Below are 114,432 nucleotides of genomic sequence, written 5' to 3' on the forward strand. Positions count from 1 at the left end.
ATCGTCGCCGGGTTGAGCGAGCCGACGAGGAAGGCGGCGACCACTCCTCCCGCCCAGGCGAGCACCGTGCCGACGTTCACGACCCGGAGACCTCGCTGGGTGACGGACGGTCCGGCAGCGGGTCGCCGGGACGTGGGCTGACGGCGATCGCGACGGTGCCGGGCCCCACGTGCGCGCCGACGACGGCGCCGAGCTCGACGACGAGCACGTCCGGAGAGCCCGGGACCATGGTGCGCAGCTCCGACGCGATCTGCTCGGCGCGGGCGCGTGCGTCGAGGTGGTGCACGGCGATGTCGACCGCGAGGCCTCCCTTCGCGACCTGCTCGACGACCATCGCCTCGATGCGGGCCACCGCACGCGCGGACGTGCGGACCTTCTCGACCGGCACGATGCGACCGCCACGGACGGCGAGGATCGGCTTGATGGCGAGGGCCGAGCCGAGGAGGGCCGACGCGGCACCGATGCGACCGCCACGCCGTAGGTGCTCGAGCGTGTCGACGTAGAAGAGGACGCCCGAGGGCTGGAGCCGCGAGCGCACGACGTCGAGGACGGCCGTCACGTGGGCGCCGCCGGCGGCCGCCTCGGCCGCTGCCACGACGGCGAACCCCATGGCCATGCCGATGGTCTCGCTGTCGACGACCTCGACCGCGACCGGGGCCTCGGCCGCCGCGAGCCGGGCTGCCTCGACCGTGCCCGACATCTGCGACGACAGGTGGATCGACACGATCGCGGTCGCCCCCTCGTCGGCGAGCCGTTGGTACGTCTCGGCGAACGCCTGCGGCGTCGGGCGCGACGTGGTGACGATGGTGTACTCGCGCAGGGCCGCCGCGACCCGCTCGGCCGAGATGTCCCGGCCCTCGACGTGGTCGCGGCCCCCGACGACGACGTGGAGCGGGACGACCTCGATGCCGTGCTCCTCGAGGACCCCACCGGGCAGGTAGGCCGTCGAGTCGGTGACGATCCTCGTGGTCACGTCCCGCTCCCTCCGTCGTCGGTCAGCAGCTCGTCACATCGGGACGACGTTGACGAGCTTGGGTGCCCGCACGATGACGGTACGGATGCCGCCCTCCGTCGCCGCCCTCACCTTGTCACGACCGAGCGCCAGCTCGCGCAGGTCGTCCTCGGAGATGTCGGGGCTCACCTCGACACGGTCGCGCACCTTGCCCTTGATCTGGATGACGCAGGTGACCTGCTCCTCGACGATCTTCGCGGGGTCGCTGACGGGGAACGCGGCATACGCCACCCCACCGTCGTGACCGAGGCGCTGCCACATCTCCTCCGCGATGTGCGGGGCCACGGGAGCGAGCATGAGCACCATCGTCTCGACCACCTCGCGCGGCGGGGCGTCGAGCTTCGTCACGGCGTTGTTCAGCTCGATGAGCTTGGCGATGGCCGTGTTGAAGCGCAGCCCCTCGAAGTCCTCGCGGACCCCGGCGATCGTCTGGTGCAGCTGAGTCGTCAGGGCCTGGTCGAGCGGCGCTTCGACGACCCGGACCTCGCCCGTCGACTCGTCGACGACGTTGCGCCACAGGCGCTGCAGGAACCGCTGGCTGCCGACGACGGCGCGGATCTCCCACGGCTTGCTCAGCTCGAGCGGGCCCATCGACATCTCGTAGACGCGGAAGGTGTCGGCGCCGTACGCGTCGTACATCTCGTCGGGGCTGACGGAGTTCTTCAGCGACTTGCCGATCTTGCCGTACTCGCGGAAGACCTGCTGCCCCTGCCACGTGAACGTCGGCTCGGCGCCGTGGCTGCCCGGGTGCTCCTCGACCTCGGACGCGGTGACGTACTGGCCGCGGCTGTCGGTGTAGGCGTACGCCTGGATGTAGCCCTGTGAGAAGTACTTCCGGAAGGGCTCCTCGCTGTGCACGTGGCCGAGGTCGAAGAGGACCTTGTGCCAGAAGCGGGCGTAGAGCAGGTGCAGCACGGCGTGCTCGACGCCGCCGACGTAGAGGTCGACGCCGCCGGGGTCGCGGGTGCCGGCCGGGGCGCCCTCCACCGGAGTGGCGTGGCGGCCCATCCAGTACGCCTCGTTGGCCGGGTCGACGAACGCCTCGTGGTTGGCCGGGTCGAGGTAGCGCAGGTAGTACCAGCACGAGCCGGCCCAGTTGGGCATGGTGTTCGTCTCACGGCGGAACGTGCGCGGGCCACGGCCGTCGCCGAGGTCCTGCTCGACCTCGACCCACTCGGGCACGCGCGACAGCGGCGGCTCGGGGCTGCTCTGCGAGTCGTCGGGGTCGAACGTCTTGGGGCTGTAGTCCGGCACGTCCGGGAGGGTCAGCGGCAGTTCGTCGTCGGGGACGGCATACGCCACCCCGTCCTCGTCGAACATGATGGGGAACGGCTCGCCCCAGTAGCGCTGGCGGCTGAAGAGCCAGTCGCGGATGCGGTAGCTGATCGTGCCCTCGCCGATGCCTTCGTCCTCGAGGAACGCGATGATGCGCGCCTTGGCCTCGGCGACGTGCAGGCCGTCGAGCGAGACGCGGTCGTTGGCGGAGTTGATCGCGATGCCGTCGCCGAGGAACGGCTCGTCGGCGGGGTGGCCCTCGGTGGGCTGGACGGTGCGGATGACCGGGATGTCGAACTTCTCGGCGAACTCCCAGTCGCGGGTGTCCTGCCCCGGCACAGCCATGATGGCGCCGGTGCCGTAGCCCATCAGCACGTAGTCGGCGACGAAGACCGGGATGCGCTCTCCCGTCAGGGGATTCGTGGCCCACGACCCGGTGAAGACACCGGTCTTGTCCTTGCCCTCGGTCTGACGCTCGACGTCACCCTTGCGAGACGCCGCGAGCTGGTATGCCGTCACGGCCTCCTTCGGGGTCGCCCGCGCGTCGGCGTCCGCACCCGTCCAGGCGTCCTCGGTGCCCTCGGGCCAGCCGCCGGCCGGCAGGAGCGCGTCGACGAGTGGGTGCTCCGGCGCGATGACCATGAAGGTCGCTCCGAAGATCGTGTCGGGGCGCGTCGTGAAGACGTCGATGCCGTCCGTCTCGCCCGTGCCGGTGACGACGGGGAAGGTGACGCGGGCGCCCTTGGACCGACCGATCCAGTTGCGCTGCATGAGCTTGACCTTCTCGGGCCAGTCGACACCATCGAGGTCGTCGGCGAGGCGGTCGGCGTACGCGGTGATGCGCATCTTCCACTGGCTGAGGTTGCGACGGAAGACGGGGTAGTTGCCGCGCTCGGAGCGCCCCTCGTTCGTGACCTCCTCGTTGGAGAGCACGGTGCCGAGGCCGGGGCACCAGTTGACCGGGGCGTCGTCGGTGTAGGCCAACCGGTGGCCCTCGAGGATCTTGGCGCGCTCGGTCGCGGACAGGTCGGCCCAGCCGCGACCGCCGGCGTCGACGACGGTGCGACGGCCGGACTCGAACTCCTCGACGAGCTCGCTGATGGGGCGCGCCTTGCCGCGGCCGCCGTCCTCGCGCACGGCGTCGGCGTCGTACCACGCGTCCCAGATCTGCAGGAAGATCCACTGCGTCCAGCGGTAGTAGTCGTCGTCGATCGTCGCGAAGGTGCGGCGATTGTCGAAGCCCAGCCCGAGGCGGCGCAGCTGGCGCTTCATGTTCGTCATGTTCTCCTCGGTGGTCTTCCGAGGGTGCTGCCCGGTCTGGACGGCGTACTGCTCAGCGGGCAGGCCGAACGCGTCGTAGCCGAGGGCGTGCAGGACGTTCTTGCCGAGCATCCGGTGGAAGCGGCTGTAGACGTCGGTCGCGATGTAGCCGAGCGGGTGGCCGACGTGCAGGCCGACGCCCGAGGGGTAGGGGAACATGTCGAGGACGACGAGCTTCTCGCCGCGCGCCGCGACCTTCTCGGGCTCGGCCCAGGGACCGGCGGGGTTGGGGGCGTTGAAGGTGCCCTCCTCCTCCCAGCGGTCCTGCCACGAGGTCTCGATCTGCTGCGCCATCGCCGCGGTGTACCGGAACGGGTTCTCGGATGTCTGCTCGCTCATGTCTTCTCTTTCGTCGCTGCTCGGCCTGGGCAAAAGAAAACCCCTCGCACAGGAGGGGAAGCCGCGTTGATGTCGGGAGTCCCGACCTTCGTCAACGCGGCTGCGGAAGGAGCAGCAGGCCAGCCATGCGCCCAAGGTTAGCGCAGCCCCACTCCCCCATCCCGCGGGCGCTCACCCGAGTGCGCCCCCACCACGCCGAGCGGCCCCGCACCCACCCGCCACACCATGGGTCGTCCCCCGACAACTCGAGTGAGCGCCCAGCCACAATCGAGTGAGCGCCCCGTCACCATCGCGGGCTCACGCCGTTCCGCATCCCTCGCTGGATCGCCACGTCGATCGCGTGCTGTGAGAAGAAGCGCGGGCTGACCTCGCTGAGCCGGAGCTCGTCGGCAGGAACCCTCAAACTCCAGGCCATCCTCTCCACGAGGGATCGCCATGCTTGATCATCACTGACGTCGGACTTCCAGATCTCCTGCACGGTCCAGCCATCCCGTTCGAACCCGCGGCGGCGATGCTTGTCGTGCTCACGTTGTTCGTCGGATGCGTGGAACTCCTCTCCTTGGTACTCACCGATGACCTTGACGGGCTTCTTGCCGGGTCGATGGATCTTCCAGACAAGGTCACCGAACCCCAGCAGACGACCGGAGCCGTCGGACGCGTGGACCGGCTCGTTCAACAGCGGCTCCGGCAGGCCGGCGCGCACAAACATGACCCGGACAACCGACTCCATCGGTGATGCCGAACCGAACCGGATGAGTCCCAGAGCCTCTTGGAGCGTGCGCTTGCCACGCGGACGTGTTCTCCGCCCGAGTGCAACGCGTAGGGGTTCGACAGCGCCGAGTCTCGTCGCGCAGGCATCCCCGAGGACGATGAGGTCATCGAGTCCGACAGGTCTCCCCCGCCCGACCAGCTCACCCATGTCGACCCAGGTGTCCGCAGGACAGACGACCTGCATGCCGTCGACCGTCACCATCTCGCGGGGGTGATGGAAGCGATGTCCGACGATCCCGTCGATTCGCGTCTGCGCGTGAGCGATCGGCCTGATGGCGTGCAAGCGCACGTCTTCCGCTATGGCATACGACAAGGGAAGACCGAGCAGCCGCGCCGCAGTCACGTGTGAGAACGCGCTGGAAGCTGGCAGCACGGGAAAGGCCGCCCTGCACTGAGCGAGGAGCGCCTCGTCGATGACGGGCTCTGGCACCTGAAGTCTGCGCACCCGTTCACTGTCGGCACCGAGCACCGACAGCGGAAGTGCGAGGACACGTCTGTGGAAGCCGAGCTCTGAAGGCAAAGAGGTGTGGACGAGCGCTCACTCGACTGGGAATGCGCGCTCACTCGAGTGTGGTGGGGGCCGGGGTCAGCGGTAGAGGGCTACGACGATGAGGGTCTGGGCGACGTGGTAGGTCACGATGACCGTGAGCGGCGCCCAGCGGCGCTCGTGGACGAAGCGGTCGTGCCCGAGCACGGTGTCCGAGACGACGAAGACGAGACACCCCAGGAGCAGCAGCCAGTCACCCGTGCCTGCCGCCACGAGCACGAGCACGAAGAGGACGAGCTGGTAGACGAACACCGGCCCCCTCTGCGGCCCGGAGTGGCGCACGATGTCCCGCCCGGCCTTCGCGTGGAGCACCGCCAGGAAGGGCACGGCCACGAGGACCGGCCACGGGAATCCCTCCGCCCGCACCGTCTCGAGGATGGCCCAGACGTAGGCGAGGTGGGCCACGAGGAAGGCCCCCAGGCCGACGAGGAAGCGGGTCTCCGTCGCGTGCAGCAGCGCGACGTCGCCGATGAGGCAGAACGTGAGCGCCACGATGACGGTCAGCAGCGGCGGTGAGCCCGGCACCCGTCCTTCCCAGTAGAGCGACCATGCCAGCCCCATGAGGAGCAGCACGACGAGCGGCTTGGTGATGCGCTCGACGAGGTGGTCGCCGCGCAGGACGGAGCCCCAGTTGATGAGCGCCGTCACCCCGAGCGCCACGCTGGTAACCCACAGATGGGTGGTCACGGACCCACATTCCCAGCCGCGGCTCAGGTTCGCCGCGCAGACACGCTGCGGACGTCCACCACCTGTCGAGACGAATCGGCGTACGTCCAGTTCTCTGCCAGACTCGTCCAATGCCCATGCGCAAGTTCCAGCACACGGTGACCGCCGACGACACGTCCGCCCAGGTCGGCAGCGGTGACCTCGACGTCCTCGCGACCCCGCGTCTGATCACGTGGTGCGAGAACGCCGCGTTCCAGGTCTGCAAGCAGAACATCGACGCCGACCACACGACCGTCGGCACCATGGTGAGGCTCGAGCACGTGAAGGGCAGCGCGGTCGGCTCCGAGATCACCGTGCTGTGCGCCGAGCCGATCAACGACGGACGCCGCCTCGTCTGCCACGTGACCGTCAAGGACTCCGACGGCGAGGAGATCGCCAAGGGCGAGTTCCACAGGGCCGTCGTCGACCCGGACCGCTTCATGAGCAAGTGCCAGCGGGTCCACTGACCCGCAGCCACCTCCCAGCCGCGGTTGCCACGATGACCGCGTGACGCTCGGACTGCTCGGTGCGCTCCTCGCAGCGCTCGCCTACGGCGGGGCCACCGTGCTCCAGGCCGTGGGCGTACGCCGCGTCTCCGCGCTGCCTCCCGGCACGACCCTGCGCGACCGGGTGCGGACCGGCTGGCCGTATGCCGTGGGCCTCGCCCTCGACGGCGTCGGTTTCCTCGCGTCGCTGGCCGCCTTGCGCACGCTGCCGCTCTTCCTCGTCGAGTCCGCGGTCGCCTCGTCGGTCGCCGTCACCGCGGTGCTCTCGGTCGTCGTGCTCGGCGTGCGTCTCGGGAGGGCCGAGGTGGTCGCGCTGCTCGTCGTCGTCGCCGGGCTCACCGGGCTCGCCCTGACCGCGGAAGCCGGACCGGCCGTGCGCCCCGGGCCCGGCGCGACCTGGTGGCTCCTCGCGGCAGCCGCTCTCGTCGCCCTGCTGTTGGTCGTCGGGACCGTCGACCACGACCGACGACGGGGGGCCGTCGTCCTCAGCGTCGGCGCGGGCCTCGGCTTCGGAGGCGTCGGCGTGGCGGCCCGACTGCTCGAGGTCCCCCCGTCGGCCTGGCAGCTCGCCACGGACGGAGGCGCCTGGGCCCTCGTCGCCCACGCCGTGCTGGCGACCGTCGCCTACGGTCTGGCCCTGGCCCGCGGCCGGGTCACGACCGTCGCGGCCCTGACGTTCGCCACCGAGACGGTCGTCCCCGCCCTCCTCGGGGTGCTCCTCCTCGGTGACCGCGTCGCGCCCGGGCAGGGTCCCGCCGCCGCGCTGGCCTTCGTCGCCACGCTCGGCGGCTGCATCGCCCTCGCCGGTCGCGCCGAGCCCCCGGGCCCCGCCCACCCGAACCCGGGCGACGACGCGAGAGGTCCGGCTGCCGTGCCCGACGTGTCCCGGCAGCGCTGACCTGCGGTCACCGACGCCGCAGGCGCTCCATCTCGGTCTCGATCTGTTCCTCGGTCGGCGCATCGACGACGTAGGCGTCCACGGCGTTCGCCACGACGCCGATGCCCCAGCCGGCGATCGGGAAGACCGGCCAGAAGAAGCCTGCCCCGGTCATGGCCCAGATCAGGACGAGCATCCCGTTGACGAGCACGTAGATGAGCAGATGGACGCGGAAGTCGGCCTTCTTCTTGAGCCTGCCGAGCGCTCTGCCGCGCAGATCGACCTCCGTGACAGCGCGGTCGATCGTCGGGTCGGGCGCGTCGTGGTGGGGTACGACCGGAAGCTGGTTCGCGGTCATGGTCGTCACCGCTCCTTCGCGGGCCGCCGCGCAGGAACTCTGCGCAGCTCCCTGCTTCCAGCGTAGGCCGGACCCGTGCGGCCGGCCGGCGAGCGTGCGGGACGTCACCGTCGCACACGCCCCACGGGGCTCACGAGCGGTCAGAGCACGTAGGCGTCGCCGTCGCGGTGGAAGCCCAGGCTCTCGTAGTACGGCTCGACCATGTCCGGCGGTGTCAGCACCCGCCGGAACCCGCGCCGTCGGAACGGCCCCTCGGGACCGAAGACGAACTCCCCCGGCGTGACGTCGCGGTGGCGCGGCGTCACCCAGTCGAGCAGCAGCTGCGCCGTGTGCTGGCCGGCGTCGCGCATCAGGACGACGCCGACCGTCTCGTCGCCGCGGAGCACGAGGTAGGACGGGTCCCCCGCGAACGGGTCGTGCACGAACGCCGGGTTGTAGCGCCGGATGTCACCCTCGTGCACCCGCAGCACGTGCCGCAGGTAGGTGTCGTCGCCGGCGACCTCGAGCACCTCGTAGACGCCGGAGTCGTGCTTCTCACGCGACATGCGCGCGAGGTAGTAGACGTTGATGCCGGCGAGCACGACGTTGAGCCCGACCATCGGCCAGACGTGGTTGACCGCGTTGTAGGCGATGAGGACGACGCAGCCGACGAGGTTGATGATCCTGAGCCGGCGCAGCTGCGTCTGCAGCAAAGACCAGACGAGGATCGCCGACCCGATCCAGCCGACGGCCTCGAGCCACCAGGTACCCATGGGCGCGACCCTAGCGCCCGGGGCGACCCGGCCGGCCGGGATTCGGGGTGGCCCGCGTCGCCCGGACGCGGACCACCCCGAAGCCGCCGCTCAGGCGTCGGGCGCGACGAACTGCGGCAGCGCCACCTCGAACCGGGAGTCGAGGGTGAGCGAGGGCAGGATCTGCCCCTGCTTCTGCGCGTCGGCCGCGACCGACGCGCCCCATGACGAGGCGCGCAGCCGCTGGTCGGGCGTGCCGTGGTGGCCTGCGCTGGTGAACGCGCAGTCACCCACCTGGTAGAAGGACTGCTCGGCCTCCAGGACGCGCCTGGTGTTGAGGGCGAGGCCCCGCTTGTGGGTGACGAAGTACGTCCCGAAGGCGTCGGCCATCAGCTCGGTGCGACGGGTCGCCTCCGGGCCGGTCAGCGGCGAGGCGAAGAGGTTCTTGTCGTACTGCACGTGGTGGCCGTACTCGTGACCGAGGACGGCGCGCGGCCCGACGTCGCCGACACCGATGGCGCCGAGCGCATCGAGCATCCCGTCACCGAAGACGAGCTTGTCCGGCAGCGAGGAGATGACCGGGTCGGGGTCGCCCACCCCGCTGAAGGCGAAGGCGTTGAGGGTGAAGATCGGGCTGGCTCCGCCGTCGAGGCCGGGGTCGGACGTGACGACGTCGACGACGATCGCCGCGAGCTTGGCCGCGTCGGCGTCGGAGACGCTGTAGAGCACACCGATCAGACGGGCGAGCCGGGCGGGGTCACGCATGACGTCGCCGTGCATCGCCATGAGCTGGATGTCCGTGCCGTCGGTGTCCCAGAACTTCTGGGCCGCCCGGAACGAGCTCGTCAGCTCGTTGCGCGAGTCCTTCGTCAGGGCGTAGGCCGGGTCGCCCGTCGACCCGAAGAGCAGGGCGTCGTAGGTCGGGAAGTCGAAGCCGCCGAGCAGTGAGAGCACGAACAGGCTCGACGGGTCGATGCGGGCCACGACCCCGTCGACGTACGCGTCGAGCCGGGTCGGCGCGCACTGGTAGTGCGTGGGGTCGATGGCGCGCCCCAAGGCGTCCTGGGCCGCAGACGGCTCGACACCGAACCTCTCGAGGGCGCTCGCCTCCCGGGCCCGCCAGTCGGCGGGCAGGTGCGCCCGTGCCGCGGCGAGCAGCGCGGACGCCCTCGGGTCGGTCGTCGTGCCCGAGACGTAGTCGTAGGTCTGGCCGTCGGCGGCGACGGACGCCGAGACGCTCCGGCTCTGGGCCTGGGCAGCGGGAGCCGCCGTGGCGACCGCCGACCCGGTGGCCCCCGAGATGGCCAGCGACGTGACGAGAGCGATCGTCCTGGTCGTGGTCCTGCGCACGTGAGAGCTCCTTCGTGTCGTGCCCCGGCCCGCTGCCGGGGCGACGAGCCCATCATCACCGCCGGCGCCGACACCGACCACCGAACCACCGCATATCCGGGTGAACGGCGCGATGCGTCTCACCCCGCGGGAGCGTCGTCCCTGCCCGGGGTCTCGGCCGGCTCGTGCCCGACGAGCTTGAGTCCGACGACCGCGGCGACGATCCCGACGAGCAGGACGACCTTGACGGCGGAGAACGCCTCACCACCCGTCGTCATCGCCCACGTCACGGTGAGCGCGGCCCCGAGACCCGTCCACACGGCATACGCCGTCCCGATGGGGATGGTGCGCACGGCGTGCGCGAGCCCGACCATGCTGAGCGCGCCCGCGACGAGGAAGACGACCGCCGGGACGGGGCGCGAGAGCCCCTCGGACGCGGCGAGCGCCGAGGCCCACACCGCCTCGAGGACGGCGCTGACGAGCAGGACGACCCACGGCATCACGCCACCACCTTGAGGCCGGCGACGCACGCGACGAGCACGACCAGGAGGGCGGCCCGGGCGCCACCGAGGCGCTCCTCGCCGCGGGCGACCGCGAGCAGGACGGTGCCGACGGCGCCGATCCCGACCCACACGGCATACGCCGTGCCGGTGGGCAGGGCGGTCATGGCCCACGCGAGGCCGACCATGCTGAGCACGAGGGAGACGGCGAAGAGGACGGTCGGCCGCGGACGGCGGAAGCCGCCGGACGCGGCGAGCGCGGTGGCCCACACGGCCTCCAGCGCGCCGGACAGGATGAGGACGAGCCAGTGCACGGCGTTCCGATCTGGCCGTCTTGTCGCTGTGCGGGTACGGCTCCCTCGTCCGCGAGCGCGGCTCGCGCTCACCGACGATTCTACCGAAGGGGCGCGTCCGGGTCGAAACGACGTATCAGGAGCACCCGCCCGGCGTACTGTCGAGTGCAGGCGCGCTCCTGCGAACAGAGGATCGCCATGAGCCGTGACTATCTCGACTTCGACGTCGCCGTCACCCGTGAGGGCCAGGGGTATGCCGCTCACGTCCTCGCCTCGCCCGCAGGCGAGGCGTCGGCCCCCTTCACGCTGCCGTTCGCCGCCACGGACCTCGCCCAGTTCATGATCGCGGTGGGACCGCCGCGGGTGTCCTCGAGGCGACTCGTGCCCGCCGAGGCGCGCGTCGTCGACGTCAAGGAGTACGGCCGCCGGCTCGGCGACGCACTGCTGTCGGGAGATGTCGGGCGGGCCTTCCGCGAGAGCCTGACGACCGCCACCGGCCAGGGCAGGGACCTGCGGCTGCGGCTGCGGCTCGACGCCGTGCCGGACCTCGACCCGGTGCCGTGGGAGTACCTCTACGACTCGAGGCTCGGTCGCTTCCTCACGCTCTCGCAGGAGACGCCGATCGTCCGTCTGCTCGACTCGCTCGAGCGTCCGCCGGTGGTCCACGTCGATGCGCCCCTGCGCGTCCTCGTCATGATCTCGAGCCCGAGCGACATGCCCGAGCTCGCCGTGGACCGCGAGCGAGAGCTGCTCACGGCGACGACCGGCGACCTCGTCAAGGGCGGCCGCCTCAGCGTGACGGTCCTCGAGGACGCGACCCTGACAGGCCTCCAGCGCGCCCTGCTCGACGACTTCCACGTCTTCCACTTCATCGGCCACGGCGGCTTCGACCAGCAGGCCCAGGAGGGCGTCCTCGTCCTCGAGCGCGAGGACGGCACGGCGCACCGGGTCTCCGGAGCGCGGCTCGGGACGCTGCTCCACGACGCCCGGACCATGCAGCTCGCCGTCCTCAACGCGTGCGAGGGCGCACGGACGTCGGGACGCGACGCGTTCTCCGGCGTCGGCCAGGCCCTCGTGCGCCAGGGTCTGCCGGCGGTCGTGGCGATGCAGACCGAGATCTCCGACCGGGCCGCCCTCGTCTTCAGCCACGAGTTCTACTACTTCCTCACCCGCGGACTGGGCATCGACGCCGCGATCTGCGAGGTGCGCAAGGCGATGGCCGTCTCCGACGAGGCCTCGGAGTGGGGCACCGCCGTGCTGCTGCGGTCGGGCGCCGACCAGCCCTTCTCGTTCACGACGAGCGCCACCGCCGTGACCGAGCGGCCCGACAGCCGGCTCGAGTCCCTCTACGACGCCGCGAAGGGCGCGTTGCTGGCCCGCGCCCCCGCGACAGCCCTCCCGCTGCTCGAGCAGATCGCCGCCGAGCATCCCGACTACCAGGACGTCACCCAGCTGCTCGAGCGGGTCCGGCCCGAGGCAGCGCCCGTCGGCGACGGCTTGACGCCGCGGCCTCGCCGCGATCCCGTGACGCTCACGCAGCCGATCCCGCAGCCGATCCCGCAGCCGGACACCCAGCCGGACACCCAGCCCGACACCCGGCCGGACACGCGACCGGTGGCCCGTCCCGAGCCGCAGCCGGACCCTCGGCCGGACCGCCGGGGAGACGACGCGCCCGCACCACCCGACCCGCACCCCCGCCGCGGGGGCAACGGCTTCGTCCGCAGCCTCATCGGGCTCGTCGTCCTCTTCGGGCTCTTCTGGCTCGGCGCGACCCAGGTCCCGAAGTGGTTCAAGGGGGCCACGGCCGACGTCACGAGTGCCTGCGGCCCTGCGCCCGCGGCCGCGAACGCCCCGGCGACGACGTTCGTCGCCGGGTGCGCCACGACGACACCGGCCATCGACGGTGACTTCGCCGACTGGGACGGCGTGCCCACGGCCCCGATCCCGCACGTCATCGCCCAGGTGGGCACGCCCCAGCCCGAGTTCGGTGGCGACTGGCAGGTCGTCTGGGACAGCGGCGCGCTCTACCTGCGCCTGCACGTCGTCGACCCGGACATCCGCAGCGTCAACCTCGCCACCCCCGGGGCCTGGTTCAACGGCGACGGCTTCTCCTTCGAGTTCGGCCCGGACGCCCGGAGCCTCGACCCGAAGGCCACGACGCGACGCGGTCAGGACGTCCACGTCATGGTGGGACTGTCCCGTGACGCCCCGACGTCCGGCGTCGCCTCGATCAACCCGGCCGGCCGCGGCACCTTCACCACCGGCACACGCCACCCTGAGATCACCGTCGGGCGCGCCGACACGCTGACCGGCTACGACCTCGAGGCCCGGGTGCCGTGGTCGGCCCTCCAGCTCAGGAAGGCTCCGGTCCGTGGCTCCGTCTTCTCCATGAACGTCAACCTCAGCGACGCGACGAGCGCCCCGGCCACGTGGAGGCTGCGCACCATGAAGAGCACGAATGCCGCCCGCACCGCCGACACGCAGGGCTTCCCGCACGGCTGGCAGACGATCACCCTCGCCGACGCGGCCTCCTGAGACGGCCGCCTCAGATGGCCGGACGCCTGCTCGCCCTCCTCGTCGGGATCGACGCCTACCCGACGCCGATCCCGCCCCTGTCGGGCTGCGTCAACGACGTCACCGGCTTCGCCGACGTCCTGCGCGACCGCGTCGGCGAGGACGCCCTCGACCTCGTCGTGCTCACCGACGGCCAGGCCACGCGGGCGGCCGTGACCAGCCGGCTCAGCGAGCACCTCGGCCGCGCGGGCGCCCAGGACGTCGCGCTCTTCTACTACAGCGGGCACGGTTCGCAGCAGACGACCCCCGAGGAGCTCTGGTCCATCGAGCCCGACCACCGCAACGAGACCCTCGTGTGCGTCGACAGCCGCTCTGCCGGCAGCTGGGACCTCGCCGACAAGGAGCTCGCGGCCCTGCTCGACTCGATCTCGGCGACCGGCTGCCACACGCTCGTCGTGCTCGACTGCTGCCACTCGGGCGACGGCACCCGGGACGCCGACGAGGTGGTGCGCCTCGCGCCCCCTGACCCGCGACCCCGACCCGCGTCGACGTTCGTGGGGCTCGGCGACGCCACGGCCGGCGCACCCACCCGGGGTGCTGCGCGCTGGACACCCGCAGGCCGTCACGTCCTGCTCGCCGCCTGCCGGTCGTCCGAGAAGGCGAAGGAGGTCACCGTGCTCGGCCGCCAGCGCGGCGCCCTGTCGGCGGCGCTCGAGGCCGCCCTGCTCGGCAGCGACGGACGCCCCTCGTACCGCGACGTCCTGCGGATGGTGACCGCCGACGTGACGAACCGCGTCACCGACCAGCACCCACAGGTCGAGACCGCCGACGCGACCGAGCTCGACCGACCCTTCCTCGGCGGCGCGATCCCGGCCACCCCGAGGCCGCTCACCCTGAGCCGGCTGCCCGACGGCTGGTCGATCGACTCGGGCGCCGTCCACGGCGTGCCCGAGCCCATCGGTGACGACACGACCGAGCTGGCCGTCTACCCCCTGACCGGCGAGACGTCCGGGTCGCCGCTCGCCACCGCACTCGTCACGAGGGTCCTGCCCGACCGCAGCCTCGTCCGCCTGACGCCCGAGCTCGACGAGGCGTACGTCTACCGCGCCGTCGTCACGTCGATCCCACTGGCGCCGCTGCGCGTCGGGGTCGTCGGCGACGCCGCTGGAACGGCGGCGCTCCGGACCGCCGCCGACGCCGCGGACGAGACGCTGGTCGACCTCGTCGAGGGTGCGGGGGACGGCGACGGCCCTGCGGACCTCCTCGTCGAAGCCACCCCTGACGGCTTCGTCATCACCCGTCCCGGCGTCACGCGCCCCCTCATGCCCGTCGTCGCGGGCGAGGCCCGCGAGGAGCGCACCATCCTCGCCCTCGAGCGCGTGGCCCGCTGGCTGCGCCTCTCCGCACTCACGAATCCCGCCACGCGCCTGCCCGACGCCGCCGTCCGCGTCGAGGTGGACGCGGGCACCGGGCCTGTCGGTGCGGGGGGCACCCTGCCGATCGCGTATGCCGGCACCGACGCCCCCCGCTTCACCGTCCGTCTCGCGAACACCACGTCCACCCCCCTCTGGGCGGCGCTCCTCGACCTCACCGAGACCTACGGCATCTTCACCGACGCGTTCCCGGCCGGATCGGTGGCGCTCGGCCCCGGCGAGGCGACGAGCGTCGACCTCGTCGGCCAGGTCGACGACGGGCTGTGGGAGGCGGGCACCGTGTCGTTGCGCGACCAGCTCATGGTCGTGACGAGCACGCTCGAGTTCGACCCGAGGTCGCTCGAGCAGGAGGAGCTCGACGTCAGCGCCGTGCCGGCCGCCGGGACGACGAGGAGCGCCGACGGGCCGCCGGCCCTGCGCTCCAACCTCGAGCGCGTGCTCGGCGGCACCCGGACGCGGCGCCTGGGGCCGCGCACCGCATCGGCGGCCGTGGCCGACTGGCGCACCGACTCGGTCTTCGTCGTCACGACCCGCCCACGCGCCTGAACTCGCACCCGGGACGGAAGAAGGGCCAGACGGCGTCCCGTCTGGCCCTTCTTCGTACGGTGGAGCTGAGGGGACTCGAACCCCTGACCCCCTGCATGCCATGCAGGTGCGCTACCAGCTGCGCCAYAGCCCCTTGCGGGTGTCACCTCGTCGAAGCGACTGCGTAACCATAGCGGGTCTCCGGCCGAGAGCCAAAATCGGGGGCGGCCTTTCGGGTCAGACGTTCCAGGGCCCGAGGTTCCAGCCGCTGATGCGCCACCGGGTCACCTCGGAGAAGCTCTTGCCGGCCTCCACGAGCTCGATCCAGTGGCAGTTGTCGAGCCCGCGGAACACCGCGTCCGACACGTCCTGGTCGAGCCTCACGAGGGCGCTGGCCGCGACGCGTGCGGACACGCCGTGGGCCACGACGACGGCGGTCTCGCCGGGGAGCAGCTCCCGGGAGACGTCGCGCAGCGCGGCGCCGGCACGCTCGGCCACCTGCGCCCGGGTCTCCCCCGTGACCCCGCGCGGGGTGTCCTCCCCCCGGTCGAGGGCGGCGATGACGTCCGGGTAGCGCTCACGCACCTCGTCGGCGTGCAAGCCCTGCCACTCGCCGACGTGCACCTCACGCAGGCGGGCGTCGAGACGCACCTCGAGGCCCGTCAACCCCGCGATGGCGTCGGCCGTCGAGGCCGCACGCCGGAGGTCGCTCGAGACGATGAGTGCCGGCGCGTAGGCGGCGAGGTGCGGGGCCGCGGCCTCCACCTGCTCGTGGCCGCGGTCGGACAGCTCGGTGTCCTTGTGGCCCTGCCAGACGCGGGCTGCGTTGTCGACCGTCTCGGCGTGCCGGACGATGACGATGCGGCGCGGCCCGACGGGGGGCACGGACCCGGCTGCCGTCACGCCTGGTCGACCTCGTCGACCTCGTCGGCCCCCGGACGGGCCGGCGCCTCCACCGTGGAGAGGTCGATCTCGGGGCAGTCCTTCCAGAGGCGCTCGAGCGCGTAGTACTCGCGCTCCTCCTCGTGCTGGACGTGGACGATGATGTCGCCGAAGTCGATGAGGACCCAGCGGCCCTCGCGCTCGCCCTCGCGGCGGATCGGCTTGCTGCCCAGCTCACGCAGGCGGTCCTCGACCTCGTCGACGATGGCGCCGACCTGCCGCTCGGACGGTGCGGAGGCGATGACGAACACGTCGGTGAGCGGCATCTGCTCGCTCACGTCGATGGCCATCACCTTCTCGGCGAGCTTCTCCTCGGAGGCCAGGGCGGCCACCTTCGCGAGCTGGATCGAGTGGTCTGCTGCGGTCACGAATCTCCTCGGGGCGGTGCCGACGACAGGTGCGTCGGCACGGTGCCTGCGCTCGCCAGGTCGGCGGCATACAGGCGGTACTTGTTGATGTACTGGACGACCCCGTCGGGCACGAGGTACCAGACCGGGGCGCCGTCGGCGACGCGCGCCCGACAGTCGGTGGAGCTGATCGCCATGGCCGGCACCTCCTGCAGCGTGACCCGGTCCTCGGGCAGCCCCTTGTCGGACAGCTCGTGGCCGGGACGGGTGACGCCGATGAAGTGGGCCAGCTCGAAGAGGTGCTCGGCGTCCTTCCAGGACAGGATCTCGGCCAGGGCGTCGGCGCCGGTGATGAAGAACAGCTCGTCGTCGGGCCGCTCGGTCCTGATGTCGCGCAGGGTGTCGATCGTGAACGTCGGCCCGGGCCGGTCGATGTCGACCCTGCTGACGGTGAAGCGCGGGTTGGAGGCCGTCGCGATGACGGTCATGAGGTAGCGGTCCTCGGCGGGCGAGACGTGACGGTCCGCCTTCTGCCACGGCTGACCCGTGGGGACGAAGACGACCTCGTCGAGGTCGAAGCGCGACTGGACCTCACTAGCGGCCACGAGGTGGCCGTGGTGGATCGGGTCGAACGTCCCGCCCATGACGCCGAGGCGCATGGTCAGTGGTGGGCCCCGTCGGATCCGCTCGTGCTGCCGTGCGTGCCCTCACCCCGGCGCGGCGACTGCACCTTGTAGGCGGTGTTGCGGAAGCTCCACGTGACGGCGAGCGCCACGAGGAACAGCGAGAAGGTGATGAAGAAGTAGGCGATCACCGGCATGGGAAGCTCGCGGGCGGCTTCCTCCCCCTCGGTGACGAGTGCGAGGACACGATCAGACATGCGCCCAGCCTAGCGCCCGCCCGCCCCGGCCGACGCAGCGCGTGCCCACCGGGCGCGTATGCCGTCCGCCCGGCTCACTCGGCACGCGGCGCCGCGTCCCCGCTCGGGACGGGCGCCTGCGCCTCCGCGCGTCGCAGCCAGTCGCGCCCGACCGTCGCGAACGGCTCGTCGCCGGCCACGACGGCCGCGTGGACGAGGTCGCGCCACCGTTCGGCGAGGGCGACGACCTCCTCCGGGTAGTCGAGCTCGACCTGGTGCTGCGCGAACTCGTCCTCGTCGTCGACGTAGAGGTGACCGTCGCGGGTCAGCACGACGTCGAGGTCGAGGTCCACCATCGTCACCTCCCACTCCGGCCCGCCGTCGGCGGCCTCGAGACGCCGCCAGACCGGCTCGGTGGTCATGTCGACGTAGACGCTGACCTCGCGGTGGGCCGGGTAGAAGCCCACGACGAACGCGCCCTCGTGCGGCACGAGGGAGACCCAGCCGCTCGACTCGACGAACTCGACGCCGGGACGCACGCACCGCGTGCCGACCGGTGCGTACCACCAGTGACCGTGCTCGTCGGACCCGAGATAGCGACCGTCCCACTCCCAGTGGCGGCCACCGCCCCACTTCGTGAAGCGCCCGGCGACGGCCGTGCCGGGCTCGAGCCCGCCAGGCGGCATACCTCGTCGGGACGGACGGTCGGCGGCGGCACAGGTCACGCCCGGCACGCTACCGGCGCCGCGGCGGAGATGCAGGGCACGAGCAGGGACGTGCAGGGGGCGTCCGGGTACAGCACGCGCACAGCGAGGTGACAGGCACAGCCCATCCGCGGCCGTACCCTAGAACCCATGGTTCCCGAGTTGTCCGTGGTCATCCCGATGTACAACGAGGAGGAGGTGCTCCCCCTCCTCGTCGAGCGGCTCCGACCGCTCCTCGACGGCATGGGCACCAGCTACGAGGTCGTCGCCGTCGACGACGGCAGCAAGGACCTGACCGCCGCGCTGCTCCAGCGCTACCACCGCGAGTGGTCCCAGCTGCGCGTCGTGCGCCTGCGCGCCAACGCCGGGCACCAGGCCGCGATCTCCGCCGGCCTCGTCAGCGCCCTCGGCGACTACGTCGTCACGATCGACGCCGACCTGCAGGACCCGCCGGAGATCATCCCGCAGATGCTCGCGGCCGCGAAGGACGACGGCGTCGACGTCGTCTACGGCGTGCGCCACGACCGCTCGACCGACACGTGGTTCAAGCGGGCCTCGGCCCAGGCGTTCTACAAGCTCATCGGCCTGATGTCGCAGACCTCGGCCCACGCCGACGCCGGCGACTACCGCCTCATGTCGCGCGCCACCGTCGACGCGGTCAACAGCCTCCCCGAGCACAACCGCGTCCTTCGCTTCATCGTGCCGGCCCTCAACTTCCCGTCCGACACGGTCGAGTACAAGCGCGAGGAGCGCGCGGCCGGGGACTCGAAGTACCCGCTGATCAAGATGATCAAGCTCTCGCTCGACTCGCTGACCGGCTTCTCGACGGCGCCGCTGCGGCTAGCGACGTTCGCCGGCTTCGGTGGTGCGGTCCTCGCCGTGCTGCTCGTCCTCTACACGCTGATCTCCCGGTCGCAGGGCCACACCGTCGCCGGTTGGACCTCGACCGTCGCCATCGTCGCGGGCGTCGGCGCCGTCCAGCTCGTCTGCGTCGGCATCCTCGGCGAGTACATCGGCCGGATGTACGGCCACATGCAGGGCCGCCCGACCTACTTCATCGCCTACGACTCGATGACGACCGACATCGGCGCGCACGGTCCGACCGACACTCCCCTGCCGGCTCAGCCGAGCGGGGAGCACATCCTCACGACGTCGGACGAGTCGGAGACCGACACCGTGACGCTGCTCGACCCGACAGCGGACCCCACGCCCCAGCCGGCGCCCCAGCCCACGCCCCAGCCGGCGCCGCAGCCGATGCGCACTCAGCTGCGCGGCTGAGCGCGCACGAGGAGGCTGACGCCGGGCAAGCCGCCGACGGGCAGGTAGCGCTCGGCGGTGATGATCGTGCGCAGCCCGAAGTTGACGACCGGGTGGAGGTTCTCGAGGTCCGAGCCCGAGCTCGTCCGGCGGCGCATCGCCACGACGGGTCGCAGCAGCACGTTCCACGACCGCACATCGGTGACGTCGAAGCCGCCGTGGTCGAGCAGGTCGAGCACGCCCTCGCGGGTGTAGCGGCGTACGTGGTCGACGGCCTCGTCGTGCTCGGACCACAGCTTCGGGTCGGCCGGCACGGCCACGAGGTAGGTGCCGGTCGGCTTGAGCACACGGCGCACCTCGGCCACCGCGGCGGCGTCGTCGTCGAGGTGCTCGAGCAGGTCGAAGGCCATGACGAGGTCGAGCGAGTCGTCCGCGAGCGGGAGCCGGGTCGCGTCCCCGCGTAGCGTCGCGAGCCCGCGACCGTGCGCCACCTCCGCGCCGTCCGAGCCGTACTCGAGGGCGACGGCGTCCCAGCCGTGCTCGCGCAGGACACGGGTGTTGCCCCCGCCCGCGGCGCCGATGTCGAGGGCGCGTCCGGGCACCAGCCCCGAGATGGCCTTGGCCAGGAGGTGACGCCGCTCGCGGTACCACCAGTGGTCGTCCTCCAGCTCAGCGAGCTTGCGGACCTCGGTGCCTTCCATGGTGCGCCATCATGCCACCCGGGGTCGGGGGTTGCGCCGGCACCCGTCAGCGCGTGTGGCCGTCGCCCTCGACGATCCACTTCGTCGTCGTCAGCTCGGGCAGGGCCATCGGCCCGCGGGCGTGCAGCTTCTGCGTCGAGATGCCGATCTCGGCGCCGAAACCGAACTCTCCGCCGTCGGTGAAACGGGTGCTCGCGTTGACCATGACCGCCGCCGCGTCGACCTCCGCCGTGAAGCGCCGGGCCGCTGCCCGGTCCTCCGTGACGATCGCCTCGGTGTGTCCGGTGCCGAACCGACGGATCCGATCCATCGCCTCGTCGAGGTCGTCGACGACGGCCACGCTCATCTCGAGGCCGTGCCACTCGGTGCCGAAGTCGGCCTCGCTCGCGAGGGCGTGTGCCGCACCGGCCGCCTCGGCGTACGGCGTGACCTCGGGTGCCACGTGCAGTCGCACCCCGGCCCCGGCGAGGTCGGTGAGCGCCTTGGGCAGGAAGTCGGCGGCGACGTCACGGTGGACGAGGAGCGACTCGGCCGCGTTGCAGACGCTGGGGCGGTGGGTCTTGGCGTTGAGCGTGATGGCCCGGGCCTTGTCGAGGTCGGCGGCCCGGTCGACGTAGACGTGGCACACCCCGACGCCGGTCTCGATGACGGGGACCGTCGACTCGCGGACCACCGTCTCGATGAGGTCGGCACCGCCGCGCGGGATGACGAGGTCGACGTGGCCGCGCGCCGTCATGAGGGCCCGCGCCGCGTCGCGGCCTCCTTCCTCGAGCAGGGTCACGGCGTCGACCGGGAGGCCCTGCTCGGCGAGGGATCCGCGCATCGCCTCGACGAGGGCGTGGTTGCTGCTCGCCGCGGCCGACCCGCCGCGCAGGAGGACCGCGTTGCCGGACTTGAGGGCGAGGCCGGCCGCGTCGACGGTGACGTTGGGCCGCGCCTCGTAGATCATCCCGATGACGCCCATCGGCACCCGCACCTGGCGGATCTGCAGACCGTTGGCGAGGGTCGACCCACGGACGATCTCTCCGACTGGGTCGGGAAGGGCCGCGACGTCGCGCAGGGCCTGGGCGACCGCAGCGACGCGGGCCTCGTCGAGGCGCAGCCGGTCCTGGAGGCTCTCGCTCATCCCCGTGGCCCGACCTCGCTCGATGTCCTCGGCATTGGCCTCGATGACCGCGGGTGCAGCGGCGTCGACGGCGTCCGCGAGCAGCAGCAGGGCCGCGTCCTTCTCGGCACGGGACATGAGGGCGAGCCGTCGTGAGGCGGCGCGGGCGCGCTCTGCCAGGGCCGTCACGTGCTCGACGACTGCGGGGTCGATCGTCTGGGACATGCCTCCAGCGTAGGTCGTCGCGCTCCCGGACGACCGACCGTCTCCGGGGGCTGGACCGGTGGTCCGCGACGGACAGCCCTGCGTGGTCCCACGGCCCGTCACTAGAGTTCGAGGTGTGTCGCCCCACTCCGTCATCAGCACCGCTCGACGGCTCGTCGTCAAGGTCGGCTCCAGCTCGCTGACCGGCGTCGACGGCGGCATCGACCACGGCCGGCTCGTGGCTCTGGCGAACGCCTTGGCGCACAAGCACCTCGACGGCACCCAGATCGTCCTCGTCAGCTCCGGTGCCATCGCCGCCGGCATCCACCCGCTCGGCCTGAGCGCCCGACCCCGTGACCTCGCGACCCAGCAGGCAGCCGCCTCGGTCGGGCAGGGCGCCCTGCTCGCCGGCTACACGCAGGCGTTCGCCGGACACGACATCACCGTCGGTCAGGTGCTGCTCACCGCCGACGACGTCACGCGACGTACGCACTACGCGAACGCCCGACGCACGCTCGAGCGGCTCCTCGACCTCGGCGTGCTGCCGATCGTCAACGAGAACGACACCGTCGCCACGAGCGAGATCCGCTTCGGCGACAACGACCGGCTCGCCGCCCTCGTCGCCCATCTCATCGACGCCGACGCCCTCGTGCTCCTCTCCGACGTCGACGCCCTCTACGACGGGCCCCCGAGCCGCCCCGGCGCCCAGCGCATCCCAGTCGTCCGCGGCCCGCAGGACCTCGTCGGCGTCGAGATCGGGGGCAGCGGCTCGAAGGTGGGGACGGGTGGCATGACGACGAAGATCGAGGCGGCCCGGATCGCGACCGCCGCGGGCGTGATCACCACGGTCACGGCCGCCGACCGCGTCACCCAGGTGCTCGCCGGCGAGGACGTCGGCACCGTGTTCCTGCCGATCGGAGTCCGCGGACGCTCGAGACGGCTCTGGCTCGAGCACGCGACGACCGCGCGCGGGCGGCTCATCATCGACGACGGCGCCGTCACCGCGCTGGTCCAGCGCAAGAAGTCGCTGCTCCCCGCCGGCATCACGGCCGTCGAGGGCACCTTCCACGACGGAGACCCCGTCGACGTGTGCTCTCCCGACGGCACCGCGATCGCCCGCGGTCTCGTCAACTACAGCTCGTCCGAGCTCCCGTCCTTGCTGGGACGGTCGACGAGGGAGCTCGCCCGCGAGCTCGGCCCGGAGTACGAGCGGGAGGTCATCCACCGCGACGACCTCGTCGTCATCTGACGACGAGCACCAAGGCGCTCCGTCACCGTCCGCCCGAGAGGTAGCGGCTGGCGGACCGCTCGACGGTGCGACGCCCGCCGCGGAGCCGAAGACCGGCGCGACGAGCCCGGCCCGCCATCCGGACCCGATGACGTCGACGACGCCGGTGAGGCTCCAGGACGCGCGAGTGGCCGCGCACGCCCCTGGCGCGCGAGCTCGCGGAGGGACGGTCGGCTCAGTGGTGGGTCGCGGTCTCGGCGCCGTGACCGGTGAGCGAGCGCACCTCCATCTCGGCGTACTTCGCCGCGTTGTACTCACGGCTCGTGACGGTCCCGATGTAGCCCAGGACGAAGCCGAGCGGGATCGAGATGATGCCCGGGTTGTCGAGCGGGAACCAGTGGAAGTCGACCCCCTGGAGCATCGACGGGCTCTTCTTCGTCAGCGGGTCGATCGGCTTGCCGGAGACGACCGGGCTGAAGATGATCAGCGTGATGGCGCTGATGAGGCCGCCGTAGATGCTCCACAGCGCACCCCTGGTGTTGAACCGCTTCCAGAAGAGCGAGTAGAGGATCGTCGGCAGGTTCGCGCTCGCGGCGATGGCGAAGGCCAGCGCCACGAGGAAGGCGATGTTCTGGCCCAGGGCGAAGATGCCGCCGATGATGGCGATGGCGCCGAGGACGAGCGCTGCGATGCGCGCGACCTTGACCTCCTCCTCGGGGGTGGCGGTGCCCTTCTTGACGACCGTGTTGTAGATGTCGTGCGAGAGGGAGGCGCTCGCCGTGATGGTCAGCCCGGCGACGACCGCGAGGATCGTCGCGAAGGCGACCGCCGAGATGATCCCGAGCAGGATCTCGCCGCCGAGCTCGAAGGCGAGCAGCGGGGCGGCGGAGTTGACGCCACCGGGTGCGGCCTTGATGGCAGCGGCGCCGACGAGGTCGGCCGCTCCGAAGCCGAGGATGAGCGTGAAGATGTAGAAGATGCCGATGAGCCAGATCGCCCAGACGACGGAGCGACGGGCCTCACGCGAGGTCGGCACCGTGTAGAAGCGCATGAGGACGTGCGGCAGACCGGCCGTGCCAAGGACGAGTGCCATCGACAGGGAGATGAAGTCGACAGGGTTCTTGTACTGCAGACCCGGCTGGAGCAGGTCCTTGCCGCCGGCCTCCTGCGACGTGGCCGTCGCCTCGCCGAGCAGGTTCGACAGGCTGAGGCCGAACTTGGCGAGGACCCAGAAGGTCATGATCGCCGCGCCGATGATGAGCAGCACGGCCTTGATGATCTGCACCCAGGTCGTGCCCTTCATGCCGCCGAAGATGACGTAGAAGATCATGAGGATGCCGACGACGACGATGACGAGCCGCTGACCGACCGCCCCTTCGATGCCGAGCAGGAGGGCCACGAGTCCACCGGCCCCCGCCATCTGGGCCAGCAGGTAGAAGAACGACACGACGAGCGTCGAGATGGCCGCGGCGATGCGGACCGGACGCTGGCGCAGCCGGAAGCTGAGCACGTCGGCCATCGTGTACTTGCCGACGTTGCGGAGCAGCTCGGCCACGAGCAGCAGGGCGACGAGCCAGGCCACGAGGAAGCCGATGGAGTAGAGGAACCCGTCGTAACCGTTGATGGCGATGGCGCCGGCGATACCGAGGAAGGAAGCCGCCGACAGGTAGTCACCGGCGATGGCGATGCCGTTCTGACGGCCGGTGAAGGCACGTCCACCCGCGTAGTACTCCGCGGCGCTGCGGTTGTTGCGCGACGCCCGGATGACGATGGCGAGGGTGACGACGACGAAGAGGGCGAAGATGCCGATGTTGATCGCCGGGTTGCCGACCGTCGTCGCCGCGGGGACGAGGGACGGGGCGGAGGTGAGGAGCGCGCTCACTGCTGCACTCCCATCTTCTGGGCGAGGGCTTCGGCCTCGGGGTCGAAGACGCGGTCGGCCCATCGGGCGTAGACCATCGTGATCGTGAAGGTCGAGACGAACTGGAGGAGGCCGAGGATCAGGCCCCACGTGATGTTGCCGAGGACCCGCGTCCCCATGAAGTCCTTCGCGAACACGGACAGCAGGACGTAGAGGAAGTACCACGCGAGGAACAACGCGGTCAGCGGGAAGACGAACCTGCGGAACTTGCTGCGCAGCTGGTCGAACTCGGGCGAGTTCTGCATGGCGACGTTGGGATCGTCGACCATGCGCTCTGGAGCCTCTTTGCTCACTGGGCCACCTCCGGGGCGGTTGGGTCGTGCCTGGGTGCTGGGCGTTCAGCGCGGTCCTGCCGCCGCCGCTCCCCCGGACGGTCCCGTGGTGACGTCGACGCCCCTGTCGCTCCGCGCTGCCGGCACAGGGCCGGCGAGAGCCAAGGTAGGAGCCCGCGCGGTGCCCCGGCAGGCGCAGCGTGGGCGGCATCGCCCAGCGGCGCCGACGGCTCGCCGTGCGCGGGATCAGCTGCGACGAGCGGTCGTCCCGGGGCGACGAACGGTCTCCGCCGTGCTGCCGTATGCCGGGTGTTGCGTCCCGTCGGACGCCCCCTCCGCGGTCGGCGGGCGCCGGTACCAGCGCTCGGGGTGGAACGAGCCCCGGTTGAGGTCGACGTTCTCGGGGGCGTGCAGCCGGACCATCGTCTGCGCGACGTGCTCCGGGGTGCTCGATCGGGTGGCCAGCGACACGAGCACCATCGTCGCGAAGGCCAACGGCACGCTGACGGCCGCGGGCTGGGTCAGGACGACGCCGAACCAGCCACCGGTGGCGATGCCGAACGTCGTCGTGACGACGGCTCCCATCGAGAGAGCGCCCCCGACGACGAGGCCCGAGATCGCCCCACGCGAGGTGAGCCCCCGCCACCAGATCCCGAGGAGGAGCATCGGGCAGAACGTCGACGCGGCCACCGCGAACGTCAGCTCGACCGCGTGGGCCACGGGGACGCCGGCCGAGACGACGGTGAGCACGAGCGCGCCGGCCACGACGGCGACCGTCGTCAGGCGGAACGTGCGGATGCCCTGGCGGTGCCCGGCGCCCCAGCGCACGAGGTCCTGGCTCACGACGCCGGCGACCGACACGACGAGGCCGGTCGACGTCGAGAGGAACGCGGCGAACGCCCCCGCGGCGAGGACGGCGGTGAGCCCCTCTGCGACCGGGCCGTCGAAGAGCCGGCTCGGCAGCTCGAGGACGACCGAGTCGGCGCGGCCCGCGGCGACGAGGTCGGAGGCGACGTAGCGCCCGATGACGCCGTAGACGACGGGCAGCAGGTAGAAGCCGGAGAGGAGCACGAGGACCGCGAGCGTCGTCCGCCGCGCGGCCCGGCCGTCGGGGTTGGTGTAGAAGCGGACGACGACGTGGGGCAGCCCCATCGTCCCGAAGAAGGTCGCCAGGACGAGGGAGTACGTCAGGTAGAGGGCGTGGTCACCCTGGAGCGGCTCGACCCAGTCGGTGACGAACACCGCGCCGGCGGCGGGGTCGTCGCTGCGTTCGCCGACCGCGCCGAGCAGGAGGAAGAGGGGCGTCAGCAGGGCGAGCAGCTTGAGCCAGTAGTGGAAGGCCTGAACGAGGGTGACGCTCCGCATGCCGCCGGGCAGGACGTTGAGACAGACGACGACGGCGACGGCGAGCTGCCCGACCCACGACGGCGCCCCGGTCAGGGTGCGCAGCGTCAGGCCCGCGCCCTGGAACTGAGGGATGAGGTAGAGCAGGCCGATCGCGACGACGAGCAGGCTCGACGCCCGGCGGGCGACGACGGACTCGAGGCGCAGCTGGGCGAAGTCGGGCAGCGTGTAGGCCCCCGACCGGCGAAGGGGCGCCGCGACGAACACGAGCAGCAGGAGGTAGCCCGCTGTCCAGCCGATCGGCAGCCAGAGCATGTCGACGCCGCGTGCGAGGATGAGCCCGGCCACCCCGAGGAACGATGCGGCAGAAAGGTACTCACCGCTGATGGCCGAGGCGTTGAGCACCGGGCTGACGCCGCGGGAGGCGACGTAGAAGTCGCTCATGGTCCGCGAGAGCCGCAGCCCGAACGCGCCGACCGCGAGGGACGCGATCGAGACGAGGACGACGGCGACGATGCTCGCGGCGTTGTTCACCGGTGACGCACCCGGGTCACCGGCCGTCGAGCAGGTCGCTGAACGTGGCCTCGTTGCGCTCGGACCGCCGCACGTAGAACGCGCCGAGGCCGATGATCTCGGCGAACGCGACGACCGTGAGCAGGATCCACGGCAGCGGCACCCCGAGCAGGTCGATCTCGGCAAGGCCGGGGACGGCCGTGAAGAGCAGGGGCAGCAGCCCGAGCGTCGAGGCGAGCACGAGCAGGACGCCGAGGGCGAGGCGGAGCTGGCTGCGCATGAGCGAGGTGATGTAGACCTCGCCGAGCCGGGTCTGCTCGTCGATCTCGGATGCGATCGAGACGTTGCGGGTGCGCGCGGCCGACGTGCGGGGGCTCGTGACGCGGACCCGCGCTCGGGGGGCCTCGGGCGTCATGAGCCACCGCGCCCGAGCGGCTGGGCACGTCGCACGAGCAGGTCGCGCAGCGCACGCGTGTGGCGCCGGCTCACGACGAGCTCGTGCCCGCCGACGACGACGGTCGTGCGCCCGCCCTCGGTGCGCCACTCGGTGATGTGGCCCAGCGCGACGAGCGAGGACCGGTGGATGCGGACGAACCCCGCCTCGCGCCACTGGTCGGCGAGGGTGGTGAGCGGCACCCGGACGAGGTGGCTCTCGCTCGCCGTGTGCAGGCGGGCGTAGTCGCCCTGCGCCTCGACGTAGAGGACGTCGGAACGCGGCACGAGCCGGCTCACCCCGGCCAGCTCGACGACGATGGTCTCGTCGCCCGTCGCCGCGGACGTCTCACGCCCGTGGATCTGCCGGACGACGCGGCGCACCGCCTGGTCGAGCCTCTCGTCGCGCACCGGCTTGAGGACGTAGTCGACGACGTTGAGCTCGAACGCGTCGACCGCATGCTGCTCGTGGGCGGTGACGAAGACGATCGGGGGTTGGGTCGTGAAGCGCGACAGCACCCGCGCGAGGTCGAGGCCGCTGAGGCCCGGCATCTGCACGTCCATGAAGATCGCGTCGACCTGCCCCTCGTGGAGCACGCGCAGCGCCGCCTCCCCCGACCCGGCCGGGACGACCTGGCGCACGCACTCGTGACGGCCGAGCATCCACGTGAGCTCGTCGAGAGCCGGTGCCTCGTCGTCGACGGCCAGCACCCGCAGCAGCGGAGCGAGCTCGGTGTCCGGGGTCGTGGTCACACGTGCACCCCCGGACGGAACTTCGGCAGCCGGACGACGACCTTGGTGCCGGCGCCGGGCGCCGTCTCGACGACGAGACCGTAGTCGTCGCCGAAGGCGGTGCGCAGGCGCTCGTCGACGTTGGCGAGGCCCACGGAGTCGCTGCCCGGGTCGCCCGCGAGGACCCGGCGCACCCGCTCCGGGTCCTCGCCGACGCCATTGTCCTCGATCGTCACGACGCACTCGTGGTCGGCGTCCTGCGCGAGGATGCTGATCTCACCTCTGCCTGCCCGGCCCTCGATGCCGTGCTGCACGGCGTTCTCGACGAGTGGCTGGAGACAGAGGAACGGCACGACGACGGGGAGCACCTCGGGCGCGACGCGGACCGTCACGGTGAGCCGGTCACCGAAACGGGCCTTCTCGATGACGAGGTAGGCCTCGATGGACCGCAGCTCCTCTGCCAGCGTCGTGAACTCGCCGTGCCGCCGGAAGGAGTAGCGGGTGAACTCGGCGAGGTCGAGGAGCAGCTCCCGGGCCCGCTCGGGGTCGGTGCGCGTGAACGACGCGATCGCGGTCAGCGAGTTGTAGATGAAGTGCGGGCTGATCTGCGCCCGGAGGGCGCGCACCTCGGCCTCCATGAGCCGGGTGCGCGAGGCGTCGAGCTCGGCCAGCTCGAGCTGTCCGGACACCCAGCGCGCCACCTCGTTCGTGGCCCGGACGAGACCCGCCGAGGCCCGGCCGGTGAAGACCTGCAGCGTCCCGACGACCTTCTCGTCGACGTCGAGCGGCGCGACGATCGCCTGGCGCACGATGCACGAGGGCTCGGCGCACCCGACGTCCGCACCGTCGACGACGGTCGTCCGGCCGTGGCCGAGCGTCCCCGCGGAGATGACGACGGGCTGGTGGGCGTGGTGCGAGCGACCGCCTTCCCATGCGAGCAACGCGCTCGTGTCGGTCATGGCGACCGCTGGTGCTCCCAGGAGCGACCGGAGGTGCTTGAGCGAGCGCTCGGCGGCCGCCGGCGTCAGGCCCATCCGCAGCGGGGGCGAGGCCAGCAGCGCCGTGTGCAGGGTGCGGTACGTCGCACGGTCGGCCTCGGTGCCGAGGTGACCGCGACGCAGCAACGCGCCCCACGAGCTCATGCCGACACTGTAGGCGGTTACCCCGCGCCGGGGGCGCCGTCCTCGCGACCCGCGGGACCGACGCCGACCGCCCGGCGGAAGACACCCCGCGACGGGGTGCGGGTGGACTCAGGCGTCGTCGCCCTCGTCGGCGGCGACGTGCCAGAGGCCCGAGCGACGCTCGGCCTCGAGCTCCTCCTGCGTGGCCGCGCGGGCGGCGTAGCGGTCCTTCTGGGCCTCGCGCTTCTCGTCACGGGTGGGCCGCGAGGACTCCGCGAGCCGCAGGTCGGTGCCCCGGGTGCCGAGCAGCTCGGCGCCGGCCTGCAGGGTCGGCTCCCAGTCGAAGACGACGGCGTCCTCAGCGGTACCGATGACGACGGTGTCGCCGGCCACGGCGCCGACCTTGTAGAGCTCCTCCTCGACACCGAGACGGCCGAGCCGGTCGGCGAGGTAGCCGACGGCCTCGTCGTTGGAGAAGTCGGTCTGGCGCACCCAGCGATAGGGGCGCTCGCCGGCGACCCGGAAGATCGGCCCGTCCGGACCGTTCTCCTTGACGATGCTGAAGCCCTTGTCGTCGACGGACTTGGGGCGCAGCACGACGCGTTTCGGCACGGCGGCCTCGGCCTCGATCTCGGCGCGGGCGGCATCGACGTGGCGGGCCATCGCGAAGCTCAGCTCGCGCAGGCCCTGGTGGGCCACTGCGGAGACGATGAAGACCTCGATGCCGCGCGCCTCGAGGTCCGGCTTGACCATCTCGGCCAGCTCGCGGGCCTCGGGCACGTCGGCCTTGTTGAGCACGACGATCCGGGTGCGGTCGGCGAGCGGCTTGCCGCCGAGGTCGGCGTCGGGCACGTAGAGCGACAGCTCGTTCTCGATGACGTCGAGGTCGCTCATCGGGTCACGGCCGGGCTCGAGGGTCGCGCAGTCGATGACGTGGACGAGGACCGAGCAGCGCTCGACGTGGCGCAGGAACTCGAGGCCCAGGCCCTTGCCCTCGTGCGCGCCGGGGATGAGACCCGGGACGTCGGCGACGGTGAATCTGGCCGAGCCCGCGGTGACGACGCCGAGGTTGGGCACGAGCGTCGTGAAGGGGTAGTCGGCGATCTTCGGCTTGGCGGCCGACAGCACCGAGACGAGCGAGGACTTGCCGGCGCTCGGGAAGCCGATGAGCGCGACGTCGGCGAGCGTCTTGAGCTCGAGCACGACGTCGACCTCCTCGCCGGGCTCGCCGAGGAGCGCGAAGCCGGGCGCCCTGCGGCGGGCCGACGACAACGCCTTGTTGCCGAGACCGCCGCGGCCGCCACGGGCGATGACGTGCTCGGTGCCCATGCCGACGAGGTCCATCACGATGCGCCCCTCGCCGTCCTTGACGACCGTGCCTTCCGGAACCGAGAGCACGAGGTCGTCGCCGTCGGCGCCGTTCTTCTCGTCGCCGGCACCGGGCAGGCCGTTGACCGCCTTGCGGTGCGGGTGGCGGTGGTAGTCGAGCAGGGTCGTCGCCTGGGGATCGACGCGCAGGATCACGGAGCCGCCGTGCCCGCCGTTGCCGCCGTCAGGACCGCCCAGCGGCTTGAACTTCTCGCGCTTGACGGAGGCGACGCCGTGCCCCCCGGCGCCGGCGCTGAGGTGCAGCACGACGCGGTCGACGAAGGTCACAGCCATGGGGGTCACTCTTCCAGATCAGGGTGGGCGGACGGCATACCCGCGTTGGGGATGCCGTGTGCCCGGGAAAGGCGGAAGGGCGGGCCACGCGGGCCCGCCCTTCCGGTACAAACTCAGTGGTGATCAGCAGATCACTCGGCAGCTGCGGTCTCGACCTGCTCGATGTTGACCGTCTTGCGGCCGCGCTTGGAGCCGAACTTCACGGCGCCGGCGACGAGGGCGAAGAGCGTGTCGTCGCCACCGCGACCGACACCCTCGCCCGGGTGGAAGTGCGTGCCGCGCTGACGGACGAGGATCTCGCCCGCGTTGACCTTCTGGCCACCGAAACGCTTGACGCCGAGGAACTGTGCGTTCGAGTCGCGACCGTTGCGGGTCGAGGACGCACCCTTCTTGTGTGCCATGTCAGTCCTTCTCTCGTGAGTCTCTGGGTTCCGGGTGGATCACGCGTTGATGGCGGTGATCTTGACCTGGGTCAGCGGCTGACGGTGGCCCTGACGCTTGCGGTAGCCGGTCTTGTTCTTGTACTTCATGATGACGATCTTGGGGCCTTTGGCGGCCTTGACGACCTCGGCCTTCACCGACACCTTGGACAGCTTGTCGGCATCGGACGTGACCGTGGTCCCGTCCACGAGGAGCAGCGGCGTGAGCTCGATGGCATCGCCGGGCTGACCCGTCACCTTGTCGACGAGCAGGACATCGCCCACCGACACCTTCTCCTGGCGACCGCCAGCGCGAACAATCGCGTACACAGTGAAACTCACTCTCTCATCAAGGTTTGGTATCGCCGCTTTCGGCACCGGCCCGTCAACACGGGCCCGGTGGGCGCACCAATGGAAAAGATTACCGGCTGGAAGGTCYGACCTCCAAACCGAGGTCAGGCCCCGCCGGTGCTGCCCGACTCGCCGCCCGCGTCGCCGCTGGCACGAGGCGGGCCGGCCGGGGCGACGACCCGGCCGCGACGACGCCGACCCCGGGCTGCGGGCTGCACCTCGACGACCGCCTCGACCGGAGCAGGGCCGCTGGTCTCGGCGCTGACCTCGGGCGAAGCGGGCGCCACCTCGGCGGCTGCTGCGTGACCCGCACCTCGGCCGCTACCGGTCTCGTCCAAGACGTCGGACTCCAGCTCGACGTGGGCGCCTCCCTGGGTCGCCTGCTCGTCGGCGGCGTCGGCGTCGTGCGCGTCGTCTCCCGACCACGGGCCGTCGTCCTGGGGGAAGGCCTTCCCGTCGTGGACCTCGGTGCTCATCTCGGCGCTCATCTCGGCGACGGCCTCAGCTGCCGCCTCCCCCGCGGGCTGGCCGGAGGCGCTCTTGAGCGCGGCCGCGTGGGCCGCTGCCGCGATCTGGGCGGCCGTGGGGCCGTTGCCCTTGGACTCCGCCTGCGGTGCCTGCTGGGACTGCTGGCTCGCCTGCTGCCCCCCGTTGCCCTGGGTGCCGCCCTGGCCCGAGGCCTGGCCGGCGCCCTGGGCCCGGCCACGACGACGACTGGTGCCGCCACCTCCGCCGTTGTCGCCCTGGCTCTGCTCGTGCGCGTGAGCGCCCTTGTCGACGGGGTCGGTGTGGATGATGAAGCCACGGCCGTTGCAGTGGTCGCACGTCTCGGAGAAGACCTCGATGAGGCCCGACCCGACGCGCTTGCGGGTCATCTGGACGAGGCCGAGCGAGGTGACCTCGGCGACCTGGTGCTTGGTGCGGTCCCGACCGAGGCACTCGAGCAGGCGACGCACGACGAGGTCGCGGTTGCTCTCGAGGACCATGTCGATGAAGTCGATGACGATGATGCCGCCGATGTCGCGCAGCCGGAGCTGGCGCACGATCTCCTCGGCCGCCTCGATGTTGTTCTTGGTGACCGTCTCCTCGAGGTTGCCGCCCGAGCCGACGAACTTGCCGGTGTTGACGTCGACGACCGTCATCGCCTCGGTGCGGTCGATGACGAGGGAGCCGCCGCTCGGCAGCCAGACCTTGCGGTCCATCGCCTTGGAGAGCTGCTCGTCGACCCGGTGGTGCGTGAAGAGGTCCTCCTCGGCGGTCCACTTCGTGACGCGGTCGGCGAGGTCGGGCGCGACGGAGGAGATGTAGGGGTGGATCTCGTTCCACGCCTGGTCGCCGGCCACGACGAGCTGCTTGAAGTCCTCGTTGAAGACGTCGCGGATGACCCGGACCGTGAGGTCGGGCTCACCGTGCAGGAGCATCGGGGCCTGGCCGCCGGTGACCGACCCGGCCGCACCGTTCTTCTTCTTGCCCTTGCTCTTGCCGGCGCGGGGGGTGGACGCAGCCTCGGCCTTGGCCTGGATGTCCTCCCACGTGCGCGTCAGTCGCTCGACGTCGGCACGCAGCTCCTCCTCGCTGGCGCCCTCGGCCGCGGTGCGCACGATGACGCCGGCCGAGTCCGGCACGACGTCGCGCAGGATCTTCTTGAGGCGCGCCCGCTCGGTGTCCGGCAGCTTGCGGCTGATCCCGGTCATCGAGCTGTTGGGGACGTAGACGAGGTAGCGACCCGGCAGCGAGATCTGCGAGGTGAGGCGGGCGCCCTTGTGGCCGATCGGGTCCTTGGTGACCTGGACGAGCACCGTCTGGCCCGAGCCGAGGGCGTTCTCGATGCGCTTGGGCTGGTTGGCCTCGAGGCCGGCGGCGTCCCAGTTGACCTCACCGGCGTAGAGCACGGCGTTGCGGCCCTTGCCGATGTCGACGAAGGCGGCCTCCATCGAGGGCAGGACGTTCTGCACGCGGCCGAGGTAGATGTTGCCGGCCATCGAGACGTTCGTGGCCTGGTCGATGTAGTGCTCGACGAGGACGCCGTCCTCGAGCACGCCCATCTGGGTGCGCCCCTCCTTGTTGCGCACGACCATGACCCGGTCGACGGCCTCACGGCGGGCGAGGAACTCGGCCTCGGTGATGATCGTGCGGCGGCGCCCGGCCTCGCGTCCTTCGCGACGGCGCTGCTTCTTGGCCTCGAGACGGGTCGAGCCCTTGACGGCGACCGGCTCGTCGCTCTGGCTGCGCGGCTGGCGCACGCGGGTCGAGACGTTGGGGGTGTCGTCACCGGACTCCGGGGCGGAGCCGGCCCGGCGGCGGCGACGGCGAYGACGGCTCGAGCCGCCCTCGTCGTCGGAGTCGCCCTCGGAGTCGGAGTCGGCGTCGGACTCGGCGTCGTCCGCGCCCTCGGCGGACTCGCCGCGAGCGTCGGCCGAGCGTCGGGAGTCGCGGGAGTCGCGCTCGTCGGTCTCGGACTGCTGGTCCTGCGCCTCGTCGTCGTCGGTGGCGCGGCCCCGGCGCCCCTTGCCGCCGCGGCGGCGGCGCGAGCGACGCGGGCTGCTCTCCTCGTCGGTCTGCTCGTCGGTCTGCTCGTCGACGTCGGTCTGGTCCTCGTCGGCGACGGTGGGCTCGTCGTCCTCGACGTCGGAGGTCGGCTCCTCCGCCTCGGGTGGGGGCGTGCCACGGCGTCGACGCGTCGGCACGGCCTGGCTCGCGTCCGGGGCCTGGAAGRGCAYGCTGAAGCTGGGGACGACGGCTCCCTGGCGGTCGTCGTCGGCGTCAACGGYGGAGGCAGCGTCGTCGAGGTCCTCGGACTCGTCGAGGGCGTCGACGTCGATGAGGGCGGAGAGGTCGATCGCCGCGGGGTCGGCGGCCGTGTAGGTCGCCGCGCTCGCGTCTGCGGGGCTCTCCGTGGTCGCGTCGTCACCCGAGAGCGCGCCAGCGACGAGCTCCTCGACGGCCGCGTTGGCGCGGTCGGCCTTGGTGCGCGATCCACGCTTCGTGGCCCGGGCGGCTCGCGGTGCCCTCTCGGCCCTGGGGGCCTTCTCGGCCGGCGCGGGCTCGGTGGACACCTCGGAGACCTCGGAGACCTCGGCGACCGGGCTCGGCCCGTCGGTGTCGGGGGCCGGCTCGACCGGCGCGGCGACCGTCGCCTTCTTGCGCGTCGCGCGCTTGCGGGCCGGACGCTTGGTCTCGGGGGCGGTGGCCTCAGCCGGGGCGTCGCCGGTGGAGACTCCCTCGGGTGCTGCGGCGGCCGCGGGCTCGTCGGTGGAGGCCTCTGTGGCCGCGTCGGCCGGAGCTTCGGCCGGAGCCTCGGCGGAGGGCACGATCGTCGTGGCCTTCTTCGTGGTGCGACGCGTGGCGCGGCGACGCGGCGCCGGCGCGTCCGCGCTCTGCTCGTTGCCCTGCTCGGAGGGGAACAGCGTGGCTTCGTCGCCGGTGGTGGTGTCGTTGGGTGCCATCAGGCAGCCTCCCGTCAGGTGCGGTGTGACCCACACGCGGCCGGGGCCGTCGACACCGCACGAGTGCGGTTGCAGTCGTCGCGCCGCGTCTGCGACGGGACGGAAGTCGTCTCGCTACACCCGAAAACGGTTCGCGCTGGGCGCGGCCCCGTGATCGAATGCCGTCGGCGTCCTGGTCGGCAACCATTTCGTCGTCATGACCTGGCAGGTCATTCCAGCGGGTCGGTCACCCGCACGTTTGCGGTGTCGAGCGGTCCCTGCGCCAGTCGCGTCACCAGTGGGGGGCGCGGAGGCTGCAGGTCGGCGATCTCACGCAGCGCGGTCAGAATGTCGTCGGGGCGTACAGCCGGTGTGGTGTGCCGTACGACCATGCGCAGTATCGCACAGTCGGTCCCGACTTCGTGAGTCGTGACCGTGTCGCCGAGCGCGTCGCCCGGGCTCAGGACGCGTGCGGCCACGATCGAGCCACGCACGTCGAAGGTGCGCGGACCGGACTTCGTCAGCCGGGTCACCTCGGCCGAGTCGCGCTCCATGAGAGCCGCGACGGCCGCCTCGAGGACCTCGAGCGGCACCCCGGCGAACTCGAGGAGCCAGTCGCTCGCCTCGAGACGGTCGGCGAGCGCCCCGGGGGTGGCCTCGACGACCTGGAGGATGTCGATCCCCTCGGGCAGGGCCTCGTCGAGCGCGGCGCGGACCGACTCGGGCTCGACGCGCTGGGTCACCGAGATCTCGAAGTACTCCGCCTCGCTGCCGGTGCCCGTGGCCGCGGCGTTGGCGTAGCTGATCTTCGGGTGCGGGTGGAAGCCGGCCGAGAACGCCATCGGCACGTCCGCCCGGCGCAGCGCGCGCTCGAGCGCGCGCTGGAAGTCGCGGCTCGAGGTGAACCGCAGTCGCCCCCGCTTCGTGTAGCGGATCCGGAGCTTCTGGACCGCGGGGTCCGGAGCCGGACCCTCGGGGACGCGCTGACGTGCCTGACGAGCCATGCCCGGAAGGCTACCGGCGTCGGCTCGTCGCCCCGAACGTCCTCACCCAGGACCGGGTCACCCGGGCGGGAACCCCCGCTGCTCGTCGGCGCGTCGCTGCCGCTCCAGCGTGTCGGCCTCGTCGAGGCGGGTCGCCTCGGCGAGCGTCGGGGCGGTGCCGCCCATGCTCGCGGGGAGGAACTTGAGGTCCGGGCCGGTCAGGGGCTCGTAGGCCGCCCGGGCGACCGCGAGCAGGTCGGCCATGACGGCCTTGTACTGCTCGGTGACGGCCACGGGGTCGGCGTCGGGCGCGACGGCGATCGGCTCCCCGACGTTGATGAGGATCGGGACGTTGGTGCGGCCGAGCCGCTTCGGGTGGCCCTTGGTCCAGACCCGCTGCGAGCCCCAGATCACAACGGGCAGGATCGGGACACCGGCCTCGACCGCCATCCGGGCCGCACCGGTCTTGAACTCCTTGAGCTCGAACGAGCGCGAGATCGTCGCCTCCGGGAAGACGCCGACGATCTCTCCGGCGCGGAGCGCGTCGACGGCGCTGGCGTACGACGCCGCTCCCGCGGTCCGGTCGACCGGGATGTGCTTCATGCCGCGCATCAGCGGACCGCTGACGGCGTGCGAGAAGACACCGTCCTTGGCCATGAACCGCACGAGGCGGTCGGACTTCTGGGCGGCGAGCCCGGCGTAGGCGAAGTCCATGTAGCCGGTGTGGTTGATCGTCATCACCGCGCCCCCGGTGCGCGGGACGTTGTCGTCGCCGAGGACGGTGAACTTCAGCCCCTGCATCGCGAACACCCCGCGGGCGAAACCGATGACGGACGAGTAGACGGGCTCCATGGGGACACTCTGCCCTGCGCCGCTCCGCTTCGGCACGCCGATGGGCCGATCGCCCCTGCCGACGAACACGGGATGACCGTGATAGCGAGCGCGGCCGTGACGCACGCCACGCCCGTCGCGGCTCTTGACGTGCCGACCCGCTGGGGTGGCGCGCGGACAGAGCCGGACGGCATACGCGCGTGGTCCGACCGTGCCGGTCGGTCGGGGGAAAGCCGGTCGAGGGCACCCCGGCGCGCATGGAAGGATTGGGCGCATGACTGACACACCTGCACCCACGACCTCGCGGATCCCCGAGCGACCCACGCTCGACGGGCTCGAGGAGAAGTGGATGCAGGTATGGGCCGATGAGGGCACCTACGCCTTCGACCGCGAGAAGGCCCTGTCGCTCCCCCGCGACCAGGTCTTCGCCATCGACACCCCGCCGCCGACGGCGAGCGGCAGCCTGCACGTCGGCCACGTCTTCAGCTACACCCACACCGACTGCATGGCCCGCTACAAGCGGATGCAGGGCCTCGAGGTCTTCTACCCCATCGGCTGGGACGACAACGGCCTGCCGACCGAGCGCCGGGTGCAGAACTACTACGGCGTGCGCGGCGACGCGAGCCTGCCCTACGAGGAGGGCTTCACGCCGCCCTTCGAGGAGGGCGTCGACGCCAAGGGCAAGGCCATCAAGGCCGCCGACCAGCGCCCGATCAGCCGCAAGAACTTCATCGAGCTGTGTGACGTCCTCACCGTCAAGGACGAGGTGACCTTCGAGTCGCTCTTCCGTCGCCTCGGCTTCAGCCTCGACTGGGACATCTCCTACCGCACCATCGACGAGCGCTCGCGCGCCGTGGCGCAGCAGGCCTTCCTGCACAACCTCGAGCGCGGCGAGGCCTACCAGAGCGAGGCCCCGGGCCTCTGGGACGTGACGTTCCAGACCGCCGTGGCGCAGGCCGAGCTCGAGGCGCGCGACTACCCCGGCGCGTACCACCGGGTCGCCTTCCACCGGGACGGCGGCGAGCCGGTCTTCATCGAGACGACCCGACCCGAGCTCATCCCGTCGGTCGTGGCACTCATCGCGCACCCCGACGACGAGCGCTACCAGTCGCTCTTCGGCACGACGGTCACCTCGCCGCTCTTCGGCGTCGAGGTGCCGGTGGTCGCGCACCGCGCCGCCGAGATGGACAAGGGCGCCGGCATCGCCATGTGCTGCACCTTCGGCGACCTCACCGACGTCATGTGGTGGCGCGAGCTGCAGCTGCCGATCCGGTCGCTCATCACCCGCAACGGCCGCCTCCAGGCCGAGACGCCCGAGTGGCTCGCCGGCGGCCCGGGCGAGTCCCTCTACGCCGAGTCGCTCGCGACGAAGACGACGTTCAGCGCGCGCGAGGCCGTCGTGGCCGCGCTGCGCGAGTCCGGCGACCTCGACGGCGAGCCGCAGAAGACCCAGCGCAAGGCGAACTTCTACGAGAAGGGCGACAAGCCGCTCGAGATCGTCACCTCGCGCCAGTGGTACATCCGCAACGGGGGCCGCGAGGAGGCGCTGCGCTCCAAGCTCGTCGGCATGGGTGACGAGGTCGACTTCCACCCCGCCTTCATGCGCTCGCGCTACAAGAACTGGGTCGAGGGCCTCAACGGCGACTGGCTCATCTCGCGCCAGCGCTTCTTCGGCGTGCCGTTCCCGGTCTGGTACCCCGTCGACCCCGCGGGTGAGGTCGACCACGACCACCCGCTGACCCCGCCCGCCTCCGCGCTTCCCGTCGACCCCCAGATCGACGTGCCCGAAGGCTACGAGGAGTCCCAGCGCGGCCAGGCCGGTGGCTTCGTCGCCGACCCCGACATCATGGACACGTGGGCCACGTCGTCGCTGACGCCGCAGATCGCCGCCGGCTGGCCCGTCCGCGAGGGCGCCGCCGACGGCGACCGGCTCGGGTCGGACGAGGCGCTCTTCGCGAGCATCTTCCCCTACGACCTGCGTCCCCAGGGGCACGACATCATCCGCACCTGGCTCTTCGCCACGGTGACGCGCTCGTACTTCGAGCACGGCGTGGCGCCGTGGAAGCACGCCGCGATCAGCGGCTGGATCCTCGACCCCGACCGCAAGAAGATGAGCAAGTCCAAGGGCAACGCCGAGACGCCCGAAGACGTCGTCAAGGCCAACGGCGCCGACGCGGTGCGCTACTGGGCGGCCTCCGGTCGCCTCGGCACCGACGCCGCCTACGACACCGGCCAGATGAAGGTCGGGCGCCGGCTCGCCATCAAGGTGCTCAACGCGAGCAAGTTCGCCCTCGGCTTCGGTGACGTCGACGGCGACCTTCGTGCCGCCGTCACCCACCCCCTCGACCTGTCGATGCTCGCGGCCCTCGCCGACGTCGTCGACAAGGCGACCCAGGGGTTCGAGGGCTGGGACTACACCCGCTCGCTCGAGGCCACGGAGACCTTCTTCTGGACGTTCTGCGACGACTACCTCGAGCTCGTCAAGGACCGCGCCTACGGCGGTCAGGGCGACGAGGCCGCTGCGAGCGCCCGTGCCGCGCTGCGCCTCGCCCTCGAGACGCTGCTGCGCCTGCTCGCACCGTTCCTGCCCTACGCCACGGCCGAGGTCTGGTCGTGGTTCGGCGAGGGCTCCGTGCACCGCCAGTCCTGGCCGACCCGTGGCGAGCTGCCCTCCGGTGGCGAGCCCGCGCTCCTCGCGTCGGTGGGGTCGGCGCTGGCGGGCGTGCGCAAGGTCAAGTCGGAGGCCAAGGTCGGCATGCGTGCCGAGGTGCGCACCATGACCCTCGTCGCGCCCGCCGCGTCGGTCGCCCACGTGCGGGCGGCCGAGTCCGACCTGCGGGCCAGCGGCCGCATCAGCGAGCTGGCGTATGCCGAGGGCGAGGTCGTCGAGGTGCGTGACGCCGAGCTCGTCCCCGTCGAGAAGCCGCCCGCCCAGGGCTGACCCACCGAGCGACCCGTCGGTCGTGTGCCGTCCGGACCTATCGGGACGGCAACGATCGGCCGGCTCGGGGACCGTCGACGAGCCCGCTGGCATAGGGTCACTCGCATGTCGAGGCCGGGGGCTCAGGTCACCATCGTGGGTGGCGCCGTCGTCATGGCCGCTCTGGTCGTGGCCGCGTTGGGCCAACCCGTGCCGTTGCTGTCCCGGCCGCTCGACGCGCAGACGTTCACGCCGCTGCCGACCCTGACGTCCCTGCCTCCCTCCGCGACGCCGTCCCAGCCCACGTCGACGTCGACGTCGACGCCCTTCGACCCGTCTCCCGTGCTCGTCACCCTCGTCCAGATCGTGCTCGTGCTGGCAGCCCTCGTGGTGCTCGTCGTCCTCGCGCAGCTGGTCCGGTCGCTGCTGCGCCGGCGCCCGCACCTCGAGCTGCACGAGGAGCCCGACTTCGCGATCCCGCTCGTGCCGACCGAGCTCCTCGAGGAGGCGCGGGACCGGCTGCGGGACCTGGAGAGCGGCGAGCCCCGCAACGCCATCGTCGCGGCCTGGCTCGGACTCGAGACCTCCGCCGCCGCGACCGGACTGCCGCGACTGGCCGCCGAGACGTCGACGGAGTACACCGAGCGCGTCATCGGCGTGTGGCCGGTCGACTCCGCCCGGCTGGGCGACCTCGCCGCCCTCTACCGCGAGGCGCGCTTCTCGGTCCACGACCTCGGCGAGAGCCACCGTGACCGGGCGATCGCCGACCTCCGGGTCCTCATCGCCGACCTCGAGCAGGTGGCTTCGCGGCAGGCTGCCGAGCGTGGCGCGTCGGCGGCCGCGCAGGAGGAGTCGTCGTGAGCAGCCAGCCGGACGGCATACCTCCTCGGACCCGGCGGGAGGCGCGCGAGGCGCGCGACCAGGCAGCGGCGTCGGCCGGACGGCCACTCCCCCGCGGCGCGGTCCGCCGGGCGCCCTCGCGGACCCGGGAGATCGCCCTGGCGCTGCGCCCGTGGCGTCGTCGACTCGTCGGCCTGTTCCTGACGTGGGTGGTCCTGGCGGCACTCACGGCGGGGCTCGGTCTCGCACCGGACGTGCCGGTGCTCCTCGTGATCCTGCTCGCCGCCGCGCTGCTCGTCTGGCACCTCATCGACCACACCGCGCCGCAGCACCTGACGGTCTGGCCCCTCGTCGACGGCGACCTCGGCGGGCACTCGCGCGGCAACGACTTCCGCGTCACCAACCTCGCGGGACGGCTCGAGGCGGCCAACACCCGCCGCGAGGGGCGCGAGAGCGTCGTGCACGACCTGCACCTGCAGCTGCAGGTGCTCATCCGCGAACGGCTCTACGCCCGGCACGGCATCGTCGCCGAGGAGGAGCCGAAGTGGGCTCAGGGCGTGACGCCACCCGAGCTGTGGGACCTGCTCGTCGGCCTGCCCCCACCCGACCTGTACCGTCCCCAGCGCCTCGACCCCATCCTCCGACGAATCGAGCAGTGGTAGCGCATGACCGAGATGAACCTGGCCCGGGTCAGTGAGCTGAGCGGTGCCGTCCTCGACGAGGTCGACCGGGCCGTCGTCGGCAAGCGCGAGTCGCTGCGGCTCGTCCTGTCCGGCATCCTCGCCGGCGGCCACGTCCTCATGGAGGACTTCCCCGGCCTCGGCAAGACGCTGGCGGCACGCAGCTTCGCCCAGACCCTGGGGCTCGACTTCAAGCGGGCCCAGTTCACGCCCGACCTGCTGCCCGGAGACATCACCGGCTCGTTCATCTACGACCAGCGGTCGGGCGAGTTCGAGTTCCGCGCGGGGCCCCTCTTCGCCGGACTCCTCCTCGCCGACGAGATCAACCGGACGCCGCCGAAGACCCAGGCGGCGCTCCTCGAGGCGATGCAGGAGAAGCAGGTGACGGTCGAGGGCCGCACCTTCCAGCTGCCCCTCCCCTTCCACGTCCTCGCGACCGCGAATCCCGTTGAGTACGAAGGGACCTACCCGCTCCCGGAGGCGCAGCTCGACCGCTTCCTCATGCGCATCTCGTTCGGCTACCCGACCCTCGACGAGGAGTGGGAGATCCTCTCGAACCGGATGGCCCGCCAGCGCGAGGAGCAGGAGCTGCGCCGCATCGTCGACGCGGAGCAGCTGCTCGCCATGCAGGCGGCCATCGAGGCGACGGCCGTCGACGAGTCGGTCGGGCGCTACTGCGTCGCACTGACCGCAGCCAGCCGCACCCACGCCGACGTCCTCATGGGCGCCTCTCCCCGTGGCGCGCTCGGCCTGCTCCTGTGCGCCCGGGCGTATGCCGTCGTCGACGGTCGCGACTACGTGACTCCCGAGGACGTCAAGGCCGTGGCCGTGCCGGTCCTCGCGCACCGCATCACCGTCAAGCCCGAGCTGTGGATGAGCAACGCCTCGGGGCGCAGCATCGTCGAGAGCCTCCTTCGGACGGTCGCGACCCCGTCGGCCCGGGAGCACCTGGCGCCGGGACCGGTCGCCGACTCGTCAGCCGGCCCGGCGGCTGGCGGCTGAGAGCCCGTGCAGCCCTGGCACCCCCACCGGACCGCCACGCGCCGACTCGGCGGGTGGGAGCCGACCGCTGCCCACCAGCGGGCGATCCTCCTCGCCGCCGGGGGCGCGATCGTCGCCGTCGTCGGTCGCCGGGCCGACCTGCTCGTCATCGTGGCGCCGCTCGTCGTCGCTGCGCTGTGGGGCCACCTCGCGCGGCCACGCACGGAGGTGACCGCGACGGCGCGACTCGGCGACTCGACGCTGCGCGAGGGGTCGGCGACCGGGGTCTACGTGACCACCGAGCCGGCCCTGCACGACGTCCACGGCGTCGTCACCCTGGCCCAGGCCCCGTGGGTCGAGCGCAAGCCGTCGAGCGGGATCGCCGAGCTCGAGGACGGGGCCGCGACGCTCGGGCTGCGCTCCACGCGATGGGGACGACGTCGCGTCGGCACCGTCAGCGTCGCGCTCGTCAGCACGTGGGGAGCCTTCCGTGCCGGTCCCGTCGACCTGCCCGACCTCGACTCGGCCACCCTCCCMGTGCCGGCCTCCTTCGAMGCGAGCGCCCCCACACCCCACCCCCGCGGCATCGTCGGGCTGAACCGGTCGAACCGGCCCGGGTCCGGCTCGGAGTTCAACACGATCCGCCGCTTCCACCCGGGTGACCGGCTGCGGCGGATCCACTGGCCCGTCTCGATGCGGACGGGCGCCCTGCACGTCACGTCGACGTTCACCGACGAGGACGCCCACGTCTTCCTGCTCGTCGACTGCTTCAGCGACGTCGGCCCTCGCGAGGGCATCGACGGACGCCCGACGAGCCTCGACGTCACGGTGCGGGCCGCCGGCGCGATCAGCGAGCACTTCCTCCGGAGCAACGACCGGCTGACCCTGCGCACCGTCGGCGCGGCCGAGGTCCCGACCCTCGGCGTCGGCTCCGGCACGAACCACCTCCGGCGCGTGCTCGACACGCTCGCCGCGATCTCGCCGGCCACCGAGCGACGCGACACCGGCGAGCACGCGATCCGCGGCGTCGACCCCAACGCCCTGTGCCTCGTCCTTTCACCGCTCATCGACCCGACGATGGTGACGCTGGCCCACACGCTGGCGGCGCGCGGCATGACCGTCGTCGTCGTCGACACGTTCCCCGACCACCTCGTCGCCGACCCGTCGAGCGTCTACCAGGCGTTGGCCTGGCGGATCCGGCTGCTGTCGCGCGACGCCGAGGTGCACAACCTCCGGCTGCGCGGTGTCCCGGTCGTGCCCTGGCGGGGCGCCGGCTCCCTCGACCAGGTCCTCCGCGACATCGCGCGCCGGGCGTCGGCACCACGGATGGCGAGGCGGTGACCGTGCGGGCACCTGCCGAGGACCCGCTGCCCCGGGAGCCGCTGCGGTCGACGCGTACGCCGTCGGTGGCCCGCACGGTCCGGCTGCGCCGGACCGTGCGGTTCGGCGCCGGACCCGAGTGGTCGCTGAGCCAGCTCGGCGCGACCGGCGCGGCGATGGGCGGTGTCGCCGTCTACCTCGCGAGCCTCTCCCTCGCGGTCGGCGGGTTCGACTCCCTCTGGTGGGCGCTCGTGCTGCTGCCGCTGGTCACGATGGCCTGGGCCGGCTCGGCGGCTCCTGCCGCCTACTGGACCCTGCTGCTCTACGGGTGGTTCACGCTGACGCCGGCGGGGAGCTTCTCGTGGTGGTCGCTGCCGGCCGCCGCCGGCTGCGTCGTCGGCCATGCGGCGACCGCGCTCTCCGCGTCGTCACCACCGGCGGGGTCGTTCACCGCCGCCACCACCCGTCGCTGGGTACGCCACACGGCCCTCGCCTTCGCGGCGGCCGTGCCCGTCGCGATCCTCGCGGGGCTGCTCGCCGGACGTTCGCCGGGACTCGTCCCGGCGGCATACGTCATCGGGCTCGGCGGGGTGGCCGCCGGCCTGTGGTTCGTGCGCACGAGCCCGCCCGTCGAGCGGGTCTGAGCCGTTCCGTCCGTCGGGGCGGGACGTCCGCCAGGTCGACGCACCCAAGGCTCGACACGTGGTTTGCCAACAGGCCCGTCTCGATCTACTGTTTGATGAAACGAAACAGTTTCGTTTCATCGGTTTGGGGCCGGGGTGAGCATGAGCACGACCAGCGCGAGCACGACGGACGCCGCACACGCGAGCCGTCCGCGTGTCGCCGGTGACCGTGAGGTCGAGATCCTCGAGGCAGCGATCGACGTCCTGCGGGAGAGCGGCTACGACCGGCTCACCTTCGACGCCGTCGCCACGGCCGCACGAGCGTCCAAGGCGACGCTCTACCGACGCTGGCCGCACAAGCGCGACCTCGTCATCGACGCCGTCGGGCTCTTCATCGACTGCCCTGCCGAACAGGACCCCCACACCGGGAGCCTGCGCGGCGACCTGCTCGCCCAGGCCTGCGCCGACGGGGGCCTCGACGACGAGGTCGTCATCGGCACGTGGGGGGCGCTGCTCCCCGTCATCCACCGCGAGCCAGAGCTGGCACGCGGCATCCACGAGCGGTTCCTGGCCCCGAAGATCGAGGCCACCCGCACCATCTTCGAGCACGCCCGAGAGCGTGGTGAGGTCGGCGCCGACGCCGACCTCGACACCCTGCTGATGATCCTCCCGTCCCTGTCGATCCACGAGGCACTGCTCTCCGGACGTCGACCCGGGCCGGACCGCATCGCCGAGTTCGTGGACAGCGTCGTCCTCCCGGCCTGCGCCGCCACCCTCGCACCCGCGCCCAGCACTCGCTGAGCAGGACCGCGACGGGGGGCGACCCCACCATTCCTGCATGTCTTCGAGAGGACACCCATGTCTGCCACCACGGTCGAAGAGGTGGACGAGCCCCAGGGCGAGTTCACCTCCCACGACGCACCGCCGAAGCGCCTCGGCCTGGCGCTCCTGGTCATCTGCGCCGCCCAGCTCATGATCGTGCTCGACGGCACCATCGTGAACATCGCCCTCCCCCACATCGAGACCGACCTCGGCTTCAGCCAGGCGAACCTCCAGTGGGTCATCACCATCTACACCCTCGCCTTCGGTGGCGTGCTGCTGCTCGGCGGTCGCCTCGGTGACCTCTACGGTCGGCGGCGGCTCTTCTTCTGGGGCATCGTGCTCTTCACGCTGGCCTCGCTCGTCGCCGGCGTGGCCCAGAACGAGGCGATGATGCTCGCCGCCCGGGCCGTCCAGGGTCTCGGTGGAGCCCTCGCCGCCCCCAACGCGCTCGCGCTCATCACGACGACCTTCCCGGCCGGCAGGGAGCGCAACCGCGCCATGGGCGTCTTCGCCGCCATGTCCGGCGCCGGCGCCGCCATCGGCCTCATCCTCGGCGGTGTGCTGACCGAGATCGACTGGCGCTGGAACTTCTTCATCAACCTGCCGATCGGCATCGTCGTCGCGATCCTCGCCCTGCGGATCCTCACCGAGTCCGAGGACGGCGGCGGCACGCTCGACATCCCCGGCGCCATCACCTCCATCGCGGGTCTCTCCTCGCTCGTCTACGGCCTGACCCACGCCGCGAGCACCTCGTGGGGTGACGCCACGACGGTCACCTACCTCGCCATCGGTGTCGTCCTGCTCGTCGCCTTCGTCGTCATCGAGACGCGGGTCAAGCACCCCCTCCTGCCGATGCGCATCCCCGGCGACCGGACGCGCGGCACGTCGTACTTCGTCATGCTCATCGTCGGCGCCGGCATGTTCGCGATGTTCTACTTCCTCGGCATCTACATCCAGACGATCCTCGGCTACTCGCCGCTCAAGACGGGCCTCGCGTTCCTGCCCTTCTCGGTCGGCATCGTCGTGGCCGCGCAGCTCGCGTCGTTCCTCATCGCCAAGGTCGACCCACGCTGGATCTCCGGTGCGGGCGCCGGCTTCGCGGCGCTCGGCATGTGGGGCTTCACCCACCTGACGCCGCAGAGCACGTATGCCGCCGACCTGCTGCCGTGGATCGTCGTCCTCGCCTTCGGCCTGGGTCTCATCTTCGTGCCCCTCACCCTGACGGCCGTCCACGGCGTCGCCCACGAGGACTCCTCGGTGGCCTCGGCCGTGCTCAACACGATGCAGCAGGTCGGCGGCACGCTCGGCCTCGCGACGCTGAGCACGATCTTCGTCAACAACATGGGCGACAAGGTCGCCGAGCTGACCGCGAAGCTGCCGCAGGGTGGCCCGGCTCCCTCCAAGGAGCAGCTGGCCGCGGCCCAGAAGATGATCGCCGACGAGGCGTTCACCTACGGCGCCAGCCGCGCCTACCTCGTCGCCGCGATCATGATCGCCGTCGCCGGCGTCGTCACGCTCGTCGCGCTGCACGTGCGACACGAGGAGCTCGCGACCGACGGCGCGGCCCCGGCCCACATGGGCTGACCTGCCTGACCCACCGCTGGCCATCGACGGGCCACCGAGAGGCCACCGTTCATGCGAACGGTGGCCTCTCGCCGTGTCAGGGGTGGGGATCGGCCCAGACGGCGCCCCAGGGCACGTCCCATCCGGCGATGGCGAGACGGCGCTCGACGAAGGCGTGCTCCGGGAGGTCGACGACGCGCCCGACCGACGGCTCGTAGACGTCGAGCTCCTGCTCCCCCGTCGGTGGCATGACGAGCACGACGTGCCGCGGCGCCCAGGCGTTGCCGACGTAGAGGAGCGCCGGACGGCCGGGACGCACCCGGGCGCGGAGGGCGGCATACGTGTGCTGGAGCCCGACGCGTCCCCGCTGGCGGAACCACGCGAGGTCGTAGTCGGCCTCGGGATCGGCGGCGCCGTACTCGAGCTCGTTCAGCGCGCCCCACGGGGGCGTGCCGAGCGCCCGCGGCCACGGCAGCTGCAGCCGGCCCCCCGCGCCGACCACGGCATTGGTGCGGGACGCGACGACCTGCTCGTAGGCGGCGAAGCGCTGGGCCTCGGTGCCGCCGTCCGGCACGTCCCCGTCACGCGCATCCTTGCGTATGCCGTCCCGGACCCACTGCGCGAACGCCGGGTTGGCGAGCATGCGGGCGACGGTCAACGAAGCCGACCCGCACGTCGTGCTCGTCTGCTGCACGGGCGCGTGGTCCCCGGCCACGAGCCGGAAGGGAGCGACCACGGGTCAGCCTCCGTTCACGCGGCCGCGGCGCGGGCGACCATGGGGGTCAGGCAGATTCCTTGCGCGGACGCTTGGCCCGCGGCTCGGCCTCGCGACGCACGATCGTCGGGTTGACGTTGTCGAGCACGACCTCGCGGGTCACGACGACCTTGGCGATCTCGTCGTCGCTCGGCACGTCGAACATCACCGGGAGGAGGACCTCCTCCATGATGGCGCGCAGTCCGCGAGCACCCGTGCCGCGCAGCAGCGCCTGGTCGGCCACCGAGGCGATGGCGTCGTCGGTGAACTCGAGGTCGACGCCGTCGATCTCGAACATCTTCTGGTACTGCTTGACGAGCGCGTTGCGCGGCACCGTGAGGATGTTGACGAGGGCCTGCTGGTCGAGGGGCGCCAGCGTCGTCAGGACGGGCAGGCGGCCGATGAACTCGGGGATGAGACCGAACTTCAGCAGGTCCTCGGGCATGACGTCCTGGAAGCTGTCGCCGAGGTCCTTGGGGTTGTGCAGCGGCTGGCCGAAGCCGAGGCCCTTGCGACCCGAGCGCGACTCGATGATCTTCTCGAGGCCGGCGAAGGCGCCGCCGACGATGAAGAGCACGTTGGTCGTGTCGATCTGGATGAACTCCTGGTGCGGGTGCTTGCGCCCGCCCTGCGGGGGCACCGACGCGGTCGTGCCCTCGAGGATCTTGAGCAGGGCCTGCTGGACGCCCTCGCCGGACACGTCACGCGTGATCGACGGGTTCTCGCTCTTCCGAGCGATCTTGTCGACCTCGTCGATGTAGATGATGCCCGTCTCGGCCTTCTTGACGTCGTAGTCGGCGGCCTGGATGAGCTTGAGGAGGATGTTCTCGACGTCCTCGCCGACGTAGCCCGCCTCGGTCAGCGCCGTCGCGTCGGCGATGGCGAACGGGACGTTGAGCATCTTGGCCAGCGTCTGCGCGAGGTACGTCTTGCCCGAGCCCGTGGGGCCGATGAGCAGGATGTTCGACTTCGCGATGTCGATGTGGTCGTCGTCGCGCTTGACGCCCTCACCGGCCTGGATGCGCTTGTAGTGGTTGTAGACGGCGACGGCGAGCGACTTCTTGGCGACGTCCTGGCCGATGACGTAGTTCTCGAGGAAGTCGAAGATCTCGCGCGGCTTCGGCAGGTGGTCGAGTCCCAGCTCGCTGCTCTCCGCGAGCTCCTCCTCGATGATCTCGTTGCAGAGGTCGATGCACTCGTCGCAGATGTAGACACCGGGACCGGCGATGAGCTTCTTGACCTGCTTCTGGCTCTTCCCGCAGAAAGAGCACTTGAGGAGGTCTCCGCCTTCTCCGATGCGTGCCACCGATTCGCTCCTGGTTCGTCGGCGCCGAACGCTGGGGTGCACCCGGCAGGCCCCAACCTAGGGGCCGACTCCTATTAGACGACGAGGTGGCCCCCTCCCGCTCGCGCAACGCCGCTTGTCCGCTGATGGCGGACAAACGACGAGGCTGTCACTTGAACGGCGTTCCATTCGAATCGCGCTGTCGCACATCGTCGCTGCCGTCGGTCCGGCCACGCCGCCGACGGGTGAGGAGCCCGAGACCGATCGCCAGCGCGAGACCCCCGAACGTCACGACGAGCAGCCCCACGAGCGCGATGACGAGCATCGTCGTCAGCGACATCCCTCCGCCTCCGACGTCGACAGCCGCAGCACCGGGGAGCACGGCGCCGTCCGCAGCCGGCGCCCGGGCCGGACCGGCGGCAGCCATGAGGGCTCCGGCAGCATCGGTGCCGGTGGCGACGACGTCCTGGCAGCCGGTGGCCGTGAGCTCGCCGCCGGACTCGACGAGGGCGAAGACGTAGCTCCCGCCCGAGCTCACGAGGTCGGGACTCTCGGTCAGGGCCCGGACGTGCGTGGTCTGCGGCGCACTGCCCCGGTGCACCGCGCTGACCGCGATGGTCCAGGCGACCGGACGCGGGTTGTGGTCGCCTCCCGGGTCGTCCACCGCGGTGACGCGCCCGGTGAGCACGACGTCCGAGTCGGCGACCACCTGGGCGGGCTCGCGGCCCGCGCACGAGGCGAGGGCGGACGACGGCGTCGCCACCAGCCCGACGGCCACGAGACCGACGAGCGCGACCAGGCGCACGGCATACGTCCTCATGACGCGAGCGTAGGGCGGGAGCTCCCGACGCGCCGCCTCGCCGGTCGCGCCGTGGCTGGATCGTTGTGGTCAAGTGGACGCTCCGACCGCAAACATCCCGCCACGGCGGGACCCACGCTCATGCCGGCTCCCGCTGGTCCTCAGACGTGCTCGGGAAGTGCCGCCGCCACTCGTCGTCGACCGGCGGGACCGACATGCCACGGCCCCGCATCGCCGCGCGAATCCGGGACAGGGTCGCTGCCGGTGTGCGATGGAGGTCCTTGGCGATGACGACGACGATGCGCCAGTCGTTGTCGTCGAGCCACTCGCGCCGATCGCGGTCGGAGCCCCACTGCGTCTGCGACTCCACGTGCTGCCACCCGTCGTACTCGATGACGAGGCCGTCGTCCGGATAGCTGAGGTCGAGACGGAACCGTACCTCACCGTCGGGCCAGTGGATCTTGTGGTTCACCACGGGTTCGGGCAGTCCCGACAGCACCATGAGCATCCGAAGGCGCGACTCCATGGCCGAGTCGACGTCGGCGCGCACTAACCCTGCAGCCTTGCGAGCCAGCCGCCCACCCGTCCCTCGATGGGCAGTCGCTGCCTCGACGAGCAGGTCGACCGTCACTCGCTTCCGCCGCACGAGCGAGTCGCCGAGTACGACCAGGTCGACGAGGCTCAGCACTGCGGCGAGGTCGAGGAACGTCTGGACCGGCGTCGTGACGGGGATGCCACGCCACCTCGTCGCCCGCTTCGGGCGGCCGCACCGATGGGTGCGGATGCCCTCGACCTGCGGACGGCGAGTAGGACAGGTCAGGTGCACGAAGCCGTCGTCCGGAACGACCGCTCCCCACAGGCGCGCTGCGCTGTGGTGCGAGACCGTTGCGTCCGGCGCCACGAGCAGGGCTCCCCGTGCCAGCAGGAGCGGAGTGAGCTCGGCCTCTCGGTCGACGTAGACGTCATGGAAGAGCCGCCGAAACCGTGACGTGCGCAAGTGCCAGTCGGTGATGCCAGGAGGCAGCTGACCTCGGCGGAAGGGCTCTTCAGTCGGCATGCCCGATCGTTGCGCGGTCCGGACGGCGTGCGTAGACGTCGTCCACAGGCCCCCAGACCCTCGCCGTGGCGGGATGATCGCGGCGCCAGCGCCCGGTCCGCCGCAGAGATCCAGCCACGGCGGGGCGAGGGCGGGTCAGGCGGACGTGAGGTCGCGGACGATCGCGACGTACTGCTCCTGCGCCGCCTCCGGGGCCGTGCCCGAGAGCTTGGCCCACGCGTCGTACTTCGCGCGCCCGACCGGGTTGGTGAAGCCGGGACGCGACCCGCTCACGTCGCCGGCCGTCGCCTGCTTGAAGAGGCCGTAGAGCCGCAGCTTGACCTCGTTGCCGGGATCGGTCGTCAGGCCCTTGACCGACTCGACCGCCTGCTCGAACTCCGCACTCGCCATGACCGGACCTCCACGCTCGACACCAGGTTCACCGCCCATCCAAGCAGGTACGCCGAGGGCCGGGTCCCAGCGGAACCCGGCCCAGCGGCACACGTGCTCGTGACGAGCGGGAGGTCAGTCCTCGAGCGAGGCCTTGCGCGAGGCGAGGACCTCGTCGATGAGGCCGTAGGTCTTGGCGTCCTCGGACGACAGGATCTTGTCGCGCTCGATGTCGCTGCGGACCTGCTCGGACGTGCGCCCCGTGTGGTGCGCGAGGGTGTCCTCGAGCCACGTCCGCATGCGCAGCACCTCGTTGGCCTGGATCTCGATGTCCGAGGCCTGGCCGTAGTCGCCGCCCGAGAGCGCCGGCTGGTGGATGAGGATGCGGGCGTTCGGCAGGGCGAAGCGCTTGCCCGGCGCACCGGCGCCGAGGAGCACGGCGGCGGCCGAGGCGGCCTGGCCGATGACGAACGTCTGGATGTCGGGCCGGACGAACTGCATCGTGTCGTAGATGGCCGTCATGGCCGTGAACGAGCCACCCGGGCTGTTGATGTACATGAGGATGTCGCGGTCGGGATCGAGCGACTCCAGCACGAGCAGCTGGGCGATGATGTCGTCGGCCGACGCGTCGTCGACCTGCACGCCGAGGAAGATGATGCGGTCCTCGAAGAGCTTGTTGTAGGGGTCGGACCGCTTCATGCCGTAGGAGGTGCGCTCCTCGAACTGCGGCAGGATGTAGCGGCTCGAGGGCTGGGCCACCGCGAGGCGGTTGGTGGGTTCGATGTTCATGCGTGTCTCCAAGTCCTGGTCAGGCCGCGGTCAGTTCTCGGCCTTGGCGTCGGCCTGGCCGACACCCTTGCCCTCGACCGCCTGGTCGGAGCGGCTGAACACGTGGTCGACGAAGCCGTACTCCTTGGCCTCCTCCGCGCTGAACCAGCGGTCGCGGTCGGAGTCCTTCTCGATCTGCTCGACGGTCTGTCCGGTGTGCTCGGCGATGAGCTGCGCCATCTGCTTCTTGACGTAGAGCATCTGCTCGGCCTGGATCTTGATGTCGGTGGCGGTGCCGCCGATGCCGCCCGAGGGCTGGTGCATCATGACGCGGGCGTGGGGCGTGGCGTAGCGCTTGCCCTGCGTGCCGGCCGACAGCAGGAACTGGCCCATCGAGGCGGCCATGCCCATCGCGACGGTGGCGACGTCGTTGGGGATCCAGTTCATCGTGTCGAAGATGGCCATGCCGGCGGAGATCGAGCCGCCGGGGCTGTTGATGTAGAGCCAGATGTCCTTCTCAGGGTCCTCGGCCGAGAGCAGCAGCAGCTGCGCGGCGATGGCGTTCGCGTTGTCGTCGCGCACGTCGGACCCGAGGAAGATGATCCGCTCCTTGAGCAGGCGGTTGTAGATGTGGTCGTCCAGACCACCCGGCATGCCGTTGCCGTTGGCGGAGGTCTCCGAAATCACCGTGTCTCCATCGTCGAAGTGGTCCAGCCTCTCGCCACGGGATGTGGCGCCTGGCTGGCTCGTCACTGACCCTAACGCCCGACCCCTCGGCCAGATTTCCCGAACCGCGCTCTGTTCGCCGTGAGCGCACAAACCTGAGCGGGAGGGGCGCAACCACACGCACGGACCCCACCGGTCGTATGCCGTCCGGCGGGGTCGGTGGGCAGAGCGCGGTCAGTCGGTCAGGCCGTTGTCCTGGCCCGAGTCGCCGAGGTCGGCGGCGTCGCTCTCGGGGCCGGCCTGCTCGGACGCGTCGTCGAAGGATCCGTTGCCGCCGGCCTGGTCCAGCGAGCGGTCCCGCGGCTCGTCGACGGCGTTGCTGCCGTCGAGGTTGCCGCGGTCGGCGTCGTCGCCCTGGCCCTGCGGTGCGGCCCCGTCGCTGCCGTCGTCGTGCCCGGGGACGTTGGTGCCGTCGGCGTCGGTGCTGTTGATGTCGGTGTCCGCCATGCCGGCGCCCGACTCGTCGGTGCTGCTCATCTCTGGCTCCCTCGTCGAGGTGCGTGCCGCCGGACGGCGACCGTAGGCCACGTACCCGGGCCACCGGGTGGACAACCGCGGGGACACCAGCGGGGCCACGCCGTCGGTCCGACCCCGGACACGCGTGAGGCCGGCTCCCGAGCGGGAGCCGGCCTCACGGCAGTCGTGGTGGTGACGGTCAGGCGTCGGCCTTCTCGGCCTTCGCCTCGTCGGTGCCCTCGGCAGCGTCGACAGCCTCGTCCTCGTCGCCCTCGGTGCCGGGGACGGCCTCGTTGAGGTCGATGACGTTGCCGGCGGTGTCCTTGACGGAGACCTTCTCGAGGACCGTGGCGAGCGCCTTGCGACGGGCGACCTCGGCGACCATGGCGGGGATCTGACCCTCCTGGTCGAGCGACTGCGCGAACTGGTTGGGGTCCATGCCGTACTGCTGCGAGCTCATGACGAGGAACTCGATGAGCTCCTGCTGCTCGACCTTGACCTCTTCCTTCTCCGCGATGGCGTCGAGGACGAGCTGGGTCTTGAGGCCCTTGCGGGTGCTCTCGCCGACCTCGGCACGGTGCTCGTCGTCCTCGAGACGACCCTCGCCCTCGAGGTGGCTGTGCACCTCGGCCTCGACGATGCTCTCGGGGATCGGGACCTCGATCTTCTCGAGGATGGCCTCGAGGAGCTGGTCGCGGGCCGCGACGCCCTGGGCGAACTTGGCGTCGACCTCGGCCTTGGCGGTGAGGTCGGCCTTGAGCTCGTCGAGCGTGTCGAACTCCGAGGCCAGCTGGGCGAACTCGTCGTCGAGCTCGGGCAGCTCGCGCTCCTTGACCGCGGTGACGGTCACGGTGCAGCTGGCGTCCTGGCCCTCCTGGTCACCACCGGCGAGGGGGGCGGTGAACTGCTTGGTCTCGTCGGCCGTCATGCCGACGAGCGCCTCGTCGAGGCCCTCGAGCATGTTCTTGCTGCCGACCTCGTAGGAGACACCGGTGACCTCGTCGATCTGCTCGCCGTCGATCTCGGCGGACAGGTCGATGGAGACGAAGTCGCCGTCCTGGACGGCACGGTCGACGCCCTTGAGCGTGCCGAAGCGGGCGCGCAGGTCGGTGAGGCGCTGCTCGACGGCCTCGTCCTCGACCTTGGCCTCGTCGACGGTCAGCTCGATGTCGCTGAAGTCGGGCAGGTCGATCTCGGGACGCTTGTCGACCTCGGCCGTGAAGACGAAGTCCTCGCCGTCGGTCGCGGGCACCTGGAGGTCGGTGATCTCGGGCTGGCCGAGCGGGCGGACCTCGTTCTCCTCGAGGGCCTGGCCGTAGAACGTCGGGAGGGCGTTGTTGACGGCCTCCTCGAGGACGGCCGCTCGGCCGACGCGCTGCTCGATGATGCGGGCGGGCACCTTGCCCTTGCGGAAGCCAGGCACCTGGATGTGCTCACCGATGTGCTTGATGGCCGCGTCGAGGCTCGGCTTGAGCTCCTCGAACGGGACCTCGACGGTCATCTTGACCCGGGTCGGGCTGAGGGTCTCGAGCGCACTCTTCACTGCGGGGTACTCCATAGGGGCTGGTGCCGACGTGGTCGTCGACGGTGAACGGACGGGCCAGCGCACCATGCTATAGGCCGCGCGGCGGATGGCTAAATGCGCGGATCGTCCGCCGGGCCCCGCGCCTATGCTCGGGAGCCATGAGCACCCCTCCCGGCCCCTTCGCCTCCCCGGAGAGCGCAGCCCTGCGCCCGATCCAGATGGTGTCGGTCGCGGTCGGCATGGGAGCCCTGATGCTCAGTGCCGTGCGGATCCTCGTCGACCCGTCGGCGCCCCTGCCGTCACCGTGGGCCATCGGCATCGTGCTCGCCACGCTCGTCGGGTCGGCCACCCTGATCCGCTACGTCGGGTATGCCGTTCCGGCGCTCCCCCACGGCCTGCCGCGCGAGAACGCGGAGACGACGAGCCTGCGCTACTTCACGTCGACGACGACCCTGCGCACCGCGCTGGCCGAAGCCCCCGTGCTCGTGGCGTTCGCGTGCTCGTTCGTCTTCACCCCGCACTCGTGGCTGACGCTGCTCATCGCCCTGCCGGGCGGGCTCGCGCTCTTCTGGGTGCACGGGTGGCCGTCGCCGCGCACGGCTGCCGCCGTCGAGGCCGGTCTCGAGGCCGACGGCGCCGAGAGCTGGCTCAGCGAGGCGCTCGGCTTCCGCTGAACCCGACCTCGCGTATGCCGTGTGGCGCGGGCTGAGGGACCGGCGCAGTCAGTCGACGGTCCCGCCGCTGCGCCAGTAGAACCCGTCGGCCCGGTCGAGGAAGCCCTCCTCGACGAGGTAGCGGCGCAGGGCCGCGACGTCGGGGTGGAAGGCGCGCAGGCGGTTGTTGACCTGGCTCTCGTCGTAGCGCTCCCCCGGCTCGAACTCCTGCGACAGCAGGTCGAGGACGACGAGGCGCTTGCGGATCTTCGTGGGGATGCTCGTCAGGGTGCCGTCGGCGGCGAGGAACGAGCGCAGGACGGCGTCGCGGTCGCGGAGGGCGTCCTGCAGGTCTGGGCGGAACATGCCACCCACGCTAGGAAGCCGGGCGTGCCGACGCCAAGGGAGTTTTGGAGCGGGCGACGAGAATCGAACTCGCGTGATCAGTTTGGAAGACTGAGGCTCTACCATTGAGCTACGCCCGCGGGGCACCGGTCTTGCCGGCGATCCGAGGCGTCAGCCTACTGGTTCGCGCCCGATCCACAGAAATCGACCCGCCCGCGCCGCGTGGGAAGAGGTCGGTTCGCCCGCCGGTTGTCGGCTACGATTCCGACGCCACGGGGTGTGGCGCAGCTTGGTAGCGCATTGCGTTTGGGACGCAAGGGCCGCAGGTTCAAATCCTGTCACCCCGACTTCGCGAAGCGGGGAAGGAAGCCGACGCAGTCGGCCCTCCTTCCCCGCTTCGCTGCGTCGGGGAGACAGGATGCCGGGAGGCCGAGCCGGCGCGGCGAGGAACGAGCCGCGGCAGCGAGGCCGGCGTCCTGTCACCCCGAGAGGCAGCGACGCGGCTCGGTCCGAAGGACGCGGAGATCGTCCGGCACCCGGTGCCGACAAGACTCCACGACCCTGCAACGCCCTTGGCGACCGCGCCGCCCGCGTCAGGGCAACAGATCCACACGCAGCTCGTTGATCGTGCGCCCGGCCGCGATCCCCTTGGCCTCGAAGCCGTCCTGTGGCCGCCACTGCGGCCGGTCGATGCGATGGGCCTCGAAGCGCGGGTGTGCCGCGACCTCGGCGAGCGCGTGCTCGGCGTAGAAGTCCTGGTCGGTGGCGATGAGCACGTGGCCGCGCGGCTTGAGCACGCGCGCGAGCAGGTCGAGGTTGGCGGGGCTGACGAAGCGCCGCTTCGTGTGCTTCTGCTTGCGCCACGGGTCGGGGAAGAAGAGGTGGACGGCGTCGAACGTGGCATCGGTGACCCGCTCCTCGAGGAAGAGCACGGCGTCGCCGATCTCGACACGCAGGTTCGGCAGGCCCGCCTCGTCGGCATCGGCGAGCATCCGGGCGAGTCCCGGGGTGTGGACGTCCATGGCGAGGATGTCGCGCTCGGGGAACGCGGCGGCATACGCGATCGCGGCGTGGCCGTGGCCGCAGCCGATCTCGAGCACCACCGGGGCGGTGCGCCCGAACGCGGCCGCGGGCTCGAAGGGCCCGTCTGGCACGGAGCGGGCGGGCGCGAGCCGCTCGACGCGGTCCTTGGTCAGCGACGACAGCCGGCCCCGGCGCACGAAGGTGCGGACGCGCGCGGGCGCGACGCCGGGCGGCAGGTCGGGTACGACGTGCTCCTTGCGCCGGTCGGGGCCGGCCTCGCGGGCCGGCGTCGTCGCTTCGGTGGGGTGCTCGCTCACCCAGGCATCGTAGTGACGGGCCGCGTTCACCCGAAGTTCGCGGCGGACGCCTGCTTCGAGGAGGCCGCGCGGGGCTACGGTGACAGGTGCACGGGGTGGCCACGAGACGGTCCTCGACGACGGAAAGGCCAGTCATGGGCGTCTTCGACAACATGAAGGACAAGGTCAGCGAGCTCGTGGACCAGCACGGCGACCAGGTGGGCGACGGCGTCGACAAGGCCGGCGACCTCGTCGACGAGAAGACGGGCGGCCAGTACGCCGACAAGGTCGACCAGGGTCAGGACGGCCTGAAGAACGCGCTCGACGGCCTCGACGGCCAGGACGACGACATCAACTGATCGTCACGGCGCCGCGCGCCGGGACGCGAGCGGCGGTGACCTGGCCGGGTCACCGCCTTCGTCGTGAACGACCGGTCCCCGGAGGGTCGCGACCGGTCAGGTGCGCCAGATCGTCACGACGGCGCGGTCGTCGCCGAGACCGGCCGCGGCCTGGTCGCAGAGCCGCTGGGCGAGCCCCTCGAAGCCGGTGCGGATGAACGACTCGGCGCGGCCGAGCATGCGGTCGATGCCGTCGACGAGGGCCTTGTCGCGGGCCTCGATGACCCCGTCGCTGTAGAGCACGAGGGCGTCGCCGCGACGGATCGTGCCGGTCTCGCGGGGGTACTCGGCGTGGTCGATGACGCCGAGCAGCGGCCCGCGTCCACCGGAGAGCATCCGCCAGCGGCCCGACCCGGCCGCGAACTGCGCGGCGGCGGGGTGGCCGGCGTAGCCGATGGTGAAGTTGCCGGTCTCGAGGTTGACGGCGACGTGCACGGCTGTCGCGAAGCCCTCCGGCCAGCGCAGTCGCAGCAGGTGGTTGTTGGCGGACTGGAGGAAGCCCCGCTCGCTCATCTCGCCGAGCAGGCCCCCGAGCGCGCCGGAGAGGAGCAGCGACCGGGCACCGACCTCGCGACCCTTGCCGGAGACGTCGACGAGGGCGATCTCGAGGGTGCAGCCGTCGGTGGAGCGACTCGCGACGACGAAGTCGCCGGCGAAGCTGTCGCCGTACGCCGACTCGAGCGCGACCTCGGCCCCCCACTGCGCGGGCAGCGGCGGCAGCTCGCCCTGGGCGCGGAGCCGGTCGCGCATGTCGACGAGCATCGACTCACCCGTGACCCCGACGACGCCGACCTGGGCCCTGGCGTGCGAGAGCCAGATCATGAGCAGCATCGTGACGACGGTGACGATCTGCGCCCCCGTGGTGGTCGGCTTCACCGGACCGAGGTAGGCCCCGAGGATCGCCATGGCGAGGAAGAGGCCGATGTAGACGACGAGCAGGTAGCGCGGCTCGAGGAACAGGCCGGCGGCCACGACGATGAGGCCGTAGACGCCCCACGGGACCACCGTCGGCCACACGAAGACGGCCGCCGTCGCGAGGATGCTGAGAAGCAGGAACGCCGTGACGACGACCCAGGGGGCACGGCTGAGCCACGGGCCCAGGAGTCGGAGTCGTCGCATCGGTCCGGCAGCGTAGCGCGGGCGTCGAGAGACGGAGCTCTCGTTGTGGGCCACGTGCCTCCCTTGCGGCGATGAAGGGGGACGGCGGACGTCGCGACGTCAGCGTGCGTCCGAGTCCGGCAAAGCCGGCAAGTCCCCCGTGGTCTCGTACGCGGAAACCATACCCAGACGACGGCTGTGGCGCGCCTCATCGGTGAACTTCGTCGCCACGAAGGTGTCGACGATCTCCTTGGCGACGTCGTCGGCCGTGAACCGCGCCCCGATCGAGACGACCTGCGCGTTGTTGTGCTCGCGCGCGAGGCTCGCGAGCTCGGCGCTGTAGGCGAGCGCCGCCCGGATGCCGCTGACCTTGTTGGCCGCCATCTGCTCGCCGTTGCCCGACCCCCCGAGCACGACACCGAGCGAGCCCTCGTCGGCCGCGACGGCCTCGGCCGCACGGAGCACGAACACCGGGTAGTCGTCCTGGGCGTCGTACGTGAACGGGCCGTGGTCGACGACCTCGTGGCCCGCGTCGCGCAGGTGCGTGGCGAGGGACTGGTGGAGCTCGTAGGCCGCGTGGTCGCCGCCGATGTGGATGCGCATGTCCGTCCTTGGGTGCGTCGGGTGGAGCAAGGGTCAGGTGAAGATGGGACCGAGCGTGCGGGTGCGCTTGAGCTCGAAGAAGCCGGGCGTGCTCGCGACGAGCACGCAGCCGTCCCAGAGCCGGGCGGCGTCCTCGCCCTTGGGCGCGGGCGTCACGACGGGGCCGAAGAAGGCGACGCCGTCGACGGCGATGATCGGCGTGCCGACGTCGGTGCCGACGAGGCTGATCCCGCGCTTGTGGCTGCGGTGCAGGGCCGCGTCGTGCTTCTTGTGGTGGGCCTCCTTGGCCAGGTCGACGGGCAGGCCCACCTCCTCGAGCGACTCGCGGATGACCTCGTCGAAGTCGTTCATCTTGCGCAGGTGGATGCGGGTGCCCATGGCGTCGTAGAGCGGCTTGATGACGGAGTCACCGTGCGCCTCGACGGCGGCGATGATGACCCGGACCGGGCCCCACGCCTCGTCCATCCGTGCCCGGTAGGCGGCGTCGAGGTCGTGACGGTGCTCGTTGAGGACCGCGAGGCTCATGACCGACCAGGTCACCTCGATGTCGCGCAGCGGCTCGACCTCCATGAGCCAGCGGGAGGTCATCCACGCCCACGGGCAGATCGGGTCGAACCACATCTCGACGGCGTCGCGGCTCGTCTTCGGGCTGTCCTTCGCATCGGCCATGCGGCCCATCATGGCACTGCCACCTGGCCGCCGATCGCGGTGGTGGACGGGTCGGGGTTCCGTGCGAGGATGGCCCGCGACGACGGCGTCCGACCGACGATCCGTCGCGCCCACAGCACCCTTCCCAGGAGGTCCCTACGTGCCCGGCAAGAACCTGACCCGCGACGAGGCGGCGAGCCGCGCCAGCATCCTGCGCGTCGACTCCTACGACGTCCGTCTCGACCTGACGACGGGTCAGGAGAACTTCCACACCGTCACCACGGTCACGTTCACCTGCTCCGAGCCCGGGGCCGACTCGTTCATCGACCTCATCGCCGACTCCGTCGAGAAGGTCACGCTCAACGGCGTGGACCTCGACCCCGACGAGGTCTTCGCGGACTCCCGCATCGCCCTCGCCGGCCTGGCCGCCGAGAACGAGCTCACCGTCGACGCCACCGGCCGCTACACCAACACGGGCGAGGGGCTGCACCGCTTCGTCGACCCGGTCGACAACGAGGTCTACCTCTACACGCAGTTCGAGGTCCCGGACTCCCGGCGCATGTATGCGGTGTTCGAGCAGCCCGACCTCAAGGCGACCTTCCGCTTCACGGTGACCGCCCCTGCGCACTGGAAGGTCATCAGCAACTCCCCCACGCCCGCCCCGCAGGCCGCCGGCGTGGCCGACGGCGTCGAGCGCGCGACGTGGTCGTTCGAGCCGACGCAGCGCATCTCCTCGTACATCACGGCACTCATCGCCGGCCCCTACGACGAGGTCCGTGACGAGGTCGAGACCCGCAAGGGTGTCGTGCCGCTCGGCGTCTTCTGCCGCAAGTCGCTGACGCAGTACCTCGACGCCGACAACATCTTCGACTGCACGAAGAAGGGTTTCGCGTTCTTCGAGGAGGAGTTCGACCAGCCGTACCCGTTCGAGAAGTACGACCAGATCTTCACGCCCGAGTACAACATGGGCGCGATGGAGAACGCAGGCGCGGTGACCTTCGTCGAGGTCTACATCTTCCGGTCCAAGGTGTCCGAGGCGAAGATCGAGCGCCGGGCCCTGACGATCCTGCACGAGCTGGCCCACATGTGGTTCGGCAACCTCGTGACGATGAAGTGGTGGGACGACCTCTGGCTCAACGAGTCGTTCGCCGAGTGGGCGTCGACGACGTGCCAGGCCGAGGCCACCGAGTGGACGAGCGCGTGGACGACCTTCGGGACGTCGGAGAAGGCGTGGGCCTACACCCAGGACCAGCTCTCCTCGACGCACCCGATCGCGGCTGACATGCGCCACCTCGAGGACGTCGAGGTCAACTTCGACGGCATCACGTACGCCAAGGGTGCGTCCGTGCTCAAGCAGCTCGTCGCGTACGTCGGCCGCGAGCCCTTCGTGGCCGCGCTGCGCGAGTACTTCCGCAAGCACGCGTGGGGCAACACGACGCTGGCCGACCTGCTCGGCGAGCTCGAGAAGGCCTCGGGCCGCGAGCTGACCGAGTGGAGCAAGCTGTGGCTCGAGACGGCCGGCGTCAACACGCTGCGCCCCGTCTTCGAGGTCGACGCCGACGGTCGCTACAGCTCGTTCGCGGTCACGCAGACCGCGACCGAGGAGTACCCGACGCTCCGCCCCCACCGCATCGGCATCGGGCGGTATGCCGTCCGGCCGGGTCAGGGCGGCGACGTGCTCGAGCGCATCGGCTACGACGAGGTCGACATCGCGGGAGAGCGCACCGACCTGGCCGAGCTCGTCGGCCAGGAGCAGCCCGACCTGCTGCTGCTCAACGACGACGACCTCGCCTACGGCAAGATCCGCCTCGACGAGCGGTCGCTCGCGACGGCGCTCTCCCTCCCCCGCGGTTTCAGCGACTCGCTGCCGCGCTCGCTCGTGCTCGGCGCGACGTGGGACATGACGCGCGACGGCGAGATGCCGGCTCGTGACTTCGTCCGCTTCGTCCTCGAGTCGATGCCGGGCGAGACGGACTCCACGCTGCTGCGGGTCCTGCTCGGCCAGGTGTCGACGGCGGCCCGGCTCTACACGGCTCCGGAGCACCGGTCCGAGGTGTCGGCTCTGCTGTCGTCGTCCCTGCGCTCGCTCGCAGAGACGGCCGAGGCCGGCAGCGACGCCCAGTTCCAGCTCGTCGAGGCGTGGGCGGGCTCGACGTCCGACCCGGCCGACGAGGCTCGCCTGCGCGCGCTGCTGACCGGGACCGAGACGCTGCCGGGCCTCACCACCGACACGGAGCTGCGGTGGACCTTCCTCAAGGCCCTCGCGGCCCTCGGGGTGGCCGACGAGATCGAGATCGAGACCGAGCTCGACCGTGACCCGACGGCCACCGGCAAGGAGCGCGCCGCGGAGGCGCTCGCCGCTCGTCCGACCGCCGAGGCCAAGGCCGACGCCTGGGCCAAGGCCGTCGAGCGCAACGACCTGTCCAACCAGATGGTCGAGGCGGTCAGCGCCGGCTTCCGACGCAGCCGCGACCTGACGCTGCTCGAGCCGTACGTCGAGAGCTACCACGCGATGCTCGTCGACGCGTGGGCCGAGCGCAGCGTCGCCATCGGTGAGCGGGTCGTCGGCGGCTTCTACCCGTTCTCGCTCGCCAGCCAGGAGCTCAAGGACGCCTCGGACGCGTGGCTCGCGGCCAACGCCGACGCGGCGCCCGGCCTCGTGCGCACGGTCGCCGAGAACCGCGACACCATCGCGCGCGCCCTCGTGGCGCAGGAGCGCGACCGCCGCGGCTGAGCCCGTGGTGCGGGGCCGTCCGGACGGGCCGCCCCGCACCCAGGCTGCGCCGAGCCCGACTCCGAGCCTTCCTGACCGACCCTGACCGACCCTGACCGACCCTGACCGAGACCCTTGACGAGACCCTGACCGAGACTCCTGTGATCGACGCCTTCACGAACCTGACCCCTTTCGGCTCCACCCCGACACCCAGCCCGCCACCCGCCCAGGACCCAGCCATGACGCTTTCCATGCCCGACCTGTCGACCCTGACGTGGGCCGGGGTCGGCGACTGGCTCGCCGGTGCGCCGTTGCTGATCCTGACGACCGTCGTCCTCGGTGTCGTCGCGCGCTGGGTGCTGCACCGGCTCATCGACCGGGTGGTCGCGACGGCGACGTCCCGGCGCGCGGAGCACCTCGCGAGGATCCCCGGCGCCGGGCGGGCGCTGCAGGCGGTGGGCGGCGTCGCCAACGCCCGCCACGTGCAGCGCACCGAGACCGTCGGAGCCCTGCTCAAGAGCATCACGACGTTCGTCGTCTTCGGCATCACCGCGCTCACGGTGATGTCGCTCGTGGGCATCCCCCTCGGGCCGATGCTCGCCTCCGCCAGCGTCGGCGGCGTGGCCCTGGCCTTCGGAGCCCAGAGCCTCGTCAAGGACTTCCTCTCCGGCGTCTTCATGATCGTCGAGGACCAGTACGGCGTCGGCGACGTCATCGACACGGGTGAGGTCGTCGGCACGGTCGAGAACGTGTCGCTGCGTGTCACCCAGCTGCGCGACGCGGGCGGCATGACGTGGTACGTCCGCAACGGCGAGATCATCCGCATCGGCAACAAGACGCAGGGCTGGTCGACGGCGATCGTCGACGTACCGATCGCCTACGACCAGGACGTAGAGAAGGCGATCACCGTGATCCGCGACGTCGTCGGCGTCATGGACGACGACGACGCCTTCAAGGACATCCTCCTCGAGGAGCCGAACGTCGTCGGCGTCGAGTCGATCGCGAACGGCGTCATCACGATCCGCATCGTCGCCAAGACGATCGCCAACGAGCAGTTCGGCGTGCAGCGCGAGATGCGCGAGCGGGTCAAGGCGGCCTTCGACCGTGACGGCGTGCGCAGCCCCCAGCCCGTCATGCCGCCCTACGGCGGGGCGGCCCCGCAGTGACCGCCGGCACCGCTCTGGGAGACTGGCCGACGTGACGTACTACGACGACTTCGGCGGCCACGAGACCTTCGCCAAGCTCGTGCGCGAGTTCTACCGCGGCGTCGCGGAGGACGAACCGCTGCGCGCGCTCTACCCCGAGGAGGACCTCGGCCCGGCGCAGGAACGCCTGCGGATGTTCTTCGAGCAGTACTGGGGCGGCCCGACGACCTACTCCGAGCAGCGCGGCCACCCGCGGCTGCGGATGCGGCACGTGCCGTATGCCGTGACGCCCGACATGCGTGACCGCTGGCTGCTGCACATGATGAACGCCGTAGACACGCTCGAGCTCTCCCCCGAGAACGACGACCGGCTGCGCGACTACCTCACCCGGGCGGCATACTCCCTCGTCAACGCGCCGGGACCCGACGGCACCTTCTGAGCACGGCCTCACACTCCCGAGGACTCACAGCAACTCACAGCGCATTCACGGGTCACGGTCCTCGAGCCGGGTGTTCTCTGGAGTCAGGCGTTTCCACGGTCGGACCACGTGTCCGACGACGACGGAGGGATGCGGCATGGTGTCGATCAACAAGAAGGTGGCGGGGATCGCCGTGGTGGGTGCCGCTGCAGCCGCCATCGGACTCGGTGTCTCGCAGGGGGCCCGCGCCGACGACGCCACGACGACGACCCCCAGCCCGACGGCGACCTCGACCCAGGGAGACCCCAACCAGGGCACGACCGACAGCACGCCGGGCAACGGGCGCGGCTGGGGCCCCGGTGGCCGCCACGGCGACATGGGACCCGGCATGGGCAAGGGCGTGGACCTCGCGGCGCTCGCGACGAAGCTCGGCGTCGACCAGACCAAGCTCGAGGATGCCCTCAAGGCCGTGCGACAGGACCTCAAGGCCAAGCCCACTCCCGGTCAGGGCACGGCGACGAAGCCCGACCGCGCGACGATGCAGGACGAGCTGGCGACGAAGCTCGCGAGCGAGCTGGGCATCGATGCCGCCAAGGTCAAGGCGGCGTTCGCCGACCTTCGCGCCGCGCACGAGGCCGATGAGCAGAAGGCGTTCGACGACCGCCTCGCGCAGGCCGTCAAGGACGGCACGCTGACCCAGGCGGAGGCCGACGCGGTCAAGAAGGCCGCCAAGGCCGGCGTCATCGACATGCACGACGGACCCCACTGACGGTGGGCTGACTGCGCCGTCGCAGGGCGTCACCGGGTCCCGGGTGACGCCCTCAGCGCGTCGCGAGGTGCGCCCGCAGGGAGGGCACGACGTGGTTGCGCAGCAGCGGCGCGAGGTCGGCCGGCAGCTCGTCCTCGAGACCCAGCCAGCGCTGCTCGGCGATCTCGGCGAGCGGCGCCGGGGAGTCCTCGGGGAGCAGGTGGGTGACGTAGACCGTCGCGTCGACCCACGCACCCGGCTCGTTCGCGGCGACGTCGTGGAACCGACCCAGCGGCTCCCCGACACCCGACACGTCGAGTCCGACCTCCTCCATCACCTCGCGGACGGCCGCCTCGCGCGCGGACTCGCCCGGGTCGATCTTGCCGCCGGGCAGCATGAACCGCGTCGAGCCGGCCTTGCGGACGGTGAGCAGGTGGCCGTCCCTCACCAGGCAGAACGCAGCGGTGACAAAGGTCGTCATGCCCCCGACGGTAGTGCCGACTCCTCGGCGTTCTGCTCCCCGGGCTCCCACCGCACTCGGTGACCCGTGATCCACGCGCTCGAGCGATCGGTGACCACGAAGCGGAAGACGAGCCGCATCATCGCGTCGCGGACCGCGCGGCCAGCGCGTCCCGGGATCTTCGAGCTGCTGCTGCGCGCACCGGCGGCGACGATGCGCTCGACGCGCGCCCGTCGTGCGGTGTCGTATGCCGTCAGGGCCTCCTCCACCGTGCCCGCATCGCGCAGGCACGTGGCGAGGACGACGGCGTCCTCGAGCGCCAGGGCGGCTCCCTGACCCGAGCTCGGGGACGGCGCGTGCGCGGCGTCCCCGATGACGACCATCCGGTCGCGGTGCCAGCGGGCGACACGCGGCAGGTCCTGGGTGTTGTCGGCCCAGAGCTCGAGCCGGCCGCTCCGCACGAGGTCGGCGGCAGGCCCGGCGTCGGCGGCGAGCAGCCCCTCGAGGTGGTCGCGCCACTGCTCCGGGGTGCGCGCCGCGCGTTCGGCCGAGGTGATCGCCGGGCCGGGGACGTTGACGAACCACACGACGTCGCCGTCTGGCGTCGGGTGGGCTCCGAAGAAGGCGCGCGACCCGAAGACGAAGTGCCACTCCCGGGCCGGGAGGGCGCCGGCGATCGACGTCGCCTCGGTGATGCCTCCGAAGTTCGTCAGCCCGACGTAGCGCGCCGGAGCCGCTTCGGGGTCGATGGTGCGACGGACCAAAGAGCGGACACCGTCGGCGCCGACGAGCAGGTCGCCCTCGAGCCTCGACCCGTCCTCGAGGGTCACGGTGACCCCGTCGGGGCGGCTCGCCACATCGACGACCCGGCTGTCGTGACGCACGTCGATCCCGCGTCGCCCGGCCTCGTCGAGGAGAGCCGCGGCGAGGCGGGAGCGCTTCATGGTCACCGCGACGGTGCCGTCGTCGAGCGGCACGCCGAGGCTCATCGTGCCGAGCACGCGACCGGTGGCGCCGACCATGACGTTGCGCTCGCTCGGGAAGCCGATCGGTGCGACGAGGTGCCGTGCGCCGAGCAGGTCGAGGGCGTGCAACCCGTTCGAGGCGAGCGTGAACCACGACCCGGCCTCGCCGTCGGACCGTGGCCAGGCCTCGAGGACGACGGGCTCGATCCCGGCCTGCTGGAGGGCGAGCGCGGCGGCCGGACCGGCGATGCCGCCTCCCACGACGAGAGCCTTCATCTTGATAACCTTCCCTACGAGAATCGAATGTTTCGAGATTCGAAAGGTAAGGCCGATGTCGTCCGTCCGTCAACCCCCTGACCCCGGAAGCCGCGAGCAGCTCGTCCACGCGCTCGGGGACGCGATGCAGCAGTACCAGCGCTCGGTGCAGGCCTTTGACGACACCGTCGGGCGGGCCCTCGCACTCGGACCGGCCGACCTGCGGTGCCTCGACTGGCTCGTCGACGGCCCGAAGTCCGCCGGCCAGCTGAGCACCGCGACGGGCCTGCGTCCGGCCGCGACGACAGCCCTCATCGACCGGCTCGCCAAGCGGGGCCTCGTGCGGCGGACGCGCTCTGAGGCCGACCGCCGCACGGTGCTCGTCGAGATGACCGAGCTGGGCCAGACGCGGACGTGGGAGGCCTACGGCCCGCTGGTCCGGGCCGGCCAGCCGATGCTCGACGAGCTGGACACCGAGCAGCTGGAGTTCATGGGCGACTACCTCCGCCGGATCACGGCGCTGACCGACGAGCACCGGACGCTGCTCGCTCGGCACCCACCCGAGCCCGCCTGACCGACGCCACCCCACGGCATACGCCGTGTGGTTCGCGCGCACGACGTGGCGGGCTCACCGGGTCGTGGGCGGACCCGCCTCGACGCGGCGGCGCACCTCGGCAAGACCGCGCGGCCCCGGCTCGAGGTCCCACCAGCTCTCGATCCACCACGTGGCGCCGGCCTGCTCCCAGGCGGCCGGCTCAGCGGGCTCGAGCGCGGTGAACGAGCCCCACGAGTCGGCCTCGATGACGACGTCGTAGGGCTCCGGGGCCAGACCCGCCTCCGCACGGAGCCGGTGCACCGCATCGACCACGGCCGCGAACGCCTCGACGGTCTTGGGCTGCCCGTCGGGCGGATGGATCGCGGGGATGAGGCCCTGCCAGCGCGCCGCCCGCTCGAGCGAACGCTGACGCCCACCCCCGGGCGTCGGTGCCCCGACGACCCAGACGGGCGGGTGGGGACGCTGCGGCGTCGGAGGCGGGAGCATGAAGTCGTTGGGCCCGGCGCTGTAGTGCTCACCGGCGTACGTGAAGGTCGAGGCGTCGCCGAGCAGGCCGGCGTAGATCGCCAGGCACTCGTCGAGCTTGCGGGCGCGCACCGCACGACCCTCGTCGGCCTCGAAGGCCGTCCACCCAGGGTGGAGAGCGCCGAGCCCGACCGACATGAACGCCCGTCCGCCGCTGATCCGGTCGACCGAGCCGACGCGGGAGGCGAGGTCCCACGGGCGGTAACGGGAGGCCGGGGTCAGCAGGGTGCCGAGCCGGATGCGCTCGGTGACCATGGCGGCCGCGCCGAGCTGCACCCACGCGTCGACGCCGTAGAGCGCCTCCCAGCCGAGAGCGGCGTCCCATCCCCGCTCCTCGCCGAGCCGCGCCAGGTCGGCGAACTCGAGCTCGGTGGCATACGGGACGACGAAGCCGCTCTTCATCCTCCGTTCCTACCAAGGCGCGGTGACAGGCCGGCACAGGCGACGCGTTGCAAGAAGTTGCAGAACTTTCTTTGAGTTTTCGGCGTGATGCGGAACGATGGTGGCCCGTGACGCGATCAGCAACCCAGACCCTGAACCACCCGGCGCTCGACCTCGAGGTGCGCGAGGACGCCACCCCCGTGCACGCCGCGGACCGCCCGGACGCCGCCTGGTGGCGCCAAGCGGTGATCTACCAGATCTACCCGCGCTCGTGGGCCGACGGCGACGGCGACGGCATCGGTGACCTCCCCGGCATCACCTCGCGCCTGCCCCACCTGCGCGCGCTCGGCGTCGACGCCATCTGGCTCTCGCCGTTCTACACCTCGCCGCAGGCCGACGCGGGCTACGACGTCGCCGACTACCGCGACATCGACCCGATCTTCGGCACGCTCGCCGATGCCGACGCGATGATCGCGCGCGCCCACGAGCTCGACCTCAAGGTCATCGTCGACATGGTGCCCAACCACTCCTCCGACGAGCACGTGTGGTTCCAGGCCGCCCTGGCCGCCGGCCCCGGCTCGGCCGAGCGCGAGCGCTACATGTTCCGTGAGGGACGCGGTGAGCACGGCGAGCTGCCGCCGAACAACTGGGAGTCCGTCTTCGGCGGAGCCGCGTGGACCCGGGTCACCGAGGCCGACGGCAAGCCCGGCCAGTGGTACCTCCACATCTTCGACACGAAGCAGCCCGACTTCAACTGGGAGCACCCCGAGGTGCGCGCCGAGTTCGAGTCGATCCTGCGCTTCTGGCTCGACCGCGGTGTCGACGGCTTCCGCGTCGACGTCGCCCACGGCCTCATCAAGGAGCAGGGCCTGCCCGACACCGAGGAGGAGCGCACGACGATGCTCGGCCACTCCGAGCACGAGCACGGCCTCGAGGGGCTGCACGAGGCCGCCCCCGTCGAGGAGGCGCCGCGGATCGACCACACGAAGCGCAGCCCGATGTGGGACCAGGACGGCGTCCACGAGATCTACCGCGCCTGGCGCCAGATCCTCGAGTCCTACGGCACGCCCGACCGCATCCTCTGCGCGGAGGCGTGGGTCGAGCCGCAGGAGCGCGCCGTCGCCTACGTCCGTCCCGACGAGATGCACCAGGCGTTCAACTTCGACTTCCTCACCGCCTCCTGGACGGCCGAGGACCTCCGCGCCGTCATCACCTCGTCGCTGCACGCCGCGGACTCCGTCGGCGCCCCGTCGACGTGGGTGCTGTCCAACCACGACGTCGTGCGCCACGCCTCGCGTCTCGGCTTCGCACCGGGCACGCCCCGCATGAACGGCATCTCGGCGACCGACCCGCAGCCGGACCGCGCGCTCGGCCTGCGCCGTGCCCGCGCGGCCACCTCGCTCATGCTCGCGCTGCCCGGTGGCGCCTACATCTACCAGGGCGAGGAGCTCGGCCTGCCCGACTCCACCGACATGCCGGCCGAGTTCCGCCAGGACCCGACGTTCGCCCGCACCCACGGCGCCGAGACCGGCCGCGACGGCTGCCGCGTCCCGATCCCGTGGTCGGCCCACGGCCCCTCGCTCGGCTTCGGCCCGGGCGACAGCGCGTGGCTGCCGCAGCCCGCCGTCTACGCCGACTACGCCGTCGATCGCCAGGAGGGCGTGGCCGGCTCGACCCTCGAGCTCTACCGCTCGCTCCTCGCCGCGCGCCGCGAGCTGTCGCTCGGGACCGGATCGCTCACGTGGGTCGAGGGGTATGCCGGCGACGTCATCGCGCTGACCAACGGCTCGTCCCGGCGTGACCGGGTGCTCGTCGTCGCCAACCTCGGTGCCGAGCCCGTCGCCCTCCCTGAGGGCGCGGAGCTCATCGTGGCCTCCGGGCCGCTCGAGGACGGCCTCGTCCCGACCGACACGACGGTCTGGGCCCGCTGGTCCTGATGTCCTGACGGCGGGTCCACGACCCGCCCGCACGTGAGGCCCCGTCCTGCTGGACGGGGCCTCACGGCATACCGGGGCCTGTGGATGACGCCGGAGACGGCGTCGGGGGCTCTCCTACGGTCGGGGCATGACGCGCTACGCCATCGACTCCGACGGGGTGTCCCGGGAGCGGCTCGCGCTGGCGCACGACCCGGCGGAGCTGCGCGAGTGCGCGTCGCACGTGGCTACGGCGACCGCCGGCGCGGTGGCCTCGACCGGCGACGAGGGCGACGTGCTGAGGGTCGAGCTCGACCGCTTCCGGGTGGTCCATGCCCTCGCACTCGACGCCGTCGCCGATGCTGCCGGCGCCTTGGCCGACCGGCTCGACCGGTCGACGCTCGAGGCTCGGTCGGTGGAGCTCTTCGTGACCGCCGGGTTCGCCGGTGTGACGGCGAGCAGCACTGTGAATCTTGGTGATCCGGTCAGCGCAGTGGTGCCGTGAGTCGCGTCCACGAGGTCGGCCACGCGTCCGCGGCGATTCCCGGCGGCGTTGCGCTTCCCCTCCCGACGGGTGACGTCGCGGGTCTTCGTGCCGCGGCGCGCTCGCTCGGCCAAGCTGCGTCCCGGGCGCGTGCGACGGCCACGGTGCGGGGGACGCTGGGACCGCGGCTCTCGGCCGTCTGGACCGGGGAGGCGGCGACCGCGGCTCGCTCTGAGGCGGACGAGCTGGGCGCCCGCGCACGCCGGGTCGTCGAGGCGCTGCCCGCCGCCTCCCGCTCGCTGCTGACGTATGCCGCCGCGCTCGACCACGCCCAGGCGCGCATCCGCTCGTTGCAGCGGCAGTGGGACGCTCTCGACGCCGAGCACACGCTGGCCCTCTTGCGGATCGCAGCACTCCCCGATCCGACGGGTGCCATCGGGGTGCTGGTCACTGAGCGGGCTCGGTCGGAACAGGCGGAGGGGCGGGTCCGACTGAGCCGGACGTACGCCGGCGTCCTCGACGACCTGCGCGCGACGGCTCGGCGCTGCGCGGGAATCGTGGCGGGCGCTACCGACGTGACGTTCCCGTCCGGGGCCTCGGCCAGTGCGGGACGGGTGCGCTCTGCTGTCACCGGCGGACTGTGGTTCGCCGACGGCGTGGTCGCAGCGCGGGCATCGCGCGACGCTGCTCTGGCCGACGGCCTGATGGCACGCACGGTCATGGCCGGGGCTCGCGCGTCGGGCGGGCTCAGGGACGCCGAGGTGGCCGAGCTGGCGACGCACCTCCGTGCACGAGTCGACGACCCGGTCTACGCGCAGGCGCTGCTGTCGGAGATCGGGGCCGACGGACTCGCCAGGGTGCTCATGGCCGCCGGTGCGGCTCGGAGCGCGTCAGGTGCAGACGTCGACACCGTCCGTGAGCTGCTCGGGGCGTTCGGCTCGCTCGTCATCACGGCCACGAGTCACGGAGCGCCCGCCGGCACCGACCCGCGGACGCGCGCCCAGCTGGCCTCCGGGGCGGCCCTGCTCGCAGACGACCTCGTCGCCGCTGTCGACACGGTCCAGGTGGACCCCGTGGCAAGGGGCCGGGCGACCGGGGCGTGGCTGCTGGGCCAGCTCCTCTCGGGCGCTCGGGCCTCGGGTGACGACCGTCGCCTACCCGGGCGGTTCGCGCGACGTGCAGCCGCCGCGGCGGCCACCGCCGAGATCGCTGAGACGCGCGACGACGACGTCGCCCTGGCGCACGGGACGACGCTGCGCGCCGACGCCGGATCGACGTTCGCGTCGTGGTTCGACGACGGCTCGCGCACCGGTGACCCCGTCCACGCCCTGCTCGGGCACGTCGTTGACGATCCCGCCGAGACGTCGGCGCTGCTGGCCGAACCGCTGCCGGACTCGGAGGCTCCTGCCGGCGCCCTGGCCAACAGCCGGGGTGACCGGATCACCCTGGGCGAGTACCTCGTGCGTCGATGGGTCGCCTACGAGGCCAACGGGATCGAGAGTCACCCCGATCTTCGGCTCTCGACGGACGCCGACCTCGCGAGACTCCTCTCGAGCGTGTCGACCCCGACCGATGAGGGGGCTGCCGAGACCCGCACGCGCGTGATGCTCGAGGTCTCCCGCACCAGCACGCACGCGATGCTCGAGGCCTCGACGACGCACCTCTACTCGGGTGCCACCGCGCCGCTCGAGCACGTCGCCGCCGACTGGCTCTCGGCGATGCGTGAGAACGTCGACGCCACCCTCGCGACACCACCCCTGGGTGCAGAACCTGCCACGGGCTACGTCCGGCAGACCTCAGGGGGCATGGAGCCGTGGCTCGACGCCGAAGAGCTGACCGGAGTGCTCGCCGCCCTTGCCGTCGACACCGGGATGGGCTTGCGCGCCAAGGACGCCGGCGCGGCATACGGAGGTCTCGTCGACCGAGAGCTCCGAGCGGCACAGGACACCGCGGAACGTGGTGGCGACGTGCGTCGCGATGTCGTTCGGCTGGGCTTCCTCGACCAGGCGGCCTCCGCCGCGCTCGTGGCCGTCGCCCGACGGCAGGACGTGCTGAACCGCTCGGCCTGGCAGGGACTAGCCGAGGCCGGTCACGTCATCGAGGAGATCCGTCGCGGGAGCCTGGCGGGCTCGGCGTCGACGGTGCGCACCTACGTCGACGGCGGGACGATGCGCACGGCAGCCGACGACCTCGTCATCGCACTGGTCCGCTCCGACGTCGAGCTGGCGCAGACCGAGCTCGACGACGCACGACGGGCCCAGCTGGTGACGCGAATCTGTGAGGTCACCCGCGGTCGCGCCGACGTGCTCCCGGCCATGCAGCTCGGAGCCGCCCGTGCTCCCCTGCTCCCGACGGTCGCCGAGCTCCGGGCAGCCCGTGACGCCGAGATCCGCGCTGCGTTCGACGCTGCCGTCAAGGACAGCTCGCGAGGCGGCGCCAATTCGGCCGCGGACCGCCTCAAGCAGCGCACCACCCCCACCGACCGCGTCCACGTCGTCGACCCATCGGACGGGAGCCCTGCGCGTCCACCCGGCACCGTCGACGAGACCCTTGCCAGGGACGTCGCCCCTCACGAACGAGCGACTGCTACGCGACTCGCGGCCCACGGATACGACGTCACGTTCCTACCGGCGACCGGGCAGGGCAAGTCTGCCGATGCTCTCATCAACGGTGAGCGCTGGGAGTTCAAAGGGGTGCAGGGGAAGGGCAAGAGCACCGTGGTCGGCCTGCTCAGACAGGGGCGCAGGCAATCCCCACGGATGGTCCTGGACATGGCGGAGTCAGAGTTGTCGCTCGAGGAAGTCCTGCGCCAGGTCGACTACACACTGCGTCGTTACGATGGCATCACCGCCATCCGTGTCATCACCAAGGACGAGCGCATCGTCGAGAGGAGACCGTGAAGTGTCCGGATGGATGATCAACATCGACCTAGCTGTCGACGAGGTCGTACCCCTCCTGCAGGCGATGCCGGGCGCCCAAGCGGGTGGAACGCCCCCACCTGATGCCGTGGTGTGGGAGGACGAGAGCTCGATCGAGATCTGGGACGCGTCACCTGATGCCGGTACGGACATCAGCGTCCATGACTTCACGGAACGACGTGGATGGGTGGTCTTCGACTTTCTGGTCGACCGCACCGCTGCGAACATCTGGATGATGGACGATGGCGGCCTGCTGTTGAGCGGGCGCGGTGTCGACCCGGACGGGCTGGGTCTGGACCTGGCGACGAACCGCACCCCGGTCGGGGTCATCCACCGCGACGACGACGGCGAGGTCTCCGAGTGGAGTCCGCTGAAGAACAAGCGGGACGGCATCCTCGAAGACACCGACCGCTGACGGGCCGGTGGATCGCGGGGCACTCCGGGTCGGGAGCCCATCGGTGCACCCGCTGGCGCGCTGAACGGCCCGAATGGGTCCACGCCACCACCTGGGACCCGTTCGTGACCCGCTCTCGCCACGCTACCCACGACGGTTCACTGAACGCACGCGGGGCGAGTGTCCTTGACCTAGCATGGGCCTGCCGCAGCGCGCGGCCAGCGGTTCGAGACGACTTCCGGGGGGCGGGATGGACCTGCGCGACCACGATCGAAGCAGTCTTCGGCGCGGGATGCGAGGAGTGGCGCTTCCTCCGAGTCGAGGTTCCGTGGCGGAAGCGGCTGGGCTCGCAGTGACATGCGTGCGAGCAACGGCTCGGTCTGGCGTGGCTCGAGCGTGAGTGCAGCCGACGGTCGACGGCGCCTCCACGCGTATGTCCTCGCAGCAGATCCCTGGTGGCTCGAGGAGAGCGTCTCGAGCTACTACGACATCGTGGATCGCATCGTGGTCTCCTACGATGAGGACTCCCTCTCCTGGACCGGCACCCCGCTGCCCGTCGCCGAATGCCTCGACCGGCTGCGCTCCGTCGATCCCCTCGGCAAGCTCGACTTCCGGCCGGGACGCTTCTCGCACTCCGACCGGACCGCGCTTGAGAACGACACCGCGCAACGGCAGGTCGCTCTCGACCAGGCATCCGATGGCGCGGACTGGGTGCTTCAGCTCGACACCGACGAGGTGCTGCTCGACCCCACTGCTCTCTTGGCTGCGATCGACGAGGCAGAGTCCCGCGCGTGCGGAGCGGTGGAGTACCCGGCCCGCTACCTGTACGCCCGGGCCCGCTCCGGATGGATGTTGGAGGCCACCCGCCCGTTGTGGCGACGACGTGCCGGCTACCCCGGGCCGGTTGTCGTCCGCCCCGGCGCCACACTCGTCCACTGCCGCCAAGGCACGCTGCCGATCCTGCGGGTCGACATGTCGGCGGTCAACACCGATCCTGCGCATGCGCGGAATGCAATCGTGCACCGGGTGGTGCGTCCGGACCAGGCCATCCTTCACTACAGCTGGGTGAGGGACGACGACTACATGACTCGCAAGGCCGCCTGGTCGGGCCACAGCGACACGTACACGAAGATGCTCCGCAGCTGGCGATGGCGCACGCGCAGTCCCCTGCTGGCCGTCGCGCTCGGCTGGCTGCGAGCGGATCACGAGTGGCACAGGATCACACGGCTGTCGCCGGACCGACGGTACTGGAGAGGCGAGCATGAGTAGCCGACTGGTCTTCGTGAACAACAGCCGCGAAACCTTCACTCCGACGCACAGCGGGGCGATCGCGACGTGCATACGGTCCGTCAGCGAGCGAGCTCTGCTTGATGGGGTCCGACCGACGATCATCACCCGAGCCCACTCGTCCGTGTTGCAGACCGTTCCGTGGGGCAGCACGGTGGTCCTGCCGGCGATTCCGTCACCCCGCAGCGGGTTGGTCGGCAACGTTGACCGTGCTGGACGTCGACTGACCGGTTGGGCGCGGCCGGATCAACGGTCCTACGCGAAGGAGGTCGCGAGGGTGCTCCGGGGCGAGGCGCTCGACAGCGTCGTCCTGAGCAACGACCCGGAACTGGCCGTGTACCTTCGACGCCGGTTCCCGACGGTGCGCGTCGTCCATTGGTTTCACAACTTGGAGGTCTCGTCGGACCGTTTTCGTCGGATGTATGCGGCAGACTCCGGCATCATCTCGATGGCGGTCAGCGCCTACCTGGCGCGGGCTGTTGAGCAGGTGTACCGGTTGACGCCCGGTCGCGTCCAGGTCAACCTCAACGGGGTCGATGTAGCGCGCTTCGCGGGCGCTGAGCGGCCAGAACGGGTTCCCGTCATCGGATTCGTCGGCCGGATCGCCGTGGAGAAGGGCGTGGATGTCCTCTTGGATGCTGCGACGGTGATCTCTGATCGCGGAATCGCCTTCTCGCTTCAGGTGACGGGAGACACCAACTGGGGAGAGAGGCACAGGAACTCCTACCTCGACAGCATCGAAGCGCGTATCACGTCGCTGAGGGCCCGTGGCGTCACGGTCAACATGCTTGGTCACGTCACCCACGCGGAGCTCCCGGCCGCGCTCGCAGCATCCGACATCCACGTGCTCCCGTCGCGTTGGGACGAGCCCTGCGCACTCGCTCTCCTGGAGGGAATGGCAAGCGGTCAGCCCGTGGTCGCCAGCGCAACGGGCGGATCGCCGGAGATCCTGGCGGGATCGGGCGCTCTCTTCAGCCGGGAGGATCCGCGCGCGCTCGCGGGTGACCTCGAGCGTCTGCTCCGCGATCCAGTTTTACGCCGCCGCCGCGGAGTCGAGGCACTGGTGCGCGCGCAGGAGCTGACGTGGCAGGCGACCTGGCAGCGCCTCGACGCACTGCTCGAAGGGAACTCACGATGAATCCCGACGCCAGTGCTCCTGACGTGTCGGTGCTCATCTGCACTCGCAACCGAGCGGCTCGTCTCGCTACGTCGATCGAAGCGGTACTGCGATCAATGGACGTGGCTCAGGCCTCCGGGATCTCCAGCGAACTGGTCATCGTCGACAACGGATCCACTGACGCCACAGCCAGCGTCGTCGCAGCCGCCGCGGCCGAGGATCCCCGCGTCCGCCGAACGGTGGAGGCCCAGGCCGGCATCGGCCGTGCCCGCGAGCACGGCTGCGCCGTCGCGCGTGCGCAGGTGATTCTCTTCACCGACGATGACGTCATTGTGCCGGGGCCGTGGGTGCTCACCATGGCTCGCGCGATGCTCGACGGTGACGCGGATGTCGTCAGTGGCGGCATAGCCATGTCGGAAGGACTGTGGCGTCCGTGGATGACACCGACGCTGGCGGCGCGGTACTTCGCCCACAATCCGACCCCGCCTCTCAGCAACCCCGGACTTGCGGGCGCGAGCATGGGCATCACGTCCGAGGTGGCGAGGCGGATCGGGTTCGATGATCTGCTGGGAACTGCCCGCTGGCCGGGGGCGGAGGACGTCCTGCTGTACGTGCAGGCGCTCGAAGCCGGTTACCGCGTTCGCGGAGTGCGCGACGCGCTGGTCGAGCACCGCTTCGACGAGTCTCGCCTCGACCCTCGGCGACTGCGTGGCATCGCCGAAGGCTACGGGCGGTGCGACGCCTACTACTTCCATCACTGGCTCCATGTTCGACTGGCGATGCCGCGGGTGCGGGAGCTGAGCCACCGACTCAGGTACGCCGCTCGATGCGCTGTCGCGGGCCGCGACCCGCACGACGAAGTTCTGCTCGACCGGCGACGATCGAGCGCCTTCCATCGCGAGCTGCGCCTCCTGCGTGACCAGCCCCGGCGGTACGCGTTCCGCGGGGTGGGCAGGGTCGGCCGGCCCGTGCCCGACGACGACCTCGCGGCGAGCTTCGAGGGTCCGACACGCTTCCGACAGTCTGGAGAGATCTGACATGCTCACCATCGCGGTCGTCATACCGACGTACAACCGACCTGGACGGGTGGTCGACTGCCTCCGCCACCTCGAGCAGCAAAGCCAGCGTCCGGAACGGATCGTCGTGGTCGACTCGTCGTCGGACAACCGGACCAGAGATGCCTTGAGGGCCTTCCCCCACGTGGTCTACGCCCGCAACCCCTTGGGTCGCGGTCATACTGCGGAGTCGCGAGCCATCGGAGTCTCGCTGTGCTCGGAGGATGTGATCGCCTTCCTGGACGACGACGCCAACGCGCGCACGGACTGGCTCGTCGAGCTCGTGCGGAGGTACGACGACGCCACGGTTGACGGCGTGGGCGGGAGCGCGCTCAACGGCTACCCCGGTGAGCGCGAGGAGGGCATCGGCTCCATCGGTTTGCTGCTGCCCGACGGACGACTGACCGGCTTCTTCGCCTCGGACCCGGGCCGCGACGTCGACGTCGACCATTTGCTGGGGGCGAACATGTCGTTCCGCCGGCGGGCCATCGAAGCCGTGGGCGGCATCCATGGGGGCTACCCGGGGACGTGCCTGCGAGAGGAGAGCGACCTTGCCCTGCGGGTACGCCAGCAAGGCGGACGCCTCGTCTACACCCCCGACGCGATCGTCGACCACCTGCCCGGCGAGTACGCCAAGGGGAAGCGGTTCGACCGACGTTACGTGTACTTCGCGAACCGGAACACCGTGGTCCTGCTAGGCAGGGTGTACGGGATGGGTTCGCCGATCGTGGGGAGGTATCTCGGACTCGCATCACGTGAAGTCCTGGATGAGCTACGACGCTCGGTCCGCGCGCTGAGCTCCGCTCCGCGTGTCGGGGCCACTGCGACGGCTCGGACCATGGTCGGCGGCGTCACGCGTGCCGCTGCGGTTGCCGCCGGGGTCGCGGCGGGCTTCCCGGCAGCCATGACCGGTATCCGACGCGACCGCGCCGCCATGCGGCCCTGAACGCATGCGCTTCACGTTCGTGTTGCCCGTCGACGAGTACTTCACGCCCGGCTGGTCGGGAGCCGTCGCGACGGTGACCCGGCAGCTCGTCACGGAGCTCGGCCGCATGGAACACGAGTGCGTCGTGCTCGCACCCGACGACGGCGAGGACGTGTATCCCGACGTGTCCGTGACGCGACTGGGCTTCGGGCCGGCACATCCACGGCCCGTCGTGGCCCGCAAGCTCGCCAGCCTGACGGCACGCGTGCGCGGCCTCCCCCGATGGGACTACGCCGCCTACTGGTCAGCGGTCCGACGGGGACTCGACCGAGCCCCGCACGGTGATGTCGTCATCGCGAACGACCCCGTCACGGCAACTCGGCTGGCTCGTCGCGATCGGAAGGCGCGAGTCGTGCTGTGGCTGCACAACTTCCCGGACAGGCAAGCCACCGAAGCGCTGCGCAACGTTCCCGACGAGGTGCTGGTCCTCGCCGTCAGCGAGGCAGTGGCGCGGGCGACGGCAACCGGCTCGGACAGCCGCGTTTCGCCACTGGTGGTCCACAACGGCGTCGACACGCGCCTGTTCCACCCGCCGAGCGACCCGCCGGCTGGTCGCCCGCTGCGCGTCGTCTGCCACGGACGGATCGACCCGAACAAGGGCCAGGATGCGGCCGCACTCGGCGTGGCGATGCTGCGGCAGGAAGGCCATGACGTCGAGTTGACCGTCATCGGCGAGCTGCGCACCTTCGGGTTCGATCAGGCCGTCGCCGACGCGTACGCGTCGCGGGTCGCCGACGCGGTGGCCCTCGCAGGGGGACGGATGCTCGGATGGATGCCCCACGACCAGCTCGCCGTGGAGCTGCGGACGTACGACATCGCCTGCGCGCTGTCGCGCGTGGAGGAGCCGTTCGGCCTCGCAGCCCTGGAGGCAATGGCATCGGGATGCGCGGTCGTCGCGACCTCGAAGGGCGGGCTGCCCGAAGTCGTCGGATCGGCCGGGGTGATGGTCGCACCTGACTCACCGGAGGAGGTCGCCGCAGCGATCCGCAGCCTGAGCGACCTCGAACGGCTCCGCGACGTGCGGAGGGCGTGTTCGGAGCGCGCTGCAGGCCTGACGTGGAGTGCGACCGCGAACCGGTTCCTCCAGGTCCTCGACGAGCCTCGCCGGGCGCGTGCCGCCACGGGCGCAACAGACCGGCCCCGCACCGATCCCCTGAGCGGCGACGGCACGGGCACGATCGGGTGAGCGGACGACTCGGTGCGACCCAGCGGGGAGTCGACTCACGTTGTCGCGGGGGCCACGACGGGTTTGGCGCGCCCCCATCCGCTGGAGCGAGGCTGGAGTCGTGTGAACACCGCGCCGGACGGATCCGGAAGGACGTTGCGGTACCGATAATGTCGGCGGCATGGTGACGACACGGGCCTACCTCGCACACCCGCCCGTGGCGCTGGCCCACCGAGGCGGCTCGCTCTACGCGCCGAACGTCGGGCTCGAGAACACGATGACGGCCTTCGGCAACGCCGTCGATCTCGGATACACCCACCTCGAGACCGACGTCCACGTCACCCGCGACGGCGAGCTCGTCGCGTTCCACGACACGAGGCTCGACCGGGTCAGCAACGCTCGCGGGCGCATCCGCGACCTGCCCTGGTCCGAGGTCTCGCACGCCGAGGTCGGCGACGGCGGCCACGTGCCGTTGCTCACCGACGTGCTCGACACGTGGCCCGACGTCAACCTCAACATCGACCTCAAGGCGCCGGGCACGGCCGAACCGCTCTGGCGCATCATCGAGGAGCGCGGGCTGCACGACCAGGTCTGCGTCGGCTCGTTCTCCCAGCGCAACATCTCGCACTTCCGCCGCCTGTCCCGCGGCACCGTCGCGACGGCGGCGGCCCAGGTCGGCACGGCGCTGGCCCGCTTCGGACCCGGCGTGCTGACCTCGGTCTTCCGCACGCCGGCGGACGTCTTCCAGGTGCCTCCGTCGATCCCGCTGCGCGGACGGTCGGTGCCGGTCGTCACCCGTCGCCTCGTCGACACCGCGCACCGCTTCGGCAAGCAGGTCCACGTCTGGACCATCGACGACGCCGACGAGATGCGGCGGCTGCTCGACCTCGGCGTCGACGGGCTGGTCAGCGACCGCATCGACGTGCTCAAGGACGTCCTCCTTGAGCGCGGCGCGTGGACCGGGCACGCCTGAGCCACTTCCCCGCGCCACGTCGCGACCCCGCCGCACCCCCGACCGCGGCGGACGGCATACGCCATCGGGTCAGCGGACGAGGACGTGACCGCGCGACGTGCTGAGGCGCGTCCACCGGCCGTGGGCCGCGATCGACGCCGGCTCGCCCGGAGCCGTGAAGCCGAGCACGTGCGCACCGAAGGCGAGTCCCGCCGCGATGGGCGGCACGGTGTCGCTCATCGCGCCCCAGGTCCGCCGTCGGAGCGCGTCGACCGCGTGACCCCCGGCGTTCTCGGGGGTGCCCTCGGCGACCTGCGAGATGCCTTGGCGCGCAATGGAGTCGATGGTCCCACCGTCGAGCTGGCCAACCGGCTCCCAGCCGTCCCGCGGGGGCGTGAGCCCGCTCCACGGAGCGCGGACGGTCGTCGGCGGGACGCTCAGCACGGCGCTCGCGCCGTCGCGGGCGAGGCGGTCGGCGACCGACGCGAAGGACACGGTGGTGTCGACGGCGTCGGACGGCGCGATCGTCACGACGCGCATGCCGAGCACCGTGCCGTCACCCATGAGCCCGGTGCCCTCGATGACCGCCACCGTGGTGACGAGGAGAGTGCCGAGCACCTGGAGGCGCACGGCGCCGTCGGGGTTGGCGCGGCTCGCCCGGGCGAGGTAGGTGCCGAGATCGGCGAGACCCCGCGGGTCGCCGAAGTCGATCTGCGGCGTGCCGGTCACCGGCGTCGCTTCCGGAAGGGCGCGGGACCGCCGACGTGGGCCTGCACCGACGCGCGCTCGTCGGGGCGCATGCGCCGCGGCGCCTCGCTCGCGAAGTCGTAGAGCGCGAGCTCGGTCTCGGCGACGGCGTAGACCGGCCGCTCGCCCTCGCCGACACCGTCGGGGTCGGTGACGATGTAGGCGACGTCGAAACCCGCGCCACCCACTCGCGAGACCCACATCTGGATCTCGACCGGGGCGTGCCGGAAGCCGAGGGGACGGCGGTACTCGATCTCGTGGCGCGACACAAGCACGCCCTCGTCGAGCAGGGTCTTGTCGCCCGCTCCCCCGCCCTCGAACCAGTCGCGGAACGCGATGACGCGCGCATCCTCGAGCAGTCGCAGGAACTGCACATTGTTGATGTGCGCGTAGGCGTCCATGTCGGACCAGCGCAGCGACACGTGGGCGGCATACGGCGTGGCCTGCGGTTCGGTCTCCRTCATGCCCCCATCCTTCCAGCCGCCCGTCTCGCCGCTCGTCCACATCCCGTTGGTGGGACGCGGGCCCCTCCACAGCCCGGGTATGCCGGTCGGCCCGGTCGGTGGGGACCCGTAGGTTGGGTGCCATGCCGTCACCCCCCGCCGCTCCCCCCGTTGCCGACGTCGACCCCGCCCTGCGCGAGCGGGCCACGACCGCGCTGCGGCGCCTCGTCGGGCGCGACGACGTCGACTTCCGCGACGGGCAGCTCGAGGCCGTCAACGAGCTCGTCGCCGGTCGTCGGCGTGTGCTCGTCGTGCAGCGGACCGGGTGGGGCAAGTCCGCCGTCTACTTCGTGTCCACCGCGCTGCGCCGTGCCGAGGGTGCCGGGCCGACCGTCATCGTCAGCCCCCTCCTCGCTCTCATGCGCGACCAGATCGCTGCCGCCGAGCGCGCCGGCATCAAGGCCGTCACCCTCAACTCGACGAACGCCGACGAGTGGGGCGCCGTGTCCGGTGCCCTCGCCCGCGGCGAGGTCGACGTCCTGCTCGTCAGCCCCGAGCGCCTCAACAACCCCCGGTTCCGCGACGAGCAGCTGCCCGCCCTCGCCGAGTCGTGCGGGCTCCTCGTCGTCGACGAGGCCCACTGCATCAGCGACTGGGGTCACGACTTCCGCCCCGACTACCGCCGCATCCGCGACCTGCTCATGACCCTGCCTGAGCGCACTCCGGTCCTCGCGACGACGGCCACGGCCAACGCGCGCGTGGTGACCGACGTCGTCGAGCAGCTCGGCGCTGGTGGCCGTGACGTCCTGACCCTGCGCGGCCCCCTTGCCCGGGCGTCGCTGCGACTCGGGGTGCTGCCGCTCGCCGCACCAGAGCAGCGTCTCGCCTGGCTCATCGCGCACCTCGGTGAGCTGCAGGGGTCGGGCATCGTCTACGCCCTGACCGTGGCCGCTGCCGAGGACGTCGCGGTCGCGCTGCGCGAGGCCGGCCACAAGGTCGCTGCCTACACCGGCCGCACCGAGCCCTCAGAGCGGATCCGCCTCGAGGAGGCCCTGCGCGACAACGAGGTCAAGGCCCTCGTCGCGACCTCGGCGCTCGGCATGGGCTTCGACAAGCCCGACCTGGGCTTCGTCCTGCACCTCGGGGCGCCGTCGTCACCCGTCGCGTACTACCAGCAGGTCGGGCGAGCCGGCCGCGCCACGGAGCGGGCCGACGTCCTCCTCATGCCGGGGCCCGAGGACAAGGACATCTGGCGCTACTTCGCGTCCGCGTCCATGCCCAAGCAGGACCAGGCCGATGCCGTCGTGCGCGCCCTGTCCGAGTCCCCCCGGGCCCTGTCGACGGTCGCCCTCGAGTCCATCGTCGACGTGCGCCGCACGCGCCTCGAGCTGCTCCTCAAGGTCCTCGACGTCGACGGCGCCGTGCACCGCGTGCCCGGCGGATGGACCGCCACCGGTGAGCCGTGGACCTACGACGCCGAGCGCTACGGACGCGTCACCGAGGCGCGCGAGCGCGAGCAGCAGCTCATGGTCGACTACGAACGCACCGACCGCTGCCGCATGGCCTTCCTCCAGCAGACCCTCGACGACGACTCCGCCGAGCCCTGTGGCCGGTGCGACCGGTGCACCGATCCCTGGTTCGACACGACGATCCCCGAGGCCGCCGTCAACACCGCCCGCTCGCGCCTCGAGCGCCCCGGCGTCGTCCTCGAGTCCCGTGCGCAGTGGCCGTCGGGCATGGACCGTCTGGGCGTCCCGCTCAAGGGCAGGATCGCGCCATCGGTCTCGATGCAGGAGGGCCGTGCCGTCGCCCGCCTCAGCGACCTCGGGTGGGGTCAGCGGCTCCGTGAGCTGCTCCGCGGCGAGGACCGTGAGATCCCCGCCGAGGTCGTCCGCGCCTGTGTCGACGTGCTCGCCGGGTGGGGGTGGCAGGAACGGCCCGCGGCCATCGTCTCCGTGCCGTCGCGTCGGCGCCCGCTGCTCGTCGAGTCGCTGGCCGCCGGCCTCGGACAGCTGGGACGGCTCCCCTACCTCGGTGCGCTCGACCTCGTCGAGGGCGGCCCCGTCGGCGAGCCCGGCGGCAACAGCGCCTTCCGGCTCGCCAACGTGTGGGGTCGGCTCGCCGTCGGCCCCGAGCTCGCGGCCTCGCTCAACGGCATCCCGGGTCCCGTGCTGCTGCTCGACGACGTCAGCGACTCACGGTGGACGCTCACGGTCTGTGCCGGGCTGCTGCGCGAGGCCGGTGCGCCGGCCGTCCTGCCGATGGCCCTGGCGATGGAAGGGTGACGCGCGTCGCGGGCAGCAGCGAGCACTCGTCCGGGGCCACTAGGGTCGACCTGTGAGTGCCGACGCCCCCGCCGAACCGCGCCCGCTGCCCCCACTCGAGGACCTCATCGAGGTGCTGACCCTCCGTGACGTCGGCACCGCGCAGATCGCCGTCACCGACGTCCAAGGACGTGACGCCGCGGAGTCGATCGGCGCATCATCCGCCCGGGTCTTCGAGGGGCGCAGCCAGAAGATGCCCCACGGGCGCGTCTTCGGTGGTCAGGTCCTCGCCCAGTGCGTCATGGCCGCCGGCATCACCGTGCGTGACCTCAACGACGGCGACGGCGCGCGGCCGATCCACTCGCTGCACGGCTACTTCATGCGGCCGGGCGACGACACGCTGCCGATCCGCTTCGCCGTCGAGGAGATGCGCGACGGCAACTCGTTCTCGACCCGCCGGGTCCATGCAGTCCAGAAGGGCGCGCCGATCATGTCGATGGTGTGCTCCTTCCAGGAACGCGCCGGGGGTCTCGACCACCAGAACGGGATGCCGCAGGTCGCGGGCCCCGACGGGCTCACGTCGCTGGCCGACGCCTTCCGCGGCGTCGACCACCCCGGCGCCCGGCACCTCGCCGAGTCCCGACCGATCGAGCTGCGGCCTGTCGAGAGCAACATGTTCCTCGACGCCGGGCCCGAGCAGGTCGCGACGAACCACGTGTGGATGCGCGCCATCGACCGCCTGCCCGACGACCCCCTGCTGCACGCCGCGGTCCTGGCCTACTCGAGCGACTACTCGCTCCTCGAGCCCGTGTTGCGCCGGCACGGTCTGGTCTGGACCGACCGTCGCCTGCGGGTCGCGAGCCTCGACCACTCGATGTGGTTCCACCGCGAGGTGCGCGTCGACGAGTGGCTGCTCTACGCCCAGCAGTCTCCGTCGGCCGTCAGCGGTCGCGGCCTCTCGATCGGTGAGATCTTCAGCCAGGACGGCACCCTCGTCGCCACGACGGCCCAGGAGGGCATGGTCCGCGTCAAGTCGTGACGCACCGGGGTGGGCTCCGCCAGTTCGACGGGCAGCGGGCCCCGCTCGCTCCCTCGCGTAGACGCTCGGTCTCACTCGAGTGGCCTCTTCACCCCACGCCTACCACCGAGGGTGGGACCAGAGTGTCGTGGCGGCCACTCGAGCTGCTGGCGGTGGGACCCGGGAGACGTGGCGGCCACTCGCGTGGCGTCTGAGGTCAGGCGGTCGTGCGCAGGACGGCGACGTCGTGGCCGTCGAGGCTGACACCGTGCGAGTCGACGATCGGCGACCGCCCCCACGAGGCGAGCACGTGCTCGACCTCGCCCGCGAACGGGACGACGCCGGCGCGGCCCGCGAGGTTGGCCACCACGTGCACCGACCCGCGCGACAGGATCATCCAGCGGGCAGTCTCGTCGAAGGTCACCGTCGTGGCACGCAGATCACCGGAGGCGACGTCCGGCTGCGTGCGCCGCACCTTGATGAGCTCACGGTAGAAGTGGAGCATCTCGTTGTGGCCGGGCGCGTTCGGCTCGCTCCAGTCGAGCACGCTGTGCGCCCGGGTCGCGGGGTCCTGGGGGTCGGGGACGTCGGCCTCGTCCCACCCGTGGGCGGCGAACTCGGCACGTCGGCCGGAGCGCACCGCGTCGGCCAGCCATTCCTCCTCGAAAGAGGTGAAGAACGCGAACGGCGTGCTCGCACGCCACTCCTCGCCCATGAAGACCATGGCCGTGAACGGGGAGAGCAGGTAGAGGGCGGCGCCGATCGCCTGCTGCCCGGGCGAGACCTGGTCGCTGATGCGGTCACCCATCGCGCGGTTGCCGACCTGGTCATGGGTCTGCAGGTAGGCGAGGAACTCGTGCCCCGAGCGCGTCCCGGGGTCGACCCGCGCGCCCCAGAGCTCGCCCCGGAAGGTGGAGACCCGACCGTCGTGCAGGAAGGCGTCGGTGAGTGTCTTGGCCAGCACCGAGATGGCGCCGCCCTCCGGCCACGCCTCGTTGCCGCCGGCGAAGTCGGCGTAGTAGCCCTGTGTCTCGCCGGTCAGGGCGACGTGGAGGGCGTGGTGGATGTCGTCGTCCCACTGGGCCGTCATGCCGCGGCCACCCTCGGCGGTGGGCGTCACCATGACGGCGTCGTTGAGGTCACTCTCGGCGATGAGGTCGAGTGGCCGGCCGAGCTCCTCTGCGAGAGAAGCGGTCTCGCCGGAGAGCTGGGCGAGGATGTGTGGCTCGGACGTGTCGCGCAGCTCGTGCACGGCATCGAGCCGAAGCGCGTCGACGTGGAAGTCGCGGAACCACCGGAGGGCGTTGTCGACGACCCAGCGCCGCACCTCGTGGCTGCCGTCCGCGTCGAGGTTGACGGCGGGCCCCCACGGCGTCGTGTGGGCGTCGGTGAAGTAGGGCCCGAACTCGGCGAGGTAGTTGCCGGTGGGACCGAGGTGGTTGTAGACGACGTCGAGGCACACGCCGAGGCCCCGGACGTGGCACGCGTCGACGAAACGCTGGAAGGCGGCCGGGCCGCCGTACGCCTGCTGGACGGCATACGGCGCGACCCCGTCGTAGCCCCAGCCGTGGGTGCCGCCGAAGGCGGCGACGGGCATGACCTCGACGACGTCGACTCCGAGCTCGACGAGGTGCTCCAGGTGGGCGATCGCCGCGTCGAAGGTGCCCTCCGGCGTGAACGTCCCGATGTGCAGCTCGTAGACGACCCCTCCGAGGACGCCACGGCCGTCACGGGTGCCGCGCCACTCACCGTCACCCCAGGTGTGAGCCGCCGCGTCGAAGGTGCGGCTCGCCGCGTGGACGCCGTGCGGCAGCCAGGCACTCCGCGGGTCGGGTCTCGGGTCGCCTCCGTCGATGCTGAAGGAGTAGTCCAGGGTGACGTCGTCCGGGCGCGGCCACGTCCACCAGCCGCCGTCGCCGGCGGTCATGGCGTGCCGCTGCGCCGCCGAGGTCGGCTCGGCGCCGGACCCGTCGACCCGGGCGACGACGACGTCGACCCGTGACGCTGATGGCGCCCAGACGCTGAGGCTCTCGGGGGTCATGACTCGTCCCGTACCCGCACGAGCAGCGCGACGGGCAAGCCGTCGTCACCGACGAGGTCGGCGAGGCGCGTGCGCCCACCGTCGAAGGTGCGCGCGGACACGACGTCGGACCAGCGCCTCTCGGGCAGGGCGAGGGTGGCGTCCCCGAAGCCGCCGGCGTCGGCGAGCCGGCCGGCGAACCGCGTCACCACGGTCACGACCTCCACGTCGTCGCCCGTGCCCCGACCGAAGGCGACGGCGTGCTCGGAGCCGGTCGCGACCGGGACATACGTTGCGTCCTCACCCGTGAAGCACTCGGGCCACTCGCGGCGCGTGCGCAGGGCGGCCGCGGTGACGAGCAGCTTCTCGTCGTCGAGGTCCGCCGGGGCACCGCCGGCGTCGAGGCGGGCGAGCCGGTCGCGACGGTCGTCGTAGTCGACGGGCCGCCGGTTGTCGGGGTCGACGAGCGACAGGTCGACGAGGTCGGTGCCCTGGTAGACGTCAGGCACGCCCGGCATCGTCAGCTGGACGAGCTTCTGGCCGAGCACGTTGGCACGCGTCTCGCGCCCCGTCGAGTCGACCCAGTCCTCGACGTGGGCCACCATCTCCGGTGTCGTGACGACGCCCGAGACGAACCGCTCGACCGCCGACTCGTAGGCCTCGTTCGGCTCGGTCCAGCGCGTGAAGAGCTTCGACTCGCGGATCGCCTTGAGCGCGTAGGCCTGCAGCCGCTCCTCACTGATCGGCCACGCCCCGACGAGGGTCTGCCAGAGGAAGTACTCGGTGAGCGTGTCGAGCTCCTGGGCGCGGACCGGTGTCGCCAGCTCTCGTGCCGCGCGCACCCAGGTGGCCCACGCCTCCGGTCGTTCCGCGAGCACGAAGAGCCGCGCCCGCACGTCCTCGGACCGCTTCGTGTCGTGCGTCGAGAGCGTCGTCATCGACTGCGGCCACTCACCGAGCAGGTTCTCGGCGAACCCGTGGAAGGCGGACGTCGGCAGGCCCACCCGGGTCGGGTCGCCGCCGACCTCGTTGAGCCCCACGAGCCGGACGTAGCGGTAGTACGCCGTGTCCTCGATCGCCTTGGCCATGGCGGGACCGCACGTCTGCTGGAACCGCACGACGAACTCGTCGCGCGCCGCGTCGTCCCGGACGTCTCCCCGGCCGAGGCCGAGGTCGACGAGGCCCTCGACGACCGTGTCGTCCAGGGCACCCGACGCGCTCTGTGCACCACGAGACGCGGCGGCCCGGAGCTCGGCCGCGTCGGCGCCCGCGATGGGGGCTCCGGGCCTCACGTAGACGCGGTAGCGGTCCATGCCGACGAGCATCGCCTCGAGCACCTCGCGAGCGGCGACCTCCTCGAGGTCCGGCCGCGCCCGCGCGACGAGTCGCATGAGCCGGCTCACCTCGGTGGCAAGCATGACCTGGACGACCCACCGCTTCGACTCGGTGACGATGTCCCCGAGGTCCTGCCGCTCTCCGAGCAGCTCGGTCGACAGGTCGTCGAGGGGCTCGGCCCCGGCGGGGTCGACGAAGAGCCCGCCGATGCGCAGCAGGGCGTCGTAGCCGGTGGTGCCTGCCGTCCGCCACAAGTGCGGCAGCTGCTCCTCGCCCTCGAGGATCTTCTCGACGACGACCCACGCGTCACCGGTCGCCTCGGCGAGCCGCTCGAGGTAGCCCTCGGGGTCGGCGAGGCCGTCCGGGTGGTCGATGCGCAGCCCGTCGATCGCGCCGGAGCGGATCCCGTCGACGAGGAGGGCGTGCGTGGCGTCGAAGACTTCGGGCTCCTCGACCCGCACCGCGATGAGCGACGTGACGTCGAAGAAGCGACGGTAGTTCAGCTCGGAGTCGCCGACCGTCCACGACGCGAGGCGGTAGTGCTGGGCGTCGAGCAGCTCACCGATCGGCAGCCGCGGGTCCGTGCCGGGCGCGAGCGGGAAGACGTGGTCGTAGTACTGCACGACCGCCTCACCCTCGTGCTCCCCCACGGAGATCTCCCCCGCTGCGAGCACCTCGTCGAGCGGCGCCCCGAGCACCGGCATGAGGAGGTGCCCGTCCTGGGCGTCCCAGTCGACGTCGAACCACGTGGCGTATGCCGACTGCCGGCCCTCGCGGAGCACCGACCACAGCGGGCGGTTGAGCGAGAGGGGCGTCGGTGTCGTCATGTGGTTGGGCACGACGTCGACGACGACGCCGAGCCCGGCCTCGTGGGCTGCCTCGACGAGGCGGCCGAAGCCGGCGTCGCCGCCGAGCCCTGCCGCCACCGACGCGTGGTCGGTGACGTCGTAGCCATGCTTGGATCCGACGGTGGCCTGCAGGATCGGCGACAGGTAGAGGTGCGTGATCCCAAGTGCCGCAAGGTGTTTCACCTGCGCGAGCGCGTCGTCGAGGGTGAAGTCCGGCTCGAGCTGGAGCCGGTGGGTCGAGACCGGTGCGCTGGCATACCTCACGCGGTGGCCTCCTCCGTGACGCCCGGGATGATGGGCGAGACGATCTCGCGTGGGCACCTCAGCACGACGATGCTGCGGGGCTGCACCTGGATCTGCCACGTGGCGTCGAGGTGGTTGGCCTCGACCTCGTGCAGGGCCGTGTCGATGACCGGGATCCACTCGGCGCCGTACTCCTCGTCGGGCAGCGTGAAGGTCAGCGGCTGGTCGTGGGCGTTGAACATCACGAGGAACGAGTCGTCGAGGATCTGCTGGCCGCGCGGGTCCGGCTCGGGGATCGCCGAGCCGTTGAGGAAGATCATGAGCGACTTGGCCAGGCCGTTGCTCCAGGCCTCCTCGTCCATGTGCTGTGCCTCGGGCGTGAACCAGGCGATGTCGCCGAGCTCGCTCTCGCCGCCGTGGTCGGCGTTGCCGGCGAAGAAGCGGCGACGACGGAACACCGGGTGCTCGCGCCGCAGCTTGACGAGCGACTGGGTGAAGACGAGGAGCTTCTGGTCGTCCTCGTCGAGCACCCACTGGATCCACGAGATGTCGTTGTCCTGGCAGTAGCCGTTGTTGTTGCCGCCCTGCGTGCGACCGAGCTCGTCGCCGTGCAGCATCATCGGCACGCCCTGCGAGAAGAGCAGCGTCGTGAGGAAGTTGCGCTGCTGGCGCAGCCGCAGGTCACGGATGACCGGGTCGGTGGTCGGCCCCTCGACGCCGCAGTTCCACGACCGGTTGTGGCTCTCGCCGTCGTTGTTGCCCTCGCCGTTGGCCTCGTTGTGCTTGTCGTTGTAGGACACGAGGTCGCGCAGGGTGAAGCCGTCGTGGGCCGTGACGAAGTTGATCGAGGCGATCGGCTTGCGGCCCGAGTGCTCGTAGAGATCGCTGGATCCGGTGAAACGAGAAGCAAACTCGCCGAGGGCACCACCCTCACCGCGCCAGAAGTCGCGCACCGTGTCGCGGAACTTGCCGTTCCACTCGGTCCACAGCGGCGGGAAGTTGCCCACCTGGTAGCCACCCTCGCCGACGTCCCACGGCTCGGCGATGAGCTTGACCTGGCTGACGACCGGGTCCTGCTGGATGAGGTCGAAGAAGGCCGACAGCTTGTCGACCTCGTGGAACTGGCGGGCCAAGGTGGCGGCGAGGTCGAAGCGGAAGCCGTCGACGTGCATCTCGGTGACCCAGTAGCGCAGCGAGTCCATGATGAGCTGGAGCACGTGCGGACTGCGCATGAGGAGGCTGTTGCCCGTGCCCGTGGTGTCGTAGTAGTGGCTGAGGTCGTCACTGACGAGGCGGTAGTAGCTGTTGTTGTCGAGCCCGCGGAAGGCCAGCGTCGGGCCCATGTGGTTGCCCTCGGCCGTGTGGTTGTAGACGACGTCGAGGATGACCTCGATGTTCGCCGCGTGCAGCGCCTTGACCATGGCCTTGAACTCGAGCACCTGCTGGCCACGCTGCCCACCGGCGGCGTACTCGTTGTGCGGGGCGAGGAAGCCGATGGTGTTGTAGCCCCAGTAGTTGGACAGGCCGCGGTCGACGAGCGGCGCGTCCTGGACGAACTGGTGCACGGGCATGAGCTCGATGGCGGTGATGCCGAGGTCGCTCAGGTGCTTGATCATCGCCGGGTGCGAGATGCCGGCATAGGTGCCGCGGATCTCCTCCGGGATCTCCGGGTGGAGCATCGTCAGGCCCTTGACGTGGGCCTCGTAGATGATGGTCTCGTGGTACTCGTGGCGCGGCGGGCGGTCGTCGCCCCAGTCGAAGAACGGATTGATGACGATGGAGTGCATCGTGTGGCGCACGTTGTCGTCGGTGTTGATCTTCGTCGTCGTCGCGGCCTTGGCGTCGCCGAAGGTGTACGAGTAGAGCGACTGGTCGTTCTCGGCCTGGCCCTCGATCGCCTTGGCGTACGGGTCGAGCAGGAACTTGCTCGGGTTGCAGCGGTGGCCGTTCGCGGGGTCGTAGGGTCCGTGCACGCGGAAGCCGTAGCGCTGCCCGGGCTGCACGTAGGGCACGTAGCCGTGCCACACGAAGCCGTCCGTCTCGGGCAGGTCGAATCGCGTCTCGTTCAGGTCGTCGTCGAGCAGGCAGAGCTCGATGCGTTCGGCGACCTCGGAGAAGACGGCGAAGTTGACCCCCGAGCCGTCGTACGTCGCTCCGAGTGGGTAGGGCTTGCCCGGCCAGATCTCCATGGACCTTCTTCCGTCGTACGGTCGCGGCAGCGCCGCGGCGCCACGGCGTGGCGACCTGCGGACGACGGTGGCCGCACAGCGCATTCTCCCCTGCCCGGGCCCGTCCAGCGCAAGCGGCCGTGTGCCGGTCGGCGCGCCGTGCCGCGACGCGCCGTCCGGGCGGGGTGGGGAAGGCGCTGATCAGCCGGCGCGTCCCTGCTTCCAGTACCCCATGAAGGCGACCTGCGGACGGGGCATGCCTCCCTCGCCCACGAGGAGGCGCCGACAGGCCTTGACCGTGTCGGAGTCGCCGGCGACCCAGGCATACGTGTCGCGATCGCCTGGTCGGGGCCGCGCCCGCCGGGATGCCGTGACGTCGTCACCCGAGGAGCTGTGGGCCGGGGTCTCCCACACGGCGTCGTCCAAGTCGGCCGAGGGGCCGAGGGACGAGGCGTCGGCGACGGCACGCTCCGGGTGCAGGTCCAGGCACTCGCGCAGCACGGCGAGGGTCTGCTCGCCCCTGGGGCGGCCCCCGCGAGCGATCCAGTGACGCTCGATCCCGGCCGGGAAGCGGACGTCGAGGAAGTCCGTGGCGTCCGGCACCTCCACGACGGCAACGCCCCGGGTGCAAGCCGGCAGGGACTCGACGATCGACGCAAGCGCAGGCAGGGCCGTCTCGTCGGCGACGAGGAGCAGTCGCCCCGCGGCGCCCGGGTCGAACTCGATGCCTCCGAAGGCGTGTTCGTGACCGCGGCGCGGGGCAAGCAGGCCGACCTCGTCGCCGACGGCGGCTCGCGCCGCCCACGTGCCGGCGGGACCGGCAGCCGCGCCGGCTGCGCCGAGCGGGTTGGCCTCGCCGAGCGGGCCGTGACCGTGCAGCACGAAGTCGACGACGAGCTGGCGGTCGCCACCCTCCCCCTCGACGGCACGGGCCGTGTAGGTGCGCAGGTGACCACGGTCGGCCCCCGGCAGCGCCAGCCACGCGGCATACCACCCGTCGGGGTCGAGGAGCGCGCTCGGCGCCGGCTTCCCCGGCGACGGGATGAGCAGCTTGACGCGCTGGTCGAGCGTAGGCCCCTCGGGGCCGAGGTGCTCGAAACCGTTGCCGCCCAGACGGATCCGGACGAAGGACGGGCTGAGTCGCTCGACCCGGCGGACGACCGCCGTGAGGAGCAGGACGGGGCTGACGGCGGTCGTGGTCACGAGGTGGCTCCGCTCTGGTGGTGGGTCGAGGTGGGCACGACGAGCGGCGAGCCGGTGACGGGGTCGGCGATGACACGACTGCGGAGGCCGAAGACCTGCGCCACGAACTCCTCGTCGACGAGGTCCGCCGGTGCGCCGCTGCCGACGAGACGGCCGTCGCGCAGGGCGACGACGTGGTCGGCGTAGCGGGCCGCGAGGTTGAGGTCGTGCAGGACCATGACGACGGTCGTCCCCCGGCTGCGGTTGAGGTCGCGCAACAGGTCCAGGACGTCGATCTGGTGCGCGAGGTCGAGGTAGGTCGTGGGCTCGTCGAGGAGCACGACGTCGGTCTCCTGGGCGAGGGTCAGCGCGATCCACACGCGCTGTCGCTGGCCGCCGGACAGCTCGTCGACGGGTCGCTCGGCGAGCTCGAGGGTCCCGGTCGCCCGCATGGCCCTGGTGACGGCCTCGTCGTCGGCCCGCGACCACCGGCGGACCAGCGTGTGGTGCGGGTGTCGACCGCGGCCGACGAGGTCGACGACGGTGATGCCCTCGGGCACGGGCGGGCTCTGCGGGAGGAGCGCGACGTGGCGGGCGAACCCCTTGGGCCGCAGCGACCAGACGTCGTCGTGGGCGCCCTCGGAGGCGAGGTGGACGCTGCCCTCGGTGGGGCGCAACAGACGTGAGAGCCCGCGCAGGAGGGTCGACTTGCCGCAGCCGTTGGGCCCGACGACGACGGTGATCCTGCCGGCCGGCACGTCGAGGTCGAGGTGCTCGACGACCCGCCGACCGTCGTAGCAGAGGGTGAGGTCGCGGGCACGCAGGGCCGTGCCGTTCGTCGGGGTGGGGGCGAGGGTCGTGGAGGTCATGTCAGGCCTTTCCGGCTCGGCCCGCGGTGACGACGACCGCGAGCATGAGGGGTGCGCCGAGGGCGCCGGTGACGACGCCGACGGGAAGGTTGACGTCGGGGATGAGGTAGTCACCGGCGAAGTCCGACAGCACGACGACGACGGCCCCGACGAGGGCCGCCGCCCACAGCGAGGGACGCCCACCGCAGAGGCGTCGCGCGATCGGCCCCGCCAGGAAGGCGACGAACGCGATGGGACCGGTCGCGCTCGTCGCGACGGCGGCGAGGGCCACGGCGACGACGAGCCCGAGGCGAGCCCGACCTGCGGGCGCCCCGAGGGTCGCCGACAGGTCGTCCCCGAGCTCGGCGAGCCGCATCCACCGCGCGCACACCGCGAGAAGGGGCGCGAGGACGAGCACCGCGGCCGAGAGCAGCCCGATGACGGGCCACGTGGCGCGTGCGAGGCTCCCGGTGAGCCAGACGAGGGCAGCCTGCGCGTCCTGGATCGAGGTGCGCGTCATGACGAACTGGATGACGCTCGACAGGAGGGCGGCGACGCCGATGCCGACGAGCACCATGCGCTGGCCGGCGAGCGTGGTCCCCCGACCGACGGCATGCATGAGCAGCCCGACGGCCACCGCACCGACGAGGGCTGCTGCCGGCAGCCAGAGGCCCTGCGCGTCGAGGAACGTCAGGGCGATGACCGCTGCGGCGGATGCGCCGAGGCTGATGCCGATGATGTCGGGGCTCGCGAGCGGGTTGCGCAAGGTGGTCTGGAACATCGCCCCCGCCGCCCCGAACGCCAGACCCGCGAGGAGCCCCAGCAGGGCACGTGGCAGCTTGGCCTCCATGACGATGAAGGAGGCGCCCGGAGCGTCGGGCAGCGTCTCGCCCCTGAGGATGGGCAGCAGGTCGGTGAGCGCGACGACGTAGTCGCCGAGGAGCACACGGACGAGGACGGCGGCGACGGCGGCCACCGTGAAGGTCGCGATGACGAAGCGCACCCGACGCGTGGGCCGCCTGCGGGCTCGCACGACGCGGGTGAGGTCGGCGGGTTCTTCCGCGGCCACGGCACGCGGGTCGGCGCGGGCCCCGGTCGGGGCGAGCACGTCGGCGGTCACAGGCTCGCCATCCGGCCGCGGCGCACGAGCACGATGAAGAAGGGCACGCCGATGACGGCGGTCATGATGCCGGCCTGCACCTCGCTCGGCTGGGCCACGAGCCGTCCGACGGTGTCTGCGGCGAGCAGCAGGATCGGCCCGGCGGCCAGACACACCGGGATGATCCGCCGGTGGTCGGGGCCGACGACGGAGCGGGCGACGTGCGGCACGACGAGGCCGAGGAAGCCGATCGGCCCTGCGAGCGCGGTCGAGGCGCCACAGAGGACGGCGACGCCGACGGCGACGGTGGCCCGGGCGACGAGGACGTTCTCGCCGAGACCGCGGGCCAGGTCGTCGCCCAGCGCGAGGGCGTTGAGCCGGCGCACGGCGAGGAGGACGACGACGAGCCCCACGGCGAAGAACGGCAGCACGGTGACGACGAGGTCGAGCCCCCGGCCCCCGATCGTGCCGACCTGCCAGAAGCGGAAGGAGTCGAAGGACTRCTTGCTCGAGACGAGGACCCCGGACGACCAGCTCGCCAGACCGGCCGCGACGGCGGCTCCGGCGAGCGTGAGGCGCAGGGGCGATCCACGACCGGCGAGCCCGGCGAGCGCGTGGACGAGGACGGCCGCGAGACCGGCACCGGCCATCGCCCACCAGACGTAGCCGCTGAGCGAGCCCACGCCGAAGACCGAGATCGCCAGGACGACGGCCAGTCCGGCGCCGGCGTTGACGCCGAGCAGTCCCGGGTCGGCGAGGGGGTTGCGGGTCAGCCCCTGCATCGCCGCGCCCGCGACGGCGAGCGCCGCGCCGACGAGGACGCCCACGACCGTCCGGGCGACGCGAGCCTCGACGATGCCGCTGTCGGCCACGCCGTCGCCGTGGCCCGTCAGCACCTGCACGACGTCGCCGAGAGGAATCGCCTTTGATCCCAGCACGATCGACGCGACGACGGCCAGGACGAGCACGACGAGCAGGGCGAGCAGGAGGGCTGCGAGCCCCGGGAGGGTCGCGTCGCCGGAGGCCACCCGCCCCTCCCGTCCAGCGGTCTGGGTGGCGCTCATCAGGCGGCGTCGGCCTTGTCGGCCGCGGCCGCCACGAGGGGCACGAACAGCTCGGTCATGTACGGGATGGACAACGGCGTCGGCGAGCTCATCGTCAGACCGACCTTCTGGTCCTTCGTCGCGACGAGCGCCCCCGCCTTGATGGCGGGCACCTGGCCGACGAGCGGGTCCTTCGTCATGACCACGACCTCGGAGTCCTCGGTGATGTACGTGAGGAAGACGTCGGCCTCGAGCGTCGAGGCACGCTCGGCGCTGACGGTCAGGTAGAACTCCTTGGAGCCCCTGGCCTGCTCCTCGACGACCGGCGCGTTCTTCATGCCGAGCTCGGTGAGCATCTGCGGCCGGAGGTCGCTCGGGGTGTAGAAGCCGATCTGCGAGAGGTCGGTCGGGGCGACGTAGCCGTAGATGAAGGTCTTGCCGGCGAGCTGCGGATACCTCGCCTTGGCCGCCTCGAGCGCCCCGATGGTCTTCGCCTCGACGTCAGCCGCCTGCTTCGAGCGCCCGAGCGCCTTCCCGATCGTCTCGAGCGAGACCTGCCACGGCGTGCCGTAGGCGACCTCCGGGTAGGCGACGACGGGTGCGAGCTTGCTCAGCTTGTCGTACTCGTCCTTCGTGATGCCGGAGTTCGTGGCGAGGCTGAGGTCGGGCTGCAGCTGCGCGATCTCCTCGACGGGGTTGCCGTCGGCGTCGTCGAAGCGTGTCGGCGCGGTGCCGCCGAAGGTGGCCAGCTGCGCGTCGAACCAGTCCGTCGAGAGGTTCGCGTTGCCGCCCCACGTCACCGTGGGGGCACCGACGGGGGCCACCCCGAGCGCCGCCACGTGGTCGGCGTCGGACCAGCCGAGGGTGACGACCCGCTGCGGCTCCTTCGTGATGGTGGCCGTCCCGAAGGCGTCCTTGAGGGTGACGGGGTATGCCGTCGGGTCGGCTCCCGTGTCGCCGGCCCCTGCCGCTGCTGCGCCCGCGGGGGTCGGGGCGGAACCCCCGGTGGGTCCGGTGGTGCAGCCGGCGAGGACGAGCGCCGCGGCGACGGCGGCGAGGAGGGCGGTGCGAAGGCGCGACACGGGGGATCCTTCTGTCGAGTCGACGAAACATTAGGTTAGGCTTACCTTAGTAAGCCTCACCTAACTGATGTCAAACCCGGCCCGGAATGCGTCCGGCCCCGTGCGCTCGCACGGGGCCGGACGGCATACATCGTCGGCGAATCGCCTTGCGGCGGAACGGATCTCCTAGAGGGCGCCACCCAGGGTGACGCCACCGTCGATCGTCAGCGTCTGACCGGTGACCCACGACGCGTCGCTGCTCAGCAGGAAGCTGACGGCGCCCGCGACGTCCTCGGGCAGGCCGAGGCGCTTCATCGGGTAGGCGCGGACGACCTTCTCCTCGCGCCCCTCGTAGAGCGCCTCGGCGAACTTCGTCTTGACGACCGCGGGGGCCACGGCGTTGACCCGCACGTCGGGACCGAGCTCGTAGCCGAGCTCGGTCGTCAGGTGGATGAGCGCCGCCTTGGACACGCCGTACCAGCCGATGACTCCGCTCGCGCCCTGGCCGGCGACGGAGGCGAGGTTGACGACCGACCCGGGGTGGGCCTCGTCGCCGAGCCCGGCCGCGACGGCCTTCTTGATCCACGAGAAGGCGGCGACGACGTTGACGTCGAGCACCTTGCGCGCGATGTCGAGCCCGGTGTCGAGCATCGGGCCGTAGACAGGGTTGATGCCGGTGTTGTTGACGAGCAGGTGCAGCCCGCCGAACGTCTCGCGCGCCGCGCTGATGACCTCGTCCTGGTGGTCCTCGTCGGCTGCGTTGCCGGCGATGCCGAGGGCGTGCTCCGGACCGCCGAGCGTGGCGACCGCCTCGGCGAGCGCGTCCGGCTTGCGCGCCGTGATGACGACCTTGGCCCCCTCGGCGACGAGGCGCTCGGCGATGCCGAGACCGATCCCGCGGCTGGCGCCGGTGATGATCGCGACGGCACCCTCGTGGCGGCCGCCGCGTGCGTCGGCCGCCATCAGAAGCCGAGGTCCCGGCCGATGAGCTCCTTCATGATCTCGTTGGAGCCGGCCCAGATCTTCGTGACGCGGGCGTCGCGCCAGGCGCGGGCCACGCGGTACTCGTTCATGAAGCCGTAGCCGCCGTGCAGCTGGACGCAGTGGTCGAGCACGTCGTTCTGCACCTCCGAGCTCCACCACTTCGCCTTGGCGGCGTCGACGGCCGAGAGCTTGCCCTCGGCGTGGGCCGCGATGCAGTCGTCGACGTAGGCCTCGGCGACCTCGATCTTCGTCACGAGCTCGGCCATGAGGAACTTGTTGTGCTGGAAGGCGCCGATCGGCTGGCCGAACGCCTTGCGGTCCTTGGCGTACTGGATCGTCTCCTCGAGGATCGCCTTGGCGTGGGCGACGTTGGAGACGGCGGCGCCGACGCGCTCCTGCGGGAGGCGCTGCATCATCGAGATGAAGCCCATGCCCTCGGGGCCGAGGCGGTTCTCGTCGGGGACGCGGACGTTCTCGAAGAAGAGCTCGGCCGTGTCGGACTCGTCCATGCCGACCTTGTCGAGCTTGCGGCCGTTCTCGAAGCCCTCCATGCCGCGCTCGACCATGAGCAGCGTGATGCCCTTGGCACCCTTGGACGGGTCGGTGCGCGCTGCCACGATGACGAGGTCGGCCTGGTAGCCGTTGGTGATGAAGGTCTTGGAGCCGTTGAGGATCCACGAGTCACCGTCCCGGACGGCGGTCGTCTTGAGCGCGGCGAGGTCGGAGCCACCGGAGGGCTCGGTCATGGCGATGGCGCAGATGAGCTCACCGCTCGCCATGCCGGGCAGCCAGCGCTGCTTCTGCTCCTCGGTGCCGAGGTCGACGATGTAGGGCGGGCACACGTCGGAGTGGATGCCGAAGCACGAGCTCGTCGCGGCGTTGAAGCGCGACATCTCCTCGGCGACGACGGCGTTGAAGCGGTAGTCGTCGACGCCGGCACCGCCGAACTCCTCGGGGATGTCGAGGCCGAAGAAGCCCTGCTTGCCGGCCTCGAGCCAGATGTCGCGCGGGATCGACTTGCCCTCGATCATCTCCTCGGCGCGCGGCGCGAGCGTGCGGGCGACGAACTCGCGCGCGGAGGCGCGCATCGCCTCGTGGTCCTCGTCGTAGATGTTGCGGGGCATAACGTCCTCCATCGGGCGTGCTCACGGGTGCGACGCGCTGGTACCCGTCGGTAACTAAGCGCTTGCTTAGTTTCCCTCCCCTGCGGCATGCTGTCAACGTGCCGCAGCCCACCACGACCCCGCCGTCCGTCGGCGCCCGGACGTCCGACCCCGACGCCTCGACCGTCGAGCGGCTCCTGCAGGCCGCGGCCCACGCGTTCGCCGACAAGGGCTTCCACGCCACGACCACCCGTGACATCGCCTCCGGGGCCGGGCTCTCGCCCGCCGGGGTCTACGTCCACTTCGGCTCCAAGGAGGAGCTGCTCTTCGCCCTGAGCCGCAGCGGCCACGAGTCCGCGCTGCGCCTCATGCGCTCGGCCATCGCCGAGGGCTCGACGCCTGCCGAGCAGCTCGTCACCGTCATGGCGCGCTTCACCGAGTGGCACGTCGAGCAGTACCAGGTGGCCCGCGTCGTGCAGTACGAGCACCACCACCTGACCCCCGAGCACCACGCCGAGGTCCTCAAGCTGCGCAAGGAGATGGACTCCCTCGTGCGTGACGTCCTCGACCGTGGGGTGGCCGACGGGACGTTCTCCGTCGACGACAGCGCCGACACCGCGCTGGCCCTGCTCTCGATCGTCGTCGACGTGGCCCGCTGGTACTCCCCGACGATCCGACGCAGTCCCGCCGAGATCGGCGCGACGAACGCCGCCCTCGCGCTGCGGCTCGTGGGCGCCGGGCACTGAGCGTGCCCCCTCATGACCTCGGCCGTCACCGGCCACTCGGTGCTCCAGGTGCCGGTGCCGGTCCTCGAGCCGTTCGTCCTCGCCCGCACGCGGCACTACGACGCCGACTACGTCTCGGCAGACCCGGACTTCGTCCACGCGCACGTCACGGCGCTCGCGCCGTTCCTCGACCTCGAGTCCCTGACGCAGACAGCGCTCGACGTCGTCGCCGAGATCGCCGCAGCGACAGAGCCTTTCGCGTTCACACTCGAGGCCGTCGACACCTTCCCCAACGGGATCGTCCACCTGCTGCCCGAGCCGTCGGCGCCCTTCGCCACCCTCACGTCGCGGCTGCGGGAGGCCTTTCCCCAGTGCCCGCCGTATGCCGGTCGCTTCGGTGACGTCGTGCCGCACCTGACGCTCGACGCCCTCTCCGACGTGGTCACCGAGGAGTCGACCCGCAGGCTGGCCGCCCCCCGTCTCCCGGCCCGCTGCCGGGCCGAGCGACTCGACCTCGCGTGGTACGAGCCGGGCGCCTGCAGGGTGCTCCGGTCGTGGCCCCTCACCGGCGCCTGAGACGTCAGCTCGTCGTCGAGCCCAGCGCCGACGTCGGCGTCACGGGGGCGGCGCCCTCTTCGGGCGCGGCGCCGTCCTCACGCGGGGGCGCTCCCGCAGGGGCGAGGTCGATGGTCAGCCGGGGCAGGAAGAACTGGACCAAGGGGCCGATCGTCACGGCATACAGCACGGTGCCGAGGCCGACGGGTCCACCGAGCAGCCAGCCGACCGCGAGCACGACGACCTCGATGGTCGTGCGGACGAGCCGGATCGACAGCCCGGTGCGCCGCGCGAAGCCCGTCATGAGCCCGTCACGGGGGCCGGGACCGAGCTGGCTGCCGATGTAGAGGCCACCGGCGACGCCGTTGAGCACGATGCCGGAGGCGAGGAGCGCCACCCGGGCCCACATCGCCTCGGGCGGCGCGATGAGCGCGAGGCCCGCGTCGGCGGCGAGGCCGATGACGACGACGTTGGCCACGGTGCCGAGACCTGGCCACTGCCGCAGCGGCACCCAGAGCAGCAGGACGAGCGCACCGACGATGATCGTCACCTGCCCGAAGGTCAGCGACACGTGCGTGGCGATCCCGGCATGGAAGACGTCCCACGGGTCGAGCCCGAGCGTCGAGCGGATCATCATCGCCATGGAGACGCCGTAGAGCACGAGTCCCACGAGGAGCTGGACGACGCGGCGCGGGAGGCGGCCGGCACGCAGCTGCTGCCGCGGAGTGAGGTTCGCGAGGGGGACGTGACGTCTCATACCGTCCATGATGCCGACCAGTGGACTGCCTTTTAAGAGCCAGTCGTGGGACAGTGGACCGGTGCGCACCATCTCGGCCCGGTCACTGGCCCTGCTTCTCGGGTCCGGTCCTCTCCCCCGGCCGGCCTATCGCGGCCTCGCCGACGGCATCCGCCGGCTCGTCTCCGACGGACGGCTCCTCGTCGGGACGCGGCTGCCGAGCGAGCGCACGCTGACGACCGAGCTGGGCCTGAGCCGCACGACCGTCGGTGCGGCCCTCGACGCCCTGCGCGACGAGGGGTTCGTCGCGACGCGGCGCGGCTCGGGAAGCGTCGTCTGCCTTCCGGCCGGGCCCTCGGGCCTCGCGCTGTCGCAGGCCGGCCTCATCCCCACGGACGTGCCGCCCGACGTCATCGACCTCACGTATGCCGCCCTCCCGGCCGCCGCCGGTGTCACCGCGGCCTACGAACGGGCCCTTCTCGAGCTGCCGCGCTTCCTCGCGACCGCGGGCTACGACCCACGCGGGCTGCCGGAGACGCGCGCCGCGGTGGCCGACTGGTTCGAGGGCCGGGGGCTGTCCACCTCCCCCGACCACGTCGTCATCACGTCCGGTGCGCACGGTGGACTGTCGGCCGTGCTCCGCTCCCAGCTGGACATCGGTGACCGGGTCCTCGTCGAGAGCCCCACCTACCCGAACGCCATCGTGGGGGTGCGGCGTTCGGCGTACCGCGCAGTGCCCGCGCAGCTGACGGCGACGGGGTGGGACGTCGAGGCGATCGAGGTCGGGCTGCGTCAGAGCGGCGCCCGGGCGGCATACCTCATCCCCGACCACCAGAACCCGACCGGACTCGTCATGGATGCGCCCACGCGACAGGCGCTGGCCGGCGTGCTGGCCCGGGCGAACACCGTCCCGGTCATCGACGAGACGTTCGTCGAGCTCGGCCTCGAGGACCCGGACGGCGCGGCACGAGCTGCGCCCTTCGCGGCCTCCTCCCCCGCCGCCCACACCCTCGGCAGCGCCGGCAAGACGTGGTGGGGCGGCCTGCGCGTCGGCTGGGTGCGAGCACCCCGCGGCGGTGCCGAGGCCGTCATCGAGGCCCGCCACAGCCTCGACCTCGGCACGGCGATCCTCGAGCAGCTCGTCGTCACCGACCTGCTGCGGCAGGGTGAGTCCCTGCTGACCGAGCGCCGGCGCGAGGCGCGCTCCCGGCGCGACGCCCTCGTCACGGCTCTTCGCCAGCACGTCCCCGACTGGCGCCTCACGGTGCCCTCGGGCGGCCTGAACCTCTGGTGCGAGCTGCCGGAGGCCAGGGGCGACGAGCTCGCTCGGGTCGCCGAGTCCGCCGGCGTCCGGCTGGCCCGCGGTGGACAGTTCGGGGTCGAGGGCGGTTTCACCCGCTGGGTCCGGGTGCCCTTCTGCGTCGCACCCGACGAGGCCGACGAGGTCGGCCGACGGCTCGCCACCGCCTGGCAGCTCGCGCTCGGCGAACGCCCCACGACTCGCGAGGTCACGCCCCTCATCGCCTGACCGTGCCAGCGCCTCGGGGCTGCGAGACTGGCCCGGTGAGCAACGACGGAACCGGGCGCATCACCTCCTGCCGGTGGGAGCACGGCAAGGTGGTCGACGAGGGCTTCCCGCTCGAGGACGTGTCCGAGCTGCTGGGTCGCGAGGACTCGCTCATCTGGGTCGACCTGTGCGAGCCGGACCACGCCGGCCTGCGCGCCCTGTCCGCGGAGCTCGGGCTCGACCCCCACGCCGTCGAGGACGCCGTCTCCGCCGGCGAGCGACCGAAGGCGACCCGGCACGCCAAACACACCTTCCTCACCGTCTATGCCACCCGGCTCGAGCCCGGCGGCACCTCGACGGGCGCCAACGGTCCCGAGCCCCTGGGGCCGGAGTCCCGCCTGCGCACTRCACGGATCTCGGCGTTCGTGCTCCCGGGCGGCATCATCACCGTCCGCGGCACCGACGAGGTCGACATGCAGCAGGTGCTCGACCGGTGGAACGACGACCCCGAGCTGCTCGCGCTCGGCGTCGGAGCACTCGTGCACGGGCTGCTCGACACCGTCGTCGACGGGCACTTCGAGGCGATCCAGCAGCTCGACGACGCGATCGAGGACCTCGAGGACCTCCTCTTCGACGAGAGCGGCCGCATGCACGCCGTCCAGGTGCGCACCTACCGGCTGCGCAAGGAGCTCGTCGAGCTGCGACGTGTCGTGCTGCCGATGCGCGACGTCGTCAACGCGGTGCTCCGTCACCGGGGCGAGCTCGACCAGCGGCACACCGAGCTCGACGGCTTCTACGACGACCTCTACGACCACGTCCTCCGGGCTGCCGAGTGGACCGAGTCGCTGCGCGACATGGTGACGACGATCTTCGAGACCAACCTGTCGCTGCAGGACGCCCGGCTCAACACGGTGATGAAGAAGCTCACCGGCTGGGCCGCGATCATCGCCGTCCCGACCGCCGTGACGGGGTGGTTCGGCCAGAACGTGCCCTACCCCGGGTTCGGTCGGCCCTGGGGCGTCCTCTTCAGCGCGGCCGTCATCGCCGGCGTGGCCGTCACGCTCTACGGCGTCTTCCGGCGCAAGGGCTGGATCTGACGCGAGAGGACCGGGATGCGTGCATCCCGGCCCTCTCGTCGACGGCATCGCCGTCGCTCGCGGTCAGTCGCGCGTCAGCTTGCGGTAGGTGACGCGGTGCGGACGGGCGGCCTCCGGACCGAGGCGCTCGACCTTGTTGGCCTCGTAGGACTCGAAGTTGCCCTCGAACCAGTACCAGCTGGCGGGGTTCTCCTCGGTGCCCTCGTAGGCGAGGATGTGCGTCGCGACGCGGTCGAGGAACCACCGGTCGTGGGTGATGACGACGGCGCAGCCGGAGAACTCGAGCAGCGCGTTCTCGAGGGAGCCGAGGGTCTCGACGTCGAGGTCGTTGGTCGGCTCGTCGAGGAGCAGCAGGTTGCCGCCCTGCTTGAGCGTGAGCGCGAGGTTGAGACGGTTGCGCTCACCACCGGAGAGGACGCCAGAGAGCTTCTGCTGGTCGGGGCCCTTGAAGCCGAACTGCGACACGTAGGCCCGTGAGGGGATCTCGACGTTGCCGACCTTCATGTGGTCGAGGCCGTCGGACACGATCTCCCAGAGGTTCTTCTTCGGGTCGAGACCCTCGCGGCCCTGGTCGACGTAGGAGATCTTGACGGTCTCGCCGATCTTGACCTCGCCACCGTCCGGCTCCTCGAAGCCGACGATCGTCTTGAAGAGGGTCGACTTGCCGACGCCGTTGGGGCCGATGACGCCGACGATGCCGTTGCGCGGGAGGGAGAAGGAGAGGTTGTCGATGAGGACGCGCTCGCCAAAGCCCTTCTTGAGGTTCTTCACCTCGATGACCGTCGAGCCCAGACGCGGGCCCGGCGGGATCTGGAGCTCCTCGAAGTCGAGCTTGCGGGTGCGCTCGGCCTCGGCCGCCATCTCCTCGTAACGGGCCAGACGTGCCTTGCTCTTGACCTGACGACCCTTGGCGTTGCTGCGGACCCACTCGAGCTCGGTCTTGAGCCGCTTGGCCAGCTTGGCGTCCTTCTTGCCCTGGATCGTCAGTCGCTCGGACTTCTTCTCGAGGTAGGTCGAGTAGTTGCCCTCGTAGGGGTAGAGGCGACCGCGGTCGACCTCGGCGATCCACTGGGCGACGTTGTCGAGGAAGTAGCGGTCGTGGGTGACCGCGATGACGGCGCCGGGGTAGCCCTCGAGGTGCTGCTCGAGCCAGAGGACCGACTCGGCGTCGAGGTGGTTGGTGGGCTCGTCGAGCAGCAGCAGGTCGGGCTTCTGCAGGAGCAGCTTGCAGAGGGCGACGCGGCGACGCTCTCCTCCGGAGAGGTTGGTGACGGGCGAGTCCGGCGGCGGGCAGCGCAGGGCGTCCATCGCCTGCTCGAGCTGGCTGTCGAGGTCCCACGCGTCGGCGTGGTCGATGTCCTCCTGCAGCTTGCCCATCTCGGTGAGCAGCGCGTCGTAGTCGGCGTCGGGGTCGGCCATCTCGGCCGAGATCTCGTTGTAGCGGTCGAGCTTCGCCTTGATCTCGCCGGCGCCCTCCTCGACGTTGCCGAGGACCGTCTTGTCCTCGTTGAGGGGCGGCTCCTGCAGGAGGATGCCGACGGTCGCCCCGGGGGCCAGACGCGCCTCGCCGTTGCTCGGCTGGTCGAGTCCGGCCATGATCTTGAGGATCGTCGACTTGCCGGCGCCGTTGGGGCCGACCATGCCGATCTTCGCGCCGGGGTAGAAGGACATCGAGACGTCATCGAGGATGACCTTCTCGTTGTGTGCCTTGCGCGCACGGGTCATGGTGTAGATGTACTCGGCCATGCGCAGAAGGCTATCTGTCAGCGAGCGCGGCACCGAATCGGTGTCCGCGCTCGCGGACCTTGTCGACGTCAGGCCGTGAGCCGCTCGACGACCTCGTAGTCGTCGGTCTCGGGATCACCGGTGGCGAGCACCCCACCGGCGTCGTCGCGCGCACCGTCGGCCGGGTCCGCGCCGGGGTCGTAGTCGTCGTCGACGACCCCGTCCGCGTCGACGTGGGCGGGGCGCTGGTCGGCAACGGCTGGCTCGCCCTCGGCCAGGGCGCGCACGGACGCCTGGACGTCGGGGTCGGCCGTGCGGTCCTGGCCGAGCGCGGCCGCGCGGCTGACGCGCTCGAAGCTCGCGCGTCCCCACGACAGGTCGTGTCCGACGTGGTCGGCGTCGATCTCGGGCGAGGTGCGCGGCTGGCCGTCGTTGCCGACGTACTGCTTGATCGACAGGTTGCCCTCGACGATGACCGGCTGGCCCTTGCGCAGCGCCGAGGCCGCGTTGGCCGCGAGCGCGTTGAACGCGATGACGCTGTAGAAGCTCGTGTCGCCGTCGACGAAGCGACCGTCGGCAGTGCGGCGGTAGGGCGTCGTGGCGACGCGGAAGGTCGTGAAGATGCTGCCGTTGCGGCCGTGTCGCTCGACGGGCTCGGTCACGACGTTGCCGTGCACGGTGATGCGGGTCTCGTTCATCGCTGCTCCTCGGAGGGTTCCAGGGGCGGCCTCGCGCCGCCTGCACCCACCCTCGGACGCGACGGGCCCGGCCGACAGCGGGCGTCAGCCGCCTGTGGACACCAGGACACCGGGCCGAGGGGATGTGGACAGCGCCCCCTGCGCCCGGGGCGCGTCAGCCGGCTGCGGCCTCGAGGTGCTCGCGGGTCTCTCGGTGACGCAGGAGGACCTCGTCGACGGGGATGAGGATGTGCTCGTCGGCCACGGCCGCGACGGACTCGGTCAGGCGCTTGCCGACGACGGTGCGCCGGTGCCGAGCACCGACGCGCGCCCACCACCGGGACAGGATCCCGAGCCCGACACCGATCAGCACGCCGACGATGAGCATGACGAGCGGGAGCGGCAGGATGCCGACGGCGGGGGTCTCAGGGCGCGGGAGCTGCAGCAGCGCGAAGGCCCACAGCACGGCATACCAGATGAGCCCGGCCAGGGCGACGAGTCCCAGCACCCACTGGAGGATGTTGACGACGAACCACCAGACCGGGCGGCGCGCGCGCAGGGAGGTGCCGATGACGGCACGGTCGAGCGAGTCGCTCAGCGCGCCGTCGCCGCCGTCGACGGCGTCCTCGACGGCGTGGGCCCAGCGGACCGGCAGCCCCTCGGACGCGTCGCGCACGAAGCTGCGCGTGGCGAGGTCGACGGCAGAGGCGGTCGACACGGTCGGGGCCGGGATCGACGACCGGCCGAGCACGGCGCGCACGTCGGCGCCGTCGATCTCGACGGGGATCGGCGGCCGTCCGCCGGTGCGGTCGAGACGGAGACGACGGAGCGGGTCCGAGGCGAAGCCCTTCGTCCATCGGGCGAAGAGCCAGCCGGTGTGCGCGAACGCCTCGCGACGGTAGTCGCGCGCGACGGCGTCGAGCACGATGGGGACACCCGCTGCGCGAGCCAGCGAGGCGTCGAGGGCCTCGCGCGGGACACGGCCCACGTCCGCCTCGGAGTCGGCGACCCCGGGACGCAGCTTCGTCGCGGCACCGACGACATCGGCCTTGAGGCGCTGACGCGAAGCAGCATGTCCGGCAACGGCATTCGCCAGTCGCTGCTTGAGCTCGGGAATCCCCTGACCGGTCAGGGTGGAGGTCGCGAGCACCTTGGCGTCGGCGACTCCGTCGGCCAGGAGGAGCTTCGTGAGGTCCTGGGTGAGGACCGTGACACCCTCGGCGGTCAGACGGTCGGCCTGGTTGAGCACGCCGAGGGTGACGGCGTCGTGGTGCGACAGGAGGCTCACGAACTCGTCGTGCAGTCGGGCGTCGGCGTACTTCTGCGGGTCGGTCACCCAGACGAAGACGTCGACGAGCTCGAGCACGCGCTCGGCCTCACGACGGTGCTCGAGCTCGCGGGAGTCGAAGTCCGGCAGGTCGAGGAGCACGAGCCCGTCGAGGGAACCGGCGACCTGGACGGGCCCGTCCCCCGCACCGGCCGACGTGTCGACGACGTGACGGGAGGCCACCCCCAGCCACTCGAGCAGCTCGGACGCGTCGGCGTCGCCCCAGAGGCCGGCCGTCGGGCGGGAGGTCGTCGGGCGACGGGCACCGATCGTGGCGACGTCGGCGCCGACGAGGGCGTTGAAGAGCGAGGACTTGCCGCTGCCCGTCGCCCCGGCGAGCGCGACCACCGTGTGGTCACCGGCGATGCCGGAACGCTCGACGGCCCGGTCGACGACCCGTCGCGCGACCTCGACGCCCGAGGGGTCGAGCTCGTCGGCACCCGACACGAGCGCCATCGACAGCTCGGTCGTGCGCGTGCCCAGCTCAGCCGCCGAGACCGTCGCCACCCGGGCGCGGCCCATCCTGATCGGGCTCATCGCGCTGCCTTGACTGCGGCACCGGCCGCGGACAGGTGCTCGGTCTGGTCGGTGTCGACGTGCAACGTCGTGACAGCTCCTTCGTAGCGGGCGAGCTCGGCGGCATACAGCGCGTCGACGCGCGCGGTGAGCTGCTCGCGGGCCTGGCGCGCGAGCTCTCGGACAGCCTGGTCGCCGAAGACGGCCTCGAGCAGCTTCTGGCCGACGACGGCCGTGCCGCCCGCGATGCCGACCTCGGCGCCCGTGATCCCAGCCGTGCTCGCGAAGGTCACGAGCATGAGGACCACGCCGAGACCGTTGACGCCGTAGGCCATGATCCGGGCCGTCGTGCGGCGGTCGCGACCCTCGTCGCGGACCATCTGGAGGATGTCGCCCTGCCAGTCGCGGACGAGGCGCTGGATCCGCTGGTCGAGGTCGGTGCCCGAGCGCGCGAGGGTCGGGTCGGCGGTGAGCAGCTGGTCGCCGCCGGGCAGGGTGCGCCACGAACGCGAGATGGCGCCCGCCGCGAGCTCGGCGCGGTTGACCACGAGGGACTCCACACCGGACTGGAGCGCCTCGCCGAGGTGGTCGGCCCGGGCCGGCTCGCCCTTGAGGAACGACGTGAACCGGTCGCGCACCCTCGAGACGGTCGACTCGACCTGCCGGAAGAACTCTCCCGTGCCGACGAACTCCTGCCACCGGGCGAGCACCTCGCCGCGGAGCAGGGTGCCGTCGAGCATGCCCGCGTGGACCTGCGCCCTCGCCTCGTCGTAGGCCGCTGCGGCCGCGTCGACGAGCGCCCGGCCCGCCGCGGTCTGGTCCTCGGAGGCGGCCACGAGCGACTGGGTGCGGGTGTCGAGCGAGACGAGCGCCCCCTGGAGCGTCTGGCGCACGACGTCGGCGCGAGCCTGCGCATCGCCGGCGAGAGCCGCGAGCCAGCCCCGCAGCCGTTCGGTCTGGTCGGCGGGCAGCAGGCCGTCGACCAGCTCGGACTCGACGACCGTGAAGATCGGCGCCTGGTCGAGCCCCTGCTCGCGCAGCATCGACGCGAAGTGCGTGCGGATCTCGTCGACGGCGGCGGCGGGCACGCGGTCGAGGACGACGGCGACGGCGGTGCCGCGTTCGAAGGCCTCGCGCAACAGCTCCCACGGGACGGCGTCGGCGTAGCGGGCGGCCGTCGTGACGAAGACCCAGAGATCGGCGGCCGCGAGCAGCTGCGTCGCCAGGTCACGGTTGGCCTCGACGACGCTGTCGATGTCGGGCGCGTCGAGCAGGGCCAGCCCGGCGGCGACCTCGTCCGTCGAGACGAGGCGCACCGCGCCCGGGCCGTCCGACGACGAGTGGCGACCGGTGATGCGGGCCAGGGTCGGCAGGATGCGCGGACCCGAGAACCACGCGGCGTCGGAGGGGTGGTGGATGAGCACCGGCGAGCGGGTCGTCGGCCGCAGGACGCCGGGCAGGGTCACCTCGCGCCCGACGACGGAGTTGACGAGCGTCGACTTGCCGGCGCCGGTCGAGCCGCCGACGACGGCGAGGAGCGGGGCGTCGAGCGAGGTCAGGCGCGGGATGACGTAGTCGTCGAGCTGGTCGAGCAGACGGGTGCGCGCGAGGCGCGCAGCCGGGGCCGACGACAGGTCGAGGGGCAGGGAGGCGTCGGAGACGGCAGACCGAAGTGCCTGAACGCTCGCGAGGAGACGGGCATTGCCCACCCCTGAATCACCTGCCACGCCCGTATCCTTCCGTGTCGCACTGGCACAACCAAACTGAAAGGCGGCGCGCCTCTACGACATACCCCGAGTCGTGACCTGAGAGTGCCACGCGGGCACCGGATCCGCCCGGTGGACACGGGCGTCCGGCCGCTCACTCGTCCGGCCGACCGGCCCGTTCCCGGCGCTCGGCCGCCACGGCTCGGGCGACGTTGCCGTGGAGGTGGTCGGCACCGAGCCGTTCCATGACGCCGTCGAGCTCGAGCGTCGACCGCACCGAAGCCTTGAGCCTGGCCAGCCGCAAGACGACCCCGGAGTCCTCGGCCAGATCGAGCACGTCGGCCAGCTTGGCCGACCCCTGGGAGTCGACGTAGTCGATGCCGCCGCAGTCCAGGACGATCCCCTTGACAGCCGGGTCCTCGTGGATGACCTCACGGACGCGGTCCTCGAGGGCGTCCGACGTGGCGAAGAACAGGCCGCCGTCCATCCGGATCACCACGATGCCGGGGACCGTCTCACCGTCGGGGTGGTCGGCGAGGTCGCGGTAGACGTCCGTGCCCGGCTCGCGTGCGAGCGTCGGGATGTGCGGTCGGGTGGAGACCTTGATGAGCCAGAAGATCGACAGCGCCACCCCGATGATGACGCCGGCCAGCACGCCGAAGACGAGAGCGCCGAGCAGCGCCGCGACGGCCACCGCGAAGTCGAAGCGCTTGACACGGAAGAGGCGTCGCATCTCCGGGAGATCCATCATCCCCATGACGACGGCCTCGATGATGATGGCGGCCAGCACCGGCTTGGGCAGGTCGGAGAAGAGTGGCGCCAGGAGCAGCAGCGTCAGGAGGACCGCGAATCCCGTGGTGAGCGAGGCCAGCCCCGACTTGGCGCCGGAGTGGTCGTTGAGCGAGCTCGCCGACAGGCTGGTCGAGACGGGCATCCCCTGCAGGACGCCCGAACCGGCGTTGGCGAACCCCTGCGCGACCGACTCCTGGTCGATGTCGATCTGGTAGCGGTGCTTGGCGGCGAAGGCGCGCGCGTCGCCGGCGGTCTGGGAGAAGCCGATCAGCACCAGGGCGAAGGCCGCCACGGCCCCGACGCCGACGTGGTCCCACATCAGCTGCATGTCGGGCAGGACGAGGGTGGGCAGACCTCTCGGCACGTCTCCGACGAGGGCGACGCCGTGGTCACCCAGACCCAGTAGCCACGAAGCGAGCAGACCGCCGACCACCAGCACGAGCGCACCCGGCACCTTCGGCGCGACGACGCGCAGACCGAAGACGACGGCCAGCGAGAGGACGCCCACCAGCACCGTCGTGCCGTGCGCGTCGCCGAGCGTCGTGAACCACGACCGCAGCTCCTGGAGCGGGTTGCTCCCCGACACCTTCGTGCCGGTGAGCTTCGGCAGCTCGCCGATGACGACGTCGATCGCGGCCCCGAAGAGGAATCCGGTGACCACGGCACGGGAGAGGAACTGGGCGATCCACCCCATCTTCAGCACCGCGACGAGCAGGTAGAGGACCCCGGACGCGAGGGTGATCCCCGCGACGAACGACGCGACGGCCTTCTCGTCGACGATGCCGGCCGCGAGGACGGCGCTCGCCGCGACGGCCGCGAGTCCCGAGCTCGGCCCCACCGAGATCTGCCGGCTCGTGCCGAAGATCGCGTAGAGGATCGCCCCGGCGGCTGCCGCGTAGAGGCCGTTCTGCACGGGAATCCCTGCGATGCCGGCATAGCCGAGGTTCTTCGGGACGACGAGCGCGAGGACGGTGACGCCCGCGATGAGGTCTCCCCTGAGCCAGCGGCGGTCGTACGAGCGCAGCCAGCCGATGATGGGGATCCTGCTGACTCCCGAGGCTCGATCCGACATGAGCGCGCCGCCCTCCCGTCAGGCGCGCGGACGACACCGGGGCGGTGCGATCCATCACACGCCGGCTGACGCCACCAGCATCGCAGCCGACGACGGAGCGCGCCGAGTATTCCGGCAGGCCGGTGCACAGTGCCCCCGGCAGGACTCGAACCTGCGACCAAGAGATTAGAAGGCTCTTGCTCTATCCGCTGAGCTACAGGGGCGGGTCGCCCGATCCGGGCGCCGTCCAATGATAGGCACCGCTAGGCGCCGCGCCGGCTCAGGTCACGGGCGAGCCGACGAAGTCACGACGGTGCGACGTGATCGCCTCGAGCAGCACCATCTCGCGCTCCGACGCCCCGTCCTCGGCGGTGCCGTGGACGAGCCGCGAGCGCAGCAGCGCCAGGTCGCTCGCGCTGTCCTGGAAGGCGTCCATCGACCGCTTCGCAGGACGACCGCCGTTCTGCCGCGCCCAGGCCCGCGCCGCACGACGCAGCCGCAGGTGGGAGAGCATCGTGACCTCGGCGTGGGTGAGCCAGCCGGCGTCGGCGTACGGCGAGAGGTAGCGACCGATGAGCCGACCCTCCCGCCGACGCAGCCAGAGGAGGAAGCCGATGAAGGCGAGGAAGAGCGGCACCTGGTAGGAGACGTACGCCGCGAAGAAGCCGTCCATCCCGGCGAGCGCCGAGAGGTTCCAGAGGCCGTGGAGCAGCATGGCGCAGAACCACCCGGCGAGGATCGAGACGACGCGCACCACCGGACGTCGGGCGGACACGGCGATGCCGATCCCGATGCCGGTCAGCGACGTGAAGAGCGGGTGACCGAACGGACCCATGAGCCCACGGACGAGGAAGGTCGACGTCAGGCCCTCACCGCCGTACTCGTTGTAGGCCTGCCCGAGGTAGAGGATGTTCTCACTGAAGGCGAAGCCCGCCCCGATGAGCCCGGCGTAGACGATGCCGTCGATGATCCCGTCGAACTCGCGCCGACGGAACAGGTAGATGAGCAGGATGCCCAGCCCCTTGAGCGTCTCCTCGGTGACCGGCGCGAGGTACACGGCACCCGTCTCGAGCGGGTCGGTCCAGCGCGCCTCGACGAGCATCTTGAGGCCGAAGGTGTTGAGGAAGAAGGCACCGACGACGGCGACGAGCGCCCCCCAGAGGAAGGCGAAGACGATGTACCGCGCCGGCTCCGCCTCGTAGCGGTCGAGCCAGAGGAAGGTCGGCACGATGACGAGCACCGGGATGATCGCCATGAGCGCCGACGTGACGATCGTCTGGGTCGTGAGCCGGTCGCCGAGGATGCCGAGCAGGATGAGCAGGCAGACGAGGAAGACCGATGCCGCGACGCCGATGGTGAGCGCGGTGCGGAGCATCGGCCGTCGGGTCGGGTTGCGCGCCGGACTCCATTGCTGCGCCTGCCCGCCCGGGCTCGCGCCAGTCCCCTGTGTCGTCACGTCCCCTGAGGTCATGAGGGCAGGCTAGTGCAGCGCTGTGGCCGCCGACCGGGGCTCGTCCCCCTCAGCCTCTATGGTGGACCGGTGAGTGACACCAACCACCGAGCCATCGCCGACCGGATCATCTGGATCGACTGCGAGATGACGGGCCTGTCCCTGAAGTCCGACGCCCTCGTGGAGGTGGCCGCCCTCGTCACGGACTTCGAGCTCAACCAGCTCGGCGACGGCATCGACGTCGTCGTCAAGCCGCCGGACGAGGCCCTCGAGCAGATGGACGACTTCGTCCGCGACATGCACACCAGCTCGGGCCTCATCACCGAGCTCGACTCCGGGGTCACGCTCAAGGAGGCCGAGCACATCGTCCTCGACTACGTCCGCACCTTCGTCCCCGAGCCGCGCAAGGCCCCGCTCGGCGGCAACACCGTCGCGACCGACCGGGGCTTCCTGTCGCGCGACATGCCCGTGCTCGAGTCCTACCTGCACTACCGCATCATCGACGTCAGCTCGATCAAGGAGCTCTCGCGCCGGTGGTATCCCCGGGTCTACTTCAACGCCCCCAAGAAGTCCGGCGGGCACCGGGCGCTCGCCGACATCCGCGAGTCGATCGCCGAGCTGCGCTACTACCGCCAGGCGGTTTTCGTGCCGCAGCCCGGCCCCGACAGCGCCACCGCCAAGGCGCTCGCGTCGCCTCACGTCATCGAGCACTGAGCGCTGTGGAGCAGCCCTTCGGGCGATGGCGTATGCCGTCAGCGGTGCCGTCGACGGGGTGGTCACGAGCACCTCACGAGAGCCTGTAGCATTGTCGACGCCGTGACACGGCGCCGAGCCCTCGGGCCCGGCTCGTGTTGTGCATGGTGGGTGTAGCTCAGCTGGTAGAGCACCTGGTTGTGGTCCAGGTGGCCGCGGGTTCAAGTCCCGTCACTCACCCCAACGGTCCTGCTCGTCAGGATGAACGCATGGCCCGGCTCCCCGAGGGGAGCCGGGCCGTGCTGCATCTCGGACCGGTCCCGGGCTGAGGCAGTCCGGCGCCGATAGGCTCGTCCCAGCCGCTCACACCGGCCCGCAGCCCGCAACGCTGCTCTGCGGTCGCTTCCCCGACGACCCCGAGGTGACCCATGAACGACCCGAGCGAGCCGTCGGTGGACGCGCGGTTCTCACCGTCTGCCGGTCAGACCCTGGGCGTCGAGTGGGAGATCGGTCTGCTCGACCCGGCCACGCTCGACCTCACCTCGCGCGCCGTCGAGCTGCTCGGCCTCGCCAACGGGCCCGAGGACACGGGTCACGCCCGACCGACGAAGTCGCGGTCGACCGTGACGCAGGAGCTGCTGCGCAACACCGTCGAGATCGTCACCGGCGTCTGCGCGAACGCCGAGGAGGCAGCCGCGGACCTCGCCGACGGACTGGGGCGCGTCCAGCGCGCGGCCTCCGAGCTCGACGTCCTGCTCTACGGCGGCGGGGCGCACCCGTTCGCCCGGTGGGAGGACCAGCAGGTCACCGAGGGCCAGCGCTACGCGACCCTCATCGACCGCACCCAGTGGTGGGGCCGGCAGATGGTGATCTTCGGGGTCCACGTCCACGTCGGCGTCCGATCCGCCGCGAAGGTCTGGCCCCTCGTCAATGCCCTGCTGACCTACCACCCGCACCTCACGGCCCTGTCGGCGTCCTCCCCCTACGGCTCGGGGGCCGACACCGGCTACGCGAGCAACCGCACGATGCTCTTCCAGCAGCTGCCCACGGCCGGCCTGCCCTTCCAGTTCGAGACGTGGGCGCAGTATCGCGCCTACCTCCACGACGTCTTCACGACCGGGGTCGTCACCGACGCGAGCGAGCTGCGCTGGGACGTCCGGCCGTCGCTGCGCCTCGGCACCATCGAGGTCCGGGCCTGCGACGGCTTCTCGCGCCCGCAGGACGTGGCCGCCGTCGCCGCCCTCATCCACTGTCTCGTCGCTCACCTCGAGCACCAGCTCGACGAGGGCGTCCTCGCACGCCCACTGCCCCCGTGGCACGTGCAGGAGAACAAGTGGCGGGCGGCCCGCTACGGGCTCGACGCGATCATCATCCGCGACGCCGACAACGCCGAGGTCCACGTCGTCGACGACATCCACGACCTCCTCGAGCAGCTGCAGCCCACCGCGCGGCGCCTCGCGTGCACGCGTGAGCTGACAGGGATCGAGGACATCCTGCGCGACGGCGCCGGCTACCAGCGGATGCGCGCGGCCGTCATGGACGACGGCGCCGGCGACCTGCGGGCCGCCGTGCGCGCCATGCTCGTGTCAGACGGCCCGTGACGTCCGACGGCGGCCCGGCGGGAGACCGCCGCCGCTACTCCCCGACCGTCGCCATCGCCGTGTGTGCGGTCTCGCCGTCGGTGTCGGGCGGGAGCACCGTGAGGACGAGCCTGCCGTAGTTGCTCAGGGACAGCAGGACGTGGTCGGGGAAGCGACTGTGCTCGAACCAGCCCAGGTGCGTGATCCCGATCGGGCTGCGCACCGTGCGAGGTCCGTCCTCCCACCCGGCACGCTCGTAGCCGAACCGTGCGATCCGAGCGCGGGTGCGGTCGTGCACGGCGACGTCGAGCAGCGGCACCTCGACGCGCAGGTCGCTCGACCTCGGCCACCACACACCGTCGGAGGCACTCACCCCCGGATGGGGCGACAGGGCGAGGCGACTCGTGAGGTCGTCGGGCGGTGGCCCGGCGGCGGCCTCCGGTAGGGAGGTGTCGGTGGGCGGGGACAGGGGCATGGCGTTCACGGTGGCTCCTCCGGGAGCATGACGAGATG

General features: G+C 71.4%; 105 protein-coding genes, 5 tRNA genes and 1 riboswitch (1 of these 111 cut by a window edge). Of the genes, 41 read left to right on the plus strand and 69 right to left on the minus strand.

Annotated features, from left to right (window positions below; all coding sequences use genetic code 11):
• The 5 genes from plsY to AB4Y83_RS07700 all read right to left on the minus strand — a co-directional run.
• Positions 1–80 carry the start of a glycerol-3-phosphate 1-O-acyltransferase PlsY gene (plsY, locus tag AB4Y83_RS07680; protein WP_442275524.1) on the minus strand. 523 nt of this gene lie to the left of the window's left edge, so the window shows 80 of its 603 coding nt (coding positions 1–80); the start codon lies at positions 78–80; its stop codon lies beyond the left edge, outside the window.
• The gene (locus AB4Y83_RS07685; RefSeq protein ID WP_442275525.1) at positions 77–973 is read right to left on the minus strand and encodes a DegV family protein; all 897 of its coding nucleotides are present in this window, start codon (positions 971–973) and stop codon (positions 77–79) included. Before AB4Y83_RS07685 ends, plsY begins: the two co-directional genes overlap by 4 nt.
• Positions 974–1,006: 33 nt before the next feature.
• Positions 1,007–3,946 carry a leucine--tRNA ligase gene (gene leuS / locus AB4Y83_RS07690; RefSeq protein WP_442296483.1) on the minus strand — a complete coding sequence of 980 codons (2,940 nt, stop codon included), beginning with the start codon at positions 3,944–3,946 and terminating at the stop codon, positions 1,007–1,009.
• 283 nt (positions 3,947–4,229) lie between these two features.
• Positions 4,230–5,162, minus strand: coding sequence for a hypothetical protein (locus AB4Y83_RS07695; RefSeq protein ID WP_442296484.1), 933 nt, complete (start codon positions 5,160–5,162; stop codon positions 4,230–4,232).
• Positions 5,163–5,303: 141 nt separating this feature from the next.
• On the minus strand, positions 5,304–5,951 hold the full coding sequence (locus AB4Y83_RS07700; protein WP_442275528.1) for a lysoplasmalogenase: 648 nt from the start codon (positions 5,949–5,951) through the stop codon (positions 5,304–5,306).
• 110 nt (positions 5,952–6,061) lie between these two features.
• On the opposite strand from AB4Y83_RS07700, the gene AB4Y83_RS07705 reads away from it, so the two are divergent.
• A complete protein-coding gene (locus AB4Y83_RS07705; protein ID WP_056827198.1) occupies positions 6,062–6,436 on the plus strand; it encodes a thioesterase family protein in 375 nt (124 codons plus the stop codon).
• 40 nt (positions 6,437–6,476) lie between these two features.
• Entirely contained in the window at positions 6,477–7,373 is an 897-nt protein-coding gene (locus AB4Y83_RS07710) for a hypothetical protein (protein WP_442275529.1), read from the plus strand.
• A 7-nt stretch (positions 7,374–7,380) separates the two neighbouring features.
• On the opposite strand, the gene AB4Y83_RS07715 is transcribed toward AB4Y83_RS07710, so the two are convergent.
• From AB4Y83_RS07715 to AB4Y83_RS07735, 5 genes are all read right to left on the minus strand, one after another.
• Positions 7,381–7,710, minus strand: coding sequence for a 2TM domain-containing protein (locus tag AB4Y83_RS07715; RefSeq protein WP_442275530.1), 330 nt, complete (start codon positions 7,708–7,710; stop codon positions 7,381–7,383).
• Positions 7,711–7,850: 140 nt separating this feature from the next.
• Complete coding sequence (locus tag AB4Y83_RS07720) at positions 7,851–8,462, minus strand: YgjV family protein (protein WP_056776015.1); 612 nt, start codon at positions 8,460–8,462, stop codon at positions 7,851–7,853.
• A gap of 90 nt (positions 8,463–8,552) precedes the next feature.
• Positions 8,553–9,791, minus strand: coding sequence for a hypothetical protein (locus tag AB4Y83_RS07725; RefSeq protein WP_442275531.1), 1,239 nt, complete (start codon positions 9,789–9,791; stop codon positions 8,553–8,555).
• A 119-nt stretch (positions 9,792–9,910) separates the two neighbouring features.
• Positions 9,911–10,270 carry a DMT family transporter gene (locus AB4Y83_RS07730; RefSeq protein ID WP_442275532.1) on the minus strand — a complete coding sequence of 120 codons (360 nt, stop codon included), beginning with the start codon at positions 10,268–10,270 and terminating at the stop codon, positions 9,911–9,913.
• Positions 10,270–10,584: a DMT family transporter gene (locus AB4Y83_RS07735; protein ID WP_442296485.1), complete on the minus strand. Its 315-nt coding sequence runs from the start codon at positions 10,582–10,584 to the stop codon at positions 10,270–10,272. The genes AB4Y83_RS07730 and AB4Y83_RS07735 overlap by 1 nt, the downstream gene beginning before the upstream one ends.
• Before the next feature lie 9 nt (positions 10,585–10,593).
• Positions 10,594–10,657, minus strand: a riboswitch (guanidine-III (ykkC-III) riboswitch).
• Between the two features lie 104 nt (positions 10,658–10,761).
• Here AB4Y83_RS07735 and AB4Y83_RS07740 point away from each other — a divergent pair.
• Both AB4Y83_RS07740 and AB4Y83_RS07745 read left to right on the plus strand, forming a co-directional pair.
• Entirely contained in the window at positions 10,762–13,098 is a 2,337-nt protein-coding gene (locus AB4Y83_RS07740) for a CHAT domain-containing protein (RefSeq protein ID WP_442275533.1), read from the plus strand.
• A 14-nt stretch (positions 13,099–13,112) separates the two neighbouring features.
• Entirely contained in the window at positions 13,113–15,056 is a 1,944-nt protein-coding gene (locus AB4Y83_RS07745) for a caspase family protein (protein ID WP_442296486.1), read from the plus strand.
• Positions 15,057–15,116: 60 nt separating this feature from the next.
• Here the strand turns inward: AB4Y83_RS07745 and AB4Y83_RS07750 are convergent.
• The 6 genes from AB4Y83_RS07750 to AB4Y83_RS07775 form a co-directional block, all read right to left on the minus strand.
• Positions 15,117–15,189 (minus strand) — tRNA-Ala (locus tag AB4Y83_RS07750).
• A gap of 83 nt (positions 15,190–15,272) precedes the next feature.
• A complete protein-coding gene (locus AB4Y83_RS07755) occupies positions 15,273–15,938 on the minus strand; it encodes a histidine phosphatase family protein (RefSeq protein WP_442296487.1) in 666 nt (221 codons plus the stop codon).
• Complete coding sequence (gene rsfS / locus AB4Y83_RS07760) at positions 15,935–16,345, minus strand: ribosome silencing factor (protein WP_442275536.1); 411 nt, start codon at positions 16,343–16,345, stop codon at positions 15,935–15,937. The genes AB4Y83_RS07755 and rsfS overlap by 4 nt, the downstream gene beginning before the upstream one ends.
• Entirely contained in the window at positions 16,342–16,983 is a 642-nt protein-coding gene (gene nadD, locus AB4Y83_RS07765; RefSeq protein WP_056776002.1) for a nicotinate-nucleotide adenylyltransferase, read from the minus strand. Before nadD ends, rsfS begins: the two co-directional genes overlap by 4 nt.
• Before the next feature lie 2 nt (positions 16,984–16,985).
• Positions 16,986–17,204, minus strand: coding sequence for a hypothetical protein (locus AB4Y83_RS07770; protein ID WP_156415552.1), 219 nt, complete (start codon positions 17,202–17,204; stop codon positions 16,986–16,988).
• A gap of 74 nt (positions 17,205–17,278) precedes the next feature.
• Positions 17,279–17,908 (minus strand): DUF402 domain-containing protein, encoded by a 630-nt coding sequence (locus tag AB4Y83_RS07775; protein WP_442296488.1) that lies wholly within the window; start codon positions 17,906–17,908, stop codon positions 17,279–17,281.
• A 129-nt stretch (positions 17,909–18,037) separates the two neighbouring features.
• Here AB4Y83_RS07775 and AB4Y83_RS07780 point away from each other — a divergent pair, with 129 nt between their 5' ends.
• Positions 18,038–19,165, plus strand: a complete 1,128-nt coding sequence (locus AB4Y83_RS07780; RefSeq protein WP_442296489.1) for a glycosyltransferase family 2 protein — start codon at positions 18,038–18,040, stop codon at positions 19,163–19,165.
• On the opposite strand, the gene AB4Y83_RS07785 is transcribed toward AB4Y83_RS07780, so the two are convergent.
• Entirely contained in the window at positions 19,150–19,845 is a 696-nt protein-coding gene (locus AB4Y83_RS07785) for a class I SAM-dependent methyltransferase (protein ID WP_442275539.1), read from the minus strand. The two genes, AB4Y83_RS07780 and AB4Y83_RS07785, sit on opposite strands and share 16 nt — an antisense overlap.
• A gap of 46 nt (positions 19,846–19,891) precedes the next feature.
• Positions 19,892–21,175, minus strand: coding sequence for a glutamate-5-semialdehyde dehydrogenase (locus AB4Y83_RS07790; RefSeq protein WP_442296490.1), 1,284 nt, complete (start codon positions 21,173–21,175; stop codon positions 19,892–19,894).
• 115 nt (positions 21,176–21,290) lie between these two features.
• On the opposite strand from AB4Y83_RS07790, the gene proB reads away from it, so the two are divergent.
• The gene (gene proB / locus AB4Y83_RS07795; protein ID WP_442275541.1) at positions 21,291–22,403 is read left to right on the plus strand and encodes a glutamate 5-kinase; all 1,113 of its coding nucleotides are present in this window, start codon (positions 21,291–21,293) and stop codon (positions 22,401–22,403) included.
• A gap of 214 nt (positions 22,404–22,617) precedes the next feature.
• Here proB and AB4Y83_RS07800 read toward each other — a convergent pair whose 3' ends face one another.
• The 12 genes from AB4Y83_RS07800 to AB4Y83_RS07855 all read right to left on the minus strand — a co-directional run bounded on the left by AB4Y83_RS07800 (position 22,618) and on the right by AB4Y83_RS07855 (position 36,409).
• A complete protein-coding gene (locus tag AB4Y83_RS07800) occupies positions 22,618–24,264 on the minus strand; it encodes a solute symporter family protein (protein ID WP_056775991.1) in 1,647 nt (548 codons plus the stop codon).
• Positions 24,261–24,572 carry a DUF485 domain-containing protein gene (locus AB4Y83_RS07805; RefSeq protein ID WP_082619781.1) on the minus strand — a complete coding sequence of 104 codons (312 nt, stop codon included), beginning with the start codon at positions 24,570–24,572 and terminating at the stop codon, positions 24,261–24,263. The genes AB4Y83_RS07800 and AB4Y83_RS07805 overlap by 4 nt, the downstream gene beginning before the upstream one ends.
• 249 nt (positions 24,573–24,821) lie before the next feature.
• Positions 24,822–26,453 carry a sodium/solute symporter gene (locus tag AB4Y83_RS07810; RefSeq protein WP_442275543.1) on the minus strand — a complete coding sequence of 544 codons (1,632 nt, stop codon included), beginning with the start codon at positions 26,451–26,453 and terminating at the stop codon, positions 24,822–24,824.
• A gap of 16 nt (positions 26,454–26,469) precedes the next feature.
• Positions 26,470–26,847 (minus strand): hypothetical protein, encoded by a 378-nt coding sequence (locus tag AB4Y83_RS07815; RefSeq protein WP_442296491.1) that lies wholly within the window; start codon positions 26,845–26,847, stop codon positions 26,470–26,472.
• Positions 26,844–27,617, minus strand: a complete 774-nt coding sequence (locus AB4Y83_RS07820; RefSeq protein ID WP_442275545.1) for a LytR/AlgR family response regulator transcription factor — start codon at positions 27,615–27,617, stop codon at positions 26,844–26,846. The genes AB4Y83_RS07815 and AB4Y83_RS07820 overlap by 4 nt, the downstream gene beginning before the upstream one ends.
• Positions 27,614–28,738, minus strand: a complete 1,125-nt coding sequence (locus AB4Y83_RS07825; protein WP_442296492.1) for a sensor histidine kinase — start codon at positions 28,736–28,738, stop codon at positions 27,614–27,616. The genes AB4Y83_RS07820 and AB4Y83_RS07825 overlap by 4 nt, the downstream gene beginning before the upstream one ends.
• 108 nt (positions 28,739–28,846) lie before the next feature.
• Complete coding sequence (gene obgE / locus AB4Y83_RS07830) at positions 28,847–30,379, minus strand: GTPase ObgE (RefSeq protein WP_056775981.1); 1,533 nt, start codon at positions 30,377–30,379, stop codon at positions 28,847–28,849.
• Positions 30,380–30,510: 131 nt separating this feature from the next.
• Positions 30,511–30,780: a 50S ribosomal protein L27 gene (gene rpmA, locus AB4Y83_RS07835; RefSeq protein ID WP_020144532.1), complete on the minus strand. Its 270-nt coding sequence runs from the start codon at positions 30,778–30,780 to the stop codon at positions 30,511–30,513.
• A 39-nt stretch (positions 30,781–30,819) separates the two neighbouring features.
• Complete coding sequence (rplU, locus tag AB4Y83_RS07840) at positions 30,820–31,128, minus strand: 50S ribosomal protein L21 (protein ID WP_028785644.1); 309 nt, start codon at positions 31,126–31,128, stop codon at positions 30,820–30,822.
• Between the two features lie 125 nt (positions 31,129–31,253).
• A complete protein-coding gene (locus AB4Y83_RS07845) occupies positions 31,254–34,595 on the minus strand; it encodes an Rne/Rng family ribonuclease (RefSeq protein ID WP_442296493.1) in 3,342 nt (1,113 codons plus the stop codon).
• Positions 34,596–34,804: 209 nt separating this feature from the next.
• On the minus strand, positions 34,805–35,578 hold the full coding sequence (locus AB4Y83_RS07850; protein ID WP_442275548.1) for a TIGR03936 family radical SAM-associated protein: 774 nt from the start codon (positions 35,576–35,578) through the stop codon (positions 34,805–34,807).
• 57 nt (positions 35,579–35,635) lie between these two features.
• Positions 35,636–36,409: a lysophospholipid acyltransferase family protein gene (locus tag AB4Y83_RS07855; RefSeq protein ID WP_442275549.1), complete on the minus strand. Its 774-nt coding sequence runs from the start codon at positions 36,407–36,409 to the stop codon at positions 35,636–35,638.
• A 253-nt stretch (positions 36,410–36,662) separates the two neighbouring features.
• On the opposite strand from AB4Y83_RS07855, the gene valS reads away from it, so the two are divergent.
• From valS to AB4Y83_RS07895, 8 genes are all read left to right on the plus strand, one after another.
• Positions 36,663–39,329, plus strand: coding sequence for a valine--tRNA ligase (gene valS / locus AB4Y83_RS07860; protein WP_442296494.1), 2,667 nt, complete (start codon positions 36,663–36,665; stop codon positions 39,327–39,329).
• A 105-nt stretch (positions 39,330–39,434) separates the two neighbouring features.
• Complete coding sequence (locus AB4Y83_RS07865; protein ID WP_442275551.1) at positions 39,435–40,169, plus strand: DUF4129 domain-containing protein; 735 nt, start codon at positions 39,435–39,437, stop codon at positions 40,167–40,169.
• Positions 40,166–40,810, plus strand: coding sequence for a hypothetical protein (locus AB4Y83_RS07870; RefSeq protein ID WP_442296495.1), 645 nt, complete (start codon positions 40,166–40,168; stop codon positions 40,808–40,810). Before AB4Y83_RS07865 ends, AB4Y83_RS07870 begins: the two co-directional genes overlap by 4 nt.
• 3 nt (positions 40,811–40,813) lie before the next feature.
• A complete protein-coding gene (locus AB4Y83_RS07875; RefSeq protein WP_442296496.1) occupies positions 40,814–41,830 on the plus strand; it encodes an AAA family ATPase in 1,017 nt (338 codons plus the stop codon).
• Positions 41,831–41,836: 6 nt separating this feature from the next.
• Positions 41,837–43,150, plus strand: a complete 1,314-nt coding sequence (locus AB4Y83_RS07880; RefSeq protein WP_442296497.1) for a DUF58 domain-containing protein — start codon at positions 41,837–41,839, stop codon at positions 43,148–43,150.
• A 2-nt stretch (positions 43,151–43,152) separates the two neighbouring features.
• On the plus strand, positions 43,153–43,773 hold the full coding sequence (locus AB4Y83_RS07885) for a hypothetical protein (protein ID WP_442296498.1): 621 nt from the start codon (positions 43,153–43,155) through the stop codon (positions 43,771–43,773).
• 141 nt (positions 43,774–43,914) lie between these two features.
• Positions 43,915–44,553, plus strand: a complete 639-nt coding sequence (locus tag AB4Y83_RS07890) for a TetR/AcrR family transcriptional regulator (protein WP_235508768.1) — start codon at positions 43,915–43,917, stop codon at positions 44,551–44,553.
• Positions 44,554–44,610: 57 nt separating this feature from the next.
• Positions 44,611–46,158: a DHA2 family efflux MFS transporter permease subunit gene (locus tag AB4Y83_RS07895; protein ID WP_442296499.1), complete on the plus strand. Its 1,548-nt coding sequence runs from the start codon at positions 44,611–44,613 to the stop codon at positions 46,156–46,158.
• Between the two features lie 76 nt (positions 46,159–46,234).
• Here the strand turns inward: AB4Y83_RS07895 and AB4Y83_RS07900 are convergent, their stop codons facing one another.
• The 9 genes from AB4Y83_RS07900 to tig form a co-directional block, all read right to left on the minus strand.
• Positions 46,235–46,873 carry a hypothetical protein gene (locus AB4Y83_RS07900; protein ID WP_442296500.1) on the minus strand — a complete coding sequence of 213 codons (639 nt, stop codon included), beginning with the start codon at positions 46,871–46,873 and terminating at the stop codon, positions 46,235–46,237.
• Between the two features lie 46 nt (positions 46,874–46,919).
• A complete protein-coding gene (gene clpX / locus AB4Y83_RS07905; protein WP_020144518.1) occupies positions 46,920–48,197 on the minus strand; it encodes an ATP-dependent Clp protease ATP-binding subunit ClpX in 1,278 nt (425 codons plus the stop codon).
• 148 nt (positions 48,198–48,345) lie between these two features.
• Positions 48,346–48,996 (minus strand): hypothetical protein, encoded by a 651-nt coding sequence (locus AB4Y83_RS07910; protein ID WP_442296501.1) that lies wholly within the window; start codon positions 48,994–48,996, stop codon positions 48,346–48,348.
• Between the two features lie 118 nt (positions 48,997–49,114).
• Entirely contained in the window at positions 49,115–50,032 is a 918-nt protein-coding gene (locus AB4Y83_RS07915; RefSeq protein ID WP_442296502.1) for a hypothetical protein, read from the minus strand.
• A gap of 135 nt (positions 50,033–50,167) precedes the next feature.
• Positions 50,168–50,422 carry an acyl-CoA-binding protein gene (locus tag AB4Y83_RS07920; RefSeq protein ID WP_056775935.1) on the minus strand — a complete coding sequence of 85 codons (255 nt, stop codon included), beginning with the start codon at positions 50,420–50,422 and terminating at the stop codon, positions 50,168–50,170.
• A 114-nt stretch (positions 50,423–50,536) separates the two neighbouring features.
• Positions 50,537–51,190, minus strand: a complete 654-nt coding sequence (locus tag AB4Y83_RS07925) for an ATP-dependent Clp protease proteolytic subunit (protein ID WP_056759361.1) — start codon at positions 51,188–51,190, stop codon at positions 50,537–50,539.
• 30 nt (positions 51,191–51,220) lie between these two features.
• Positions 51,221–51,823, minus strand: coding sequence for an ATP-dependent Clp protease proteolytic subunit (locus tag AB4Y83_RS07930; protein WP_056777619.1), 603 nt, complete (start codon positions 51,821–51,823; stop codon positions 51,221–51,223).
• Positions 51,824–52,069: 246 nt separating this feature from the next.
• Positions 52,070–52,372: a hypothetical protein gene (locus AB4Y83_RS07935; protein ID WP_442275561.1), complete on the minus strand. Its 303-nt coding sequence runs from the start codon at positions 52,370–52,372 to the stop codon at positions 52,070–52,072.
• Between the two features lie 178 nt (positions 52,373–52,550).
• Positions 52,551–53,894, minus strand: coding sequence for a trigger factor (tig, locus tag AB4Y83_RS07940; RefSeq protein WP_056775932.1), 1,344 nt, complete (start codon positions 53,892–53,894; stop codon positions 52,551–52,553).
• A 140-nt stretch (positions 53,895–54,034) separates the two neighbouring features.
• Between tig and AB4Y83_RS07945 the strand changes: the two genes are divergently transcribed.
• The gene (locus AB4Y83_RS07945) at positions 54,035–54,550 is read left to right on the plus strand and encodes a hypothetical protein (RefSeq protein WP_442275562.1); all 516 of its coding nucleotides are present in this window, start codon (positions 54,035–54,037) and stop codon (positions 54,548–54,550) included.
• A 48-nt stretch (positions 54,551–54,598) separates the two neighbouring features.
• On the opposite strand, the gene AB4Y83_RS07950 is transcribed toward AB4Y83_RS07945, so the two are convergent.
• Both AB4Y83_RS07950 and AB4Y83_RS07955 read right to left on the minus strand, forming a co-directional pair.
• Positions 54,599–54,895 carry a DUF2087 domain-containing protein gene (locus tag AB4Y83_RS07950; protein ID WP_056775929.1) on the minus strand — a complete coding sequence of 99 codons (297 nt, stop codon included), beginning with the start codon at positions 54,893–54,895 and terminating at the stop codon, positions 54,599–54,601.
• A gap of 45 nt (positions 54,896–54,940) precedes the next feature.
• Positions 54,941–55,014, minus strand: a tRNA-Gly gene (locus AB4Y83_RS07955).
• Between the two features lie 133 nt (positions 55,015–55,147).
• On the opposite strand from AB4Y83_RS07955, the gene AB4Y83_RS07960 reads away from it, so the two are divergent.
• Positions 55,148–55,221 (plus strand) — tRNA-Pro (locus AB4Y83_RS07960).
• Positions 55,222–55,467: 246 nt separating this feature from the next.
• Here AB4Y83_RS07960 and trmB read toward each other — a convergent pair.
• Entirely contained in the window at positions 55,468–56,214 is a 747-nt protein-coding gene (gene trmB / locus AB4Y83_RS07965; protein WP_442296503.1) for a tRNA (guanosine(46)-N7)-methyltransferase TrmB, read from the minus strand.
• A 134-nt stretch (positions 56,215–56,348) separates the two neighbouring features.
• On the opposite strand from trmB, the gene AB4Y83_RS07970 reads away from it, so the two are divergent.
• Entirely contained in the window at positions 56,349–56,552 is a 204-nt protein-coding gene (locus AB4Y83_RS07970) for an antitoxin (RefSeq protein WP_442296504.1), read from the plus strand.
• A 96-nt stretch (positions 56,553–56,648) separates the two neighbouring features.
• Here the strand turns inward: AB4Y83_RS07970 and AB4Y83_RS07975 are convergent, their stop codons facing one another.
• From AB4Y83_RS07975 to AB4Y83_RS07985, 3 genes are all read right to left on the minus strand, one after another.
• Complete coding sequence (locus AB4Y83_RS07975) at positions 56,649–57,710, minus strand: PP2C family protein-serine/threonine phosphatase (RefSeq protein ID WP_235508766.1); 1,062 nt, start codon at positions 57,708–57,710, stop codon at positions 56,649–56,651.
• 99 nt (positions 57,711–57,809) lie between these two features.
• Positions 57,810–58,292, minus strand: a complete 483-nt coding sequence (locus AB4Y83_RS07980; protein WP_442275565.1) for a ribose-5-phosphate isomerase — start codon at positions 58,290–58,292, stop codon at positions 57,810–57,812.
• Between the two features lie 33 nt (positions 58,293–58,325).
• Entirely contained in the window at positions 58,326–58,961 is a 636-nt protein-coding gene (locus tag AB4Y83_RS07985; RefSeq protein ID WP_442275566.1) for a mycothiol-dependent nitroreductase Rv2466c family protein, read from the minus strand.
• 139 nt (positions 58,962–59,100) lie between these two features.
• On the opposite strand from AB4Y83_RS07985, the gene pepN reads away from it, so the two are divergent.
• The 4 genes from pepN to AB4Y83_RS08005 all read left to right on the plus strand — a co-directional run bounded on the left by pepN (position 59,101) and on the right by AB4Y83_RS08005 (position 63,985).
• On the plus strand, positions 59,101–61,674 hold the full coding sequence (gene pepN, locus AB4Y83_RS07990) for an aminopeptidase N (protein ID WP_442275567.1): 2,574 nt from the start codon (positions 59,101–59,103) through the stop codon (positions 61,672–61,674).
• Positions 61,675–61,892: 218 nt separating this feature from the next.
• Positions 61,893–62,819: a mechanosensitive ion channel family protein gene (locus tag AB4Y83_RS07995; protein ID WP_442275568.1), complete on the plus strand. Its 927-nt coding sequence runs from the start codon at positions 61,893–61,895 to the stop codon at positions 62,817–62,819.
• 31 nt (positions 62,820–62,850) lie between these two features.
• Positions 62,851–63,237, plus strand: coding sequence for a globin (locus tag AB4Y83_RS08000; RefSeq protein ID WP_442275569.1), 387 nt, complete (start codon positions 62,851–62,853; stop codon positions 63,235–63,237).
• 136 nt (positions 63,238–63,373) lie between these two features.
• Positions 63,374–63,985 carry a hypothetical protein gene (locus tag AB4Y83_RS08005; protein WP_442275570.1) on the plus strand — a complete coding sequence of 204 codons (612 nt, stop codon included), beginning with the start codon at positions 63,374–63,376 and terminating at the stop codon, positions 63,983–63,985.
• A gap of 52 nt (positions 63,986–64,037) precedes the next feature.
• Here AB4Y83_RS08005 and AB4Y83_RS08010 read toward each other — a convergent pair whose 3' ends face one another.
• Entirely contained in the window at positions 64,038–64,445 is a 408-nt protein-coding gene (locus AB4Y83_RS08010) for an NUDIX hydrolase (protein WP_056775915.1), read from the minus strand.
• On the minus strand, positions 64,442–65,665 hold the full coding sequence (locus AB4Y83_RS08015; protein ID WP_442275571.1) for an FAD-dependent oxidoreductase: 1,224 nt from the start codon (positions 65,663–65,665) through the stop codon (positions 64,442–64,444). Before AB4Y83_RS08015 ends, AB4Y83_RS08010 begins: the two co-directional genes overlap by 4 nt.
• Positions 65,666–65,720: 55 nt before the next feature.
• Between AB4Y83_RS08015 and AB4Y83_RS08020 the strand changes: the two genes are divergently transcribed.
• The gene (locus AB4Y83_RS08020) at positions 65,721–66,218 is read left to right on the plus strand and encodes a MarR family winged helix-turn-helix transcriptional regulator (RefSeq protein ID WP_442296505.1); all 498 of its coding nucleotides are present in this window, start codon (positions 65,721–65,723) and stop codon (positions 66,216–66,218) included.
• Positions 66,219–66,272: 54 nt separating this feature from the next.
• Here AB4Y83_RS08020 and AB4Y83_RS08025 read toward each other — a convergent pair whose 3' ends face one another.
• Positions 66,273–67,127, minus strand: a complete 855-nt coding sequence (locus tag AB4Y83_RS08025; RefSeq protein WP_442296506.1) for an LLM class flavin-dependent oxidoreductase — start codon at positions 67,125–67,127, stop codon at positions 66,273–66,275.
• Positions 67,128–67,285: 158 nt separating this feature from the next.
• Here AB4Y83_RS08025 and AB4Y83_RS08030 point away from each other — a divergent pair, with 158 nt between their 5' ends.
• From AB4Y83_RS08030 to AB4Y83_RS08075, 10 genes are all read left to right on the plus strand, one after another.
• A complete protein-coding gene (locus AB4Y83_RS08030) occupies positions 67,286–69,043 on the plus strand; it encodes a glycoside hydrolase family 13 protein (RefSeq protein WP_442296595.1) in 1,758 nt (585 codons plus the stop codon).
• A gap of 127 nt (positions 69,044–69,170) precedes the next feature.
• Positions 69,171–69,524, plus strand: coding sequence for a hypothetical protein (locus AB4Y83_RS08035; RefSeq protein WP_442296507.1), 354 nt, complete (start codon positions 69,171–69,173; stop codon positions 69,522–69,524).
• Positions 69,521–72,403: a hypothetical protein gene (locus AB4Y83_RS08040; RefSeq protein ID WP_442296508.1), complete on the plus strand. Its 2,883-nt coding sequence runs from the start codon at positions 69,521–69,523 to the stop codon at positions 72,401–72,403. Before AB4Y83_RS08035 ends, AB4Y83_RS08040 begins: the two co-directional genes overlap by 4 nt.
• A 13-nt stretch (positions 72,404–72,416) precedes the next feature.
• A complete protein-coding gene (locus tag AB4Y83_RS08045) occupies positions 72,417–72,836 on the plus strand; it encodes a hypothetical protein (protein ID WP_442275576.1) in 420 nt (139 codons plus the stop codon).
• A 471-nt stretch (positions 72,837–73,307) separates the two neighbouring features.
• Entirely contained in the window at positions 73,308–74,084 is a 777-nt protein-coding gene (locus AB4Y83_RS08050) for a hypothetical protein (RefSeq protein ID WP_442275577.1), read from the plus strand.
• Positions 74,077–75,240: a glycosyltransferase family 4 protein gene (locus tag AB4Y83_RS08055; protein ID WP_442296509.1), complete on the plus strand. Its 1,164-nt coding sequence runs from the start codon at positions 74,077–74,079 to the stop codon at positions 75,238–75,240. The genes AB4Y83_RS08050 and AB4Y83_RS08055 overlap by 8 nt, the downstream gene beginning before the upstream one ends.
• A complete protein-coding gene (locus AB4Y83_RS08060; RefSeq protein WP_442296510.1) occupies positions 75,237–76,256 on the plus strand; it encodes a glycosyltransferase family 2 protein in 1,020 nt (339 codons plus the stop codon). The genes AB4Y83_RS08055 and AB4Y83_RS08060 overlap by 4 nt, the downstream gene beginning before the upstream one ends.
• 1 nt (position 76,257) lies before the next feature.
• Positions 76,258–77,220, plus strand: a complete 963-nt coding sequence (locus tag AB4Y83_RS08065) for a glycosyltransferase family 2 protein (protein WP_442275580.1) — start codon at positions 76,258–76,260, stop codon at positions 77,218–77,220.
• 4 nt (positions 77,221–77,224) lie between these two features.
• Positions 77,225–78,445: a glycosyltransferase family 4 protein gene (locus AB4Y83_RS08070; RefSeq protein ID WP_442296511.1), complete on the plus strand. Its 1,221-nt coding sequence runs from the start codon at positions 77,225–77,227 to the stop codon at positions 78,443–78,445.
• A gap of 160 nt (positions 78,446–78,605) precedes the next feature.
• Entirely contained in the window at positions 78,606–79,397 is a 792-nt protein-coding gene (locus AB4Y83_RS08075; RefSeq protein ID WP_442296512.1) for a glycerophosphodiester phosphodiesterase, read from the plus strand.
• Positions 79,398–79,466: 69 nt separating this feature from the next.
• Here the strand turns inward: AB4Y83_RS08075 and AB4Y83_RS08080 are convergent, their stop codons facing one another.
• Together AB4Y83_RS08080 and AB4Y83_RS08085 are read right to left on the minus strand one after the other, a co-directional pair.
• Entirely contained in the window at positions 79,467–80,105 is a 639-nt protein-coding gene (locus AB4Y83_RS08080) for a hypothetical protein (RefSeq protein WP_442275583.1), read from the minus strand.
• Entirely contained in the window at positions 80,102–80,587 is a 486-nt protein-coding gene (locus AB4Y83_RS08085; protein ID WP_442296513.1) for an acyl-CoA thioesterase, read from the minus strand. The genes AB4Y83_RS08080 and AB4Y83_RS08085 overlap by 4 nt, the downstream gene beginning before the upstream one ends.
• A 122-nt stretch (positions 80,588–80,709) precedes the next feature.
• Here AB4Y83_RS08085 and AB4Y83_RS08090 point away from each other — a divergent pair, with 122 nt between their 5' ends.
• A complete protein-coding gene (locus AB4Y83_RS08090) occupies positions 80,710–82,851 on the plus strand; it encodes a RecQ family ATP-dependent DNA helicase (RefSeq protein WP_442296514.1) in 2,142 nt (713 codons plus the stop codon).
• Positions 82,852–82,903: 52 nt separating this feature from the next.
• Positions 82,904–83,869 (plus strand): acyl-CoA thioesterase, encoded by a 966-nt coding sequence (locus AB4Y83_RS08095; protein ID WP_442275586.1) that lies wholly within the window; start codon positions 82,904–82,906, stop codon positions 83,867–83,869.
• A gap of 196 nt (positions 83,870–84,065) precedes the next feature.
• On the opposite strand, the gene treZ is transcribed toward AB4Y83_RS08095, so the two are convergent.
• The 10 genes from treZ to AB4Y83_RS08145 all read right to left on the minus strand — a co-directional run bounded on the left by treZ (position 84,066) and on the right by AB4Y83_RS08145 (position 97,803).
• On the minus strand, positions 84,066–85,889 hold the full coding sequence (gene treZ / locus AB4Y83_RS08100) for a malto-oligosyltrehalose trehalohydrolase (RefSeq protein WP_442275587.1): 1,824 nt from the start codon (positions 85,887–85,889) through the stop codon (positions 84,066–84,068).
• Entirely contained in the window at positions 85,886–88,315 is a 2,430-nt protein-coding gene (gene treY / locus AB4Y83_RS08105) for a malto-oligosyltrehalose synthase (RefSeq protein WP_442275588.1), read from the minus strand. Before treY ends, treZ begins: the two co-directional genes overlap by 4 nt.
• Positions 88,312–90,483 (minus strand): glycogen debranching protein GlgX, encoded by a 2,172-nt coding sequence (glgX, locus tag AB4Y83_RS08110; protein WP_442275589.1) that lies wholly within the window; start codon positions 90,481–90,483, stop codon positions 88,312–88,314. The genes treY and glgX overlap by 4 nt, the downstream gene beginning before the upstream one ends.
• 180 nt (positions 90,484–90,663) lie before the next feature.
• Positions 90,664–91,665 (minus strand): siderophore-interacting protein, encoded by a 1,002-nt coding sequence (locus AB4Y83_RS08115; protein ID WP_442296515.1) that lies wholly within the window; start codon positions 91,663–91,665, stop codon positions 90,664–90,666.
• Positions 91,662–92,513 (minus strand): ABC transporter ATP-binding protein, encoded by an 852-nt coding sequence (locus tag AB4Y83_RS08120; RefSeq protein WP_442296516.1) that lies wholly within the window; start codon positions 92,511–92,513, stop codon positions 91,662–91,664. The genes AB4Y83_RS08115 and AB4Y83_RS08120 overlap by 4 nt, the downstream gene beginning before the upstream one ends.
• 1 nt (position 92,514) lies before the next feature.
• On the minus strand, positions 92,515–93,612 hold the full coding sequence (locus AB4Y83_RS08125; RefSeq protein ID WP_442296517.1) for a FecCD family ABC transporter permease: 1,098 nt from the start codon (positions 93,610–93,612) through the stop codon (positions 92,515–92,517).
• Positions 93,609–94,655 carry a FecCD family ABC transporter permease gene (locus AB4Y83_RS08130; protein WP_442296518.1) on the minus strand — a complete coding sequence of 349 codons (1,047 nt, stop codon included), beginning with the start codon at positions 94,653–94,655 and terminating at the stop codon, positions 93,609–93,611. The genes AB4Y83_RS08125 and AB4Y83_RS08130 overlap by 4 nt, the downstream gene beginning before the upstream one ends.
• Positions 94,655–95,716 carry an iron-siderophore ABC transporter substrate-binding protein gene (locus AB4Y83_RS08135; RefSeq protein WP_442296519.1) on the minus strand — a complete coding sequence of 354 codons (1,062 nt, stop codon included), beginning with the start codon at positions 95,714–95,716 and terminating at the stop codon, positions 94,655–94,657. Before AB4Y83_RS08135 ends, AB4Y83_RS08130 begins: the two co-directional genes overlap by 1 nt.
• A 165-nt stretch (positions 95,717–95,881) precedes the next feature.
• Positions 95,882–96,658: an SDR family oxidoreductase gene (locus AB4Y83_RS08140; protein WP_442275595.1), complete on the minus strand. Its 777-nt coding sequence runs from the start codon at positions 96,656–96,658 to the stop codon at positions 95,882–95,884.
• A complete protein-coding gene (locus AB4Y83_RS08145) occupies positions 96,658–97,803 on the minus strand; it encodes an acyl-CoA dehydrogenase family protein (RefSeq protein WP_020144477.1) in 1,146 nt (381 codons plus the stop codon). Before AB4Y83_RS08145 ends, AB4Y83_RS08140 begins: the two co-directional genes overlap by 1 nt.
• Before the next feature lie 98 nt (positions 97,804–97,901).
• Between AB4Y83_RS08145 and AB4Y83_RS08150 the strand changes: the two genes are divergently transcribed.
• On the plus strand, positions 97,902–98,528 hold the full coding sequence (locus tag AB4Y83_RS08150; RefSeq protein ID WP_442275596.1) for a TetR/AcrR family transcriptional regulator: 627 nt from the start codon (positions 97,902–97,904) through the stop codon (positions 98,526–98,528).
• 12 nt (positions 98,529–98,540) lie between these two features.
• A complete protein-coding gene (locus tag AB4Y83_RS08155; protein ID WP_442275597.1) occupies positions 98,541–99,083 on the plus strand; it encodes a 2'-5' RNA ligase family protein in 543 nt (180 codons plus the stop codon).
• A gap of 4 nt (positions 99,084–99,087) precedes the next feature.
• Here AB4Y83_RS08155 and yczE read toward each other — a convergent pair whose 3' ends face one another.
• Positions 99,088–99,819: a membrane protein YczE gene (gene yczE / locus AB4Y83_RS08160; RefSeq protein ID WP_442275598.1), complete on the minus strand. Its 732-nt coding sequence runs from the start codon at positions 99,817–99,819 to the stop codon at positions 99,088–99,090.
• A gap of 7 nt (positions 99,820–99,826) precedes the next feature.
• Between yczE and yczR the strand changes: the two genes are divergently transcribed.
• Entirely contained in the window at positions 99,827–101,326 is a 1,500-nt protein-coding gene (gene yczR, locus AB4Y83_RS08165; RefSeq protein ID WP_442296520.1) for a MocR-like transcription factor YczR, read from the plus strand.
• Between the two features lie 35 nt (positions 101,327–101,361).
• Positions 101,362–102,402 carry a magnesium transporter CorA family protein gene (locus tag AB4Y83_RS08170; protein ID WP_442296521.1) on the plus strand — a complete coding sequence of 347 codons (1,041 nt, stop codon included), beginning with the start codon at positions 101,362–101,364 and terminating at the stop codon, positions 102,400–102,402.
• Between the two features lie 63 nt (positions 102,403–102,465).
• On the opposite strand, the gene ettA is transcribed toward AB4Y83_RS08170, so the two are convergent.
• From ettA to AB4Y83_RS08205, 7 genes are all read right to left on the minus strand, one after another.
• Positions 102,466–104,148, minus strand: coding sequence for an energy-dependent translational throttle protein EttA (ettA, locus tag AB4Y83_RS08175; protein WP_020144471.1), 1,683 nt, complete (start codon positions 104,146–104,148; stop codon positions 102,466–102,468).
• Between the two features lie 68 nt (positions 104,149–104,216).
• The gene (locus AB4Y83_RS08180) at positions 104,217–104,825 is read right to left on the minus strand and encodes a single-stranded DNA-binding protein (protein ID WP_442275601.1); all 609 of its coding nucleotides are present in this window, start codon (positions 104,823–104,825) and stop codon (positions 104,217–104,219) included.
• Positions 104,826–104,979: 154 nt separating this feature from the next.
• Complete coding sequence (locus tag AB4Y83_RS08185) at positions 104,980–106,668, minus strand: GTPase (protein ID WP_442275602.1); 1,689 nt, start codon at positions 106,666–106,668, stop codon at positions 104,980–104,982.
• Entirely contained in the window at positions 106,665–108,374 is a 1,710-nt protein-coding gene (locus tag AB4Y83_RS08190) for a dynamin family protein (protein WP_442275603.1), read from the minus strand. The genes AB4Y83_RS08185 and AB4Y83_RS08190 overlap by 4 nt, the downstream gene beginning before the upstream one ends.
• Positions 108,375–108,507: 133 nt before the next feature.
• Entirely contained in the window at positions 108,508–110,217 is a 1,710-nt protein-coding gene (locus AB4Y83_RS08195) for a SulP family inorganic anion transporter (RefSeq protein WP_442296522.1), read from the minus strand.
• 130 nt (positions 110,218–110,347) lie between these two features.
• Positions 110,348–110,420, minus strand: a tRNA-Arg gene (locus AB4Y83_RS08200).
• Between the two features lie 56 nt (positions 110,421–110,476).
• Entirely contained in the window at positions 110,477–111,667 is a 1,191-nt protein-coding gene (locus tag AB4Y83_RS08205; protein ID WP_442275605.1) for a PrsW family intramembrane metalloprotease, read from the minus strand.
• A 69-nt stretch (positions 111,668–111,736) separates the two neighbouring features.
• Here AB4Y83_RS08205 and orn point away from each other — a divergent pair, with 69 nt between their 5' ends.
• The 3 genes from orn to AB4Y83_RS08220 all read left to right on the plus strand — a co-directional run bounded on the left by orn (position 111,737) and on the right by AB4Y83_RS08220 (position 113,940).
• Complete coding sequence (orn, locus tag AB4Y83_RS08210; RefSeq protein WP_200959189.1) at positions 111,737–112,360, plus strand: oligoribonuclease; 624 nt, start codon at positions 111,737–111,739, stop codon at positions 112,358–112,360.
• Positions 112,361–112,506: 146 nt separating this feature from the next.
• Positions 112,507–112,582, plus strand: a tRNA-His gene (locus tag AB4Y83_RS08215).
• Between the two features lie 185 nt (positions 112,583–112,767).
• Positions 112,768–113,940 carry a glutamate--cysteine ligase gene (locus tag AB4Y83_RS08220; RefSeq protein WP_442275606.1) on the plus strand — a complete coding sequence of 391 codons (1,173 nt, stop codon included), beginning with the start codon at positions 112,768–112,770 and terminating at the stop codon, positions 113,938–113,940.
• Between the two features lie 34 nt (positions 113,941–113,974).
• On the opposite strand, the gene AB4Y83_RS08225 is transcribed toward AB4Y83_RS08220, so the two are convergent.
• Complete coding sequence (locus AB4Y83_RS08225) at positions 113,975–114,394, minus strand: DUF5994 family protein (RefSeq protein WP_442296596.1); 420 nt, start codon at positions 114,392–114,394, stop codon at positions 113,975–113,977.
• Between the last annotated feature and the right edge of the window lie 38 nt (positions 114,395–114,432).

The organism is Terrabacter sp. RAF57 (assembly GCF_052113925.1).
Classification (GTDB): Bacteria; Actinomycetota; Actinomycetes; order Actinomycetales; family Dermatophilaceae; genus Terrabacter.

Coding starts and splice junctions, on each gene's coding strand:
- AB4Y83_RS07980 (WP_442275565.1), bottom strand. CDS start 58,292: ATGCGCATCCACATCGGCGGCGACCACGCGGCCTACGAGCTCCACCAG.
- AB4Y83_RS07720 (WP_056776015.1), bottom strand. CDS start 8,462: ATGGGTACCTGGTGGCTCGAGGCCGTCGGCTGGATCGGGTCGGCGATC.
- AB4Y83_RS07850 (WP_442275548.1), bottom strand. CDS start 35,578: ATGGCTCGTCAGGCACGTCAGCGCGTCCCCGAGGGTCCGGCTCCGGAC.
- AB4Y83_RS07875 (WP_442296496.1), top strand. CDS start 40,814: ATGACCGAGATGAACCTGGCCCGGGTCAGTGAGCTGAGCGGTGCCGTC.
- AB4Y83_RS07825 (WP_442296492.1), bottom strand. CDS start 28,738: ATGAGCTCGTGGGGCGCGTTGCTGCGTCGCGGTCACCTCGGCACCGAG.
- AB4Y83_RS07970 (WP_442296504.1), top strand. CDS start 56,349: ATGGGCGTCTTCGACAACATGAAGGACAAGGTCAGCGAGCTCGTGGAC.
- yczE (WP_442275598.1), bottom strand. CDS start 99,819: ATGAGACGTCACGTCCCCCTCGCGAACCTCACTCCGCGGCAGCAGCTG.
- AB4Y83_RS08015 (WP_442275571.1), bottom strand. CDS start 65,665: ATGAAGGCTCTCGTCGTGGGAGGCGGCATCGCCGGTCCGGCCGCCGCG.
- AB4Y83_RS08090 (WP_442296514.1), top strand. CDS start 80,710: ATGCCGTCACCCCCCGCCGCTCCCCCCGTTGCCGACGTCGACCCCGCC.
- AB4Y83_RS07890 (WP_235508768.1), top strand. CDS start 43,915: ATGAGCACGACCAGCGCGAGCACGACGGACGCCGCACACGCGAGCCGT.
- AB4Y83_RS07910 (WP_442296501.1), bottom strand. CDS start 48,996: ATGAGGACGTATGCCGTGCGCCTGGTCGCGCTCGTCGGTCTCGTGGCC.
- AB4Y83_RS08010 (WP_056775915.1), bottom strand. CDS start 64,445: ATGACGACCTTTGTCACCGCTGCGTTCTGCCTGGTGAGGGACGGCCAC.
- AB4Y83_RS08025 (WP_442296506.1), bottom strand. CDS start 67,127: ATGAAGAGCGGCTTCGTCGTCCCGTATGCCACCGAGCTCGAGTTCGCC.
- AB4Y83_RS07805 (WP_082619781.1), bottom strand. CDS start 24,572: ATGGTCGACGATCCCAACGTCGCCATGCAGAACTCGCCCGAGTTCGAC.
- ettA (WP_020144471.1), bottom strand. CDS start 104,148: ATGGCCGAGTACATCTACACCATGACCCGTGCGCGCAAGGCACACAAC.
- AB4Y83_RS07920 (WP_056775935.1), bottom strand. CDS start 50,422: ATGGCGAGTGCGGAGTTCGAGCAGGCGGTCGAGTCGGTCAAGGGCCTG.
- AB4Y83_RS07895 (WP_442296499.1), top strand. CDS start 44,611: ATGTCTGCCACCACGGTCGAAGAGGTGGACGAGCCCCAGGGCGAGTTC.
- AB4Y83_RS07790 (WP_442296490.1), bottom strand. CDS start 21,175: ATGTCCCAGACGATCGACCCCGCAGTCGTCGAGCACGTGACGGCCCTG.
- AB4Y83_RS07930 (WP_056777619.1), bottom strand. CDS start 51,823: ATGCCGGGTGGTCTGGACGACCACATCTACAACCGCCTGCTCAAGGAG.
- AB4Y83_RS07925 (WP_056759361.1), bottom strand. CDS start 51,190: ATGAACATCGAACCCACCAACCGCCTCGCGGTGGCCCAGCCCTCGAGC.
- rpmA (WP_020144532.1), bottom strand. CDS start 30,780: ATGGCACACAAGAAGGGTGCGTCCTCGACCCGCAACGGTCGCGACTCG.
- AB4Y83_RS08220 (WP_442275606.1), top strand. CDS start 112,768: ATGAACGACCCGAGCGAGCCGTCGGTGGACGCGCGGTTCTCACCGTCT.
- AB4Y83_RS08055 (WP_442296509.1), top strand. CDS start 74,077: ATGAGTAGCCGACTGGTCTTCGTGAACAACAGCCGCGAAACCTTCACT.
- AB4Y83_RS08075 (WP_442296512.1), top strand. CDS start 78,606: ATGGTGACGACACGGGCCTACCTCGCACACCCGCCCGTGGCGCTGGCC.
- AB4Y83_RS07815 (WP_442296491.1), bottom strand. CDS start 26,847: ATGACGCCCGAGGCCCCCCGAGCGCGGGTCCGCGTCACGAGCCCCCGC.
- AB4Y83_RS07945 (WP_442275562.1), top strand. CDS start 54,035: ATGAGCACCCCTCCCGGCCCCTTCGCCTCCCCGGAGAGCGCAGCCCTG.
- AB4Y83_RS08005 (WP_442275570.1), top strand. CDS start 63,374: ATGGTGTCGATCAACAAGAAGGTGGCGGGGATCGCCGTGGTGGGTGCC.
- AB4Y83_RS08065 (WP_442275580.1), top strand. CDS start 76,258: ATGCTCACCATCGCGGTCGTCATACCGACGTACAACCGACCTGGACGG.
- AB4Y83_RS08180 (WP_442275601.1), bottom strand. CDS start 104,825: ATGAACGAGACCCGCATCACCGTGCACGGCAACGTCGTGACCGAGCCC.
- AB4Y83_RS07975 (WP_235508766.1), bottom strand. CDS start 57,710: ATGCGACGACTCCGACTCCTGGGCCCGTGGCTCAGCCGTGCCCCCTGG.
- AB4Y83_RS08225 (WP_442296596.1), bottom strand. CDS start 114,394: ATGCCCCTGTCCCCGCCCACCGACACCTCCCTACCGGAGGCCGCCGCC.
- AB4Y83_RS07715 (WP_442275530.1), bottom strand. CDS start 7,710: ATGACCGCGAACCAGCTTCCGGTCGTACCCCACCACGACGCGCCCGAC.
- AB4Y83_RS07865 (WP_442275551.1), top strand. CDS start 39,435: ATGTCGAGGCCGGGGGCTCAGGTCACCATCGTGGGTGGCGCCGTCGTC.
- AB4Y83_RS07995 (WP_442275568.1), top strand. CDS start 61,893: ATGACGCTTTCCATGCCCGACCTGTCGACCCTGACGTGGGCCGGGGTC.
- obgE (WP_056775981.1), bottom strand. CDS start 30,379: ATGGCTGTGACCTTCGTCGACCGCGTCGTGCTGCACCTCAGCGCCGGC.
- AB4Y83_RS07915 (WP_442296502.1), bottom strand. CDS start 50,032: ATGCCGACTGAAGAGCCCTTCCGCCGAGGTCAGCTGCCTCCTGGCATC.
- AB4Y83_RS08070 (WP_442296511.1), top strand. CDS start 77,225: ATGCGCTTCACGTTCGTGTTGCCCGTCGACGAGTACTTCACGCCCGGC.
- AB4Y83_RS07780 (WP_442296489.1), top strand. CDS start 18,038: ATGGTTCCCGAGTTGTCCGTGGTCATCCCGATGTACAACGAGGAGGAG.
- AB4Y83_RS08020 (WP_442296505.1), top strand. CDS start 65,721: ATGTCGTCCGTCCGTCAACCCCCTGACCCCGGAAGCCGCGAGCAGCTC.
- AB4Y83_RS07705 (WP_056827198.1), top strand. CDS start 6,062: ATGCCCATGCGCAAGTTCCAGCACACGGTGACCGCCGACGACACGTCC.
- yczR (WP_442296520.1), top strand. CDS start 99,827: ATGATGCCGACCAGTGGACTGCCTTTTAAGAGCCAGTCGTGGGACAGT.
- AB4Y83_RS08195 (WP_442296522.1), bottom strand. CDS start 110,217: ATGTCGGATCGAGCCTCGGGAGTCAGCAGGATCCCCATCATCGGCTGG.
- AB4Y83_RS08045 (WP_442275576.1), top strand. CDS start 72,417: ATGATCAACATCGACCTAGCTGTCGACGAGGTCGTACCCCTCCTGCAG.
- AB4Y83_RS07745 (WP_442296486.1), top strand. CDS start 13,113: ATGGCCGGACGCCTGCTCGCCCTCCTCGTCGGGATCGACGCCTACCCG.
- AB4Y83_RS07770 (WP_156415552.1), bottom strand. CDS start 17,204: ATGTCTGATCGTGTCCTCGCACTCGTCACCGAGGGGGAGGAAGCCGCC.
- valS (WP_442296494.1), top strand. CDS start 36,663: ATGACTGACACACCTGCACCCACGACCTCGCGGATCCCCGAGCGACCC.
- nadD (WP_056776002.1), bottom strand. CDS start 16,983: ATGCGCCTCGGCGTCATGGGCGGGACGTTCGACCCGATCCACCACGGC.
- AB4Y83_RS07935 (WP_442275561.1), bottom strand. CDS start 52,372: ATGAGCAGCACCGACGAGTCGGGCGCCGGCATGGCGGACACCGACATC.
- AB4Y83_RS08120 (WP_442296516.1), bottom strand. CDS start 92,513: ATGACCTCCACGACCCTCGCCCCCACCCCGACGAACGGCACGGCCCTG.
- AB4Y83_RS08205 (WP_442275605.1), bottom strand. CDS start 111,667: ATGACCTCAGGGGACGTGACGACACAGGGGACTGGCGCGAGCCCGGGC.
- leuS (WP_442296483.1), bottom strand. CDS start 3,946: ATGAGCGAGCAGACATCCGAGAACCCGTTCCGGTACACCGCGGCGATG.
- glgX (WP_442275589.1), bottom strand. CDS start 90,483: ATGGAGATCTGGCCGGGCAAGCCCTACCCACTCGGAGCGACGTACGAC.
- AB4Y83_RS08060 (WP_442296510.1), top strand. CDS start 75,237: ATGAATCCCGACGCCAGTGCTCCTGACGTGTCGGTGCTCATCTGCACT.
- AB4Y83_RS08185 (WP_442275602.1), bottom strand. CDS start 106,668: ATGAGCCCGATCAGGATGGGCCGCGCCCGGGTGGCGACGGTCTCGGCG.
- AB4Y83_RS08035 (WP_442296507.1), top strand. CDS start 69,171: ATGACGCGCTACGCCATCGACTCCGACGGGGTGTCCCGGGAGCGGCTC.
- AB4Y83_RS08155 (WP_442275597.1), top strand. CDS start 98,541: ATGACCTCGGCCGTCACCGGCCACTCGGTGCTCCAGGTGCCGGTGCCG.
- AB4Y83_RS08145 (WP_020144477.1), bottom strand. CDS start 97,803: ATGCCCCGCAACATCTACGACGAGGACCACGAGGCGATGCGCGCCTCC.
- AB4Y83_RS07730 (WP_442275532.1), bottom strand. CDS start 10,270: ATGCCGTGGGTCGTCCTGCTCGTCAGCGCCGTCCTCGAGGCGGTGTGG.
- AB4Y83_RS07950 (WP_056775929.1), bottom strand. CDS start 54,895: ATGTTCCGCCCAGACCTGCAGGACGCCCTCCGCGACCGCGACGCCGTC.
- treZ (WP_442275587.1), bottom strand. CDS start 85,889: ATGACCCCCGAGAGCCTCAGCGTCTGGGCGCCATCAGCGTCACGGGTC.
- AB4Y83_RS08140 (WP_442275595.1), bottom strand. CDS start 96,658: ATGGCGGCCGACGCACGCGGCGGCCGCCACGAGGGTGCCGTCGCGATC.
- AB4Y83_RS07985 (WP_442275566.1), bottom strand. CDS start 58,961: ATGGCCGATGCGAAGGACAGCCCGAAGACGAGCCGCGACGCCGTCGAG.
- AB4Y83_RS07740 (WP_442275533.1), top strand. CDS start 10,762: ATGAGCCGTGACTATCTCGACTTCGACGTCGCCGTCACCCGTGAGGGC.
- AB4Y83_RS07785 (WP_442275539.1), bottom strand. CDS start 19,845: ATGGAAGGCACCGAGGTCCGCAAGCTCGCTGAGCTGGAGGACGACCAC.
- AB4Y83_RS07855 (WP_442275549.1), bottom strand. CDS start 36,409: ATGGAGCCCGTCTACTCGTCCGTCATCGGTTTCGCCCGCGGGGTGTTC.